Genomic DNA, 113,527 nt, shown 5'->3' with positions numbered 1-113,527 from the left:
AGGAGAACAAGTTCGGCATCGACATCGCCGAGGCGCCGGCGGTCTACGCCCGGGCTTCGACCCTGCCGAATCTGGATATCCAGGGGGTGGACTGCCACATCGGCTCCCAGCTGACCTCGGTGTCGCCGTTCCTCGATGCCCTCGACCGGGTGCTGGCACTGATCGACACCCTGGCCGACCAAGGCATCAGCATCCGCCATCTGGACATGGGCGGCGGCCTCGGCGTGACCTACGATCAGGAACAACCGCCCCAGCCGTCGGACTATGTCACCGCGCTGTCGGACCGACTGGGTGACCGCCAGCTGGAGCTGATCATGGAGCCGGGCCGGTCCATCGCCGCCAACGCCGGCATCCTGGTGACCCGTGTGGAATTCCTCAAGTGCACCGAGCACCGCAATTTCGCCATCATCGACGCCGCCATGAACGACCTGATCCGTCCGGCCCTGTACAGCGCCTGGCAGGCCATCGTGCCGGTGGCGCCGCACCAGCAGGGCGAGGAGAAGTCCTGGGATCTGGTTGGCCCGGTGTGCGAGACCGGGGACTTCCTCGGCAAGGACCGCAAACTCCGGCTGCAGGCCGGCGACCTGCTGGCGGTGCGTTCCGCCGGTGCCTACGGCTTCGTGATGAGCTCCAACTACAACAGCCGCAATCGCCCGCCTGAGCTGATGGTGGACGGCGACCAGGTGCACGTGGTCCGCCGTCGGGAAACCCTGGCGGACCAGCTGGCCCCCGAGAGCTGTCTGCCGGAATGAGCGAGACCCAGGCAATGAATCAGCAACGTCGCGGTCAGGGCCCAATGGTCCGGTTTACCAAGATGCACGGGCTGGGCAACGACTTCATGGTGGTTGACGCCATCAGCCAGCCGTTCCGCCTGCGCCCGGAGCACATTCGGGAGCTGGCCGACCGCAACTTTGGCATCGGGTTTGACCAGCTTCTGGTGGTCGAGCCCCCGGGCCTGCCGGACGTGGATTTCCGCTACCGAATCTTCAACGCGGACGGCTCGGAAGTGGAGCAGTGCGGCAACGGCGCTCGCTGCTTTGCCCGCTTCGTGCGCGAACAGCGGCTGACCAACAAGAAGGTGATCCGGGTCCAGACCGCCAAGGGCGTGATCGAATTGCGCGTGGGCAAGGACGGCATGGTCCGGGTCAATATGGGCGTGCCGGAGTTGAATCCGCCGGCCATCCCGTTTGCCGCCGACCGGCGCAAGGCCGTCTACACCGTGGACATTGATGGCACCAACGTGGAGCTGAGCGCGGTGTCCATGGGCAACCCCCACGGCGTGCTGCTGGTCGACGACGTCGACACTGCACCGGTGTCCAGTCTCGGGCCGCGTCTGGAAAGCCACCCGCGGTTTCCGGCCCGGGCCAACATCGGTTTCCTGCAAATCATCGACCGTGGTCACGCCCGGCTGCGGGTGTTCGAGCGCGGTTCCGGCGAAACCCTGGCCTGCGGCAGCGGTGCCTGCGCCGCGGTTGTCGCCGGGTGCCTGCGCGGCTTGCTCGATAACCGGGTGGAGGTGGAGCTGCGCGGCGGCCGGCTGGTGATCGAATGGCAGGGTGAGGGGACCCCTGTTATGATGGAAGGCCCCGCGACCAGCGTCTTTGAGGGCCAGTTGCGGCTGCCGGGCGACACTCAGGGTCGTCGTCGGAACAACAGAAGACCAATAAGACGGTCCTGACAGTCAGGAGAGCGCGATGACAGACCAAACGGCCCGCCAGAAGGCCGGAGAGCTCACCCGGGAGCAGGTGGCGGACTACCTGCGCGACAACCCGGACTTTTTCATGGATCAGGATGAGCTGCTGCGCAGCCTGACCCTGCCCCACGACAGTGGTCGGGCCATTTCCCTGGTCGAGCGCCAGGTGCACCTGTTCCGGGAACAGCGGGATACCCTGCGCCGGGAGCTGGTGGAGCTGGTTGCCATTGCGCGCCAGAACGACCGCCTGTTCGAGAAGAGCAAGCGCCTGCTGATGCAGGTGATCGAGGCCCGGAGCCTCAGTGACATGGCCTCCGCCATTGACGACAGCATTCGCGGTGATTTCGGCCTCGACGCCGCGTCCGTCCTCCTGTTCACCGACCTGGACCTGCCCGGCACCTCTCAGGGCGCCCTGCATGTGGTTCGGCCCGCCGAGGCGCGAGAGCGCCTGGGCAGCCTGCTCGAAGGCGAACGCGCGGTGTGCGGCCAGTTCCGCGAGAGCGAACGCGACTTCCTGTTCCCGGATCGCGAAGATCCCATTGCCTCGGTGGCGCTGGTGCCCCTGCGCAGTGACGATCTGGTCGGGGTCTTCGCCGTCGGCAGCTGCCAGGCCGGCTACTTTGACCAGAGCATGGGGTCGCTGTTTCTCAGCTACATCAGCGACACCCTGAGCCGCCTGCTGCCGCCCATGGTGCAGCGCCACACCGGGGCGGCCCCGGTCACCGATATCGCGACCGAGTCGCGCTAGGTCGCCATGGCCAGGGACGGGCAGGATGCAACGACCGAGTTGATGACCCCGGTCGCCGATTTCATCCGGCACCTGGCCGCGGAAAAGCGCCACTCGCCCCGAACCTGCGACAGCTACCGTCGCGACCTCCAGCGCCTGGCCGCCTGGTTGGCCGAGACCGGGCACCCGAGCCAGTGGCCGCAGGTGTCCAGTCACGACCTCAGGCGCTACGTCGCCGAGTTGAGTCGGGCCGGCCTGAACGGCCGCAGCATTGCCCGCCACCTGTCCGCCATCCGCCGATTCTACCGATTCCTGCTGCGCGAGCGGCTGGCCACCGATAACCCCGCCCTGGACATTCGCGCCCCCAAGAGTGGCCGACGTCTGCCCAAGGTGGCCGATGTCGACCAGCTCAACCACCTGTTGGATACCTCGCCGGACGACCCCCTGGAAATACGTGACCTGTGTATGTTCGAGCTGATGTATTCGTCCGGGCTGCGGTTGTCGGAACTGGCTGGCCTGGATGTGGACGCGGTGGACCTGCGCGGGGCCGAGGTGCGGGTCCTGGGCAAGGGCGGCAAGGAACGGGTGTTGCCGGTGGGGCGCAAGGCCCGGCTGGCCCTCGAGGGCTGGTTGCCGGTGCGCGCTGGCCTGGTGCCGGAGCAGGAACGCGCACTCTTCGTCAGCCAGCGGGGCGATCGACTCAGCCATCGCAGCATCCAGGCCCGGCTGCATCGCTGGGGCCTGGCCAAAGGGGCGGACCAACGTCTGCATCCGCACCTGTTGCGGCACTCCTTCGCCAGTCACATGCTAGAGTCCAGTGGTGATTTGCGGGCGGTCCAGGAGTTGTTGGGGCATGCCGACATCGCCACCACCCAGGTCTATACTCACCTGGATTTCCAACATTTGGCCCGGATTTACGACCAGAGTCACCCCAGGGCTCGCCGGCGAAGCTATGATGGTCGGCAGCGGACAGAAGACAGCGCCGGCGAGTGACCGCCGGTAACAAGGAACAATCGCGGGAACTGGCGGTTAGCAATAACACAGCGGGAGCGCTCAATGACATCGGATCAATCCTGGAAGGAGAAGTACCTTCAGGAGCTGGAATCGGCGGATCGACGGGAAAAGCAATGGAAGGTCGAACGCAATAGCCTGGAACGGATGCTGGTACGCACCAGTCTGGCCTCGGAGGGCCAGGCGCCCGAACTGGATCGACTGCTGGCCCAGCTGCGCAAGGACCTGCGCAACAAAGAACTCGACGTGGATGCCTGGCGGGCACTGCAGGAGCAGATCGACCAGCAGGTCGCCCTGCTGGATGAGCGTATCCCGGCCGCCGTGGGCGGTGCCGGTGTGGTTGGAACGGCGCCCCAGGGTCAGGCGTTCTCCGATGACATGCCGGAAGCGAACGGCGTGCCGGGCGACGCCCGCGACATCACTGACAACACCAACCGGTTGCGGATTGCCCGCCGAATTGGCCAGCTCTTGGGCCAGTTGCTCAACCAGGTCACACTGGAATCCGGTGCCGAAGCCCAGGCCCGGCGTCTACAACAGGCCTTGCTGTCCAGCAACGACTGGGATGAGCTCCGGGAGGGGCTGAATCAGGTCGCCGAGCTGGTGATTGCAGCGATTACCCGCAGCCAGAAAGAGTTCGAGGCGTTTCTGAAGCGAGTCGACGAGCGCCTGCAGCAGCTGCGCGGGCACTTTGCCGAACAGTCCTCGGCCCAGGCCGACCGTCTGAGCGCGTCCGAGGCCCTGGACCGGGAAATCCGCGAGGAGCTGGAACGGGCCGGCAACCAGGTCCGGGACAGTGAAGACCTGCACGAGCTCAAGGCCTCGGTCAGTCAGCACCTGCTATCGATCGGCCAGGCCCTGGGCCGGTTCCGGGACCAGGAAAGCGAACGGGAAAAGGTCTTAGCCGAGCAGCTTGAGGTGATGCAGGAAAAGATCGCCGCCATGGAAGCGCATTCGGAGCAGTTGCAGTCGGATGTGAAGCGCGAACGGCAACGGGCCTTGACCGACCTTCTGACCCAGTTGCCGAACCGGGAGGCTTGGCAGGAGCGGCTGGCCTTTGAATTCAACCGCTGGCAACGCTACCAGGGCCCGCTGACGGTCGGCGTGCTCGATATCGATTTTTTCAAGCGGATCAACGATTCGTACGGCCACAAGGCCGGCGACCGGGTGCTCCAGCTGATTTCCAGGGAGCTCCGGGAACGTCTGCGCGCCACCGACTTCATCGCCCGATTCGGCGGCGAGGAGTTCATGGTGTTGTTTCCGGAAACGACGCCGGATGCCGCCAAACTGGCGATGGAAAAGCTGCGCCACCACATTGGCAAGCTGCCTTTCCACTTCAGTGGCGAGCCGGTGCAGATCACCTTTTCGGCGGGGCTGGCGGCCTTTCGACCGGGGGATACCGAGGAGGCGGTCATGGACCGGGCCGACCGAGCCCTGTACCAGGCGAAAGACGACGGCCGCAACCGGCTCGTTGTTGACGCGGAATCATGCGATCAGTGACGCATGCGGGCATCCAGCTCGTCGATGATCTCGGCCCAGTCACTGTCTTCTTCCAGGCCCTCTTCCAGGAAGTGGGACTGGCTCTCTGACCAGAAGGGCGCGTCCTGAAGCGCGATTTCACGGGGCAGTGGTGAGTACCGGGTGATAAAATCCTCGATGCTCTGGTCGTCGGCGGCCAGGCCGAGTTGCTCGAACAGCGTCGTGAAAGTGTGCTTGCTGGTGTCCATGGATAGGTTTCTCCCGATTGGCGTTCGCCTGCATGAAATCACAGTCGTTTGCAGGTATTGTTCCCTGAAATGTAGCGGACCCCTTGAGGATATCCAGTGAAGGTCTTCCTTCCTCTTTTACTATGCTTCCTGCTGGCACTGTTTCAATCCCCACTGCGCGCTGATCCGCCCCAGCCGTCTCCGGCACCGGTGCTGGGCAGTCAGGAACTGGCCTGGCTTGGGGAGCAGGACGGCTTTCGTATCGGGGTGCGTGTCGGTCAGGTGCCGCTCATTTTCGATACCGGAGACGGTACGCTGGCGGGTACCTACATAGATTACCTGGCCCGCCTGTCGGACAAGCTCAATGTACCGGTCGAGCCGGTGATCCTGGACGACGAGGCTGAGGAGCCGGCCACCGATGCGGTGCTGACCACCCGCCTGCCCGACGCCCGGGTGACCCCGGGCAAGCGCTACAGCGAACCCCTGATGACCCTGACCTACGGCCTGTTTGTCAGTGCCGGCGACGTCGCGATCCGCAGTCTGGCCGACCTGGAAGGCGGGCGCATCGCGTTGATCGATGGCGACGTCAACCAGTACCCGATGCTCGACCCGGTCGAGAGCTTCACCCCGGTGCCGGTGGATGGCATCGGCGAGGCCGTGAGCAGTGTACTCTCAGGCCAGGCGGACGCGTTCCTGGGACCGGTGCCGGTGGTGTCCGATTACCTGCAGTCGGCGATGATCAATGGCATCGGGCTGTCGGCCCTGCTGGATCAGAGCACCGTGGACGTGGTGTTGCAGGTGGACGTGGACAACGACCGCCTGTACCACGTGCTGAACCAGGCGGTGGCCTCGATCAGCCACACCGAGCATCGGGTCATTCGCCAGTCCTGGCTGCAGGCCGATGTGCCCGCCCTGGAGCGTAGCGGGCTGGAGTTATCGGCGTCGGACCGGGAGTGGCTCAAACGCCACCCCAATCTGCGAGTCGCCTTTCGCACCGACTGGCCACCGTTCGAGTTTGAGCAGGACGGTCGCGCCACCGGCCTGGTGCCGGACCTGATGACCCGGCTGGAAGCCGAACTCAACACCCGCTTCAGCCGGTCCGAAGTGTCTGGTCGCATGGCTGCCGAGAAGCTGCTTCAGGCCGGCAAGATCGATATCCTGCCGGGCCTGTCCCGAACCCCGAGGACCGAATCCGAATACCTGTTCACCCGCGCCTACCTGACCGTGCCCATCGCCCTGGCCATTCGTGATGACGGTCGGTTCATTGGTGATCTGCGGGAATTGCGGAACGAGCGCGTCGGGGTGGTGAACCGGCACGCCGCCCACGATTACCTGCTGATCAACCACCCGAACCTCGACATCTACCCGATGGATACGGTGGAAGAAGGCCTGCTGGCCCTGTCCAATGGCGACCTCGAGGTCATGGTGACCCACATTCCGGCGGTCAGTTACACGGTGGCCCGGCTCGGCCTGTCCAATCTGCGGATCACCAGCATCACGCCCTATGAGTACGACCTTCGCCTGGCGGTCAGCAAGGACAACCCGGAGCTGCACCGGATCCTGAACCAGGTGCTCAACAGCCTGGATGTGACCGAAACCGAAGCCATCTACAACCGCTGGATCCACCTCGACATCGAGCAGGAGACCGACTACACCGTGGTCCGTCGGGTGGTGCTGATCGCCGTGCTGGTGGTGCTGATCTTCCTGTACTGGAACCGTAAGCTGTCCCGGGAAGTGGACGAACGGATCCGCTCGGAAAACGCTCTGCGCCGTAGCGAAGACGAGCTACGCGCGGCCAAGCTCGAAGCCGAACGCCTGGCCCGGGAGGCTGAAACCGCGAGTCTGGCCAAGAGTGAATTCCTGGCCAACATGTCCCACGAGATCCGGACCCCGATGAACGCGGTCATCGGCTACAGCGACCTGCTCAACAACACGGTCACCGATCCCCAGCAGCGCACCTACCTGGAAGCCATCCGCGCTGGCAGCCGAAGCCTGCTGATGCTGATCAACGACATCCTGGACCTGTCCCGCATCGAGGCCGGTAAGATGCGGCTGGATTATTCCGCGGTGTCCATGCGTCGGCTGCTCGGCGATGTCCGCCACATTTTCGACCTGCGAGCCCGGGAGCAGGGCATCTCCCTGGAGGTGAGTGTCGATTCCAAGATGCCGGCGGCCATGATGCTGGACGAGACTCGCCTGCGCCAGGTGCTGTTCAACCTGGTGGGCAACGCCATCAAGTTCACCCACGAGGGTGGGGTGACCGTCCGGGCTACGGCGACGTTGCTCAAGCCAGACGGCAAGAAGTCCGACACCGGTGAGCGCCAACACTACCGGCTGGTGGTCACGGTCAAGGACACCGGGATCGGGATTCCGGCCGACCAGCGGGAGCGCATTTTCGATGCCTTCGAGCAGCAGGAGGGGCAGAACACCCGGCGCTACGGCGGAACCGGCCTGGGGCTCGCCATCAGCCGCAAACTGGCGCGGATGATGGGTGGCGACCTGGAGGTGGACAGCGAGCCGGGTGTCGGTTCGGTGTTTACCGTGGTGCTGCCGGAGGTGGAGGCCACCGGCGATGTGGCCGAGGAGGAAGGCGCGCCCAAGGAGTCGGAGCGCTTGCTGGCCCAGACCCTGAGCATTCAGGAGCGGGGCTGGCTGCGGGAGCAACTGGCGGCGGATTTTGGCGACGAGTGGCAGACCGTCCGGGAAAGTGGCGACCCCGAGCAGATGAAGGACTTTGCCCGGCGGGTCCAGGCCTGGGGCCAGCGCTTCCGGTCCCGGTCAGTGACCCACTATGGGGAAAAGCTGCTGGCGGATGTGGAGGCGTTCAACCTGGACTCGGTCAACAGCGCACTCGACGCTTTCCCGAAACTGTTGGGGCGTTAACCCCGGGTTACAGGCAGTCGAACTGGGAACGGCGGTCAAACGCCACCGACACCATGTCGTAGCCGGAGTCGGACAGCTGACGGATCAGGTCGCGGTCTTTCAGCAGGGTCATGCACACTTTGTGCACGCTCGCCTGCAGTTGCTCGACCGGGGGCTGGGTGGCCTCGAACCGGAAATCGACGATCAGGTACTTGCGCTCGATCGCCGAGGATGCGGGAATGTCGTCTCGCTCAACGCTTTCGTAGCCGATGTAGGTGGCCTGTTCCTGGGGGAAGACCTGGCTCATTAGCACGTCCAGATTTTCCGCCTGGGCTGACAGAGCCGGCAGCAGCAGGCCGAGGCAAGCGATCGGAAATGAGGCAAGGTTCTTCATGACGGTCACTCCCGGCACCCACTCTGCGTCCGTGTTACCAAGTGTAAAGTTTCGTTACAGGTGATTATTGCAGAGTCGAACAGGTTTTGCGTGATCCAATACATGAATTTTTCAATTTTTTTCAGTTTGATGACGCCGGCGCGGGCCCCGGAGCAGGCGGCGGCTAAGCTATCAACTATTCTGTCTTTACAACAGTGATAAAGAGGATTTCCCATGTTTCAGCTCGTCTTTAAGGGAGAATGCGCTCCCGGTACCGACATGGAGACGGCCCGGACGAACGCCCGCACCCTGTTCAAGGCCAGCGTGGAGCAGGTCGATCGCATGTTCAGCGGGCAGCCGGTGGTCATCCGCAACAAGCTGGAAGAGGTGCAGGCCGAGAAATACCGGGCGGTGCTGCAGAAACACGGCATGATTGCCCACGTGCAACCCATGCCCGGAACCGCCCCGGCGCAACCGGCACCGGCCTCCGCGCCCCGGCCGGCCGCTTCAGAGCCCCGTGCGCAGGCGGCCCCATCGGCGCCAGCCAGCGGCCAAAGACCCGCGCAAGGGCCGGGCAAGGTGCCGGGCACCGAGCCCGGTGACCGCCCGAACGTGGCCGGAGACAAGGTCGATGACATACTGACGGGCTCCGCCCTGAGCCTGGATCCGGTGGGTGTCACCCTGGTGGAACATACCGAGGTTGAGCTGCCGATGTTCCAGCACCTGGACGACTGGACCCTGGCGCCTGCGGGCTCGGACCTGGGCGTGCAAAGGGAGGTGCCGCCCCCGGTGGTGCCGGATGTGTCCCATCTGTCGCTGGCCGACGACGACCCCAAGAACAAAGCCTGAGTTCGTGGTGGCGTCAGGTAAGTTCGTTCGCCCCCGTGCCATGCCTGCCGGCCTGGTTCGGGTTCTGGCCCTGGCCGTTGCCCTGGTGCTGGCCGGTCCGCTGGTGGCCGGCGACCGGCCCACGGTCGGGCTGGTGCTCAGTGGCGGCGGTGCCAAGGGCATGGCCCACGTCGGTGTGTTGCGGGTACTGGAGGAAATGAACATCCTGGTGGACCTGGTGGTGGGCACCAGCGCCGGGTCCGCGGTTGGCGCCCTCTACGCCTCGGGCATGCCGGTGGCCGACATGGAACGCCGGTTCATCGAGATGGACTGGCTGTCCAGCTTCCAGGATGACCCCGGCCGGGTGTTCAAGCCGGTGCGGCGCAAACGGGAGGAAGTGCGCTTCCCGATCACCCCGGGCATCGGGCTGCGGGCGGACGGGCTGCACGTGGGCGGCGGCATCATCGCCGGCCAGAATCTCGGCTTTATCCTCAATGAACTGACCCGCAGCGCCGCCCTGGTGGAGGACTTTGATCGCCTGGCCATTCCGTTCCGGGCGGTGGCGACCGATCTGGAAACCGGTGAGCAGGTGGTCATGGGGCAGGGCAACCTCGCCGAAGCGATTCGCGCCAGCATGAGCATCCCCGGGGTCTATGCCCCGGTCCAGCGTAACGGCCGCCTGCTGGTGGACGGCGGCGTCGCCAATAACCTGCCGGTGAGTGTCGCTCGGGACATGGGGGCGGACGTCATCATTGCTGTCGACATTACCGATCCGCTGCTGGACCGGGAGGAGCTGAGCGAGGCTTTTTCCGTGGTGGGCCAGCTCACCACCATGATGACCCGCCGCAACACCGACGAGCAGTTGGCGCTGCTGACCGAGCAGGACATCCTGATTCAGCCCGATCTCGAGGAGTTCGGTTCGGCGGATTTCTACAACGCCACCATGCTGTTCGAGCTGGGCGCGACCAGCGCCCGGGAACACGCGGTGGAGCTGCGGCCGCTGACCGTGTCCCGCACCGAATGGACCGGTTACAAGGCGCAGATGGCGTCTCGGGGCTACCGCGCAGGTCCCATTGCGAGGATCGAGATCGAGCATGGTCGGGCACTCAGCGACGACTTCCTGCGGGAGCGGATCCAGCAAAAGGAGGGCGAGCCCCTGGATGTCGAGGTGCTGGAGGCCGACCTCAAGCGCATCTACGGCCTCGGCTACTACGAAACCGTGTCCTATTCCCTGGCGCCCAGCCCGGACGGGACGGTACTGACCATCCGGGTCCAGCAAAAAAGCTGGGGGCCGAATTACCTCTCCTTCGGGCTCAGCTACGAGGACAACTTCGACGGTGAAAACCTGTTCAACCTGGCCTCGTCGCTCCGCATGACCGAACTCAATGACTTTGGCGCCGAATGGCAGACCGGGGTTCAGCTCGGCACCGATCCCTGGCTACGGACCCAGTGGTACCAGCCCCTGGATTACGGCTACCAGCGTTTTCTGGTGGTCGGCGGCGAGTACAGTCGCGACACCCTCGGGATCTTCGACGGCGGCACCAGCCCGGTGGCGGAGGTCGATGTCACCTATCGGGAAGTGGACCTGGGCCTGGGCATGGAATTGGGCGGCAACGCCGAGGTACGGCTGGAATACGTGCGTGGCTACGCCACCATCGATGAACAGGTAGGACAGCCGCTGGTCCGCGAAGATTCGGTGCACCAGGGCGGCCTGCGCCTGCAACTGGTCCACGATTCCCTCGACGACGCCTTCTTCCCCCGCCATGGCGCTTTCGCCGGCCTGCGCGGGCAGTTCGAGCGCAAGGGCCTGGGCTCGGACCGGCACTTCGAATCGGTGACCGGGATGGTGCTGGGCACGGACAGCTGGCGGGGGTTCAACCTGACCGGATTGCTGTTCGGCGAGGCGGTGACTGGCGGTGAGCCGGGCATCGAGAATGCCGTTCGGCTGGGTGGCTTCCGGCGGCTGTCCGCCTACGCCCCGGGCCAGATCACCGGCGACAACGCGCTGCTGGGGTCACTCTACGCGAGCCAGGCCTTCGGTGGGCCGATCGTGCCCTGGTTCGCCGGCATCGGCTTCGAGGCCGGCAACGCCTGGGAATCCTTCGACGACGCCGACTGGAACAGCACGGTCCGGTCCTGGAGTCTGTTTGCCGGCGTCGACACCTTTCTCGGCCCGATCCAGCTGGCCACCGCCTACAACAACCGCGACGACTGGACCGCCTACCTGAACATCGGGTTCTCGTTTACCCAGCTGTTCTACGACTGAGATCGCTACTGGGAATCGCGCCGGTTGGCGCTGGCGATGGCCTCGAGCACCTGCTGGCACTGCTGCATGGCGTAGCGGTGCAGGATCTCGGTCAGCCGGGCCTCGTCCCGGTCCTTGATGGCCTGGATCGACTGCTGCATGTGCGCCAGGTTGTCTTCGATCACGTGGCTGCCGCCCTGCTGGAACGCGACAAAGGCACAGCGCTTGGCGGACGGCCAGAGGTCGTCGATGGCGGCGACGATGAAGTAGTTGTCGGCGTAGACCAGGGAGGCCTTGGTGTACTCGATGCCCAGCTCCAGGAACGCCATCAGGTCGCCCTTGCCAAAGCTGGCTGCCATCTGCGCGTACAGCGACTCCAGCCGTTCCATGTCCGCGGGCTGCCACTGGCGCACCAGTTTGCGGCCGGTGTGGGTGAGGTACAGTTCCAGGGTCTCGTACAGGCTGCGCACGAAGAATTCGTCCAGCGGCGTGACGAACGCGCCCTTGCGCGGCACGTTCCTGACCAGATGCCGTTTCTCCAGCAGCAACAGCCCCTCCCGGATGGAGCCGTGACTGACGTCCATCTGCTTGGCCATGGCGCCCTCGTAGATGCGCTCACCGGAGCCCAGCTGGCCAAAGGCAATCAGGTTTTCGATGTGGCGGGCGACCTGCTCGGTCAGGGTCTCTCTGGGACGGAAGGCGTTCATGGTGTCAGGTCGCTACGGCATGCTGGCTGGGACGAGTCCGCATAGTCGCACACTTGTACCGGCGCCGACCAGTTATCGGGAGGCCATTACAGCAGCGGAGCCAGCAGCCGGATGGCGCGGCAGCTGAGCCGGAACAGGGTGGACCGGTCGTTGTAGTCGCATTCGTGCATCAGCCGGCAGTTGTCCAGGTCCTCCTCCAGCATGGACTCGACGCTGGCGATGAAGTGGGGCGCGGTGGTCACGGCGCTGATTTCGAAGTTCAGGCGCATCGAGCGGTTGTCCAGGTTGGCGGTGCCCACCGCCGCGTAACGGTCATCCACCAGAATCACCTTCTGGTGCATGAACCCGGGCTGGTAGCGGTAGATCTTGATGCCGGTCTGGCAGGCCTGCACCAGGTAGGAGTAGGCCGCCAGGCCGATCAGCCAGCTGTCGGATTTCTCCGGGATCAGGACCCGGACATCGACCCCGCGCAGGGCGGCCAGCTGCAGCGCGTTCATGATCTGGAAGTCGGGCACGAAATAGGGCGACGAAATCCACAGCCGTTGGCGCGCATTGTTGATGCAGTTCAGGAAGAACAGGGAGCAGGTTTCCCAGTCGTCGGCGGGTCCGGTGGGTAGCATCAGCACCCGGTCGTTGCCGGCCTGGGTGGCGGGCGGCGCCCAGTCCAGCTCCGGAAATTCGTCGCTGGCCCAGTTCCAGTCCTCCAGCCAGGTCAGTTGCAGGCCGGTCACCGCCGGGCCCTCGATCTGGCAGTGGGTGTCGCGCCAGGGTTCCTGGTCCATGGCGGTGCCCAGGTATTCGTCCCCCAGGTTGATGCCGCCGACAAAGCCGATGACCCCGTCGCACACCAGCAGTTTGCGGTGGTTGCGGAAATTGATCTGGAACCGGCGCCGGCGCACGTTGCCATCGCCGAAGGACGCCACCCGGGCGCCGGCGGCGGCCAGCTGTTTCAGGTAGGAGCGGGGTAGCCAGACACTGCCGATGTTGTCGTACAGGAACCAGACTTGCACCCCCTGGGCCAGTTTCCGTTCCAGGATCGCCTTGATGCGCTGGCCGACCCGGTCCGAGCGGATGATGTAAAACTCCAGCAGGATGTAACGGGTGGCGTTTTCCATGGCCTCGAACAGCGCCTCGAAGGTGGCCTCCCCGTCCCGCAGCAGGGTACAGCGATTGCCCTCGGTGAACGGCTGCCGGCCGAGCTTGCACAGCACCTGGAGTTCGTCGGTGAAGTAGTCGTCGGCTGGGGCCGGGATCGAGGTGGTCTGCTGCTCGAACCGGTTGAGCAGGTTGGTCAGTGCCTGGTCGCCCATCCGGCGGGCCCGGATATAGCCGCCGAACCGATAGCGCCCGAACAGGAGGAACAGCGGCACCGCCACGTAGGGCAGACCCAGCAGGCCAATGATCCAGGCAATGGCGCCCTGGGCGGTGCGGTAGGTCAGCAGGATCCGGTAGACACAGCCCAGCGCCGCCAGGTACAGCAGACCGACCGCAATGGCGACCAGGGAAAAGGGTTCCATCATGGTGCGGGCGGGTCCGTGTCGGTTGGTGGGGTGGGCCGGTCGTCAGCAGACGCCAGCTGGCTGGCCCGATACTGGGCCGGCGCCGAGCCGGTCCAGCGTTTGAAGGCTCGGCTGAAGGCACTGAGTTCGGAAAATCCGAGCAGGAAAGCAATTTCCCCCAGGGCGTACTGGTCGCTGGCGACGTAGCGAAGGGCCTTGTCCTTGCGCACCTGCTCCACCAGGTCGTGGAAACTCAGGCCCTCGCGCTTGAGCCGGCGGTACAGGGTCTGTCGGCTCATGTGGCATTGCCGGGCCAGACTGTCGGCGTCGATGCGGTCGGTGGCCATCTGCTTGGAAATCAGCCGTCGGATCTTGCGTCCGAACGAGCGCCGGGGTTGCAGCCGGGCCAGCACCGAATTGACCTGCTTCAACACCGCCGAATAGACGTAGGGGTTGCGACGGGGGATGGGGTGGCTGAGGTGCCGGCTATCAAAGGCCAGGCGGGTGGCGGCGCAGCCAAAGCGTACCGGCCCGCCCAGCAGGGTTTGGTATTCGCTGGCGTAGTCCGGCCGGGGGTGGGCAATGTCCGCCCACTCGGCGCCGATGTCCGGGAGGATAAAATGCCGGGTCCGGCTGATGGCCGCGGCCAGGGTCCGGTCCATGTCCTGGCGGCAATAGTGGCTTGGGGTATCCGGCTGCCAGCTCAGGATCGCCAGCTCCCCGGTCTGCTCGAAGCTGAGGGTAACCGACTCATTGATCAGTCGGTGCAGGCGCACGTACTGGGTAACGGCCTCGCCCAGGGTGTCGCAGTTGAAGAACACATGCCCCACCAGACCCATCCGTTCCGGGTCCACCAGGGTGCCGGCGTGCAGGCCCACGGCCGGGTCGCCGGTGACCTGCTCGGCGTGGTCCCAGAGGCGGTAATGGGCCTGGGCCGGGACCCGAAGGTCCGGGTCCCTGAGCGCTTGCAGGTCGACACCCACCAGTTGTTCCACCCGTTCCGGGTCCAGCACCCCCTGGCATTCGAGGTAGTGGACCAGGGCGAGGGTGCTGGAGGCGGCGACCAGGGGCGCGCTGCTGTCTTGGGACTGGGCTGGTATCACAGCTGGATTCCGATGGTTAACAACCTTTCATGCTGACTGATACAAAATGTCAAGTGAATGATACCGCCTGTCAACGGTTTGTCATGGCAACAACGATAGCATTGAAATATCAGGTTGAAGCAATGGATTGGTTGTTAAAGGAGGTTGTTGTATGGAACAGGAAATCTTCGTACCCCACAGTGAAATCGAGCGCCAGAACGTGATGGCACTCGCGGAATACCTGAACAGCATCTACTACTGCTGATCAGACAGGCGTACTGCCTATGACCTTGAAGCCGGGCCCAGCCCGGCTTTTTTCGTTGGGGCGGCCCCCACCTGCCTTGCACCAAACTTGCTCGCCACACTGTCAGTGGTAATGTAGTCGGTTTCGAAAAATGAGCCAATCCGGAGACTGATCGTCCATGAGCGTAGAGTTGAACCACCGTATCACCGGCGAAGGTGCGCCACTGATCCTGCTGCATGGCCTGTTCGGGTCCCTGGAAAACCTGGGCGGCATTGCCCGGCGCCTGCAGGACGACTGGCAGATTCATTCCCTGGACCAGCGCAATCACGGCAGCTCGCCGCACACCGAGACCATGGATTACCCGGCGATGGCGTCGGACGTCATTGCCTACATGGATCGCCAGGGCATCGACAAGGCCTGCATCCTGGGCCATTCCATGGGCGGCAAGGTGGCCATGCAGGTGGCCCTGCAGGCACCGGCCCGGGTCGAGCGGGTCATCGTTGCCGACATCGCGCCGGTCAGTTACAAGCCCCGCCACGATGCCATCCTTGAAGGCCTGAAAAGCATCGACCTGAATGCGGTCGCCTCGCGCCAGGACGCCGACCAGCGCCTGGCGGAGCAGGTCGACGCCCTGGCAACCCGGCAGTTCCTGCTGAAAAACCTCGAACGGGTGCCCCGGGACGAACAGTCGGAGGGTGGCCCGCTGTTCCGCTGGCGCCTGAACCTGCCGGTGATCGACGCCTGCTACGGCAACCTGTCCCAGGCCCCAGAAGGCGAGGGCCCCTACCAGGGGCCGGTGCTGTTCCTGAAGGGCGCGGATTCCGCCTACATCCAGGAGAAGCACCGGGAGTCCATCCAGCAACTGTTCCCGGCCGCGGAGCTGCGGGTCATCCAGGACACCGGGCACTGGCTGCACGCGGAAAAACCGGACACCTTTGCGGCCCTGTGCCGCCGATTCCTGGCCGGCGACTAGGGGCCGGCGGCGCGTTTTCAAGACCGTGGAACCGTCTGCTAAGGTTAAGTCTGGGCTGGCAAATCCATCGACAACAGAAACGGGCGGGCAGGAATGATGAAATGGCTGATGGTCGGGGTGCTGGCCCTGTTTTTCCTGCTCGGTGGCTTCCTGCTCACGCCCTCGCCCATCGACAGCAAGGCCTGGCAACCACCCGATCCCCGGCCCCTGACCGGCCCGCTGTCACCCAATGAGCGCCTGCGCCTGGCCGACCTGCTGGCCCGGGGCCAGGTTTACGGTCCGGAGGACACCACCGTCAGTGCCGACGGCGTGGTGTATTCGGGCACCGGGGACGGCCGCATCGTGCGGGTGTTCCCGGATGGCCGGGTCGAGACCTGGCTCAAGACCGACGGCCGGCCCCTGGGTCTGGTGTTTGACCAGGCCGGCAACCTGATCGTCGCCGACGCCGTCAACGGCCTGTTGTCCATTGCCCCGGACAAGACCGTGACCGTGCTGGCCCGGGAAGCCGGGGGCACCCCGTTCCGGTTCACCGACGACGTGGATATCGGCCCCGACGGCCGCATCTATTTTACCGACGCCAGCTCCCGCTTCCGGCACCCGGATTACCGGCTCGACCTGTTGGAAATGCGCCCCCATGGCCGCCTGCTGCGCTACAGCCCGAACACCGGTAAGGCCGAAGTCCTGCTGGCCAACCTGCACTTCGCCAACGGCGTGGCGGTGGCGCCCAACGGTGCCTACGTGCTGGTCAACGAAACGTGGAAATACCGTACCCTGCGTTACTGGATCACCGGCCCGAAAGCGGGTCAGGCCGAGGTGTTTGCCGACAACCTGCCGGGCTTCCCCGACAATCTGGCGGTCGATCGCCAGGGCCGCTACTGGGTGGCCTTTCCGAGCCTGCGTAATGCCCAGGTCGACGCCCTGCATCGCAATCCCTGGCTGAAGGATCTGGTCGCCAAGCTGCCGGACAGCCTCAAACCCAAGCCCAGGCAATACGGCCTGGTGGTGGCCTTCGACCGCAAGGGCGAGGTCATCACCAGCCTGCACGACACCAAGGGCAGCCACCTGCAGGAGATCACCTCGGTCACCCCCCACGATGGCTATCTATACTTTGGTTCACTTCACAACGACCGCATCGGCCGGCTACCGTTGCAGGCCATTCCCGGCCTTGGAGACGACGAAGCATGACAGGCGAGCGCGCCATTGAGTGGGATCTGCCCGAACCCTTCTGCCTCGAGATTACCGTCAGCGACGACGACACCGACCGTCTCGGACACGCCAACAACGTGGTGTACGTGCGCTGGCTGGAGGACGTGAGCTGGGCCCACATTGAGTCCCTGGGCATGACCTGGGCCCTGCACGAGGAAACCGGCAAGGCCATGGCCATCACCCGGACCGAGATTGACTACCTGGCGTCCGCCAACGCCGGCGACCGCCTGCTGCTGGGCACCTGGCTAACCGGGTACGACGGCCGCTTCCGGTCGTCCCGGCAATTCCAGCTGGTGCGCCCGGCCGACGGCAAGACCCTGGTGCGGGCGCTGTCCACCCACGCCTGCGTGGACCTGAAGAGCCAGCGTCCGGCCCGGGCTCCGAAGGCCTTTGCCGAGATTCTCGGGTCGGCGGTGGTGGCCGGAGGCCCCGGCCTGGCGGTGGATTGAACAACCGGCCCGGCCATCTTCTGCTAGTCTGAAACAAGCCCTGTCCCCAACCGCTGCTGTCCGGAGGCCGCCATGGCAGATCCCGAAGACCAGACTACCGAAACCCCCATGCGCCACGTCAGCTACGACCGCTTTGGCGAGCCGGATGTGCTGCAGCTGGGCCAGTCCGCGGTGCCCGAGCCCGGGCCCGGACAAGTGCTGGTGCGCGTCCATGGCGCGGGCCTCAACCCGATCGACTGGAAGACCCGGCGCGGTCTGGGCTTTGCCGCACGGCAGATTGAAAACAGCCTGCCCTGGACGCCGGGCTATGACATCGCCGGGGAAGTGGTGGCGGTGGCGGACGACGTCACCACGCTCGCCCCTGGGGACCGGGTCATGGGCATGATCGGCTTCCCGGCCGGGGGTGGGGGCTACGCCGACCACGCCGTGGCCAACGCCGACGAGTTTGCCATCGTGCCCGAGGAATTGGACCTGGTAACCGCCGGGGCCCTGCCGCTGGCGGCCCTGACCGCCTGGCAGGCGCTGTTTGAGGTGGCCAAGCTGGAAGCCGGCCAGAAGATACTGATTCACGCCGGCGCCGGCGGCGTCGGTCATTTTGCCGTCCAGTTTGCCCTCGAGCGTGGTGCCCATGTGGTGGCGACGGCGTCCGCCGCCAACCGGGATTTCCTGGCCGAGCTGGGTGTGCACGAGGTCATCGATTACCGCACCACCGACGTGGCGGAGGAATGCTACGGTCTGGATGTGGTGCTCGACCTGGTGGGCGGCGAGACCGGCATGCGCTCGCTCCACACCCTGGGCGAACAGGGGGTGTTGGTGACCATTCCCACCGTCACCGCCGACGACATCATCAGCGCGGCCGAGGAAATGGGGCTCCGGGCCCATGGCATGACCGTGCGCCCGGATGCGTTCCACCTGGATGAAATTGCCGAGCTGATCGAGGACGGCGATGTCCGGGTCCACATCGATCGCGCCTTCCCCCTGGCGCAGGCGGCCGACGCTCACGACCTACTCGAAGGCGGCCACGTCCGCGGCAAGCTGGTGCTCGACTGTCGGTAATGCCAGCCGGCCCTTGCCCTACTGGGGCAGGGCGTCGGCCAGGTTGCCGTTGTCCGGGGCGGCCAGGTCAGAGCCTTCCTTGTCCTTGCGCTCCTTCGGCGCCTGCGGCGGCACCAGGCTGATCAGCATCCAGTCAGCTTCCGGCTTGAGTTCGTCCATGTCCTGCACCGGCGACACATGGCCCTTGCCGTCGAACACGAACAGTACCAACGCCTGCTTCTGGTACTTCTCCAGAAAGTCACTGTAGCTGAACTCGTCGCTCAACTGGGTGGTCCGCACCGTGTAGCCCTGGCTGGCCAGGCTGGCCAGCTTGGCGTAGCTCACGCCCCCGAACAGGCCGCGGGTCATCTGGATCTTCTCGGCGGTCTGGTGGCGGGCCTTCTGGTCCTGGTCGCCTTCGGCCAGGCTGAACACGCTCTTGTCGCCGAACCAGTCCAGGAAGTGGTAGGTGGCCAGGGAGTTCATGTGCTTGTAGGGGGAAATCACCAGCAGATTGCCAATGCCGGTCAGGTCCAGATGGGTCGAGGCGTGTTCGGACACGGGGTTGCCGAAGTAGGTCTGCAGGTTGTCCATGCGCGCCTGGCGCACGTTTTCCCAGTTGGTGTCCGCCAGGGTGACCGGCACCTCCTGTTTTTTCAGGGCCTGGCCGATCATGCGGGCGACCGGGTTCGCGCCCAGGACCAGGAACCCGTACTCCGCCGGTTCGGCCACTCGCAGCAGGCGTGCCACCGGGCGGGCGGTCAGACTCTGCAGGGTCACGGTGGCAATGATCAGCATGAACACCAGCGGCACCAGGGTGCCGGCGCTCTCGTAACCGACCTTTTGCAGCTGAAACGCGAACAGGGCAGACACCGCGGCCGCGACGATGCCCCGGGGGGCAATCCAGCTCAGGAACAGCTTTTCACGCCAGTTCAGGCTGGTGCCGATGGCCGACAGGAAAATGCTCAGTGGCCGCGCCACCAGCATCAGGATGCCCAGCACCACAGCCAGGCCCCAGCCCAGCTCCGCGATGGCACTGAATTCGACCCGGGCCGCCAGAATGATGAACAGCGCGGAAATCAGCAGGACACTCAAGGATTCCTTGAACTCGAGAATGCTCTCGATCGGTACCTGCTTCATGTTGGCCATCCAGATGCCCATGATGGTGACCGTGAGCAGGCCGGATTCGTGTGCCAACTCGTTGGAGATGGCGTAGACCCCGAGCATGAAGGTCAGGGTGCCGGCGTTGTGCAGGTATTGGGGAATCAGGTGCTTGCGCAGCACCAGGCCGTTCAGGTAGCCGGCCAGGGCGCCGATCAGGAAGCCCACCAGCAGGGTCTTGCCGAAGATATACAGGGAATGGCTGAACACGTTGCCCTGGCCCCAGGACACGATGCCCTCGAACACCAGGACCGCCAGCAGGGCGCCCACCGGATCGATGATGATGCCCTCCCAGCGCAGGATGTTGGCCAGCTTGGCGGTCGGGCGCACCGAGCGCAGCAGGGGCGCAATCACGGTCGGGCCGGTGACGATGGAGATGGCGCCGAACAGCAGGGCCACCGGCCAGGACACCTCCAGCAGCCAGCGCGCCGACAGGGTACCGATGACGCAGGTGACGATGGAGCCGACCGGAATCAGGTTGCGCACCATCTTGCCGTGGCCGCGGATTTCCGCCAGGCGCAGGGTCAGGCTGCCCTCGAACAGGATGATGGCGACCGCCAGGGAAATCACCGGAAACAGCAGTTCGCCAAACACCGCCTCCGGGGCCAGGAAGCCCAGCATGGGCCCGGCGGCAATGCCCCCAGCCAGCAGGAACAGGATCGCGGGCATGCGCACCCGCCAGGCCAGCCACTGGCAGAAGAGGGAGAGAACGCCGATGCTGGCAAGAAGCAGGACAGTACTGACGGGCATGGTGGCAATCGATCCTTTTGGTTATTGGTTGGCGCGTCGGGCCAGCCGGTTCAGCAGCCGCGAGGCGGCAAAAAAGCCGAAGCTGGCGGTGACCGGGCTGGCCGCTCCGAAGCCCGAGGCGCAATCCAGGCGCACCGGGCCATCGGTGGAAGGTTTTTGCAGGCAGACCTCGCCGTCACCGGCAGGATACGTCAGCTGCTCGAGGGAGTATACGGCCTCTACGCCGAACCGGCGCTTGGGGTTGCGGGAGAAACCGTATTCCCGGCGCAGGAGGTTGCGGACCTTGGCCAGCAGGGGGTCCTGGGTGGTTTTGCTCAGGTCCGCGACCTGGATCTGGGTCGGGTCCATTTGCCCGCCGGCGCCCCCGGCGCAGACGATGGGCAGCTTGCGGCGCTGGCAATGGGCAATCAGCGCGGCCTTGGCCTTGACGCTGTCGATGGCATCGACCACGCCGCTCATGTCGGTGGTGATCAGGTCACCGACGTTCTTGGTGGTCAGGAACCCGAAATGCACCCGGATATCGGCGTGCGGATTGATGGCCCGCAGGCGTTCGGCCATGGCGTCGGTCTTGGTCCGGCCGTACTGGGTTTCCAGGGCGTGCAGTTGGCGGTTGGTGTTGGACACGCAGATGTCGTCCATGTCGATCAGGGTGATCGTGCCCACGCCGCTGCGGGCCAGGGCTTCGGCGGCCCAGGAGCCGACGCCGCCGAGCCCGACGATGGCGATGTGGGCGGACCGGAAGGCCTCCAGGGCGCGTCGTCCGTAGAGTCGTTCAATGCCGCCGAAGCGGAATGCGTAATCGTCGGCGTTCATGCGGCCTCCGCTGGGGTCCGGACGCTGCCGGACCGTTCTGAATCGAAGCGGGCAATTGTAACTCAGAGCCGGGCTGGACTGAAAAATGCGAAAGCCACGCAGGGCGTGGCTTTGCATCGGCGGCCGGGGTTCCCGGCCAGGATGGGCGTCAGGCGGCCCAGTGGTCGTCGTCAAAGGCCATCAGGCTGTCCTTGCCGGTCTTGATGTCGGCCAGCAGCCAGTGGATTTCCGGCAGCAGTTTCTCGAAGTAGAACCGGGCCGATACCTGCTTGCCCTCCAGCAGCGGCGTGTTGCCGTCGCCGGCCGCCAGCTGGGCCTCGGCGACACCGGCCATCCGGGACCAGAGGTAGCCGATCACCGTCAGCGCCATCAGCCGCAGGTAGGGGGTGGCGGCGGCGCCGGCCTGTTCCGGGTCCTTGGGCGCGTTGCTGGCCAGCCACATGGTGGCTTCTTCCAGAGCGCTGATCGCTCCTTTCAAGGATTCCCGATGCGGCGCTTCCGGGTGGTCCTTGAGGTACCCGGTGAGCACCCCGAACAGGGTCCGGACCAGCTGGCCGCCTTTCAGACCCAGTTTGCGGCCCACCAGGTCCATCGCCTGGATGCCGTTGGTGCCTTCGTAGATGCGGGCGATGCGACCATCCCGCACCAGTTGCTCCAGCGGCCAGTCGGTGGTGAAGCCGGAGCCGCCCAGCACCTGCAGACCGGTGTTGGCGTTGTTGAAGCCTTCGTCGGTCAGGAAGGCTTTGACCACCGGGGTCAGCAGTTGCACCAGGTCGTCGGCGGATTCGCGCACGGCTTCATCAGTGTGCGCCACGGACAGGTCGAGCTGATGGCCGGTGAACAGCGCCAGGGCCCGCATGCCCTCGTTCAGCACCTTCTGGCGCATCAGCATGCGGCGCACGTCCGGATGCACAAGGATCGGGTCGGCCGGGCCATCGGGATTCTTGGGACCACTCAGGGACCGGCTCTGCAGCCGCTCCCGGGCGAAGCCGAGGCTCTCCTGGTAGGCCATCTCGGCCAGACCCAGGCCCTGCATGCCGACCATCAGGCGGGCCTCGTTCATCATGGTGAACATGGCCCGCATGCCGTCGTTGGCTTCACCCACCAGCCAGCCTTTGGCGCCTTCGAAATTCATCACGCAGGTGGCGGAGCCCTTGATCCCCATCTTGTGTTCCAGCCCCCCACACAGGGCCGGGTTGCGCTCGCCGGTGTCGGGCAGGAACTTGGGCACCACGAACAGGGAAATGCCCTTGGTGGTGTCCGGTGCGCCCGGCAGCTTGGCCAGCACCAGATGCACGATGTTGTCGACCAGATCGTGCTCACCCCCGGTGATCCAGATCTTGGTACCCTCGATGGCGTAACTGCCGTCCTCGTTCGGCGTTGCGCGGGTCCGGATCAGGCCCAGGTCGGTGCCGCACTGGGGCTCGGTCAGGCACATGGTTCCGGTCCACTCACCGGAGATCAGCTTCTCCAGGTAGGTCTGCTTCAGTTGGTCCGAGCCGTGGGCGTGCAGCGCGCTGATGGCGCCGTGGGTCAGGCCTGGATACATGCCCAGTGACAGGTTGGTGGAACACACCATTTCGTCCACCACGAACTTCAGGGTGTGCGGCAGACCCTGACCACCGAATGCCAGGGGCGCATCCAGCGCGGTCCAGCCACCCTCCACGAATTTCCGGTACGCCTCCTTGAAGCCCTCGGGCGTGGTGACCGAATGCGTCTCGGGGTCGTAGCTGCAGCCCTGGCGATCACCGATCTGATTGGTGGGCTGAATGACCTCGGCCGCCAGCTTGCCGGCCTCGTCGATCACCGCCGAGATCAGGTCCGGGGTGGCATCGGCGTAGGGCGGCAGATTGTGGAGTTGGTCTACACCCAGGACATCAAACAACAGAAAGCGAAGGTCGTTCGCAGGCGCCTGATATTGCATGGAGTACTCTCCTCACTGTGCTTTGTTGGTGCGGCATCGGGTGGGGCACCCGATATCCGTTGTGCAAATGGAACAGTCGATTCATACGGCCGTTTAAATTTTCCGGTTCACCAGGCGCGCCGGTCTAGCCGATAAATATTTCGTATTCCTCAGTAGGGACGGGCCGATGGGCCCGACCAAGACGGCGAACCGTGGAGGAACTATGAAGCGAGTGGTCATTGCCGGCGTGTCCGGCGCCATTGGAACGGCCCTGGCCGAGGCCATCCTCAGGGACTACCCCGAGTGTCAGTTGGTGGGGTTGTGTCGGCATCCGGATCGGGCGCCGACGGCGCTGCACACCCATGATCGGGTCAGCCTGCTGACCTGGGATGCCGGCGATGCCGCAACGCTGGACGGAATGATTGGCGAACTGGAGTCGGTCATCCCCGGCAGAACCGGCATCGACACCCTGATCTACGCCGCCGGGGTGCTGCATGCGGAGCAGATGTTTCCGGAAAAACGCCTGGAGGATCTGTCGGCCGACGCCATGGCCTGGGCCTTCGCGGTCAACGCGACCGGCTTTGGCCTGCTGGTACGGGCGTTGGTCCCCTGGTTGCGACACCGGGAGCTGAAGCGCATCGCCGCCGTGTCCGCCAAGGTCGGCTCCATCACCGACAACCGGTTGGGTGGCTGGTACGCCTACCGGAGCTCCAAGGCCGCGCTTAACATGCTAGTGCGGGGGCTGTCAGTGGAGTTGCCCCGGCGTTGCAAACCGGTGGCTTGCGTGGCCCTGCACCCGGGCACCACGGAGTCGGCGTTGAGCGAACCTTTCCGCCAGTCCCTGGCGCAGTTGCAGGTGCACAGCCCGGCCCAGACGGCGGACAACCTGTTGGCCGTGTTGCGGGGCATGGATCAGGACGACAACGGCCGGTTTCTCAGTTGGGATGGTTCGGAGCTGCCCTGGTAACCGGTGGCCGGTTTGGTGCGGGCATAAAAAAAGGGCGATCAACGATCGCCCTTTTCGATTTCAGCCACTTGTCCATGCCACGCGCTGCCCCGGGTGGCTTGGTGACGACCCGCCGTCGAATCAGCGAATGAACGGATTCAGCATGCGGGTGAAGGTGCCTGTCAGCTTGACCGGTGCACTCAGCACGGACAGGGTGATGCAGTCCTCACAGCCGACCGCCACGGGTTTGTGCTCGTCCTGATCGGTCAGAACCACAAAGTCCCACTGGTTGAAGACGCCTTTCTGGTCGGCGAACGCGCCCTGCAGCACGATCGTGGTCTCCTCGCCGCGGTGGGTGTGCGCGGGCGCCTTGCCGCCGGCGGCCAGTTTCTGCAACACCACCTGTTCGCGCTGGCCGGGGAAGCGATCGCTGATGTCCAGCACGCTGACATCACCCAGTTGCCGCTTCCACGGCAGCTTGTTGATGTCCTCGCCCAGGAGTTTCTGCAAGGGGCCCAGCTTGGCCGCGGCCGAGGCGGCCATGGACGGCAGATCCGCCTCCGAGGGCGCGCTGTCAATCTTCGACAGGATCGCGTCGAAAATGCTGTCAGACACCGTCACCTTGGGCTGCTGTTCCATCATGACCGCACCCAGACTGTCGAGCGTATCGACACGACTGCGACACTGAGGACACTCGTCCAGGTGCAGCCGGATGCACAGAGCGTGGGGTTCGCTCAGGTTGCCTGCGCTGTATTCCATCAAACTCAGGCTGTCGGGATGATGCCGTGTCATACGTTCTGGTCCTGCAAAATCACTTTCAATTTATTCAGAGCCAGGCGAACCCGGCTCTTTACCGTGCCAAGGGGAATGTCGAGTTCGTCCGCCACCATCTGGTGGGATTTGTTCTCCATATACACCTTGGCAATCACCGTGATCTGCTCTTCAGGCAGATGACTGAGCGACTCGCGGATGCGCCGCTCGGACATCAGACGATGCAGCGACGTTACCGGTTCGTTTTCGTTCTCACCCGGGATCTGCCACAGATCCTCGGTTTCAACCGCCATTTCGGCGCTGGTGCGCTGCATCTTCCGGAGCATGTCGATGCGCTGGTTCCGCGCAATCGTGAAGATCCAGGTCGATGCGGCAGCCTTGCGCCAGTCGTACAGACAGGAGCGGCGCCAGATGGACACAAACACTTCCTGGACCAGCTCTTCGGCGTGACTGGCCAGCCCATTTGCCATGGCGTAGTACTTGATCTGAGGCCCGAAATGCTCGAACAGAGCGTGGTAAGCCTCACGATCCTGATTCTTGCCCACTTTCTGAAGCAGCTGACTCCAGGGGTCCTTTCGACCTTCGGTACCGGTGGGCTTCTTCTCCAGCGTGCTCACTGGACGCTCCTTGACTGTCGCATGGCTTGAATTGTTGGTATTCATCATTCTATGCACTCGTCCCGGGTTTGTCAGTTTCAGGACTTACGGCTCAAGGGCAGGAGCGGATCAGCGCAGCGGTAAAAAAAGTGGCGGGCAAATCCGGGGCAGGGAGGTTGGCGCTCCCGGGCCGGAGCGCCGCGACGGATCAGTGTTCCAGGTAGGTGTAGCCTTCCAGGCCCGCGGTCAGTTCCGACAGCAGATCGGTCTGGGTATCCGGGGCCAGTTCGCTGGCCTCGAACTTGTCCTGATAGGCCCGAAGCAGGGCCGCCGGTTCGAAGTTCACATAGCGCAGGACCTTGGCCACGGTGTCGCCGGTGATCGGGGTGCCGGTCTCGAAGCCGCCGTCCGCATTCAGTCGGACATCCACCGAGTGGGTGTCGCCGAACAGGTTGTGCATGTCCCCCAGGATCTCCTGGTAGGCCCCGGTCATGAAGAAACCCATGAGCAGGGGCTCGCCGGCGTCATGGTCCGGCAGTGGCAGGGTGGTTTCCGTGCCCTGACCGTCGACGTACTGGTCGATGCGCCCGTCGGAGTCGCAGGTGATGTCCTGGATCACCGCGCGCCGGTTAAGAGGGCGGTCCAGGCCGTTGATGGGCATGACCGGGAAGATCTGGTCGATGCCCCAGACATCGGGCAGGGACTGGAACAGCGAGAAATTTACGAACAGTTTCTCCGCCAGTTTTTCATTCAGCTCGTCGATGATTTCCCGGTGCGCCCGGTTGGCATTGTCGAGCTGGCCTCGAAGCAGGCGACAGCAGCGGGTGTACAGGGTTTCCGCCTGGGCCCGTTCCTGCAGGCTCAGGACTCCGTGGGCAAACTGGGCGTGGACGTCGCTCATGGCGTGCAACACGTCGTGGTAGATTTCCGCCAGCGAGCGCGGCGTGTCGGCGTCCTCCAGGCTCTGCAGGTCGCGCCAGAGGTCGTGCAGCGGTGCCGCCGCCTCGTCGGTCGGGGCCTGGGGCGAGCGGTTGTCGGGCACCTCGCGGTCAATCACGTTGGTGACCAGCACCGAGTGGTGGGCGGTCAGGGCCCGGCCGGATTCGCTGATCAGGTCGGGGTGGGGAATGCCGTGGCGGTCACATTCACTCTGCAGGATGTGCATGACGTTGTAGGCGTACTCGTGCACCCCGTAGTTCATTGAGCAGCTGCTGCGGGAGCGGGTGCCCTCGTAGTCAACGCCCAGACCACCGCCGATGTCGACCGTGCCGATCGGGGCGCCCAGCTGGCGCAGTTCGCTGTAGAAGCGGGCGCACTCGCGCAGGCCGGTCTGGATGTCGCGGATGTTGGCGATCTGCGAGCCCAAGTGGAAGTGCAGCAGTTGCAGGGTGTCCAGGGCATTGGCCTCGCGCAGGGTCTGCACCACGTCCAGCACCTGGCTGGCGGACAGCCCAAACTTGGATTTTTCGCCGCCGGTGTTCTGCCAGTTGCCCTTGCCGATGGTGGCCAGGCGAGCGCGCACGCCGATCAGCGGCGATACGCCCAGGCTCTTGGCTTCGGCCAGGATCAGCGGCAGTTCCGACTGCTTCTCGACCACGATGAACACCCGATGGCCGAGTTTCTGGCCGATCAGGGCCAGGCGAATGTACTCGCGATCCTTGTAGCCATTGCAGACAATCACCGAGCCCGGCCGCCGGGACAGCGCCAGCACGGCCATGAGCTCCGGCTTGCTGCCCGCCTCGAGACCGACCTGGCCCTGGCTGGCTGCCGGTTCCGCCGCCAGCAGTTCCTCCACCACCCGGCGCTGCTGGTTCACCTTGATCGGGTAGACCGCGGTGTAGCGGCCCTGGTAGCCCTGGTCGCCGGCGACTTTGTTGAACGCGCCGCACAGTTTGTTGACCCGGTCGTGCAGGATGTCGGTGAAGCGGATCAGCACCGGCAGCTGGACGCCGGCGTCGACCAGTGAGCGAGTCAGGTCCGGCAGATTGATGCGGGCCTGGCTATGGCCCCGATCCGGGCGAATCAGGACCTCACCCCGGTCGTTGACGCCAATGTAGCCGTCACTCCAGTGGGCGATGTTGTAAACCTTGTGGGCAGCGGTGCCGCTGGCTTCGCTCATGCTTGCTATCCTGTCAGGAAACCGGGGCCGGTCGGGCTCAGGCCCGGGCCGGCGTATGGCCGCATTGTATGGATTCCGCAGTCGGGCTAAAAGAACCTGCTGTGGAAAATACCTGCCCGGCTGGGCGATTAACGCTTTAGCTGCTCCGGTGCCATGCCTACAATACGCCCTTTAACCCGGCTCACGGCCCACAGCAGGAGACACACCATGACGGCATTGAACGACGGCTGGTTTACCGAAGTATTCCAGGATCAGGGAACGGCGTTTTCCCTGCAGGTGAAGCGCAAGCTGCACGAGGAGCAGACCCCCTTCCAGAAGCTGGAAATCTACGAGACCGAGACCTTCGGCAATCTGATGGTGCTGGACGGCTGCGTGATGCTCACCACCCGGGACAACTTCCTGTACCACGAGATGATGACCCACCCGGCCCTGTTTACCCACAAGGACCCGAAGAAAGTGGTCATTGTTGGCGGCGGTGACTGCGGCACCCTGAAGGAGGTGCTCAAGCATCCGGGTGTGGAAGAGGCCTGGCAGGTGGAAATCGACGAGCGGGTGACCCGCATGTCCGAGAAGTATTTCCCGGAGCTGTGCGAATCCAACGACGACCCCAGGGCCAACTTCTTCTTTGGTGACGGCATCCAGTGGATTCGCGACATCGAGCCCAACAGCCTGGACCTCATCATCATCGATAGCACCGACCCGGTGGGACCGGCGGAGGGGCTGTTCGCCCTCGACTTCTACCGGGACGCCATGCTGGCCCTGCGCGAGGGCGGTCTGATTGTGCAGCAAAGCGAGTCACCGCTGCTGCACACCGACACCATTATCAAGTCCATCCACGACGACATGCGCCAGGCCGGGTTTGACCACATCCAGACCCTGCCGTTCCCGCAGCCGGTGTACCCGACGGGCTGGTGGAGTTGCACCATGGCGGGCAAGAACAAGCCGGTGCGTTACTTCCGGGAGGAGGACGTCGACAACCGGCCCTTTGTCACCCGCTACTACAACGCCGGCATCCATCACGGTGCCCTGGCCATGCCCCAGTTCATGGTCGATGCCCTGGAGGATGAAGTGCGCCCCGAGGAGGGCTGAGCGAGGGTCCGCCTCGACACACGGTCGACCTCGTCTACACTGAAGGGTGTGTTCAGAAAGTGAACAGTACCCTGTAGGGCGAGCAGAGGAGTTGGCGATGGATGTGCGCAAGGGAGAGGCGGAGCGTCACTGGTTTCGCAGTGACCGGTTCGAGTTGGTGAATGGCCAGTGGTATTTCCAGACCCGCGAGGGGTCGCTGGAAGGGCCGTTCGACAGTGTCAGGGAGGCGGAACTGGAATTGTTGCTGTACCTTCGTCACGCCGAGGATACCCTGTTCAGCGGGGCCGGCTGAGACACTTCAGAGCAATGAAAAAGGGCGCCCGAGGGCGCCCTTTTTGTGGCTTCGTCGACCAGCTTACTTGCTGCTGACGAATTCCGGGTAGGCTTCCATACCACACTCGGACAGGTCCACACCCTCGTACTCCTCTTCTTCGGAGACGCGCAGGCCGATGACCGCCTTCAGGATGCTCCACACGATCAGGCTGGTGACAAAGACCCAGACAAAGATGGTGAGCATGCCTACCAGCTGACCCATGAAGGTCGCGTCGGCGTCGGACAGCAGGACCGCGAAGATACCCCAGATACCGACCACACCGTGCACGGAGATGGCACCGACCGGATCGTCGATCCGCAGCTTGTCCAGGGTCACGATGGAGAAGACCACGATGATGCCGCCAATGGCGCCGATGCAGGTGGCCAGCAGCGGAGACGGATCAGCCGGCTCGGCGGTGATGGCAACCAGACCGGCCAGGGCGCCGTTCAGGGCCATGGTCAGGTCGGCCTTGCCGAACATGATGCGGGCCACGATCAGGGCGCCGATCAGACCGCCAGCGGCAGCAGCGTTGGTGTTCAGGAACACGTTGGCCACTTCGTTGGCCACACCGATGCCACCCAGCTTCAGGGTAGAACCGCCGTTGAAGCCGAACCAGCCCATCCACAGGATGAAGGTACCGAGGGTAGCCAGCGGCAGGTTGGCCCCCGGGATAGCCTTGATCTGGCCATCGGCGGTGTACTTGCCTTTACGGGCGCCCAGCAGGAGCACGCCAGCCAGGGCCGCAGAAGCACCAGCCATGTGCACGATACCGGAGCCGGCGTAGTCGCTGTAGCTCAGCTCATACAGACCGAAGACGGCGTCGCCGTTCCAGGTCCAGGAACCCTGCATCGGGTAGATCACACCACACATGATCACGGCGAAGGCGAGGAAGGCCCAGAGCTTCATGCGCTCGGCAACCGCACCGGAGACGATGGACATGGCTGTGGCCACGAACACTACCTGGAAGAAGAAGTCGGACGCACCGCTGTATTCGCCCATGTCGCCGAAGCCGGCTTCGGTCGAAGCGGCAATGACGCCGGCGATGGCCGCGTCGTCCATTTCAGCAACGGTGGTGATGCCGCTCAGGAAGATACCGCCGCCATACATGATGTCGTAGCCGCAGATCAGGTACATGGTACAGGCGACGGCAAACAGCGCGACGTTCTTGGTCAGGATTTCAGTGGTGTTCTTGGCACGCACGAGACCGGCTTCCAGCATGGCGAAACCCGCGGCCATCCACATGACCAGGGCACCGCACACCAGGAAGTAGAAGGTGTCCATTGCGTACTGCAGTTCAAAGATATGATTAAGATTGCTTTCCATGTGAAGCCCTCCGCACGAGGCTTTTCAGGTTTTTAAATTTTTTTGCGTTGGCAACTGGTTAACTGAGCTGGATCAGACCGCTTCTTCGCCGGTTTCGCCTGTCCGGATCCGGATGGCTTGCTCCAGTTCGGTCACGAAGATCTTGCCGTCGCCGATCTTGCCGGTGTTGGCCGCCTTGGTGATGGACTCGATAACCTGGTCGAGCAGGTTGTCGCCAATGGCCACTTCCACCTTGACCTTGGGCAGGAAGTCAACGACATACTCTGCGCCCCGGTAGAGCTCGGTGTGGCCCTTCTGTCGACCAAAGCCTTTGACTTCGGTGACGGTAACGCCTTGAACGCCAATCTCGGATAGTGCCTCACGGACATCATCCAACTTGAAAGGCTTGATGATCGCTGTCACAAGTTTCATTGCTTTCTCCTTGGTAAAGCCGTCTCAACGTCTGGACTCGTTGGTCCGCGGTTAAGGTCGGGATGCTGCTACCTCGCACACCAATTGTGCGGATTGCGTACGAGGGCTTTAGCATCGGGTATGCCAACGCAAAAAAATGCAAGCATAACATATGGTTAGGTATTGCCTGTCCCAGATTGGAGCAAAACCGTGCACCAAAACGGGGCTTTGCGCCCGCAAATGAGCCAAATTGGAGCGGGCTCAAGCGGGCGGCAACGGTCATTATACGGCCGTCGCGGTACAGTATGGCAGGGCCGCGTGTGTGTTACACTCCCGCAACCGGTTGACGGCCCAGTTCTTTGGTCGAAACCCGTCTTTATTTGAGCCAGAGAGGTGATGCGTGAAAGGTCCGCAGGATATTTTTGCCCAGTTGCAGGGCCAGTTTGGCCAGTTTGTCCCGGATATGGCCCGTGCGGCCCGCGAGGATTTTGAGACCCAGGCCCGGGCCACGGTCATGGCCGTGCTGGCCAAGCTGGAGCTGGTCACCCGGGAGGAATTCGATGGCCAGCAGGCGGTGCTGCTGAAAACCCGGGAGAAGGTCGAGGCACTGGAACAGCGGGTGGCCGAGCTGGAGCAGAAGCTGCAGCAGAAATAAAAAAGCCGCGTCAGATAAACGAGTAGCGGGCCAGGCAGGAAGCCGGGCCCGGTCGCCCACAGCGGCGCCCGAACCTCACCAACGTACCACGGAAGGTAGTCATGCTTGCCATTGTCCATTCCCGCGCCAGTGTCGGGGTCGCCGCACCGGCGGTAACCGTTGAAGTCCACCTGTCCGGCGGCTTACCCGCCCTGTCCATCGTCGGCCTGCCGGAAACCGGCGTGCGCGAGGCCCGGGAACGGGTGCGCAGCGCCCTGCTCAACGCCGGTTTCGAGTTTCCCGCCCGCCGCATCACCATCAATCTGGCGCCGGCCGACCTGCCGAAAGAGGGCGGTCGGTTCGATCTGCCCATTGCCCTGGGTATCCTGGCGGCCTCCGGCCAGCTCCCGGGTGAGGCCCTGGACCGGCACGAATTCGTTGGCGAACTGTCCCTGGACGGTGCCCTGCGCCCGCTGACTGGCGTATTGCCCGCGGTCCTGGCCGCCCGGGACGCCGGTCGGACCCTGCTGGTGCCCCAGGCCAACGCCGCCGAGGCCGCACTGGCCAGCCGCGACGACGTGCTGGCCGCCAGTCACCTGCTGGCGGTGTGTGAGCACCTGGCGCAGCGGGCCCGGCTGGTGCCTTTGGCCCGGGGCGCCGGGGCGCCGGAGCCGGGGGCAGAGCTGCTGGATCTGGCCGACATTCGCGGTCAACACGTGCCCCGGCGGGCCCTGGAAGTCGCTGCCGCGGGCCAGCACAATCTGCTGCTGTTTGGCCCGCCCGGGACCGGCAAGAGCATGCTGGCGAGCCGTTTGCCGGGGATTCTGCCAGCGCTGGCAGACGACGCCGCCATGGAAGTGGCCAGCGTTTATTCGGTGGCGGGCCAGGCCATGGCAGCCAGCGGCTGGCACCGGCCGCCATTCCGGGCGCCCCATCACACGGCCTCCGCGATCGCCATGGTTGGTGGCGGCAGCCACCCCCGCCCGGGCGAGATCTCCCTGGCGCACCAGGGCGTATTGTTTTTGGACGAGTTGCCGGAATTCGAGCGCCGGGTCCTGGAGGTCCTGCGCGAGCCCATGGAATCCGGGGAAATCGCGATCAGCCGGGCCGCCCGTCAGGTCCGGTTTCCGGCCCGGTTCCAGGTGGTCGCCGCGATGAACCCCTGCCCCTGTGGCTATCACGGCCATCCCAGCATCGAATGCCAGTGCGCGCCCCAGCAGGTGCTCCGCTACCGGGCCCGGATTTCCGGGCCGCTGCTGGACCGGTTTGATCTACACGTGGAGGTGCCGGTGCAGGGTGGGGAGGTGCTGATGCAGTCGGGGTCGGCCGGGGAGTCGAGTGCTGTGGTGGCCGAGCGGGTGAACCTGGCCCGTTCGCGTCAGACCCGGCGGGGCGGCGCCAACGCCAGCCTGGCCGGGCGGCATCTGGAGCGCGCCTGTGCCCTGGACACCGAGGGCCAGCGCCTGCTGACCGGGGCCATGGACAGGCTGGGGCTGTCGGCGCGGGCGCTGCACCGGATTCTTCGGGTCGCCCGGACCCTGGCCGACCTGGAGGGCAGCGGTCCGGTCGGTCAGGGCCATCTGGTCGAGGCCCTGGGTTATCGCCAGCTCGACCGGCAACAGGGCCGCAACGCCCTGGTGTCTTCGTGACCGGGCCGACTCTGGTAAACTTAGGCCCGTTTCCCGTTCAATCAGACCCGCAGTCCGCGGTTGAGGATGACAGATGACCGATCAGAAAGACCCGAACGCCTCGAAAGACACCGGGCCGGAGTCGCCGGTGACCACCCGTCGGGGCATTCGCAGTTTTGTCCTGCGCCAGGGCCGGATGACCGAGGGCCAGAAAAAAGCCTACGAGCGGAGCTGGCCGGTCTACGGTCTGACCCGTGAGCACGGCATGATCGATCCCCGTGAGGTGTTCGGGCGCGAGGCGATGCTCAACCTGGAAATCGGTTTCGGCATGGGCAAGTCGCTGGCCGACATGGCCGAGGCCGCGCCGGAGCAGGACTTCATCGGGGTTGAGGTGCATCTGCCGGGCGTGGGTGCCCTGCTCAAGGAAGTGGAGGATCGCGGGCTGGAAAACGTCCGGGTCTACAGCATCGACGCCAATGACGTGATCGACCTGTGCCTGCCGGACGCCTGCCTGGATCGGGTCATGGTGTTCTTCCCCGACCCCTGGCACAAGAAGCGTCACCACAAGCGTCGCCTGATCCAGCCCGAATTTGTCCAGCGCATCCGCCACAAGCTGCGGGTCGGCGGTATCCTGCATCTGGCCACGGACTGGGAAAACTACTCCGAGCACATGATGGAGGTCATGTCCGACGCCGAAGGCTTTGCCAATACCGAGGCGGCCGGCGAGTTCTCACCCCGGCCGGATGACCGTCCCATCACCAAGTTCGAGAAACGGGGCGAGCGCCTGGGGCACGGCGTTTGGGATCTGCTGTTCCACCGCACCAATTGACGTCTGGCGAACCGGGCTAGCCGTGCGCCAGCGGGTGCCGGCGCGCCGCCCGGACCACCACCAGGCCGGCCAGGCCCAGGGTCAGGCCGGTGTATTTCACCAGGGCGCAAATGGTGGCCGACAGGCTGGTCAGGTCGGTGGGCGGGTTGAAGTTGTTCAGCAGCAGGATGTTTTCGCCCACGTCGCTCAGGCCGGCGGCCACGAACAGCGCCCTGATCCAGCGGGCCACCATGCGCTCGCGCACCCCCGGCCGATCCCGCACCAAGTGGCGGGTCAGCAGGATCAGCGCAAGCACGTAGGTGGGAATGAACAGGAAGTCCAGCCACAGCGACACCTGGGCCCAGAACTGGCCGTCCGCGCGCCAGCTGCGGAGAATGGCGTGGGCCTGATCGGCGGTGCCGGCCATCTGGAAGCTGACGATGCCCTGTGGGGCGGAGCCGGTCTGCAGTGGCTGGTTGACCAGCACCAGCACCAGGAACAGGGCCGCGCTGGCAATCAGGGTGACGCGCAGGCGCTTCGGCAGTTCGGCGAGTTCTTTGCCCCAGTCCATTACAGGAATCGCTCCAACAGGCTGTTCAGGTAGCGCTGGCCCAGGTCCGTGGCCTGGATACGGTGCTGCTCCAGCAGCTTCTCGTCACGCAGCTCCTCAAGTTTTACCGCAACTGACGACAGGGGTAAACCTGTTCGCTCCTGAAACAGCCGTTCCTCGACGCCGTCGGTCAGGCGCAGGGCGTTCATCAGAAACTCCAGTGGCAGGTCGTCCACCGCAATGACTTCGCTGCCCGCGGTGCGGCTACCGATGCGGTTCAGGTAGGCCTCGGGCTGGCGGGTTTTCCAGTAGCGCCGGATCTGGCCATCGGCCTGGCTGACCTTGCCGTGGCCGCCGGCGCCCAAGGCCAGGTAGTCGCCAAAGGTCCAGTAGTTCAGGTTGTGCCGGGACGCCCGCCCCGGCTGGCTCCAGGCCGACACCTCGTAATCCCGGAAGCCGTGGCGGTGCAGCAGGTCGCGGCCTGAACGGTAGATCTCCCAGAGCCGGTCGTCGTCCGGCAGATCGGGCGGACGACTGTAGAATTCGGTGTTGGGCTCCAGGGTGAGCTGATACCAGGACAGGTGCGGTGGCTTGTGGCCGAGCGCCGCCTCCAGATCCGCCAGGGCGTCCGCCGGGCTTTGTTCCGGCAGGCCGTGCATCAGGTCGACGTTGAAGTTGTCAAAGCCGGCCTGGCGCGCGGTCTCAATCGCCCGGTGAGCGGCGGCGCTGTCGTGAATGCGTCCCAGGGTGCTCAGGTGCCGGGCGTTGAAGCTCTGGACGCCAATGGACAGCCGGTTGATGCCGGCCTCGCGAAAGGCCTCGAACCGGCCTTCCTCAAGGGTGCCCGGGTTGGCTTCCAGGGTGATCTCGGCGTCCGGGGTCAGGTTCAGCCGGGCCCGCAGTTCCCGGAACAGGCTGCGATAGAAGCCGCCGCTCATCAGCGACGGGGTGCCGCCGCCAATAAACACGGTCTCGATGGACCGGGATCCGGTCAGGGCAAGGTCCTGGTCCAGGTCTTCCAGCATAGCCTGCAAGTACGCCGTTTCCGGAATTTCCCCCTTCACCGCGTGGGAATTGAAGTCGCAGTACGGGCACTTGCGCACGCACCAGGGCACGTGCAGGTACAGGCTCAGGGGCGGTCGGACCGCCACGGTCGGGGCGGTCATGGGTTCAGGCTCCGGACGGCAGTTGCTGGGTCAGCAGGCGAAGGGCGCGGCCCCGGTGGCTGATCCGGCTTTTGTCGGCCCGGGACAGCTCGGCCGCACTGCAGTCGTGCTCGGGGACCCAGAACACCGGGTCGTAGCCGAAGCCGGCGTCGCCGGCCGGTGCGGTCAGGATGGCGCCGGGCCAGCGACCGTGGCAAATGATGGGGGTCGGGTCATCGGCGTGGCGCAGGTACACCAGCACACAGTGAAATTGCGCGCCGCGCTGGCCCTCCGGGACCTCGGCCATGGCGGCCAGCAGGGCGTCGATGTTGTCGCGGTCACTGGCCTGGTCGCCGGCATAGCGGGCCGAACGCACGCCCGGTTGCCCGTCCAGGGCGTCAACCGCCAGGCCGCTGTCGTCCGCCAGGGCCGGTAGGCCGGTGCTGCGGGCCGCGTGGCGGGCTTTGAGCAGGGCGTTCTCGACAAAGGTGACCGCGGGCTCTTCGGCCTCACTGACGCCCAGTTCACCCTGAGCCACCGGCTGCATGCCAAGCGGCGCCAGCAGTTCGGTCAGTTCGGCAATTTTGCCCCGGTTGTTGCTGGCGATTACGAGTCGGTCGGTCATGGGCAGTGTCAGTCGCTGAACAGTGTGTGGGCGAAACGGATCGGCAGGTCCTGTTGGGCGCCGGTGGGGCGGGCGGTGATGTTGAACGTCATCAACTCGGCCGAGCTGTATTGGTACTCGGCGATGAAGTACACCGCATCCCCCTCCTGAATACGGCGGAACGCCAGGAACCGGACCTGCTGGATGTCGTTGGTGACCTTGCCTTCCACCTGACCGCCGACCGGCGTCAGAGTTCCGTCCTCGTTTTCCTTCATGATCGCGATGTTGATCACGCCGATACCCTTGCTGCGCTGCAGGCCGTTGGCCTGGGCCACTTCCGGCGCGAGGAAGGTGCTCGGCAATACGCTCCAGTGCACCCGGTACTCGCCGAAGTCCTTGTTGCCGGCGGCCTGGGCCTGGGCGGCAAAGACCAGCCACAGCAGGACAAGAGTAAGACGTTGGAGGCTTTGGGTGTTCATTGCTCGGTCTCCCGTGTGATTCGGTAAATGGCAATCTCTCCCAACAGATTAGGCCAGAGTCGCGCCAGCCAGCTATTCTGGTGCTGGCCATCGACCACCCGCCGGCTCTTGATGCGAATGCCTTTCTGCCGGCACAGGGCCTCGAAATCCTTGAAGGTGCACAGCCGGATGTTGGGGGTGTTGTACCACTTATACGGAAGCGCCTCGGATTCGGGCATGCGACCGCTCAGGGCCAACCCCCAACGCAGGCGCCAGTGGGCGAAGTTGGGGAAGGTGACAATGCCTTCGCGCCCGACCCGCAGCATTTCATCCAACACCTTGTCGGGCCGGCGCACGGCCTGGAGTGCCTGGGTCATCAGCACGGTATCGAAGCTGCCGTCGTCGAAATTGCCCAGGCCCTGGGTGTCCAGGTTCTGCTCGATCACCGCCACGCCCTTGCCCATGCAGGTGGTGATGTGGTCCGGGTTGATCTCGAGGCCAAAACCGCTGGCGCCCCGCTCCCGCTGCAGGTAGTCGAGCAGGGTGCCGTCGCCGCAGCCGAGGTCAAGCACGTGGAAGCCGGGTTTGATCCACTGCTGGATGATGTCCAGATCCGGTCTCATGCGCCCACCTCCCTGGCGACCCGGGCCATGTAAGCGGTGAAGATGTCGGTGTACCTGGGGGTCGGAATCAGGAAGGCATCGTGGCCCCAGGGCGCATCGATCTCGGAATAGCTGACCTTCTTGCGGGCGGCAATCATGGCGTTGACCATCTCCTCCGAACGGGCCGGGGTAAAGCGCCAGTCGGTGCTGAACGACAGGACCAGGAATTCGCACTGGGCCCCGGCCAGAGCCCTGGACAGGTCGCCGCCGTAATCGTAGGCGGGATCGAAATAGTCCAGCGCCCGGGTCATCAGCAGGTAGGTGTTGGCGTCAAAGGATTCCGAAAAACGCTCGCCCTGGTAGCGCAGGTAGCTTTCGACCTGGAACTCGGCGTCGTACCCGAACTTGTAGGCCTGGTCCCGCAGTTCCCGGCCGAATTTCTCGCCCATGGAGGCGTCCGACAGGTAGGTGATGTGCCCGACCATGCGCGCCAACATCAGGCCCCGGCGCGGCACCACCTCGTCGTCGTAATAGCGGCCGTCGTGGAACTCCCGGTCCGAGGTGATGGCCTGCCGGGCCACCTCGTTGAAGGCGATGTTCTGGGCGGTCAGCCGGGGAGTGGAGGCAATCACCACCGCGTGCTTCAGCCGGTCCGGGTAATCCAGACTCCACTGCAGCGCTTGCATACCGCCCAGGGAACCGCCCACCACCGCGGCCCAGCACTGGATGCCGAGCCGGTCCGCCAGCAGCGCCTGGCTCTTGACCCAGTCACCGACGGTGATCACCGGGAACTCCGGGCCGTAGGGTTTGCCGGTGGCCGGGTTGGTACTGTTCGGGCCGGTGCTGCCGTGACAGCCGCCCAGGTTGTTCAGGCTGACCACAAAGAAGCGGTTGGTGTCGATGGGTTTGCCGGGGCCGATGCAGCTGTCCCACCAGCCGGGCTTGCGGTCGTCCTTGCTATGGTAGCCGGCGGCGTGATGGTGGCCGCTCAGGGCATGGCAAATGAGCACGGCGTTGCTGGCGTCCGCGTTCAGGGTGCCGTAGGTCTCGACCACCAGGTCGTAGCTGTCCAGCGCCTGACCGCAGGCCAGGTCGATGGGGGTGTCAAAATGGTACGTCTGCGGGGAAACAATCCCGACAGAATCCGCAGGCAGGGAATCGGGCATTGGCGCGACAGGTTCCTGGTTCGGTCCGTGAGTGTCTGGGACAGCAACGACAGAGCCATTGCCAGCCCAGCAGTTTAAAGCCGGGCCGGCATGGCTGCAACTGGCCGCGTCGAGGCCTGGTCGGGGCTCAGAGCGCCCCGGAGATGTTGACCACTTTCTGCTGGATCAGGGTCGGAGCCGGTTTCCGGATCTGGCGCTGCATGGCATCGGCCAGTTCCAGCTGGCGTTCCAGGTCGGCAATGGTGTTCTGCAGCCGTACGCGCTCGGCCCGACTGTCCCGATCGTTGCGCACCATGTCGCGCAGCCGGCGGATCTGGTGTTCCAGCAGCTGCTTTTGTTCCATGGAGTACTGCATGATCGGCAGCAGCGCTTCCTGGGGCCAGCGCTCGACGTCAGCGCGCACCCGGGCGTGCAGGGTGCGGGCCTCGCCCACCATCACATTGAAGAAGCGGCGGACCAGCAGCGATTGCTCGGTCAGCAGGTTCTTGGGGCTGATCCGGAATCGACGCGCCTTCTTGCGCAGCTCGCGGATGGCGATGACGTGCCGGCCGGCGCGCAGCGGAATCGGCTCCAGGTGGCGGGCCCGGGTGTCCTCGTTGTAGCGGCGGTAGATGGCGGCCACCATCTTTTCCGCCAGGTGGCCTTCACTCATCAGGTTGGTGAGGTCGCTCTCCAGCAGCTCGAAGAAGCGGTCCATTGCCCGGTTCATGCCGGCGGTGGTCCAGCTCTTGGACATGGATTCGCGAATGCGGCTGGCGTGGGCCTCGAACTTGGCCTCACTCACCAGCTGTTTCAGCATCTCGCCCTGGGAGTCCATCAGCCGTCGGCTCGAGCGCAGGGTGATGAGTTTCTTGTAGTAGAAGTCGTAGTCTTTCTGGGCTCGCTCGGCGAGTTTGCCCAGGGCGGCCTTGTCCAGACTGGTGCCGGAACAGGCGGTCAGCTCCTCCTGCAGCGCCTCCAGCCGGATCTGCATCGCGGCCTGGCTGTTCTGCAGCATGCCCAGCAGGTCATTGATCAGGCTCTGGGTGATCAGCTGTTCCTTGTGCATCAGGATGCGCTGGATGATCAGCTGCTCCAGCCGGCCAATGTTGGAGCGCTCGAACAGCGGCTCGTCCTTGCGCACCCGGGCCAGCAGGCCCTGCTTGGCGGACAGCGGAATGACGTCGTGCTGGCGGATACCGAGGTGGTCGGCGGTGTAGGTGCGGACCCGCTCGATGGCGTCCTGGGTGTGCTTGTCGCCCTGCAGGTCGTCCCAGAGCACGTCGATCTTGTTGAGCACGGCAAAGCGGCCGGCCCGGTGGTCGGCGTGCTCGGTGTCGATGTGATCCTTCCAGATAGTCATGTCACTGGCGGTGACGCCGGTGTCGGCGCTGAGCACGAAGATCACCGCGTGGGCACGGGGCAGCATGCTGATGGTCAGCTCCGGCTCGGAGCCAAGGGCGTTCAGGCCCGGGGTATCCAGGATGCGCAGCCCGCGTTCGAACAGCGGGTGGCGGATGCTGATTTGGGCGTTGCGCCAGGCCGGGACCAGCACGTTGCCGGGGTTGTTGCGGTCGATCTCCAGCATGTCCTCGTCGAAGCCGAGGCCGCGCGCCTCGTCCGGCGGCACGCTCTTGACCCGGGCCACTTCCGCCAGCACCTCGCGCATGACCTCCGGGTCGCGCTCATCCAGTTCGTGCTTGACCCAGCGTTCCGGCTGCTTGCGCAGCTGCTGCAGCGACAGGTCGCCGGTACGGGTCTCGATCGGCAGCAACAGGAGGTAGTTCTGGTTGGCGCTGCGGTCGAAGAACAGTTCGGTAGGGCACATGGTGGTGCGCCCGGCCTGGGACGGCAGCATGCGCTGGCCGTAATCGGAAAAGAACAGCGCGTTGATCAGTTCGGTCTTGCCGCGGGAGTATTCGCCGACAAAGGCGATGGTCAGCTCGTCCTCGACCAGCAGTTCCAGCCCGTGACGAATGCGGGTGCTGACGTCGTCGGAGAACAGATTGTTGTCCTGGAGCCACAGCCGGTACCGTCCGATCTGCCGGATCAGTTCCTTCTTCCAGTTATGGTACGCCTCTACCTGCTGCGACAGAGTTCCCTGTTGATTCATTGGACTTTCCTTCTGCGCGACTTCCGGGTGCGTGGGGCAAAATCCTCCCAAGCGACGGATTACTAACCGGTAATAGTATCCTGTTCCCCGGAGCTGTGAAGCCGAGCGGGTCGCAGACTGTCGTCAAGATGGTCAGGCGGGCATAAAAAAGCGCTGCAAAATCAATGTGATGATCCTGCAGCGCCGGTTATTTTTGGGGTAAAGAGAACTGTTACCGATTGTATCGGTGAGATCTGGTTTACAGTCCGAGGCCGATGGAGCCCAGTCCGGCGGCCATTTTCATGTGCTCGATGACCACGGAAATCACGTTCAGGATCAGGAACACGATGATCGGGGACAGGTCCAGGCCGCCCATGGACGGCATGATGTTGCGGACCGGGCGCATCACCGGCTCGGTGATCTGGGCGACCAGCTGAATGGCCGGGTGGCCGCTGCCGGGCGCGATCCAGCTGACCACCACCACCGCGATCACCGACCAGAAGTAGATCTTGACGATCAGGTCCAGCACGTTCAGCACCGCCCAGACCAGCAGAGTGATCGGGTTGAACGCCGGAATGCCGCCGTTCAGGGTGATCAGGATCAGGAAGAAGGTCAGCGCCTGGATCGCGATGGCCAGCACCAGCGAGGCGCCGTCGACCCCGCCCCAGCCGGGGATGACCCGGCGCAGCGGGCGCAGCGGCGGATTGGTCGCCTTGACCACGAACTGGGAGATCGGGTTGTAGAAATCGGCTCGGGCCAACTGCAGCAGAAAACGCAGCAGCACGATGGTCATGTAAAAGGTGGATGCAATGAGCAGGATCGTAATGAGGATTTCTGCCAGCATGAAGCCGTGTCTCCGTTATCGGTTACTGTTTGCCGGCCAGTTCTTTGGCCATTTCTTCCGAGCGCTTGAACGCGGCGCCATAGGCTTTCTGCACCAGATCGCGCAGGCCGCCCTCCTCAAAGGTGTTGATGGCCTGCTCGGTGGTGCCGCCGGGAGACATGACGTTGCGCTTGAGCTGGCCGGGGTCGTGTTCGCTGCGGGCGGCCATCTCGGCGGCACCGGCCATGGTCTGGATCGCCAGTTCACGGGCGGTGTCCGGGGCAATGCCGGCCTCGGTGGCGGCCGCTTCCAGGGCTTCCAGCATCAGGAAGAAGTAGGCGGGGCCGCTACCGGAGAGGGCAGTCACCCCGTGCAGCAGGTTTTCATCCTCGACCCACAGGGCCGAGCCGATGCTTTCGAACACCGACTGGACCATGGTCTTCTGCGCCTCTTTTACCTGGGCGTTGGCAAACAGCCCGGCCGCGCCCTTGCCCACGAGGGAGGGCGTGTTGGGCATGACCCGGACCAGCGGCAGGCCGCCGGCCAGCCACTCATCCAGGGTGTCGACGGTCAGGCCCGCGGCGATGGAGACCATCAGCGGACGGGTGTTCTGAACCACCGGAGCGATGTCGCGGCAGACATCGGCCATCACCTGGGGCTTGACCGCCAGGACCACCATGTCGGCCTGTTGCGCGCAGTAGCGGTTGTCAGTGGTGACGCTCACCCCGAACTTCTTGCGGATGGACTGCAGGTGACCATCGTCCGGGGCGCTGACCCAGATGTCAGCGGCCTTATAGCCGCTGTCCAGCATACCGCCAATGATGGCGCTGGCCATGTTGCCGGCGCCAATGAATGAAATGGTTGGTGATGTGCTCAAGGTTCACTCCAACGGTTGATCGGTTAAACGTCCGGACCTGATCATAGCAGGATCCGGTGGCTTCAGCTCTTCGGAGGGCGGGGGCCGAACACGTCGGTGCCGACCCGAACCCAGGTCGCGCCTTCGGCAATGGCCAGTTCCAGGTCGCCGGACATGCCCATGGACAGGGTGTCCAGCGGCCCGGCGTCCGGATGCTGGGCTTTCAGCTCGTGCAGGGTCCGGGCCAGCTTGCGGAAACTCAGGCGCAGGTCCGCCTCCGGCTGATCCGGGTCGGGGATGGCCATGAGCCCGCGCAGGGACAGATTGGGCAGCTCGCCAATGGCGGCCACCAGGTCGGGCAGCTCGTCCAGGCCACAGCCGGCCTTGCTGTCCTCTTCATTGATGTTGACCTGCAGGCAGATGTTCAGCGGGCCCAGGGCCGGGGCGCGCTGTTCGCTCAGGCGTCGGGCGATTTTCAGGCGATCAACGCTGTGCACCCAGCTGAATCCGGCGGCGATCTGGCGGGTCTTGTTGGACTGGATCGGGCCAATGAAGTGCCAGTCGATGTCGGCTTCGTCGGCCAGGGCATCGATCTTGTCCAGCGCCTCCTGCAGGTAGTTTTCACCGAAGGCTTTCTGGCCGGCGGCGATCGCCGCTCGAAGGTCGTCGGCCGAACGGGTCTTGCTGACTGCCAACAGGCGCACAGAGCCGGCACCGCGGCCGGCCTGCAATGTTGCTTTTTGTATGCGTCGGGTTACGCTCCCGATGTTGTCTGCTATGCTGCTCATAGTGTGAGATCGCCACGTCCGGTCCGTCACCAATAGGGTGACACGTTACCCGCAGGTCACTGAAATGCCAAGTGAACCGCGCCGGGAAATCCGCCGGGCCCAGGCTTCCGGGATAAAAGAAAAAGCCTTCCGAGGATTCCTATGGATATTACTGAACTGCTTGCCTTCTCGGCCAAACAGGGTGCGTCCGACTTGCACCTGTCTGCCGGTCTGCCGCCGATGATTCGTGTCGACGGCGATGTCCGCCGCATCAACCTGCCCCCCATGGAGCACAAAGAAGTGCACGGGTTGATCTACGACATCATGAACGACAAGCAGCGCAAGGATTACGAGGAATTCCTGGAAACCGACTTCTCGTTCGAAGTGCCCGGGGTGGCCCGTTTCCGGGTCAACGCCTTCAACCAGAACCGTGGCGCCGGCGCGGTGTTCCGGACCATCCCGTCCAAGGTGCTGACCATGGAAGACCTGGGCATGGGCCAGGTGTTCAAGGACATTTCCTCGGTGCCCCGGGGCCTGGTGCTGGTGACCGGTCCGACCGGTTCCGGTAAGTCCACCACCCTGGCGGCGATGATGGACTACATCAACGACTCCCGCTACGAGCACATCCTGACCATCGAAGACCCGATCGAATTCGTGCACGAGTCCAAGAAATGCCTGGTGAACCAGCGGGAAGTGCACCGGGACACCCTGGGCTTCAACGAAGCCCTGCGCTCGGCGCTGCGGGAAGACCCCGACATCATCCTGGTGGGCGAGCTGCGGGACCTGGAAACCATCCGCCTGGCGCTCACCGCCGCGGAAACCGGTCACCTGGTGTTCGGCACCCTGCACACCACCTCCGCGGCCAAGACCATCGACCGGGTGGTGGACGTCTTCCCCGCGGAAGAGAAGTCCATGGTCCGCTCGATGCTGTCCGAATCCCTGCAGGCGGTCATCTCCCAGACCCTGATGAAGAAGATGGGCGGTGGCCGGATTGCTGCCCACGAGATCATGATCGGCACCGCCGCCATCCGGAACCTGATCCGGGAAGACAAGATCGCCCAGATGTACTCCGCCATCCAGACCGGTGGCTCCCTGGGCATGCAGACCCTGGATCAGTGCCTGGAGCGGTTGCTGCAGAAAGGGCTCATTTCCCGTGAAGCGGCCCGGGCCAAGGCCAAGATGCCGGACAACTTCTGATCGGCGACTAACAAGACGCAAGAATCCGCACAGGTGCTCCTATGGAATTTGAAAAGCTGCTCCGTCTGATGGTTGAGAAAGGCGGCTCGGATCTGTTCATCACCGCCGGTGTACCGCCGAGCATGAAGGTCAATGGCAAGGTCCTGCCGGTCACCAAGAACGCCCTGACCCCGGAGCAGACCCGCGAATTCGTGTATGGTGCCATGAACGACAAGCAGCGGGCCGAGTTCGAGGACAGCCACGAGTGCAACTTTGCCATCAGCGCCCGGGGGGTTGGCCGGTTCCGGGTCAGCGCCTTCTTCCAGCGCAACCTGTGCGGCATGGTATTGCGTCGCATCGAGGTGAAGATCCCGCAGATCGACGACCTGGCGTTGCCGGACGTGATCAAGGATCTGGCCATGACCAAGCGGGGCCTGATCATGTTCGTGGGCGCCACCGGCACCGGTAAGTCGACCTCGCTGGCGGCCATGCTGGGGCACCGCAATCGCAACAGCCGTGGCCACATCATTTCCATCGAGGATCCGATCGAATTCATTCACCAGCACCACGGCTGCATCGTGACCCAGCGAGAAGTGGGCATTGATACCGAAAGCTTCGAGGTGGCGCTGAAGAACACCCTGCGTCAGGCCCCGGATGTGATCCTGATCGGTGAGGTCCGGACCCGCCAGACCATGGAGTACTCGGTGCAGTTCGCTGAGACCGGCCACCTGTGTCTGGCCACCCTGCACGCCAACAACGCCAACCAGGCGCTGGACCGGATTATCCAGTTCTTTCCGCCGGAGCAGCACAACCAGATCTGGATGGACCTGTCCCTGAACCTCAAGGCCATCGTGGCCCAGCAGCTGGTGCCGACGCCGGACGGCAAGGGCCGCAAGGCGGTCATCGAGGTGTTGGTCAACACCCCGCTGGTGGCCGACATGATCCGCAAGGGCGAGGTGCACAAGCTCAAGGAGCTGATGTCCAAGTCCAATGAATCCGGCATGCAGACCTTCGATCAGGCCCTGTACAAGCTCTACGCCGAAGGCTCCATCACCTACGAGGACGCCCTGGCTCACGCCGACTCGGCCAACGACCTGCGCCTGATGATCAAGCTCGGCGCCGACGCCCAGGGTGCCGATCAGCTGTCATCGACGGTGGACCGGCTGTCGATCCAGGACGATTAAACTAAGGTCGTAGTTGGTTAGCATAACTAACTGATAGATTTGGCATTTGAGGCCAATCCCCCGTGCTGCGTATACTCCGCGCCGATTTTACTAGGAGATACCTGCACATGAGATCCTCACTGCTTGCCCGAGCCATCCGGGTCACCACACTGGCGGCCTTGTCGGCCCCCGCCAGCCTGCTCGCCGGTGGCTTTGCCCTGAACGAGCAAAGCGCCAGTGCCATGGGCGCCGCCAACGCCGGCGCCGCGGCCAATCCGGAGAATGCCACCACCGTCCTGTTCAACCCCGCCGGCATGAGCCAGCTGTCCGGGACCAACATCTCGTTTGGCGCCTCCGTTCTGGATATCGATGCCGAGGCCAAGCGCGACAGCATTGCCACCACCCGCCAGGATCCAACCGTGCCGGTCCAGCCCGCCTCCAACGGCGGCGATATCGCCGACCCGGCGGTGCTGCCCAATTTCTACCTGACCCACGAGGTTAACGACTCGGTGGATGTCGGTTTCGGTATCCACGCGCCTTATGGCCTGGCGGCGGATTACGACAACGAATTTGCCGGCCGCTTCTTTGCCGACAAGACCGAGCTCACCGCCATTGCCTTCACGCCGTCGATCGCCATCAGTAATGGTTCCGGCCTGTCCATGGGCGCGGGGCTGAGCATCATCTACGCCGAGGGGCGCCTGTCCCGCTACCAGGATCTGAGTGGCACCGCAGGCGCGGCGGCCCTGGCCCTGCCTGAGCCCTACGCGGACATCGAGGGGGACGACGTGGGCGTGACCTTACGGGTCGGGTTCCTGTACGAGCTGTCCAACCGCACCCAGTTCGGGCTGACGGCCCAGACCGGCACCGAGTTGAACCTGAAAGGCGACGCGGAAATCAGCAACACCCCGGTGCCACCCACCTTCACGCAGACCACCACCCTGAACGAGAAGGTGAGGGTGCCCCTGGCGATTCCGGAGAGCATCACCTTCGGTGCCCGGCACCGTCTGACCGACACCGTCACCGTCCTGGCCGGGGCCACCTACGCGAAGTGGGGGCGTTTCGAGGAGCTGGATATCATCAGCCGGGAGGCCAATGGCGAGGTGACCCGGTCGCCCGAGCCCGGAGCCTACCTCACCCACATTACCGAACGCTGGAAGAACACCTGGCAGTTCAACCTGGGGGGTATCTGGCAGGCCAGCCCGGAGTGGGCGTTCAAGGCCGGGTACGCCTGGGACGAGTCGCCGGTGGACCAGTACGTCACCGCCCGGATCCCGTCCGAGGACCGGCATTGGTTGACGCTGGGGACCCAGTGGCGTGACCTGCGCAATGGCTGGACCGTAGACGCGGCGGTGGGCACGTTGATATTCGCCGACGATGCCGAGGTGAACGATCGGGAATACACCCACCAGAACCCGACCGAGCCGGCGACAGCGGCCAACTACCGGGGTTCCTACGAACTGAGTGCCTGGAGTGCCTCCGTCCAGGTCAGCAAGGCCTTCTGATCCTGCCTCAGGCTGACCGGCGTGCGTCGGTCAGCCAACCACCTGGCCGCGATAGATCACCTTTTTCTTGCGCGGCGAGGTTTCCTCTCCCAGGGCCTCGGTCTGTTTGACCGGCCGGTCGTCCTCGACAATTTCCTGGCCGCGGTACATGCGCTTCTGGGGTTGGTCCGCTTCCGGCGCGACGCTGGCCTCCGGCAATTGTGGGACCTGCGCCCGTAGCGCCTCCCAGGTGCGGGTCAAATGACTGGAGCGCGTCTTGTGCGCGTAGTCGGCCAGCTGCTGTTCCAGATGCTCTTCGGTAAGGTGCAGTTTGACCCCGAACTCGGAGTGGATCAGGCGCCGGCACTGGTGTACCAGTTTGAGCAGGCCCGGGTCCAGCAACCAGCTTCGTTCAGATGCCAGGGATGTCATGATGTCGGCCTCGCAGTGGGTGTCACAACCTGGCAGCGGCTCCAGCGATTCGGTGGAGGGCTGCCGACGGTGAAACCTGTGCGAATATCGTGCCGCTTCGGGCCGGCTCTGCGGCTTCGCCCATGGGCTGCGGTCTGGGCCGCAGGCGGACTATCGGCCAGTGGCGCCAGGGGACCGTGTCACGCCTTCAAACGGTGCGTATTCGGGACGAATGCCCCGTTTTGGTGGGCGCGGCATCGCCCGAGCCGATGCCGCGGATCCGGGGGTGGATTAGTGAGCCTGATCCCAATTGTCGCCGACGCCGGCTTCCACCAGCAGGGGGACGTCAAGCTCGGCGGCCGCGGACATGCGCTGGATCAGGCCGTCGCGAATCCGGTCCACGGCCGATTCCTTGACCTCGAGAATCAGTTCGTCGTGGACCTGCATGGTCATGCGGGCCTCGTCCGCGTGTTCCTTCAATAGCCAGGCCTCCACGTCGATCATGGCCCGCTTGATGATGTCCGCCGCAGTTCCCTGCATGGGCGCATTGATGGCCGTGCGTTCGGCCGCCTGCTGCATCTGCTTGTTGCGGGCGTTGATCTCGGGCAGGTACAGGCGCCGGCCGAACAGGGTTTCCACGTAGCCGTCGTCGTGGGCCTGTTTGCGGATGTTGTCCATGTACTTGAGTACGCCCGGGTAGCGGTCGAAATAGCGGTCGATGTACTCCTGAGCCACCTTGCGTTCCACGTCCAGCTGACGGGACAGGCCAAACGCGGACATGCCGTAGATGAGCCCGAAGTTGATGGCCTTGGCGCTGCGGCGCTGGTCGGCTGAGACCTCGTCGACGCTGACGCCGAAGACTTCCGCGGCGGTGGCCCGGTGGATGTCCTCGCCCTTTTCAAAGGCGGTCAGCAGGCCCTTGTCACCGGACAGGTGGGCCATGATCCGCAGCTCGATCTGGGAATAGTCGGCCGCCACCAGCTTGTAGCCGTCCGGGGCGACGAAGGCCTGACGGATGCGCCGGCCCTGTTCGCTGCGGATGGGGATGTTCTGCAGGTTGGGTTCGGACGAGGACAGCCGGCCAGTGGCGGTCACCGCCTGATGGTAGGAGGTATGGACCCGGCCGGTGCGATGGCTGATCAGCTCCGGCAGGGTGTCGGTGTAGGTCGACTTGAGCTTGCTCAGGCTGCGGTGTTCCAGGATCAGCCGAGGCAACTCGTGGTCATGGGCCAGTTCCTGCAGCACCGGTTCCGCGGTCGACGGTGCCCCTTTCGGCGTCTTCTTGATCACCGGCAGGCCCATCTTCTCGTAGAAAATGCTCTGCAGTTGCTTGGGAGAGCCCAGGTTGAAGGTCTCGCCCGCCACTTCGTGCGCTTCCTGTTCCAGCTCGGCCATGCGTTCGGCCAATTCCTGGCTGTGCCGGCGCAGGGTGCTGGCATTGATCAGCGCGCCCCGCTGTTCCATGCGCGACAGCACCGGCACCAGCGGCAGGTCGATGTCCCGATACACCGAGGCCAGGCGCCCGGTCTGCTCCAGCAGCGGCTTCAGGGTCTGGTGTAGGCGCAGGGTGATGTCGGCGTCCTCGGCCGCGTAGGGGCCGGCTTTTTCCAGTTCGATCTGGTTGAAGGTCAGCTGCTTGGCGCCCTTGCCGGCGATGGATTCGAAGGTGATGGTGGTCTCATCCAGGTACTGGCGGGCCAGGCTGTCCATGTCGTGGCGGCTGGCCACGGAGTTGAGCACGTAGGACTCGAGCATGGTGTCTTCGGCAATGCCCTCCAGGGTGATGCCATGGTTGGCGAGCACGTTCTTGTCGTACTTCAGATTCTGCCCGACCTTGGCCTGCTCCGGATCCTCAAGCAGCGGTTTGAGCTGGTTCAGCACCGCGTCGCGGTCCAGCTGCTCGGGCGCGCCCATGTAGTCGTGGGCCAGGGGCACATACGCGGCCTCGCCCGGTTCGATGGCGAACGACACCCCGACAATTTCGGCCTCGCTGTAGCGCAGGCTGGTGGTTTCGGTATCGAAGGCGAACAGGGGCGCCTGCTTCAGTCGGGCCAGCCAGTCGTCCAGCTCCTGCTGGTCGGTGATCACCGAGTATTGCTTTTCCACCGGCGCCTTGGCGGGGGTGTCACTGCTCGCGCTGTCGCTGGCACCGGCGTCCTTATCGTCACCGGCTTCCAGTTCCGCAATCCAGGTCCGGAACTCATACTCCCGGAACAGTTCCAGCAACTGGCTGTCGTCCTGCTCCCGGTGCTGGAGGTCTTCCAGGCCAAACTCCAGTTCGACGTCGGTCTTGATGGTGGCCAGTTCCCGGCTCAGGGGCAGGGTGTCGGTTGCCTCCCGAAGGTATTCCCCGATCTTGCCTTTGATCTCATCGGCGTGGGCCATCACAGTGTCCAGGTCCTGATAGCTTTCCAGCCACTTCACCGCGGTCTTCGGGCCGCACTTGTTGACGCCCGGGATGTTGTCGACCTTGTCGCCGACCAGGGCCAGGTAGTCAATGATCTGCTCCGGCGTGACCCCGAACTTGTCGATGACGCCGGCGCGGTCCATACGGGTTTCGGTCATGGTGTTGATCAGGGTGACGTGGTCGCTGACCAGCTGGGCCATGTCCTTGTCGCCGGTGGAGACCACCACGTCGATGCCCTTGCTGGTGGCCTCATGGGCCAGGGTGCCGATGACGTCGTCGGCCTCGACCCCGGGTACGATCAGCAGCGGCAGGCCCATGGCCTTGACGATCTCGTGAATCGGCTCGATCTGGCTGCCCAGGTCTTCCGGCATGGGCGGCCGGTTGGCCTTGTACTCCTCGTACATGTCATGTCGGAAGGTCTTGCCCTTGGCATCGAACACCACCACCATCTTGGAACCCGGAAAGTCCTGTTCCAGTCGGCGCAGCATGCTGATCACGCCCTTGATGGCGCCGGTCGGCTGGTTCTTGCTGGTGGTGAGTGGCGGCAGCGCGTGGTAGGCGCGAAAAAGGTAGGACGAACCGTCCACAAGAACCACGGGTGGGGTCTTTTGATCAGTCATGTCTCAGCGGGTCCGGATTCTGATTGAAGCGTGGGTTGGCTTATGCAACTCTGTAAGGAATTCGAATGGCATGAGGGTACCACGAATATGAAACGATTCGCCTGTTCGGCGGCCGCGCTGCTGGCCTGCTACTCGGTGGCGGTGTTCGCCCAGCAAGACGGTGCCCTGGACGAAACCCTGGTGGAAACGCCGGACGAACCGGTGGTAATTTCCGATTACCAGCCCACCAGTGAAGGCCCGCAAATCGTCATTCGCCCGGGCGAGCGGGAAGTGTTCTACGAGTATCGGGTCAATGGCCAGTTGATGGAAATCAAGGTCGTGCCCGAGGCCGGTCCGGAATACTACCTGGTGCCATCGGACGGCGGCGGCTGGATTCGGGAGGCCGAGTCCGAGATGCTCATCCCCAGTTGGGTGCTGTTCCGCTGGTAGGTTCGGGTCGGTATAACTGCGTACCGGACGGATCCCGGCTTTTAGTATGAACATTCTAATTTTTACCCGTACCTTGAGAGTCGAAATTCAGACAAGGCCAGTGTTGTCACGCTTGGCCGCTGGACGAAATGCTTTCAGCAAACCTCAGGAGAAGAGACATGGGTAAACTTAAGTCATACCAGGAGCAGATTCAGGAAGTCGTCGAGAAGGGCATCAACGCAGCGGAAGAGCAGCAGAAGAAGCTGGCTTCCAAGCCGTTCGACTACGCCGAGAAGCTGGAAACCGAAGCGCGTGAATACAGCGTCAAGAACCTGCGCAAGGCCTACAACGGCTACAGCGAGAACCTGTTCGAGCAGCTGCGCAGCCTGAACACCCGTTTCGGCAGCTTTGCTTCCGACCTGGTGGCCAAGCTGGAAAAAGAAGCGGCTGAAACCGTTGCCGAGACCGCTGACGAAGTGACCAGCGTTGCTCAGAGCGCCAAGGCCTCCGCAACGGCCAAGAAGCCGGCTGCCCGCAAGACGACTGCGCGCAAGAGCACGGCTTCTGCCAAGAAGTCCACGGCTTCTGCCTAAGGCCTGAGTGCCAGCCAGTCGTTGGCCGGCACCAGCAAAAAGGCGGTGGTTTTCCAACCACCGCCTTTTTTGTGGCCAGCCGGTCAGTCGCTGCTGAGGGTGTCCAGGGTGATGGTCCGGGGTTTGCCGGTTACCTCTTCGAGCCGTTCGATGTCGGCTTCGAAGCCGGCCTTCAGCTCGTTGATTTCCCGGGTCTGAATGCTGATTTCCCGCTCCAGGTCCCGAATCTGGGACTCCAGGCGCCGGATTTTCTCCAGGGTGGCGTCGGGAATGGTGCGGCCGGCCCGTTCCATATCGGCGGCCCGGCTCTGTTCGCTGTCGAGCTGGCTGGAAATCACCGAGATGTTGCCGCGCTTGAGCTGAATCAGCCCTTCCAGTTCACGGATCTTGCGGTGCATGGCGCGTACCGCCTGGTCCGGGTGGCTGTAGCGTTTCAGCAACTGGCGGTCCTGTTCCTGTTGCCGTTCGAGTGCTTTCTGACGCTGCTTCTCGGCTTCGCGGGCGGCAAGTTCTTCTTCGGTGGGCGCCGGGGCCACGGTTTCAACAACCCGGCCGCTGTTGTTGAGGATGTCGTAACCGCGTTTGGTGGCTTCCTGGGGAATGGTGTTGCTGATCACCAACCGGCCATTGTCGTCCTTGTACCGGTACATGCCCGCCTCGGCCGTCGCGGCTACGCCGATGACCGCAGCGAGAACGGCAGCTCGGAAACAGACTGGGCGGTTGGTCATTGATCAGACTCCGAATCGATCCCGGTACTTGGCAACGTTTTCGGCATGGCCGGCAAAGTCAGGGTTGGCCTTGAGGTAGTCGAGCACCTGCTCCAGACGGATGATGCTCACGACCGGAATGCCGAATTCCTGTTCCACTTCCTGGATGGCGGACAGCTCGCCGTTGCCCTTTTCCTGGCGATCCAGGGCGATCAGCACACCGGCAGGCTCGGCGCCGGCCGCACGAATCAGGTCAATGGACTCGCGAATGGCGGTACCGGCAGTGATAACGTCATCCACGATCAGCACCTTGCCCTGCAGCGGTGCACCGACAATGTTGCCACCCTCGCCATGATCTTTCTTTTCCTTGCGGTTAAAGGCAAACGGTTTGCTGTTACCGTCTGTAGCCAGCGCCATGGCGGTCACGGTGGCCAACGGAATGCCCTTATAGGCAGGTCCGAAAATGATGTCATAATTGAGACCGCTGCGTTCTATGGCGGCGGCATAAGCCTTGCTTAGCTGAAGTAGATCGTCGCCAGTGTTGAACAGCCCAGCGTTAAAAAAATACGGGCTGGTGCGGCCGGATTTGAGCGTAAATTCACCAAATCGCAGGACGTTCCGGCGGATGGCAAAGTCGATGAAATTTTGCTGATAGTCGTGCATGACAAGGCTTCTGGCGGGTGTGGATCTTTAATTAGTGCGTAAAAACGGTATCATACACACAAACCGAATCAGGGAACACGTATGCGGGTAGTTTCAATCAGTGTCAATGGGCTCGCCCAAGCCGTTGACAAGGGATTCTTCAACTGGCTGGCCGACCAGGATGCGGACGTTGTCTGCGTCCAGGATCACCGCATGCGCGCCTACGAAATCGAGGACTACAACCTCATCCCCGAGGGCTACGAAGCCTACTTCATCGATGGTGAGAAAAACGAGGACGGCGGCGTGGGCATCTACACCCGTCACTTTCCCAAAGCCATCATGTACGGTTTCGCCAACGAGCAGGCGGACCGGGAAGGGCGCTTTATCCAGGCCGATTTCGACAAGGTGTCGGTCGCCTGTGTGCTGGCGCCCTGCGCCCTCGGTCGGGAAGAAGAGCTGCTGGGCGAGGACGACCTGACGGTACTCGACCACAAGGATGAGTTCCTGGACGGTTTCGGCCTGCACATGCAGAAAACCCTGCGCAAGCGGCGTCAGTTCATTTTCTGCGCCAACCTGCAGACCGCCCATCACGTGACCGACGCCAGCCCCCTGTACCACAAGCACGACTTTTCCGGATTCCTGCCCCATGAGCGGGCATGGCTGGACCGCCTGTTCGATGAAATGGGCTGTGTCGATGCCTTCCGTGAGATCAACAAGCAGAGCAATCAGTTTACCTGGTGGCCGGAGCAGGCCGAGGGTGCTCGCCGCAGTGCGGGTATTCGGGTGGACTACCAGCTGCTGACCCCGGGTATTCGCAATACTATCCGGGACGGCTGGATTGATGGCTCAAGCCGGTTTTCCGATCACGCACCGGTGATCATGGATTACGACATCGACATCGGTTTTTAACAACAGCCATCCATGGCCTCCGACATTCTGGGGCGTGGCATCGCCGCCACCGCCCAGATTGGTCTGTAACGTCGCTTAGCCTTCCAGTGCCGCTTTCTGGATCTCAAACAGTTGCTCAATACCCTGTTTGGCCAAATCCAGCATGCTGTCCAGCTCTTCCTTCACGAATGGTGCACCTTCCGCGGTGCCCTGGATTTCGATAAAACCGCCTTGGTCGGTCATGATCACGTTCATGTCGGTTTCGGCTTCGGAGTCTTCCGGGTAGTCCAGGTCGACCACCGGGGTGCCCTTGTAGACGCCAACCGACAGGGCCGCGACCATCTGCTTCAGCGGTGATTTCTTCAGGCGCTTTTCCGCCACCAGGTGGTTCAGGGCATCCACCAGGGCCACGCAGCCACCGGTGATGGCCGCGGTGCGGGTGCCGCCATCGGCCTGGATGACGTCGCAATCGATGGTGATGCTGTGCTCGCCCAGTTCGCTGAGGTCAACCGCAGCCCGCAGGGACCGGCCAATCAGGCGCTGGATTTCCACAGTGCGGCCACCCTGTTTGCCGCGGGCCGCTTCGCGTCCCATGCGGCTGCCGGTGGAGCGGGGCAGCATGCCGTATTCGGCGGTAATCCAGCCTTTGCCTTCGCCACGCAGGAACGGCGGGACCTTGTTCTCGACGGAGGCGGTGCAGATGACCTTGGTGTCACCGAATTCCACCAGGACCGACCCTTCGGCATGGCGGGTGTAGTTCCGGGTGATTCGAATGTCTCTGGGTTGCTCGGGCGTTCTGCCGCTTGGTCGCATAGTCATTCCTGAAGTCTTGGATGGGTGTCCGGGCACAGGCCCGGGTGACTTGTTGAAAGGCTGGCGAGTATAACACGTCGTTCAAGGCTCGCTGTGTTCGTCCTGGGTGGCGCTCGCCGTTGGCGATTGCAGCCTGTTAAACTCCAAGCATTACCATCAGCCAGAACGGAGTTGCCATGATCCGAAGCATGACGGCATTCGCCCGCAAGGATGCCCAGGGAGACTGGGGGTCACTGACCTGTGAGGTTCGTACGGTCAATCACCGGTACCTGGAACCGTCGTTCCGATTGCCGGACGCCCTGCGCGAACTCGAGACCGGCTTGCGCGATGCGTTACGTGGCCGCCTGAAGCGGGGCAAGGTGGATGTGTCGATGCGCCTGCAGCTGGCGGAGAACAGCGGGCAGCGTTTCGAGATCAGCGACGAGGTTGCCAAGGCGGTGAATGAGGCCGCCAATCACGTGAACCGGATTCTCGATAACCCGGCCCACATCAGCGCCCTGGATATCCTGCGCTGGCCCGGGGTGTTGTCGGTGCCGGAGCAGGACTTCGGGCCGGTGCGCTCAGCGGCAACGCAGCTGTTTGAGGACGTGGTTGCCGAGCTGGTCGTGGTGCGCGAGCGCGAGGGCGAACGCCTGCGGCCGCTGTTCGAGGAGCGTCTGACCGCCATGACCGGTCTGGTGTCGGAGGTGCGTACGCTGATGCCGGATCTGCTGACCGCCCAGGAGCAGAATCTACGGAGCCGGTTCGAAAAAGCCCAGGTGGAGCTGGAGCCGGAACGGGTTGCCCAGGAGATGGTGTTGCTGGCCCAGAAGAGCGATGTGGCAGAGGAGCTGGATCGGCTGTCGGCGCACATCACCGAGGTTACCGACACCCTGCAGAGCGATGAGCCGATCGGCCGCCGACTGGATTTCCTGATGCAGGAGCTGAACCGGGAGGCGAACACGCTCAGCAGTAAAAGCATCGATGCCCGGGTGACCCGGGCGGCGGTGGACCTGAAGGTGCTGATCGAGCAGATGCGGGAGCAGGTGCAGAATCTGGAGTGAGGTGCGCGTCCGAGGCGAAGCCCGTATAATCCGGCGCATTCCGGGCGCGGGTCCACGCCGCCGCCCTCCGAATACACGCAGGTTGGAGTTGTTAGTTCATGAACCAGGCAGTTGAACGGGGTACGCTGTTCGTCATCTCCGCGCCCTCGGGCGCCGGTAAGACCAGCCTTGTGGCAGCCATGCTGCGCAATGACGAAAAGCTTGGGGTGTCGGTATCCCACACCACCCGGCCGATGCGCGAGGGTGAGCAGGATGGCGTGAACTATCACTTCGTCAGCCGGGATGCCTTTGAAGCCATGATTGGCCAGGGCGACTTCCTCGAACACGCCGACGTTTTCGGCAATTACTACGGCACCTCCCACAGCTGGGTACGCGACACGCTCGCCGGCGGCCAGGATGTGATCCTGGAAATCGACTGGCAGGGCGCGGAGCAGGTGCGCCGGTTGATGCCCGAGTGCGTCGGCATCTTTATCGTGCCGCCGTCGCCGGAGGTGCTGCGGGAGCGCCTGGTGGGGCGGGGCACCGACAAGCCGGAGGTGGTCGAGCGCCGCCTGGCCGAGGCCGCGGAAGAGTGCCGGCATGCGCTGGAATTCGACTACCTGGTGGTCAACGACCAGTTCGAGGTGGCGCTGGCGGATCTGCTGGCCATTGTGCGCAGTCAGCGCCTGCGGGTCGCGGTCCAGCAGGACCGTCACGGCGCCCTGCTGGCGGGCCTGTCCCGCTAGCCGGAATCGCGCTCGGTACTGTATACAAATTGAGCCGGCCGCAGTAAACTACGCGGTCTGCTGAATCAGTCATTTTATTTTCGGGGAAGTTATGGCACGAGTTACCGTTGAAGATTGTCTGGAAAACGTTGATAACCGCTTCCAGTTGGTGATGCTGGCTACCAAGCGTGCCCGTCAACTGGCGACCAAAGGCGCCGAACCGATGGTGGCCGAAGAGAACGACAAGCCCACCGTTATCGCCCTGCGCGAAATCGCCGAAGGCAAGGTCGGTCGCGACCTGCTGCAGGAAGACGACGACGAGTGACGGCTATGCGGGTACAAGTACGTACCCGTTCTGCAAAAGCATTGAAATCTGCCCCCGCGCTTCTATAGTCTGTTCTTAGAACGTTGATTGGCAGGATCAGGAAGGACCCGGATGCATGCATTCGGGTTTTTTTGTCCCCGCAGTTTGTGACTATACGGAGGCGCGGTGTCGGCAGAGGCTACGGTTGAAAGTCTGGCGAAAGAGCTGAGTACCTATCTGGATACCAATCGCATCAACCAGGTGCGACGAGCCTACTATTACGCCGAACAGGCCCACGAAGGGCAGATGCGCAAGAGCGGCGACCGCTACATCACCCACCCCCTGGCGGTCGCGCACATCCTGGCCGATCTGCGGCTGGACCATCAAAGCCTGATGGCGGCGATGCTGCACGATGTGATCGAAGACACCGGCATTCCCAAGGACGCCCTGGCCGAGCAGTTCGGTGACGATGTCGCGGAACTGGTGGACGGCGTCAGCAAGCTGACCCAGATCGAATTCCGCTCCCGCGCCGAGGCCCAGGCCGAGAACTTCCAGAAAATGACCCTGGCCATGGCCCGGGACATCCGGGTGATCCTGGTCAAGCTGGCGGACCGCCTGCACAACATGCGTACCCTGGGCCCCATGCCCTACGAGAAACGCCAGCGCATCGCCACCGAAACCCTGGACATCTACGCCCCGATTGCCAACCGCCTGGGCATGCACTCCATCTGCACCGAGCTGGAGGACCTGGGCTTCTCCTCCCTGTACCCGATGCGCTCCAAGTACATTTCCAAGGCGGTCGACAAGCTGCGCGGCAGCCACCGGGAAATCATCGAGGAGATCCGCGGCAAGCTGCAGGAAAAGTTGGAGGAACGGGGACTGCCCGGCCGCATCCTGGGGCGGGAGAAACACCTGAACAGCATCTACAACAAGATGAAGTTCAAGCAGAAATCCTTCCATGAAATCATGGACGTGTACGCCTTCCGGATCATCACCGACACCGAAGACGACTGCTACCGCATCCTCGGTGCCGTGCACAACCTGTACAAGCCGCTGCCGGGCCGGTTCAAGGACTACATCGCCATGCCCAAGGCCAATGGCTACCAGTCCCTGCACACCACCCTGTTCGGCATGCACGTGAACATCGAGATCCAGATCCGTACCGAGGAGATGGAACACATCGCCAACAACGGGATCGCCGCGCACTGGATGTACAAGAGCGAGCCCACCAGTGTCTCCAGCGCCAACCAGGCCCGGGTCGACCGTTGGGTGAAAGGGCTGATGGAAATGCGCGAGCGGGCCGACGACTCCCTGGAGTTCATCGAGCACGTGAAGGTGGACCTGTTCCCCGACGAGATCTACGTGTTCACGCCCAAGGGCAAGATCATGGAATTGCCCAGTGGCGCCACCCCGGTGGATTTCGCCTACGCCATCCACACCGACATCGGCAACGCCACCGTGGCCTGTCGCATCAACCGCAACCTCAGCTCCCTGAGCCAGCCACTGCAGAGCGGCCAGACCGTGGAGATCATCACCGCGCCCGGCGCCCGTCCAAACCCGGCCTGGCTCAGTTTCGTGGTCACCGGCAAGGCCCGGAGCAGCATCCGGCACGTGCTCAAGAGCCAGAAGCGGGCGGAATCCCTGGACCTGGGCAAAACCCTGCTCAAGAAGTCCCTCAAGGGCTTTGGTACCCGCCTGGCCGACATCAGCGACGTCCAGGTGCAGGCGGTGGTCAACCACAATCAGGTCAACAGCCTGGATGACCTGATCAGCGACATTGGTCTGGGCAACCGGATGGCCTACTTGGTGGCGCGCCAGTTGATTACTGGTGCCGACAGCGGCATCGGCACCGACGTTGCCACCGAAGCCAATCAGGCCGGCGCCCACAGCCCGGTCACCATCCGTGGTACCGAAGGGCTGCTGGTGCGCTTCGCCAGTTGCTGCAAGCCGATTCCGGGCGACCCGGTGGTGGGCATCATGGACTCCGGCAAGGGCATGGTGATCCACTCCGACACCTGCTCGCGCCTGCCGGAAGACGACGAAGGCCGGGCCCGCCTGACCCACCTGAAGTGGGCCAAGGACATCACCGACGAGTTCTCCGTCGAGCTTCGGGTCGAGCTGGAACGCCAGCGTGGCGTGATTGCTGAAGTGGCCAACGCCGTGGCCATGGCCGACGGCAACATCGAGCGCATCAACGTCGAGGACCAGAACGCCAAGTTCAGCATCGTCAGCCTGGTGCTGCATGTGAATGGGCGCCGGCACCTGGCTCGGGTCATGCGCCGGGTGCGCAACATCCGGGCGGTGAGTCACATTGGCCGGGTCCGCCACTGACCGCACCATTGTCTGGTTGACAGTGGCGGCGCCCAGGGGTGACGATTGGCGTTTTGAACGAGAGGAATTCCCAAGTCATGACCAACAAATCCGTCATCCAGACCGAGAACGCCCCGCAGGCCATTGGCACCTATTCACAGGCCGTGAAAGCCGGTGACACGGTGTACCTGTCCGGTCAGATTCCGCTGGTACCGGAAACCATGGAAGTGGTGGCCGGGGATTTTGCCGCCAAGACCCGGCAGGTGTTCGAGAACCTCAAGGCAGTCTGTGAAGCCGCCGGTGGCGAGCTCAAGGACATCGTCAAGCTCAACATCTACATGACCGATCTCGCCAACTTCGCGACGGTGAACGAAATCATGGCAACCTACTTCGAAGAACCCTATCCGGCCCGCGCGGCCGTGGGTGTGGCGGCGCTGCCCAAGGGCGTGCCCATCGAGATGGAAGCGGTCATGGTGCTCAGCTAAGCGCGGGCATCATCGAGAAGAAAAGGCGGCCAGTGCCGCCTTTTTTTGTGCCTGTTCGCCGGTCAAGCCGGGTCGATCATGGCCTGGTAACCGGCCCGGAAGTCCGGGAACCGGAACTGGAAGCCGGTGGCCAGCAGGCGTCGGTTGCTGCAGCGCTTGCTGCCGGCCCGGCCACCCTTGCGGGCGTTGGCCTGGGGGCTGGCGCAGTCGGTCTGCTGGCGCACCCATTGCACCACCTCGTCCAGTCGCGCCGGCTCGCAGTCGCTGGCGACGTAGAGGTCATCCAGGGCCTGGCCCTGCAGGGCCCGCTGCACCAGATGGGCGATGGCGGCTGCGGCATCGTCCTCGTGAATGCGGTTGCTGAACGGGGCCGGGGATTGGGGATCCATCCGCCCCTCGATCACTTCCTCCAGGAAGCGTCGACGGCTCGGGCCGTAAATGCCACTGAAGCGCACGACGGTGGCCGGATGGCCGCTGTCCAGTGCGGTCCGTTCGCCGGCCAGAATCTGTTCGCCGCTGAACCGACGGGGCGTGGTCGGGCTGTCTTCGTCCACCCAACTGTCGTCGTCTTGAGCGTAGACACTGGTGCTGCTGATGAAAATCAGACGCTGCAGGGGCCGCTGCTGTGGCAGGGCGGCCAGGAGATTGGTCAGCCCGGTGACATAGGCATCGCGATAGCCCTGCTCGTCGTAGGCGGCTGGGGTCAGGCAGTAGATCACGATGTCCAGGTTGTCCGGGACCGCCGTGGCCAGAGTCTCCGGTTGGGTCAGGTCCGCGCCCAGGCCCTGCACGCCGGGTGGCACCCGGTCCGGGTTGCGGCGCAGTCCGAACACCGTGCCGGCGTCGGTGAGCAGACTGGCAATGGCGCCCCCGAGTTTGCCGCAGCCGGCGACCAGGATCCGGGGAGATGTCGTGTGTTCAGTCATTGCCATAGCCAATATCAATCCTTATGCTTGAACCCATAAATTAGTGAATTTGCCCCGCACAGATCTGACCGGAGCTCACCATGACTCTCACCGAGTTACGATACGTCGTTACGCTTGCCCGTGAAAGGCATTTTGGCCGCGCCGCCGAGCGCTGCCACGTCAGCCAGCCGACCCTGAGTGTCGCCGTCAAGAAGCTGGAGGACGAGCTCGGCATTCCCCTGTTCGAGCGCAGCAAGAGCAGTATCCGGGTCACCGAGACCGGCCAGCGCATCATCGAGCAGGCCCAGCGGGTCCTGGATCAGGTCGGGGTCATCAAGGACATGGCCCAGGACGGCAAGAACCAGCTGAACTCGCCCCTGAAAGTCGGGGCCATCTACACCATCGGCCCCTACCTGTTCCCGCACCTGTTGCCGGAACTCCGTCGGGCGGCCCCGGAAATGCCCCTGTACATCGAGGAAAACTACACCGCCACGCTCCGGCAGAAGCTGCGCCAGTCCGAACTGGACGCCATCATCATCGCGCTGCCGTTCGAGGAGCCGGAGGTGCTGACCTTGCCGCTGTACGATGAGCCGTTCGTGGTGCTGCTGCCGGCGGGCCACCCGCTGGCCAAGAAAGAGCAGCTGACCGCCGAGGAGCTTGCCAAGGAACAACTGTTGCTGCTCGGCCCCGGCCACTGTTTCCGGGATCAGGTGCTGGAGTCCTGTCCGCCGCTGGTGGACGCCGTCACCCGCCGGGTCGACACCGAGGCGCCGGCACTGGTGACCGAGGGCAGCTCCCTCGAGACCATCCGGCATATGGTGGCGTCCGGGTTGGGGATTACCGTGCTGCCGCTGTCGGCGGCCACGGCCATGCAGTACCACGAGGACATCCTGGCGGTGCGCCCGTTCGCTCCGCCGGTGCCCTTCCGGACCGTGGCCCTGGCCTGGCGGGTGACTTTCCCGCGGCCCAAGGCCATCGACATGCTGTCCCTGGCAGCCAGTCAGTGCCGGGTGATTGAAAAAGCGAAATCCGATACCCCGGCCGTGGCCGAAAGCGCCTGAGTTCCGGCATGACGTCACTGGATGACATCCCGGTTACCCAGCTCAAGGGCGTCGGCCAGGCGCTGGCCGAGAAACTGGGCAAGCTGGGGATCGCCTCGCTGCAGGACCTGCTGTTTCATCTGCCCCATCGGTACGAGGACCGCACCCGGGTCGTACCCATGGGCAGTCTGCGCATCGGCGATGTGGCGGTGGCCGAAGGGGAGGTGATGAAAACCGACCTGGTCATGGGACGGCGCCGGAGCCTGCAGGTCACCCTCAAGGACAGCAGCGGCTTCCTGGTGCTGCGGTTCTTCCATTTCAACGCCGCCCAGCGCAACCAGTTGGCCGAAGGTGCCCGGGTGCGCTGCTTCGGCGAGGTGCGACCGGGTCGGGCCGGGTATGAGTTCTATCACCCGGAATACCAGGTCAACCCACCCCCCATGCCGGCCGAAGGCCAGGCCACCCTGACCCCCGTGTATCCGCTCACCGAGGGCATTCAGCAACCCCGGGTGCGGGGACTGTGTCAGCAGGCACTGGGATACCTCCAGCGTTACCCGATCCGGGACTGGCTGCCCCCGTCCCTGTTGGCGGACTATCAGCTGCCGGGCATCAGTGAGGCGGTCCAGCTGGTGCATTCGCCGCCGGCGGATGCCCCGGTGCACCTGTTGATGGAAGGCCGCCACCCGGCCCAGCAGCGCCTGGTGATGGAAGAATTGCTGGCGCACCAGCTTAGCCTGTTGCAGGTTCGGGAGCAGATCCAGGCCCGGGAAGCGCTGCCATTGCTGCCCCGTGGCGAATTGGCCGAGCGTTTCCTGGAGTCCCTGCCGTTCCAGCTGACCGGGGCCCAGCGGCATGTCATGACCGACATCCGTCAGGACCTGAGCCAGCCCCTGCCAATGCTTCGGCTGGTGCAGGGTGATGTCGGCTCGGGCAAGACCGTGGTGGCCGCCCTGGCCGCCTTGCAGGCCATTGAAGCCGGCGCCCAGGTGGCGCTGATGGCGCCGACCGAGATTCTGGCGGAGCAGCATTACCAGAATTTCCGACAGTGGCTCGAGCCCCTGGGGCTCGAGCTGGCGTGGCTGTCCGGCAAGGTCAAAGGCAAGGCCCGGGAGGCTGCGCTGGCGGCCGTGGTTTCGGGGTCCGCCCAGGTCGCCATTGGCACCCACGCCCTGTTCCAGGACGACGTGGTGTTTGACCGGCTGGCTCTGGTCATCGTCGATGAACAGCACCGCTTCGGCGTGCACCAGCGTCTGGCGCTGCGGGAGAAGGGCGTTGGCGACCGCCTGGCGCCGCACCAACTGATCATGACCGCCACCCCCATTCCCCGGACCCTGGCCATGAGCGCCTACGCCGACCTGGATACGTCCGTCATCGACGAACTGCCCCCCGGGCGCAAGCCCATCGAGACCATCGTTATTCCCGACGGGCGCCGGGAGGATGTGATCGAGCGGGTGCGCAGTGCCTGCGCCGCTGGCCGGCAGGCGTACTGGGTGTGTACCCTGATTGAGGAATCCGAGGCCCTGCAGTGCCAGGCCGCGGAAGTGACCGCTCAGGAGTTGTCGGACCGGTTACCGGACCTGCAGGTCGGGCTGGTCCATGGCCGCCTGAAAGCCGCCGAGAAGGCGGCGGTGATGGACAGGTTCAAGAACGGCGAGCTCGACCTGCTGGTGGCGACCACGGTGATCGAGGTTGGGGTGGATGTGCCCAACGCCTCGCTGATCATCATCGAGAATCCGGAGCGCCTGGGCCTGGCCCAGCTGCATCAGCTGCGCGGACGGGTCGGGCGTGGCGAGCAGGCCAGCTTCTGTGTTCTGATGTACCATCCGCCCCTGTCCAGTAATGGCAAGGCCCGTTTGCAGGCGCTTCGGGACAGTCAGGACGGGTTCTTCATCGCCGAAAAGGACCTGGAGATCCGCGGTCCCGGGGAGGTCCTGGGTACCCGGCAGACCGGGATGATGCAGTTCCGGCTCGCCGACTTTGAGCGCGACAAGGGCTGGATCGAGCCGATTCGGGAAATGGCGCCGGGCCTGATGCCCAATCGGGAGGTGGTGGCGGCCCTGATCCGGCGTTGGCTCGGTGAAAAGATTCGCTACGGCGATGTGTGATCGGGTCCGCTGTGTGGTCGGGCGGACAGGGATCAGGCCGGAATCTTGCCCTATACTGACCTTGAACTTTTAGGAATCGGCCGGGTTCCGGCCTGCAGCACGAATTGGGAGCAGACTATGGAACTACCTGTCTCGGTCCAGCAGGCACTGGGAGACTCAGCCTCGGGGGTGTCGTTGCGGAGCGCCAACCAGGCCAAAGAGAGCGAACGCCTGAGGATGATGCTGCTGTGCGACGCCGGCGGTAACCTGCAGGTGATTTGCCGCAAGGATGACCTGATCGACCTTGAGGCTCTGAACAAGCGCCTGGGTCGGGATCTGCGCCTGATGAAACGCCGTGACCAGCTGCGGGTGCGTGAGCGGGCCGGCCTCAGTGCCCTGCCAGCACTGCCATCGCTGACCGGGTGGCCGACCATGGTGGACCGCCGGGTCGACGATCTGCCCGCCGTCGCCATTGAGCTGGAAGAGCACGACCTGGCCATGGTCATGCCCGGCGAGGATTTTCGGGCCCTGACCCGCAACGCCGACCGGGGCAATTTCGTTGCCGACCCCGAAACCATCTCGGTCAATCTGGACGATCCCGGCCGCGACCGGGACCAGCTGCACAACGCCATCAAGAAATTCACCGGCCTGCGCATCCGCCAGCGCCTGGAAGATACCCTGGAATTGCCGCCGCTGCCGGAAACCGCGCAGCGCATCATTCACTTGCGGGTCAATCCGAACGCCGTGATGGGCGACCTGGTGGACATCGTCGAAAGCGATCCCAGCCTGGCCGCGCAGGTGGTCAGCTGGGCGTCCTCCTCCTTTTATGCCGCGGCCGGGCAGGTGCGTTCGGTGCACGACGCCGTGTCCCGGGTGCTGGGTTTTGACCTGGTGATGAACCTGGCCATGGGGCTCTCCCTCGGCCGCGCCCTGAAACAGCCCCAGGACCATCCGGAAGGCTACGTCGACTACTGGCAGCAGGCGATCTGGCAGGCCCAGTCCGCCGGGATCCTGGCCAGCATGATGCCGCGGGGCGAGCGTCCGTTGTTCGGGCTGGCCTACCTGGGTGGTTTGCTGCACAACTTCGGCCACCTGGTGTTGGCCCACGTCTTCCCGCCCCATTTCAAACTGGTGTGCCGGTCCCTCGAGGTGAATCCCCAGATCGACTCCTCGGTCACCGAGCATTACCTGCTCGGCATCACCCGGGAGCAGATCGCGGCGCAACTGATGGAAAACTGGGGCATGCCGGACGAAGTGACCCTGGCCATCCGCTACCAAAAGAATCCGCGCTACGACGGCGCCCACGATGTCTACGCCAAGCTGCTCTGGTTGGGTCGGCAGTTGCTGACCGCCCGGGGAGTGGCGCTGGGCGCGGGCGAGCCCATCCCGGAGTTGGTGTTCGAGGAGCTTGGGCTGGATCGGGCGGCGGTCGAGGCGCAGTTTGATGAGCTGGTCCAGAGCAAGGACAGCATCATGGCCATCGCCGGCATGATGAGTTAGCAACTCACGGTTATTGCTAGGATTTCCAGGTTTTTCACACCAAAAAAAGCCGGCCCAAGGGCCGGCAAGCTCACCCGCTTGTTGCAGAGTCGTCCAAACTTATCAGGAGAAAACAACGAAGGGCGATTACCGTCGCAGATTTGGGTAAAGCCCTACTAACAATTTAGTCAAAGGCCGGGAAAAGAAAAGTCAACCGCTGGCCTCAGCGGACATTGACCAAAAAATCAACAATCCGCCAAGTCGGAAGCCGTTGATTTAACGTCCGAAACCGGTGGAATCTGCGCTGGAAGAATTTACAAAAAATTACAAAAGTCGAGTGGGCGCCTGTCGAGCCGTTTCGCCTACTTTTCCTCGAACGCGTGGTGACGAATTGCGGTGGCGGCGCGCCGGATTTCGTCGGCGTGGGCCTTCTCGACGTTGAACCGTTCCTTGTCCATTTTCTCCACGAAGCGGGTATCCGTGGCCTGGCGGGCCCGGTGGGTGGGCATGTGTTCCAGCTTGTCGTGGACCTCCTGGAAAATGCGGTACGGGCTCTGGCTCAGCAACTCGGGCGCAACGTGGTCGAGCAGGCCCTTCAGGCGCAGACAGGCCTCCGAGTATTCCACCTGGTCGGCCTCCACAGCCATGGCGATGACCCGAATGCTGTCGATCATGTCCTTGCGCCGCTTCTGGTTAAAGTCCTCGGATTTCTTCTGGCGCCGGCGGTTCTCCGCCAGGGTGCGGACCTGGCGTCGAATGAACGCCAGCAGCAGTGCGATGGCGATCAGTCCTGCGATGATCAGGGTCCACTGCAGCCACTGGGGCATGGTCGTCTCCTTGGTTGCTTCGCCTTCAGGCGGGTTTGCGATGTCGCTCCGGACGCCAGACTTTGACAGCGACGGCCTGGCCATTCAATACGGACGTGCCAATCAGCGGATCAACCTGCTGGTCACTGAGCAGGTCGTTGATGCTGGCGCCGGCGTGGCTGGTGGCCACCGACTGCCCGGTGCCCGGGCGGTCATGGCCCCAGCCGTGGGGAATTGAGACCACGCCCGGCATGATCTCGTCGGTGATCTCCACCGGCACCACAATCTGGCGGTCGTCCGCCGTCACCTGGGCGGAATCGCCGGCCTGCAGTCCAAGCCGGCTGGCGTCCCTGGGGTGGATTATCAGGGTACAGCGGTCCTTGCCCTTCACCAGCCGATGGCTGTTGTGCATCCAGGAATTGTTGCTGCGTACGTGCCGGCGGCCAATCAGCCGCAGCTCGTCGGCCACTGGCTGGACCAGGTGCCGGTGTAAGCGCTCGACGTCCTGCAGGTAACGCCGGGGCGCCAGATTGATCATCCCATCCCGGGTGAACAGGCGATCGGGCAGCGATGGCTGCAGCGGCCCCAGGTCGACCCCGTTCGGGTTGTCCCGCAGCGCGGCAATGGACAAGCCTTTGGGCAGCGCCTGCCAGTGCCGGTTCAACGGGCTGAGTTTGGCCAGTCCCCGGAGCGGATTGCGCGGCGGCAGCAGGTCCAGCACCAGATCAACCGCGGGCTCGGCGAGGCCGCGCAGGCGGCCGGTGTTGGCGCCATAGGGGCCGGTCCGCAACAGCACATCGAGAATCGGGTCGGGGCCGAGCTGCTTGAAGGCGCGCCAACCCAGCTCCGAGCGCAGCGGCAACCGGCCGCCCTGGCGGTGCTTCTCCAGCCGGTGGGCCAGTTCCAGCAAGATCTGCCAGTCGTGGCGGCTGTCCGGGCCGGCATCGAATAGCGGGTCGCTGTATTTGGCGGTGTTGCGCACCGCGAACAGACTGAAAATCAGATCGTAGTGGCTGCGCTCCAGGGCGGCGGTGGGCGGCAGGATGACGTCGGCGTGGCGGGTGGTTTCGTTCAGGTAATAATCCACCGACACCATGAAATCCAGTCCGGACAGAGCCTGTTCCAGGCGCTTGCCATTGGGATTGGACAGGACCGGGTTGCCGGCCACGGTGACGAAGGCGCGGATCTGGCCCTCGCCGGGGGTGAGCATTTCATCGGCCATGGTGCTGGCCGGGTATTCGCCCCCGAACTCGGGCAAGCCCTTGACCCGGCTGAAGCGCTTGCCCACGTGGCCGTTCTGGCCTGCCATCGCACCCAGGGTTATCAGGTCAATGGCGGGCTGGCTGAACAGCATGGCGCCGGGGGTGTCGAGCTTGCCGGTCAGGATGTTCAGGCAATAGGCCAGCCAGGTGGCCAGGCCGCCAAAGGCCTGGGTGCTGGTGCCCATGCGGGTATAAAGGGCTGCCTTGCGGGTCCTGGCCAGCTGCCGAGCCAGCTCGCGAATCTGGTCGGCGGCCACGCCGGTGTGCCCGGCCACGGCTTCCGGGGTGAAGGGCAGGGCGGCGAGGCGAAGCAGATCGACGTCTTTGGTCAGCCGTTCCACCTGGCCGAGATTGACCAGATCTTCGTCGAACAGGGTCTGAACCATCGCCATCAGCAACAGCGCATCGCTTCCGGGCCGGATGAAATGAAACTCGTCCGCCAGTTTGCCGGTCTCGGTGCGGCGGGGGTCAATCACGATCAGCTTGCCGCCCCGATCCTGCAGGCGTTTGATGCGACCGCGAACATCCGGCACCGTCATCAGGCTGCCGTTGGAGGCCATGGGGTTGGCCCCGATGCAGATGAACAGATCGGTGTTGTCGATGTCCGGGATCGGGAACAGGATCTGGTGGCCAAACATCTCCAGGCTGGCCAGCATGTGCGGCAACTGATCATTGGAGGTGGCCGAGAACCGGTTCTGGGTGCCCAGTGCCCGGAGAAACGGCAGGGTGGCCACCAGTGAGCCGTGATTGTGGACGTTGGGGTTGCCCAGATACACCCCCAGGCTGTTGCGGCCATACTCGGTGCGGGTCTTGTGCAGCCGGTCGGCAACCAGGCGGAAGGCGTCGTCCCACTCCATCTCCTGCCAGCCCTGATCGGTGCGCCGGATCGGCTTGCGCAGCCGGTCCGGGTCCTCATGCAGATCTTTCAGGGCCACCGCCTTGGGACAGATATGACCGCGGCTCAGGGGATCCTGATCATCGCCCCTGATGGACTGGATGGTGCCATCGCTCACTTCGATGGCGACACCGCACATGGCCTCGCAGAGATGGCAGGTGCGGTAGTGAATGCCGTTGTCCATGGGGCTGTTCTCCTGGCGGTCGTTGTTATCGTCGCTCATCCGCGTGATCGATGTCTGAGATTAGCAGGATTGCCCGGGGCTGGGGAGTTCGGCCGACCGGCCGCAAGGCATAAAAAAAGGCCAGCCGGGGCGGCTGGCCTGAAAAGGTAAAGGCCTGAAGTCACTGCTGGGCAGGGATTTCCTTTACCGGGTTGGAGATGAAGTTGAGGTAGACGCCACCCTCGGGGATCACCAGCGGGATTTTAACCGCGCCATTCGATTCGGTGCTTTGGTCCAGCAGCGAACCGCATGCCCCGGTATTGCCGGTGAACAACCCGCCGATACAGGAGATGAAATCAATGCCGGCGTTGAGTATGGCGCTGTCGGTGGTCACCAGGACGTTGATCTCTGGAACGTTGCTGTTTCGCTGCTCAATCTGCATCCGGCCATCGTCGAAGAAGGTGATGGCGCCATCAAGTTTCAGGGGAAACTCATAGGAGTACAGGTTGTGCTGAAGCACGCCCTGCAGCGGAACCTCCAACTTCGGTGCGTCCAGGGTCAGTTCCGCCGTGGTCTTGAAGACTGGGCCGCCACTGGCGCCCTCAATGATAATCCCGGGAATCAGGCCGCTTCGCGCACAGTCGGTGTCACAGGCAGGGTCGTCTTTGTCATAGCGCATGCGCAGGATTTGCGGCCCGGTGACCTGATCTCCCAAACCCTCGAGCACCACCGTGGCTGACGTGGTGGCCAGCATGGTCGGGTAGAGCAGCACGCCAACACCCTGTTTTCCGGTCTCGGGATCGGTCGCAGGACCGGTAACTTCGGTGTTGAGTCCGTAGGTTTGATAGATGAACTTGGATTCCGGGCAGTCGGTACCAGCGGCACAGCCCACACTCGCGTCCGCGTTTTCATTACCAAGGACGGTGGCCTTTTGGCCGGTAACCTGAAGTTTCGCCGCGTTGGCAGAGGGCAGGAAACCACCGGCGCCATCGGATTCGTGGGCAAAAGGCTCCAGGCAGTCGGTGTTTCCTGCGGGATCACAGTCAACCACGTAGTTGGAGTTCACGTCACGAATGGGCAGGTTACGCAGCGGCGTGAAGACCGTGTTCCGGGCTTCGGCGCCCTCGAAGTAGATGGTCATGTCCGGCCCACCGATGTCCACTTCCCCGGAACCCTCATCACGTTGATCGCCGGGATCGACCAGCAGATCGGTTTGCAGCGGGTACCCGGTCTCCGAGCAGATGGCGTTGCCACAGTCGCCTTCGGCGGTGGCCGATGCCATGGTGTATCGGTAGAAGTTACCCAGTTCCCATGGCTGGTCCGGATAAAAGCGGATGCGTTGGTTGTTTTTCTCCAGGCGCCCGCTGACACCGACCCAGTTGTCGTTCTCGTCCTGCTGCTCAACCACAAAGGTTTCGCCGGCACGGATGGAATCCAGATCCATGGACTGCGAGAAGACCACGGTAATGGGGCGATCGGTTGGCATGGTGGTGATGGGCAGAACATCACCACGAGGCCCATCCGGCGCGGCGTCCACGCACTGGCCGTGAGTTTTTGAGGCCAGATCAACGCCCGTCGTCACGCAGGGGAAGCCGGGGTAGGTGGTCAATGCGATGGGCGAGACCATGAATTCGCTGCCATCGCCGGTGTCAGCCAGGGCGAAATCCAGGGATTGCGACATGGCACTGTTGCCGGCGAGGTCGGTCAGGTCCGGGTTGATCTGGACGCTGTAATTGACTCCGTGTTTCAGGCCGCCCACCGGATTGATGACCAGCGAGGTGCCGTCGAGCTTGATGTCGACGGCGTCGCTGGTCAGTGGGGTCGCGCCCTCAATCACGGTAATGCCTGATTGGATCGACGCTCCGTCCAGCGGCTCATCAAAGTTCAGAATCACCGGATCGCCGGGCCGCTGCATGGATTGCCGGGTGGCCGGGATGGCGTTCGCCGGGCCGGGCATCCAGCTCACCAGTTGCGGGCTGGTGCTGTCCGGGGTGAACAGGTCTTCGGCGTCCAGGGCCGACTCGGCATCGGTGGCCGCCTCGATCCGGAACGCGATGGTGGAATCGGTGTACTCCTGACCCAGCAGGTTGGGTTCCACCACGCCGATGGCGTCGATGGTCAGTACGCCGTCCTGCACGATCGCGATACCGCTCAGCTCAACCCCCAGCAGGTCCTGGGACAGGGAGGCATTGGGCTGGGCTGCCTCGGTGTTCATGGACACGTCCATGAACAGCTTCACGTGCCGGGGCGCGTTGAGGTCGTCGGTGTAGGGGTTGGGACTCAGGTAGCCGGTGGCATCGGACAGCATGGTGACCTTGATGTCGCCGGTGGTTTGCAGTTGGCCAGTCTTGGGATCGATGACCGGTACGCTGCCGTTGATCTTCACGTCCAGGCTGCTACCGAGCAGCAGGCTGCCCTTGGGAACCCGCAGAGGCAGGGGTTCGTCTGCGGCGAAGGACGGCGCGTAGGCCAGCTCCGCAAACAGCCCGCCGGATTTCTGAGACGGCCCGGCGTTGCCCTGCAGTACGGAATTCAGGGTGACACCGTTGATGATCTGGCCATTGAGCCGGGACTTGCGGGCGCCCGCCTCGTCGCTGCCGGCCAGCAGGCCGGAATCAATCAGTTCCTGGAACAGCACCACGGTCGGCCCGGTCTCGCGCGGGGTAAACGACTGGCTGAAATCCAGGGTGGCCGAACTGGTGAGGCTGGGCAGCCCCTGGACCCGCAGGGTGTAAGTCTCGCCGGCGGTCAGGGCGTCTGCCTTGGTGCCACACAGCTCCTGCGCTTCCACGGTGCAGGGGTCGACGGTAATGCGTCGGCCATCCACCAGGATCGTCGCGGGCACGGTGTCGCCGGCGGCGTTCTCCAGGCGGATCTGGCCACCCATGGCCTGCCAGTCCGGGTGCACCGGCTGGGTCAGGTTGAGCCGGAAGGTGGAGAAGTTCATGGGCTGGAACTGGCCGGTGGGCGAGGGGATCAGTTCCGCCACGGCGAAGTCCCCGGCCATGTTGTCCAGGCCCGCGATTCCGGTGAAACCGCCGCGGGTGGAGAACTGAATGCCGTTGGCGCCGTGGGCATTGGGCGTGGCCACGGCCTGGGCGTTCGCCGCCAGCAGCGCATCGTTGAAGGTGACGGTGTAATTGGTACCGGTTGCCAGTGCGGCATTAGGGGCCAGTTTCAGGCTATGGCCGCCATCCACCTTGGTCACGGTGAACGGCACCGGGTTGCTGCCGTTGCTGACCCGAATCTTGCTCTGCAAGTCGGCTTCGGTGTCGGTGATCGGGTGGGAGAACCGGATCACGATGTCCGCCGCGGGGCTGATGCCGGTCTGGCCATCAGCCGGGTAGGAATACACCACCGCACCCGCTTCGGTCGGTTCGTTCATGGATTGCTCGCTGCCGCCGCAGGCGGCCAGCAGCATCGCTGGAATCAATGCCAGAGTCTTGTTGTATTTCATGGCAGAACCTCTCCTCAGAACTTCAGGGTAATGGAGCCACTGATCACGTGTACGTCGCCGTCGGCGGTCACGTCGGTTTCGTTGCCGTCATAATCCACCAGGGTGAAATCCCGTTCCTGCAACTGCTGGTACTGATAACCAATGTCCATGCGGATCGGGTAGGCCAGCAGGCGGGTGCGGTTGTAGGTGGCGCTCAAACCGAGACCGACGACGATCTTGTCGGTGTCCAGGTAGTTGAGCTCTGGATTACGAGTGGTTTTGAGGGGAGATTCTTCGTAGGCCAGGCCGGCGCGTACGGCGAAATTCTGGTTCAGTTCGTATTCGGCGCCGATGCGCGGCACCAGGATGTCATCGAAGCGGATGCGGTCACCGGAAGACACCGATTCCTGATCCTTGATGGTGTCGCCGGCGAATTCGTTTTCCAGCTCGGACCAGTTCTGCTGTTCCACCGAACCGCCCACGCGCCAGCCATTACCGCGGTATTGGGCACCGAGGGCAATGGTTTCCGGCTGGAAGGAATCGATGGTGGCCACCGCCAGGCTCAGGCCCGGGTCGGGAATGGTCTGGGTCACGATGATGTTGGAGTCCACCGAGGTCGATGCGGACGACTTGGTGCGATAGGTGAGGGCGGTTTCCCAACCGTCGAAGAAGCAGTCGGACTCCGGGCAGATGGTGTCGCCCAGATCGATACTGGTGCCCAGGATGCTCTTCAGTGACGGCTCGGCGTTGACCGCCAGGCGCTCACGGCTGGTCTCGCCGCCCAGGGTGGAGACCGCCTCCAGGCTGGCTGCGGCTTCCAGGGTCACCCGCACCGAGGCGCCGGCGGAAATGCCGCGCCAGATCGGGGTGGCGCCGCCGACATTCAGGAACAACGGCTCTTTGCCGTACTGCAGGAACTGCCCGCTCTCCGTGGTCTCGGAGCGGAACGCCAGCATCTCCTTGCCGTACTTCTCCACACCGGCAATAAAGCCCAGGTAAATCGGGTGCTTGAACCGGGTAATGGAGCCCAGGTTGGTTTTCATGCCGATCAACACGTGCTGACTGGGGGAGCTGGAAAGCACATCACCATCGGCGTTGGGGTTGGCTGACCGCAGCTCCTGTTCGGCGTGCAACAGGCCGGAGGTCAGCTCGCCGCGATCGTCCTTGGTCAGCGCCGCCGGGTTGTAATAGGTGGCTGACACCTGATCGTTGAACATGGACAGCGACTGGGCGGTGGCGACATCCACCGGCATGACGCCGTAGGTGGTGCCCAGGTTGCCCATGCTGGCGTTGGTGGAAAGTGAAAGACTGGTCGTGATAGCCGTAACGGCCAGGGACAGCGCCCGTACTGATAACCGGGTGGAAGCCATTGATACACTCCATTATTTCATTGTTTTTGTCGCATGCCGTCTCGTTCTTGAGATCGGCTGTTCCATTATTTTCACAGTCAGTCTATGAGGCTTGTCTTATCAGGACTTTGGCTTTGTTGACGCAAATTCATGTCGGTAAAACCATCCAGGCCTTAGATGTTTTCGAGATACTCGTTAAAACAAATGCTTATATGATTTTTGGGGCCAGAGTTGCTGGGTAAAAAAAATTATTGGGGGCCGCCTTTCCCAACCCGGCCTGAGGGCGCTTTCTGTAAGGGTTGGCTGGCAGAAGCGTCGAGATGCTTTACACAACCTGTTGGCCCGAAATTGGGCGAGCCCGCTATCACCTTGTTAAGGAGACGATACAGGTTTTTTGGTGCGTTCCATGCTTCAGATTCAGGTGCGCGTCATTGTTCGTTTTGGAGTGGGTAGTGGCATCTGTAGTGACTCGCTAACGGTGCCTGTCTTTCAACAGGTTAAAAGAGGATGAAACTGAGTGATCCCTTATGGGGGGTTATGCACATGAATGTGATATCGAAATCAATCGTTTTGGCAGTAGCACTTGCCTGGGGCGGGTCCGCCTCCGCTTACATGATTGGCTCGACAGACGTAGGGGGTGTGGACACCCTGCTTGGAGAGACCAATGACCTGAACGCCAACCCGTCCGGCAGTTGCGGGCCTGGCAATAGCCCCAGTACCGAGCTTTGCTGGATTAACAACCTGCTGACCGATCTGGGCATGGGTACGACAACCTATGTCGAGGGCGACAAGGTGGAAGACCAGTCGTACACCACCGTGGATGGAAGTTCGTCCATCATCGCGTTTGAGCTTTCCAGCGCGACTGAGTACTTCTTCATCAAGAACTCAACCTGGTACGGGCTTTTCCAGAATAGCCCGGAGCTGGATTGGGCGGTCATTGATACCTCTCTGATTGCGGCCGGCTTCAACCTGCCGAGAGACGAGTTTACCATCAGTCACATTGCTCCCATCGGTGGCACCGTGGAAGTCCCCGAACCGGGCACCATGGCGCTTCTGGCCCTGGGGTTGGTGGCGATGAGTTGTCGGCGGAGGTTCATGAAGTCCTGACCAACACTCTGTAAACGCAAAGCCCCGACCTTGTCGGGGCTTTTTCGTTAGGCAATACCGGTAAAAGCGCCGGAACGGCTGTCGGTGGTGTTGAAGTGAGAATCGAGAGCAAGGATAGGAGTGGTGGGCCCAGCTGGACTCGAACCAGCGACCAAGGGATTATGAGTCCCCTGCTCTAACCAACTGAGCTATAGGCCCGTGCAGCAAGTGCTGTATTTGAAAGGTGTTTCCGGGGAGGAAACAGAGCGGGCGCCATTATACCGGTGAGGTCTGGCGCCCGCTACTGTCGGGGTAATTAACCCTGATTGCCCTGGTCGTCGATGAATCCGCGCAGGTGATCGGAGCGGGAAGGGTGGCGCAGCTTGCGCAGGGCCTTGGCTTCGATCTGACGGATCCGCTCCCGGGTGACGTCGAACTGCTTGCCGACTTCTTCCAGGGTGTGGTCGGTGTTCATCTCGATGCCGAAACGCATGCGCAGGACCTTGGACTCCCGGGCAGTCAGGCCAGCCAGCACGGAGCGGGTCGCTTCGCGCAGGCCTTCGGCGGTGGCGGAATCCACCGGCGACAGCGCCTGGATGTCCTCGATGAAATCGCCCAGATGGCTGTCTTCGTCGTCGCCGATCGGGGTTTCCATGGAGATCGGCTCTTTGGCGATCTTCAGCACCTTGCGGATCTTGTCTTCCGGCATTTCCATGCGCTCACCCAGCTCTTCCGGAGTGGGCTCGCGACCCATTTCCTGCAGCATCTGACGGGAGATGCGGTTGAGCTTGTTGATGGTCTCGATCATGTGCACCGGAATACGGATGGTGCGGGCCTGGTCCGCGATGGAGCGGGTGATGGCCTGACGGATCCACCAGGTGGCGTAGGTTGAGAACTTGTAGCCGCGGCGGTATTCGAACTTGTCGACCGCCTTCATCAGGCCGATGTTGCCCTCCTGGATCAGGTCCAGGAACTGCAGGCCGCGGTTGGTGTACTTCTTGGCGATGGAGATAACCAGACGCAGGTTGGCCTCGACCATCTCTTTCTTGGCTCGGCGGGCCTTGGCTTCGCCGATGGAGACCCGACGGTTGATTTCCTTGACGTCCGCCACGTCCAGATCCACCTCGGTCTGAACGTTCTGGATGCGCTTCTGCAAACGCACGATTTCATCAACGCGCTCAACCATGGGCGCCGCGTACGGCTTCTTGCTCTTGGTGATCTTGTCGGCCCACTCGAGGTTGGTCTCGTTGCCCGGGAACGACTTGATGAAGTCCTTGCGCGGCATTTTGCAGTCGCGGACGCAGATCTGCATGATCGCCCGCTCGTTCTCGCGCACCAGGTCGTTGGTGGAGCGGACCACGTTGACCAGCTCGTCGAACGCCTTGTTGGCCAGCTTGAACGGCGCAAACACCTGGCCCAGCTCGTTCAGGGCGTCCTGGGTTTTCTTGTCCGCACGGCCGTGCTTGGCCAGCGCCTTGTCGGCCGCGTTGAGTTTCTCTTTCAGCAGCTCGAAACGCAGGCGGGTTTCTTCCGGATCCGGACCGTTATCGGTTTCTTCCTCGCTGGAATCGTCGTCGTCATCGGAGGAATCGGAGTCGTCGGAGCTGTCGGTGCTGGTGTCCTCACCCATGAACGGCTCGGCGTCGTCCGGGTCGAGGAAACCGGTCACGATGTCGCTGATGCGGCCTTCGTTCTCGATGATGCGGTCGTAGGCCTGAATAACCGTGCCGGCAGTGCCGGGGAAGTGGGCCACGGCGGCCATCACGTCGCGGATGCCTTCCTCGATGCGCTTGGCAATGACAATCTCGCCTTCGCGGGTCAGCAGTTCGACGGTCCCCATCTCGCGCATGTACATGCGCACCGGGTCGGTGGTCCGGCCGGCGTCGGTCTCTACCGCAGCCAGGGCGGCTGCCGCTTCTGCCGCCGCGGCTTCATCCGCGGTGGAGTCGCCTTCGGTCATCAGCAGGGTATCGGCGTCCGGAGTCTCCTCCGTGACCTGGATACCCATGTCGTTGATCATGCGAATGATGTCTTCGACCTGATCCGGGTCGGCAATGTCTTCCGGAAGGTGGTCGTTTACCTCGGCGTAAGTCAGGTAACCTTGTTCCTTGCCTCGTGCAATGAGGTCTTTCAAACGTGATTTTTGCGAATTGCCTGACATAGACACCCTGTGAACTCGCTTTAAGAAGGAAAAAAGTTAAACAGCCATTATAGCTGTCGCTTGGTCGCACTGCCACCGAATGGTTAGATGGTGATCAACGCGTCTAGTTTCAAGTACCGTCAGTCCTGAGTGCCGCTACTCAGGGTCCGCAGCTCCGAGCGTTCCTCGGCGCTGAGGTTGGCAAAGTTGCGCAGCAACGTGGCCAGCCGCTGCTGGCGCGATGCCTCCTCGTTCGGGCTAAGTAATTCCCGAGCCGCCGCCAGGGTGCTTTCCCGGGCGGGAATGTGTTCAATCCCGTCGAACAGGTGGAAAAACCGCTCCCGGGCCTGGTTGTCCAGGGCCAGTGAGCGCACCAGCGTTTTCCGTTCCCGGATGTCCTGCTCCAGCATCCAGCTGGCAAAGCTGCGGGCCTGGCCGTACTGGCGGGAGCTGCGTGCCAGCTCCACCACTTCGGTGGCCATTTCCGGGGCCTCCAGCAGCGCCAGGCACAGCAGGCTGTCCTTGCTGAGCTTGACGTCGATGCGCTCCTCGGTGATCCGGTCCCGTCGCTCACCCTTCCACTGGCCCTTGCCACCCTGCTGCCGGCCCTGCCACTGGTTGCGGCCGCTGCAGAGCCGGAGCATCTCGTGCCACATGGCATCCCGCAGCGTGCTCTTGGGCATCTTGTTCAGCATCGGCTCGACCCGGGCTTTCAGCTCGCCCCGGTGCTCCGGCAGCTGCAGATCCAGCCCTTCGCTTTGCCGGTCGAACAGGTACCGGGACAACGGCGTGGCGCCGTCGATGCGCTGCTGGAAGGCCTCGGGGCCCTCCTTGCGAACCAGTGTGTCCGGGTCTTCGCCCTCCGGCAGCATCAGGAACTGCAGGTGCAGGCCGTCGGCCATCAGTTCCAGGGCGTTTTCCATGGCCCGGTCGGCGGCCCGGAATCCGGCCTGGTCGCCGTCGAAACAGAACACCACGTGCCGGACCTGTTTCAGCAGGGCGGTCAGGCTGTCCTGGTTGGTCGCCGTGCCCAGGGTCGCCACCGCGTAATGGATGCCGTGCTGGGCCAGGGCGATGACGTCCATGTAGCCCTCGACCACCAGCAGCTTGTCCAGCTGCCTCAGGGCCTGCTTGGCCTCAAACAGACCGTAGATCTCCCGGCTCTTGTGGAACACGTCGGACTCGGGAGAGTTGATGTACTTGGCCTTGTCGTCGCCCAGCGTGCGGCCGCCGAAAGCCACGGTCCGCCCCCGGCTGTTGCGAATGGGGAACATGACCCGGTTACGGAACAGATCCCGGGGCCGGCCGTACTTGTCCGAGACGGTCCCGGTCTCGATCAGTGGCCCCTTGAGACTGGTTTCGGCCGCCTCGAACAGCGCAGTGCCGGTCGCCGGCGCGTAACCAATCTGGTACTGCTGGACAATGGCCTCGTCCAGGCCCCGCTGGGCCAGATAATCCCGGGCGTAGCTTCCTTGCTGGCTGGCCAGTGCCGACTGGTAAAAGCGGCTGGCAAAGTCCAAAGCGTCGGTCAGCGTCCGGGCCTGCTGGATTTCCTGTTTCGCGGCCCGATCGTAGGGCACTTCCAGCCCGGCCCGCTTGGCCAGCTCCTCCACCGCCTCGGTGAACCCCAGACCCTCGAATTCCCGAACAAAGCTGATCGCGTCACCGTGGGCGCCGCAACCAAAGCAGTGGTAAAAGCCCTTGTCCGGCCGCACGTTGAAGGACGGCGTTTTTTCATCGTGGAACGGGCAGCAGGCCTTGTAGTTGGCGCCGGCTTTTTTCAGGGTGATGCGGGATCCGATCAGCTCTGCCAGATCCAGGCGATCAAGCAGGTCTTCGACGAAACGCTGAGGGATCAGTCCGCTCATGGAGGCTCCAGATCAACCGGGACTTATCGGGTTCGGCCATAGCCAAAAATGCCGCCGAAGCCAGGCCTCGGCGGCATTTTTTGAGTCGCTCTGCGCAGCCCGTGGCTGAACAGGCAATTCAGTGCTTTGCAGTCAAGCTGCGTCGGTACGACTCAGTACAGACGCTCGAACTTGCGCTGTTCCCGCTGAAGCTTCTTGAGATGACGCTTAACGGCAGCGGCTGCTTTGCGCTTGCGAACAGCGGTCGGCTTCTCGTAGTGCTCACGACGACGTACTTCGGACAGTACACCGGCCTTCTCGCAGGAACGCTTGAAGCGACGCAGTGCTACGTCAAACGGTTCATTCTCTTTCACTTTAACAGCTGGCATTCGGAAATCACCTACCTGATAGATTCGGTTTCAATTTTGTCCGCCCGGCGTTGGGCCGAGGCGGTTCGATCCCTGGTCAGATTGGCTAAAACTCGACCAGTGCATATTTTAGGGCGGCAATGATAGCGCCTGGGTCATGGCAAGGTCAATGTTTGTTCGATGAAACTGACAGGGGGTTTCGGCTTTCTGCTAAAATGCGGCCTTTTCCCACTCAGCCGATGGTTATGGCCCGGATATTATGCTGATTCTTGGTATCGAAACCTCCTGCGACGAAACCGGTGTGGCGCTGTTCGACAGCGAGCAGGGCCTGCTGGCCCACGCCTTGTTCAGTCAGATCGACATGCACGCCGATTACGGTGGTGTGGTGCCGGAGCTGGCGTCCCGGGATCACGTGCGCAAACTGCTGCCGCTGTGCGACCAGGTGCTGGCCGATGCCGGCAAGGCCCGGTCCGATCTGGACGGCATTGCCTACACCGCCGGTCCCGGCCTGGTCGGCGCCCTGATGGTGGGCGGTTCGGTCGCCCACGCCCTGGGGTTTGCCCTGGGCATTCCGGTGCTTGGCGTGCACCACATGGAAGGCCATCTGTTGGCACCGATGCTGGAGGACAACCCGCCGGCGTTCCCGTTTGTTGCCCTGCTGGTGTCCGGCGGCCATACCCAGCTGGTTCGGGTGGACGGCATCGGCGCCTACGAAATGCTGGGGGAATCCGTTGACGACGCCGCCGGTGAGGCCTTTGACAAGGCCGCCAAGATGCTCGGCCTGGACTACCCCGGCGGCCCGCGGGTGGCGGCGCTGGCCGAGCAGGGCACCCCTGACCGCTACCGGTTCCCGCGGCCGATGACCGACCGCCCGGGGCTGGATTTCAGCTTCAGTGGCCTAAAGACCTTTACCCTCAACACCGTGAACGCGGCCCGCGAGGACGGTGGCCTGGACGATCAGACCCGGGCCGACATTGCCCTGGCGTTCGAGGCCGCCGTGGTCGATACCCTGACCATCAAGTGCAAGCGGGCGCTGGAACAGACCGGCTGCAAACGCCTGGTCATCGCCGGCGGCGTGAGCGCCAACAAGCGACTGCGGGCGGGGCTGGAAAAGATGACTGCGAAGCTCCGGGCCGGGGTGTTCTACGCCCGTCCTGAATTCTGCACTGACAACGGCGCCATGATTGCCTACGCCGGTGCCCAGCGCCTGAAGGCCGGTCAGCAGGATGGCGAGCGCATCGTCGCGGTCCCGCGCTGGCCCATGAACACCCTGCCGGCGATCACCGAAGCCCGCGCCAACGGCCTGGTGGACTGAGCGGAATCAGAGCCCGGCTTCCCGGCCCTGGGCCAGGCGGATCAGATTGTTGCGGTGGCGAACCACGATCAGGATCGCCAGCAGGCCAAAGAGGGGTAGGGTGTTGGGCTCGATCAGGGCGCTGATGATCGGGCCGCTGACAATGGCCACCAGTGACGCCAGGGCCGAGATTCGCCAGCGCCACATCACCAGCGCCCAGATGGCCGCCATCACCAGCGTGGTGACTGGGGCCAGTGCCAGCCCCGCGCCCAGGGCCGTTGCCACCCCCTTGCCACCCTTGAACCGATAGAACACCGGCACCATGTGACCGGTCACCGCGCACAGGGCCACCATGGCCTGAGCCATGACCGACAGCCCGCTGACGTGGGCCAACCACACCGGCAGCCAGCCTTTGGCGGCATCCAGCACCAGGGTCGCCACCGCCGGCAGCCAGCCACCGGTCCGATAGACATTGGTGGCCCCCGGGTTGCCCGAGCCCTGAGCCCGGGGGTCGGGCAGCCCCCAGAGGCGGCACACCGGCAAGGCAAACAGCACCGAGCCGGCCAGGTAGGCGGCGGCGCAGAGCAGGACAGTGAGAACCGGATCGCTGGGCAGATTCATGGTGTTGGCTCGAGGGCGGAGACGTCTCCGGGTGTTGTGTGCGAAAATGCCGGCCCTGAAACGCCGGGCCAGTCAGATCACAGTATCCGCTGGTTGGGTGTTATTCAATCAGCAAAGAGTGGAATACTCCGGGAGTCAGCGTGGCAGACAGCGTGCTCATCGAAGGGCTGGTGGTGGAGACCGTGGTCGGTGTCTACGACTGGGAACGCAAGGTCGACCAGCGTCTGGTGGTCGACCTGGAGATGGCCTGGGACAACCGCGTCCCCGGTGCCTCCGACGACGTCCGCGACGCCCTGGATTACGCCGCTGTCAGTGAGCGGGTGACGTCCTGCCTGCAGACTCTCCAGCCGCAACTGCTGGAACACGGCGCCGAACACCTGGCCGCCGAGTTACGGCAGGCGTTCGGGATCCGCTGGCTGGCACTCACGATCCGCAAGCCGGGCGCCGTGCCCGCGGCCCAGTCGGTGGGTGTCCGGATTGAGCGGGGGGCGCGCTGATGGCCGAGCAGGTCCGGGTCTACATCAGTATCGGCAGCAACGTTGACCGGGCGCGCTACGTGACCGCAGCGCTCGATGCCCTGGACCAGTGGTTCGGCGAGCTGACCATTTCCCCGGTCTATGAAAGCGAGGCCGTCGGTTTTGATGGCTCGCCGTTCTATAACCTGGTGGTCGGAGTCGATACGGCGCTGTCGGTGGGGGAATTGTCCCGGCGCTTCAAGCAGCTGGAGGCCGAGAACGGACGCCGACGCGGCGCACCCAAATTCAGCGCCCGGACCCTGGATCTGGACATCCTCACCTACGGCGATCAGGTCGGGGTGATTGAAGGGGTCGAGCTGCCCCGGGGCGAAATCCTCAAGAACGCCTTCGTGCTGCGGCCCCTGGCCGACATTGCGCCGGCGCTGACCCACCCGGTGTGCGGCGAAACCTACGGTGCCCTGTGGCAGAACTACACCGCCGGCCAGAAGCTCTGGCCGATCGGCTTCACCTGGCAGGGGCGGAGGATCTCAACGCCTGCGGACTGACCGGAAACGGTCAATGAGATGGTCGGTGGAGCTGTCGCTGCCGGCCCCGGGGGCGGTGTCGTCCAGCAGACGCGGCAGAATCTCCTGGCCCAGTTGCTTGCCCAGCTCCACCCCCCACTGATCGAACGAATCCACCTGCCAGATCACCCCCTGCACGAAGGTCCGGTGCTCGTAGAGCGCGATCAGCGCGCCCAGGGTTTCCGGCGTCAGCTTGTCCATCATCAGGGTATTGCTCGGCTGGTTGCCGGGAATGACCTTGTGGGGCGCCAGGCGTTCCACCTCATCCGCGCTGTAACCATCCGCCACCAGTTCAGCCCGGGCTTCGTCCAGGGTCTTACCGGTCATCATGGCGCGACTCTGGCTCAGGCAGTTGGCGAACAGGTCCGCGTGGTGACTGGCCACCGGGTTGTGACTCTCCAGGGGGATGATGAAGTCGGCCGGAATCAGCCGGGTGCCCTGGTGGATCAACTGGTGGAACGCGTGTTGGCCATTGGAGCCGACGCCGCCCCAGATCACCGGCCCGCTGTCGTAACCGAGGGCGGTGCCCAGCGTCGTCACACCCTTGCCGTTGCTCTCCATGTCCAGCTGTTGCAGGTGTTCCGGCAGGCTGCGCAGGTAGTGGTCGTAGGGCAGGATGGCGTGGGTGTCGGCCTGCCAGAAGTTGTTGTACCAGACCCCGAGCAGGGCCATGACCACCGGCAGGTTCTGCGCCAGCGGGGCGTCCTGGAAATGCTGGTCCATGGCGTGGGCGCCCGCCAGCAGGCGGCGGAAATTGGCCATGCCGACGGTCAGCGCCACGGGCAGGCCAATCGCCGACCAGAGTGAGTACCGACCACCGACCCAATCCCACATCGGGAAAATGTTATCGGGCTGGATGCCAAACGCCTCGGCCGCCGGACCATTGGCGGTGACCGCGAGAAAATGCTGGCCCACGGCCGTTTCGGTGCCGCCCTGATCCAGGAACCACTGGCGGGCTACCTCGCCGTTCTTCAGGGTTTCCTGGGTCCGGAATGATTTGGACTGGATCAGGAACAGGGTGGTTTCGGGCCGGACTTGACGGAGGACTTCGCTGATGTCGGTGCCGTCGATGTTGGCCACGAAGTGGCAGCGCATGCCGTTCTGAACGTAGGGTTGCAGCGCCTCGCTCACCAGCCGGGGGCCCAGATAGGAGCCGCCGATGCCAATGCTGACCACGTCGGTGATGGTCTGGCCGGTGAAGCCGGTGCGGGCCTGGCTGAGCACCTGCGCCACCAGTTCTTCCATGCGCCCGAGGGTAGCCTGGACCTCGGCCACCACATCCACGCCATCCACCGTGATGCCGTCCGGCCCCGGATGACGCAGCGCCGTGTGCAGGGCCGGCCTGTTCTCGGTGACATTGACCGGGTCGCCCCGCAGCAGGGCGGCACGGTGGTCTCCCAGATTGCAGCGTTGGGCCAGGGCCACCAGGGCCTGCAGGGTGTCATCGGTGATGCGGTTCTTGGAGAAATCCAGCGCCAGCCCTGCGCCCTCGATGAAATAGCGCCGGGCACGCCCGGGGTCGTCGGCAAACAGCTGGCGCAGCGGAATGGCATCCAGAGCCTGCCGCTGTGCCTCCAGTGCCTGCCATTCGGCGCTCGAGGTCAATTCCGTGGCTGGGTCGGGCATTTGAACGTCCTTTTCGGTGGATCTTTTGCTAGCGGGTCAGGGACAGGTTGTCGATCAGTCGGGTGGTGCCCAGGAAGGCGGCCACCAGCAAGGTGATCTCGATGTCGTCCGGAGTGGCAGGTTTCAGGGTCTGGCTGTTGACGATGTTGAAGTAGTCGGGGCGCAGGCCGGCTGCGCTCAGCTGGTCCCGGGCTTCCGCTTCCAGGGTTTCGAAGTCCGAGCGGCCATCGGTCACCTGCCGGGCCGTGGCCTGCAGGGTCTGGTACACGACCGGGGCGAGCCGGCGTTCGTCGGCACTCAGGTAGCCATTGCGGGAGCTCTTGGCCAGGCCATCGTCTTCCCGCACGGTGGGGGCGCCGATCACTTCCACCGGCAGCATCAGGTCGCGCACCAGTTTGCGGATCACCGCCAGTTGCTGGAAATCCTTCTCCCCGAATACCGCCAGGTCGGGCTGGACCATGTTGAACAGCATGGTCACCACCGTGGCCACGCCCTCAAAGTGTCCGGGACGGCTGGCGCCGCAGTGGCCGTCGCTGACTTCCGGCACCACCACCTGGGTCTGTTGCGCCAGGCCTTCCGGGTAGACCTCGTCCACCCCGGGGGCAAACACCAGGGTGTTGCCGGCGGCTTCCAGTTGCTCCTGGTCTTCGACCAGGGTGCGGGGATACTTGTCCAGGTCCTCGCCGGCACCGAACTGCATCGGGTTCACGAAAATACTGGTGACCACCACATCGGCCGCCTCGGCGGCCTTACGCACCAGGGAAATGTGGCCTTCGTGCAGGTTGCCCATGGTGGGGACCAGGCCGATGGTCTTGCCCTGGCGCCGGTAGCCCCGGAGGATGGTGCGAAGTTCTTTCAGGGAATGTACGGTTCTCATGCCTTGAACGTGTGCTCCTCGGCCGGGAAGGTGCGCTCGCGCACCGCGGTAACATAGGCAGCCAGGGCTTCCTGAACGGAGTTGGTCTCGGCCAGGAAGTTTTTCACGAACCGGGGTTTCCGGCCGGTGGTCACCCCCAGCATGTCGTGCAGCACCAGGACCTGGCCGTCGGTGGCGGAACCGGCGCCAATGCCGATCACCGGGGCCTTCACGGCCTGGGTGATGCGGGCGGCCAGCTGAGCCGGCACGCATTCCAGCAGGATCACGTCGGCGCCGGCGGCTTCCAGTTCACAGGCGTGTTCGATCATCATTTCCGCGGCCTTCTCATCCCGGCCCTGAACCTTGTACCCGCCGAACTTGTTGACGAATTGCGGGGTCAGGCCCAGGTGGGCGCAGACTGGCACACCCCGTTCGCTCAGGGCGTGGATGGTGTCCTTCATCCAGTCGGTGCCTTCGAGTTTGACCAGATGGGCGCCGGCGCGCATGAGTTCGGCGGCGTTCTCCAGGGCGGCCTCCACGGTGCCGTAGGTCATGAACGGCATGTCGGCCATGATCAGCGCGCCACGGTTGCCCTTGGCCACACAGCTGGTGTGGTAGACCATCTGGTCCATGGTGACCGGCAGGGTGCTGTCGTTGCCTTGCAGGACCATGCCCAGGGAGTCGCCAATCAGGATCACGTCGACACCGGCCTCACTGACCAGCTGGGCGAAGGTGGCGTCGTAGGATGTCAGGACCGAAAAGGCCTCGCCTTTCTGCTTGTATTCCCGAAGGGTATTGATGGTAACAGCCATAAAATCCTTGCCTTGTGGGTGGATGGGCCTAGACCGGGCCGGGGTCTGCCAGCATTCAGTGCTAAGGGTAATCCGGGGGTATGCCTGAGGCAAGCGTAGCACGATCCGCCGCCCAGGCCCGCCGGCACGGCGTTCAGGACGGCGGAAACGGCTCCCGGGGGATCGGGGGAAGTTTGCGCAGGCCGTTGTCCGGGCAGGCGGCGCGCAGGTCGGCGACCGAGCGCCCGTCGGGCAGGGTCAGCGCCGGGTCTAAATCGAGCAGCGGTTGCAGCACAAAGTCTCGGTTGGGCAGTTCCCGGTGGGGCACCGTCAGCCGGTCGTCGTCCAGGCTGTGGTCGCCGTACACCAGCAGGTCCAGGTCCAGGGTGCGAGGCCCCCAGTGGCGCAACCGTTGCCGGCCATGCTGGAGCTCGATGGCCTGGAGTTGATCAAGCAGGGCGTGGGGCGCCAGCTCGGTCCTGAGCCAAACTGCGCCATTGACGAAGTCCGGCTGATCCTGGGGGCCGACGGGCCGGCTGGCGTAAAACGGCGATTGGGCCACCAGCACCGTACTAGGCAGGGTGGCCAGGGCCGTGACCGCGCGCGCCAGTTGCCCGGTCGGATTCTCCAGGTTGCTGCCCAGCCCAATAAAGGCGTTGGTGGTCATTGCTGGGCTGGACGTTTGGCGGCCGGTTTGCGACGCCGACGGCGCTTTTTCGGGCCGTCGCTGCCCAGCTCGGAGAGCATGCGTTCCTGGCCCCGGTCGTCGACTTTCTGGAACTCGGTCCACCACTCGCCCAGCCCGGGTTCGATCTCTCCGGCGCTTTCACGCACCAGCAGGAAATCGTAGGCAGCCCGGAAGCGCGGATGGCTCATGGTGGCGAACGCGCGCTTGCCCTGGCGCCGTGGCAGGCGCATCTGCAGCTCCCAGATTTCTTTCATGGGACCGGAGAAGCGCTTGGGAATGGAGGTGGCCTGGACCTGACGGCCGATCACCTTGCCAATGGCGCCGTGCAGGGCCGGTTGCACGGGATCGCCATGGTCCTGGCGCCGGGACCACTCCGCCTGCAGGGCGGGCCAGAGCATGGCCGCGAACAGGAAGTAGGGCGTTACCGATTTGCCCTGGGCAATGCGGGCGTCGGTGTTGCGCAGGGCCTGGCGGATCAGCTCGTCGGACTCGCCATTGTCGATGGCCCGGACGGTTTCCGGGAACAGCGGCGCCAGCAGGTTGTAGCGGGTCAGCAGGTCGTAGGTGGCCTCGCCCTGGCCGGCGGAGAACAGCTTCAGCACCTCTTCGAACAGGCGCGCCGGCGGAATGTGGGTGAGCAGGGGCGCCAGTTTGCGGATCGGGGCCTCGGTCTCCGGCTCGATGTCGAAATCGAGCTTGGCCGCGAACCGGATCGCCCGAAGCATGCGCACCGGGTCTTCCCGGTAACGGGTTTCCGGGTCGCCAATCAGGCGCAGCTGGCGGTTGCGCAGGTCGGTCACGCCATCGGCAAAATCGATCACCGTGAAATCGCGAATGCAGTAGTACAGCGCGTTGACGGTGAAGTCCCGACGCAGGGCGTCTTCTTCCTGGTTGCCGTAGACGTTGTCGCGCAACAGCAGACCGTGTTCGCTGGTCTTGTGCTCGTCGTCGCTGGTGTCTTCGTCGGCCTGGTTGGCGTTGCCGCGGAAGGTGGTGACCTCGATCACCTCGCGCCCGAACACCACGTGCACGATGCGGAAGCGACGGCCGATCAGCCGGGAGTTGCGGAACAGGTCGTGGACTTCTTCCGGGGTCGCGTTGGTGGCGATGTCGAAGTCTTTCGGGGTGCCGCCGAGCAGTATGTCGCGCACGCCGCCGCCGACCAGGTAGGCCTCGAAGCCGGCCTTGTTCAGCCGGTTGAGCACCTTCTTGGCGGGCTCGCTGATCATCGAGCGGGACACATTGTGCTGGTCGCGGGGGATTTCCCGGCGCTGGTACAGGCGGGACTTTTTCTTTCCGCTACCGGGAATGATTGAGCGGAGCTTGTCGACCGATTGCTCTACGAAAGAGGAAAGTGATTTAGGCATTGAAATCCGTGGTTGCGGTGAGCAAAAACCGAGAGTTTAACGGTTTGTGCAGGATTTGCCCATGTCTGGCCGGGAAGCCGTGGCGAAATACCAGGGGCCAGATAATCAAAAGGCGGATCCGTGTACACGAATCCGCCCTGAAAGCGTTGACGATCTGCATTGTTTTTGTTGTTGCCGGGATTTTTCTTGATTTTTTACCCCACTGCAGAACTCCAATCGGAGTCAAGCAGCGCAAACGGAAAGCTTTGAATACACAGAGCGGTCAGTGACAGCGGGAGAGTCTCTAGTAGTTACAGTGTCGCCTGGAAGACGATTCTTCTCTGCCTCTACAACTCACACGTGCCGTGGAACCCCTAAAAAGCAAAGTACCCAAAACACTCAGTTCGCTCACGCCCTATACTTGTTTTTGTTACCGGGCGTTCTCTCGCAGCTTTTTGTTTTTGTTTTTCCCGCTGCGGTGTCACGGTTGTTTTTGTTGTCGTGCGCTAAATAGTTTGCAGACCGTGTGCCAGTTTTTGGAAATCTTTAATTAACAGGGGTTTACGATTTATTGGCTTGTACGTGTTACCCCGTATAGGTCGAAAGTGTTACTCAGATCACGTTCCGTTTGCGTGAAGTGTTACCGTGAGGAACAGGCGGGTAACAAGTGAGCTCAGGTTCACACTTTGGCGCTGGCCCGCCTTCGATTCTGCCCCACCCGGTCAGTTGCCGGAGGTCTTCTTGCGCGGGATGCCCAGGCGCTGACGGCGCTCCCACAGGGATTTCCGGCTGATGCCCAGCTTCTGGGCCAGCTCGGTTTCGCTCATGCGGTCCTGGTTCTCCAGCACGAAATGCTGGAAGTAATCTTCCAGGGACAGGTCGTTGGAGGCGTCCACGTCGGTGGCGCGGGTCTGTTCGTTGTTACCCTCGACCAGGGTCTCCGGAATGTGCTCGTCGCCCTCGAGTTCCAGATCGAGCAGGCCCGGGGTGATGACGTCGCCGTCGCAGAGGATGGTGGCCCGTTCGATGGCGTTTTCCAGTTCCCGCACGTTGCCTGGCCAGCGGTGGCGCTCCATGGCGCGCATGGCTTCCGGGCTCAGGTTCAGGTTGGCCTTGCCCATCTTCTCGCCCTGGCGGGCCAGGAAGCGCCGGGCCAGGCCGAGGATGTCGCTCTGGCGTTCGCGCAGCGGCGGGATGCGAATTTGCATCACGTTCAGGCGATAGTACAGATCCTCCCGGAATTCCCCGGTGCGGGTCATGGCCTTCAGATTACGGTGGGTCGCGGCAATCATCCGCACGTTCACGGTCCGGCTCTGGGTCGACCCCACTTTCCGGATCTCGTTCTCCTGCAGCACGCGCAGCAAGCGGGCCTGGGCTTCCGCCGGCAACTCGCCGATCTCGTCCAGGAACAGGCTGCCGCCGTCCGCGGCCTCGATCAGACCGGTGCGCGCCGACACCGCCCCGGTGAAGGCGCCTTTCTCGTGGCCGAACAGTTCGGATTCAATCAGGCTTTCGGGGATGGCGGCGCAGTTCACCGAAATCAGCGGCTTCGACGCCCGGGGGCTGAGCAGGTGCAGGGCGCGTGCGGCCAGTTCCTTACCGGTACCTGATTCGCCCTGGATCAGCACCGTGGTTTCGGTCGGCGCGACCTTGCGGATCAAGGTAAAGACCCGTTGCATGGGGTCGCACTGGCCGAACATGATGCTGGCCGGATCGCTGTCCTCGGGGCTGCGGGCCGGGCCGGCGGTGTCGGCGGACGGGCCGGCGGCGGAGCGCCTGCGGGCCAGGATTTTCTCCACCGCGGCCAGCATCTCGTCGTGGTCGAAGGGCTTGGCGATGTACTCGACCGCGCCCATCTTCATGGAGTCCACCGCCGAGCGCAGGCTGGCGTAACTGGTCATGATCAGTACCGGGGTGTTCGGCGCCCGGTTGATCAGTTCGGTGCCGGGCGCGCCCGGCAGCCGCAGGTCGGAGATGATCAGGTCGAACTGTTCCGGATCGCAACTGCGCTCGGCTTCTTCCACCGAGCCGGCGTCGGCTACCTCATACCCGGCGTGCTGCAGCAGCTTGCGCACCGCTGAGCGGATAATGTCTTCATCTTCTACGATCAGAATGCGGGGCATAGGGTGTTATGACCTTTCGTTCTGGCTGATGGCGGTGTAATCGGTGTCCGGTTCGTAGGCAGGCAGTCGCAGCCGTACACAGGTCCCAGTGCCTGTCTTGGCGTCGGCCGGGCTGTCCACCTGAATGTTGCCGTAGTGTTCCTCAACAATACTGTACACCAGTGACAGTCCAAGCCCGGTTCCCTGATTGGGCGCCTTGGTGGTGTAGAACGGCTCGAAAATATGATCGAGCTGATCCTGCGGAATCCCGGAGCCCTCATCGGTGACCTCGATGATAGCGGAGTAGCCGTCGCCGTTTCCACTGACCCGAATGCTGCCGCCCACCGGGGAGGCGTCGCGGGCGTTGGCCAGCAGGTTGATGAACACCTGGACCAGGCGCTGTTCGTCGCCCAGCACCCGCAGGTCCGGCGGGCAGTCGTTGACGAAGTGGATACCCTGGCCGCGGTCGCTCAGGGACAGCAGGTTGATGGACTCGTCCACGCAGCGGTGGACCACCACCGGTTCGTACCGGTTGGCCTGGGCGTGGTTGCCGGTGCGGGCAAAGTTCATCAGCGACTGCAGGATGGTGGAAATCCGGCGGGTCTGCTGCTGGATCTGGTCGGCGGTGTCCAGGATGTCCGGGTTGTCGGTTTCCAGTTTCAGGTTCTGGGCCAGGGACGAGATGCCGGTGACCGGATTGCCGATCTCGTGGGCCACGCCCGCGGCCAGCCGGCCGACCGAGGCCAGCCGTTCGCTGTGCATCAGCTCGTCTTCGAGCAGGCGGGTTTCGGTCTGGTCTTCCACCAGAATGATGCTGCCGCCCTCCGGGTGATCGGGGCCGCTGAGCGCCGCTTTGTGCAGGTTCAGCCAGTGGGGTTTGCCGCGCAGGTCCAGCCGGTGTTTGTAGCGGTGCAGCTCCTCACCCCGATTGAAATCGTCCAGCAGCAGGTGCCAGTGCTCCGGCAGGGCCAGCAGCCGGGCGCCGACCACGTCGTCGGCGGTGATGCCGGTCAGGCTCTCCATGGCGGTGTTCCACATCAGGATTTCGCCGTCCTCGCCCACCGAGCACGCCGGGATGGGCAAATTCTGCAGGGTCTGCCGGTAGTGCCGGCGCAGGTTGTCCAGCTCCCCCGCCAGACCGGTGAGCTGGTTCTGGTAGTCGCCCAGGGCCCGTTCCACGTAGCGGATGTCCTGGGCGGTGCCGCCCCGGGCCATGGGTTTGAAACCCAGATGTCGCTTGACCATATCTCGGGCCACGGACGGGCCGAGCAGGCCCGACAGGTTGATCTCGATCTGGTCCCGCAGCCGCCGCAGCTGATAGGGCCGGTACTCCACGTTGGGCAGTTTCAGTTGCGACAGGGCCCGGGCCACTTCCCGCTTGGCCACCCCGAAGCCCAGGGGCTCGGCCAGTTGCTTGGCGAACTCGGTGGAGGAGGTGGCCAGCAGTTCCCGCCGTTGCGGCCGGGACAGGGCGCCCATGGAGCAGGCCTGGGCGGCGCTGGTTTCCTCGCTGGTGCTGGTGCTCACCATGGAGATCAGGGCGAACACCGCCACGTTGGCGGTCAGGCTGATGAAGGTGAAGATGTGCCAGTTGCTGTAGTCCGGCACCAGCGGTGCCTCCAGCAGGCCGAGCAGATTGACGGTGTTGGAGAACGGCAGCACCAGGGTCACCACCCAGATCGCCAGTCCCGTGACCAGGCCGGCGATCAGGCCCCGGCGGTTGCCCTCGGGCCAGTAGATGACGCCCAGGGCGCCGGGCAGTAACTGCAGGGTACCGGACAGGGAAATGATGCCGAGAATCGACAGGTCCAGGTTTTTGCCCAGGGTCTCGTGGAACAGCAGGGCGGTAAAGATGATCACCGCGATGAGCAGGCGCTTGATCCACTGCAGCCAGCGGTAGATGTCGCCCTGTTCCCGCGGGGTCTTCAGGGGCAGCACCACGTGGTTGAGCACCATGCCGGCCAGGGCCAGGGTGCTGACGATCATCAGGCCGCTGGCGGCCGACAACCCGGCAATGTACATGAGCAGGGTCAGCCAGGGGTTGTCCAGGGCCTGCGCCGTGCCCAGGCTGAAGAAGCTGGGGCCGGTGGTCACTTCCAGCGCCTGGCCGCCCCAGAGAATCAGCGGTACCGGCAGGCCCAGCAACAGCAGGTACAGGGGCAGACCCCAGCTGGCCTTGGCCAGGGCCTTGGGCGACGGGTTCTCGCTGAAGGTCATGTGGTACATGTGCGGCAGCACCAGGGCGCCGGCAAAGGACATCAGCATCACCGCCCGCCAGCTGCCGTCGTCCACGCTCAGGGTCATGGTGGTCGCCGGCGAGCTGTTGCTCAGCAGCCAGGCGTCCAGGCCGTCCATGCCCCCGAACACACCGAACAGGATCACTCCGCCCAGCACCAGCAGCGCCACCAGCTTCACCAGGGAATCAAAGGCGATGGCCAGCACCAGGCCCTGGTGGTTTTCCGACGTCTGGTCCCGGCGGGCGCCGAAGAGCATGGCGAACAGCACCACGGTCAGGCTGAACATCACGCTGATCAGGTTGGGGGAGGTGTCCGGGGCCAGGATGCTGGCGGACGTGGTGACCGCCTGGATCTGCATGCTCAGCAGGGCCAGGATGGCGCCGCCGGAGCACAGGGTGACCAGGGTGCCGGCCCACTGGCTGCGATAGCGGTAGGCAAACAGGTCAGCCAGGGAGGTCAGCTGGTAGGCCCGGCCGATGCGCAGGATCGGGTTGAGCAGCACCGGCGCCAGCAGGAAGGCGCCACTGATGCCCAGGTAATAGGCCAGGAAGCCGTACCCGGTTTCGGCGGCAATCCCGACCGCGGCGTAGACCGCCCAGATGCCGGCGTACACACCCAGGCTGAGCGTGTACACCAAGGGATGGCGTACCCAGTAGCGGGGAATCAGGCCCCGTTCGGTCACCCAGGCAATGCCGAACAGGACGATCAGGTACAGCAGGCTGGCGACAAGCAGATTGGTGGCGCTAAAACTCATTGGGGGCTCGCCGCCATTCCAGCCAAAAGCCGATCGCAATCAGGCCCGCCCAGATGATGTAGGGGCTATACCAGGCATTGCCCGGTGAGGTCCACCAGTCGAGGATGTTGGGCGAAAATATGTAGATGGCCAGAACCAACAGGAAAACCAGACGGTAGATGTACATCAGGCAAGCGATCCGCGCTGAGGTTAATGACTGGCTTTATACCACGTGGGTTACCTGGCTGTCAGGTGCGCGGCCGCGCGGCGCCAGTGCCGGATGCCCCAGGCCAGGACCTGCTCCACCGACTCTCGGGTCAGCTCTGTCGGCGGCTCCTGCCCCAGCGCCGCCAGTGCCTGGACCAGGTTATCGCTGGGGCGGGTGTCGTCCAGCGCCGGAGCGTGGGTCTGCTTGCTGAGTTTCTGACCCTGATCGTTGAGGATGACCGGAATGTGCAGCCAGTGTGGCGGCGTCGCGCCCAGGGCGCGATAGACCTGCTGTTGTTGCGCGGTCATGTCCAGCAGGTCGGAGCCGCGCACCACGTGGGTGATGCCCTGGTCGATGTCGTCCACCACCACCGCCAACTGGTACGCGTAGAAGCCTTCCTTGCGCAGGATCACCGGATCGTCCAGCTCGGCGGCCACGGTCTGGACCTGCGGGCCCAGCAGCTGATCCTGCCAGTGACTGGTTTCGTCGGTCAGCGCGAACCGCACCGCGAAGGGTTGGTCGCCGGCGGCAATGTGTCCATCCCGGCATTGGTGCGGGTGGCGGCCATGGTGCTGCGCCAACTCCTTGCGCGAGCAGACACACCGGTAGGCGTGGCCGGTTTCCAGCAACCGGTCTATGGCGGCCTGATAGGCCTCGTGGCGGCGGGACTGAAAGCGCACGGCGTCGTCGGCCATCAGGCCGTGGGCGTCCAGACTGCGCAGGATCTGGCCGGTGGCCTCCGGGGGTTCCCGCAGGGGATCGAGGTCTTCAATACGCACCAGCCACTGGCCCTGATGGCATCGGGCTTCCAGGAAGCTGGCCAGGGCGGCAACAAGGGAACCAAAATGCAGGGGGCCGGTCGGCGAGGGGGCAAAGCGGCCGCGGTAGTCGGTGCTGGTCATGGCAGATCAGTCAGCCGGCTGGCATCAGCCGGCCGGCTGCTGTGGGCGAGGCCGGATCAGATGCCTGTCTGGCGTTCGCGGATTTCGGCGAGGGTCTTGCAGTCGATGCACAGGGTGGCGGTCGGCCGGGCTTCCAGGCGACGGATACCAATTTCAACACCACACTGATCGCAGAAACCGTAGTCGTCCTTGTCGATCCGATCGATGGTCTGGTCGATCTTCTTGATCAGCTTGCGCTCGCGATCGCGGGTACGCAGCTCCAGGCTGAACTCTTCTTCCTGGGTTGCGCGATCGCTGGGATCCGCGTAGTTTGCCGCGTCTTCCTGCATGTGGTGCATGGTGCGGTCCACTTCTTCCATCAGCTCCTGCTTCCACTGCAGCAGCAGATTCTTGAAGTGCTCGAGCATGTCCGCACTCATGTATTCTTCACCCTTCTTCATTTCGTAAGGGGTGAAGTTAGTAAAACGTTCGCGTGGTTGTTCTGCAGTGTTTGCCATTGAACCCGGCCTCTTGTTTGTACTTCACAAGAACGCTTTGCTTCCCTCCGCGTGAGCCCCCGTGGCTGTGCGGTTGTACCCTGGATGAAGCATTCGTCCTGAAACGGGAATTTGCGGAAAATAGCAGATAAGTCACGGGGGTGCCAGCCTTGTGATCACGACTTTGACGGAGAACCCATGAACTTTCCAGAACCTTTGGTGGAGGGCCGGCTGATTCGGCGCTACAAGCGCTTCCTCGCGGATGTGCGCCTGCCTGACGGGACCGAGGTCACCGCCCACTGTCCCAACACCGGCTCAATGCTCGGATGCCAGCCGGACGACGCCCGGGTCTGGCTCAGCCGCAGCAACAACCCCAAACGCAAGCTGCAGTACACCTGGGAGCTGGTCGAGGCCGTGCCCGGCCAGTTGGCCTGCATCAACACCGCCCGTCCCAATGGCCAGGCCCGCAGTGCCGTGGAAAGCGGCACGGTTGCGGAGCTTGCGGGGTATCCGTCGGTGCGCTCGGAAGTGAAGTACGGTGAGGAAAAGAGCCGGATCGATCTGTTGTTGAGCGGCCACGAGCAGCAGCCGGACGCCTGGGTCGAGGTCAAGAACGTGACCCTGGCCGAGGACGCCCAGGGTTTTTTTCCCGACGCGGTCACCACCCGGGGCCAGAAACACCTGCGGGAGCTGATGGCGCAAGTGGCCAGTGGCGATCGGGCAGTGCTGTTCTTCGTGGTCAATCACACCGGCATCGAAGCGGTACGCCCGGCCGACCACATCGACCCGACCTACGGCAAACTCCTGCGCGAAGCGGCTGACGCCGGTGTGGAAGTCATCGCCTACCGGGCGCATCTGTGTGGCGGGGATGGCGAGCCCAGCGGCGTCATGACCCTGACCGAATCGGTCCCGGTCATTCTGGAGCTCTGACCAGGACGGCGCCGCCCTCGACCCGAAGCTCCAGTTCGGTCAGCGCGTCACCCTGGCAGGGCCCGGTGACACACTCGCCAGTGTCCGGCTTGAACAGGGCGCCGTGGGTGGCGCACTGAATGAACAGGTTGTCGGCGTCCATGAATCGGCCAGGCATCCAGTTCAGCTCCACGCCCAGGTGCGGGCACTGGTTGAGGTAGGCCCGCAGCTTGCCGTCGTGCAGCAGCAGGAAACCGGTCAGCGGCATGGCGTGCGGGTCTGGCTTCAGGCGCTGGAGCCGGAACTCCAGGGCCTCGTCGGCCGTCAGTTGCGCTTTCCGGCACACCGTCTGCCACTCGCGGGGTTGTTCGACACTCATAGCGACACCTGGCAGTACCCGATCAGCGCGGCTCGATGCCGAAATGCTGGCGGATGCGATCGGCCACGGCCTCGGCCACGTGCTCCTGATCCGTCTGCAGATGGATAGTGTGGCTGCGCTCCTCCACCGTTAGCGGCTCGTACCAGCTCTGCTGCTGGTCCAGCAGGGCTTCGGTGGCTTCCGAGGCGTCGTTGCTGCGCTTGCGGATCCACGCCCGGCGCAGCTCTTCCGGCGCGTCGCAGTGCAGCAGGGCAAAGGGCACGCCCTGGTCCTCGGCCACGCCGGCGAACAGGCAGCGTTCCGCTTCCTTCAGACAGGCCGCGTCGACAATGACCGGCAAGCCCGCCGACAACAGGGCGCCGGCAACGTCCGCCAGGCGCTGATAGGTGCGTTCGTTGGCTTCCGGGGTGTACAGTTTGCCGCCCACCGTGGACTTGCTGTCGGCCAGGGGCGTGAGGCCATGCAAGCGCTTGCGCTCGACGTCGGAGCGCAGCCGGATCAGGCCCAGTTCACTGGCCATGGCGGCGCTCACACAGGACTTGCCGCTGGCGGACAGGCCGGTGGTGGCCAGCAGGTACGGCGTCGGGATGCTGCTGTAATCTTCCGCCAGCTGGGCGTAGGCCCGGTATCGCTGCATCAGCTCGGCTTTTTCCTGCTCGTTCAGGCTCGGGTTGCCCAGGGTGAAGAGTGCGATCTTGGCGCGCACCATGGCCCGGTACGCCTTGTACAGGGGCAGCAGCGGCAGGGCCTCAAAATCGCCCCGGTATTCCAGGTAGGTATTCAGCACCAGATTGGCCAAGCCGTGCTCGCCCCGGGATTCCAGGTCCATCAGCAGGAAGGCGAGGTCGTTGATGACATCGATCCAGCGGAAGGGTTCGTTGAATTCGATGCAGTCGAAGACCGTCACGTCGCCGTCGTACCGGGTGATGTTGGCCAGGTGCAGGTCACCATGGCACTCCCGCACCAGGCCGTTGGCCCGGCGCCGGGCCACCAGGTCGCGGTGGCGCTGGAAGGTGGTTTCGGTCCAGGCTTCCAGGTTGTCGAGCTGCGCCAGCAGGCCGGCGTCGTCAACCATCGGGCGGATCTGGTCAAAGTTTTCCTGCATGGCGGCAAAGACCGCCTCCGGGGTGCCCAGGGGCTTGTCGTCCGCCACTGGCGGCAACCGGTCGTGGAAGTCCGCCACCTGGCGGGCCAGGTCGGTGAGCAGTTCGGGCGCCAGCTCACCCTGCTCCTGCAGGCGATCGAACAGCTGGTCCTGGGGGAACTGGCGCATCTTGATCAGGTACTCGAACGCCTCACCCGCGCCGCCGATCTGCGGCGACTCCGGGTTGCCGGTGATGGGCAGCACGTCCAGATACAGGGGCTCGGCCAGGCGCCGGTTCAGGCGAACCTCTTCCTCGCAGAAGCGCTTGCGACGCTCCAGGGTGGAGAAGTCCAGAAAGCCGAAATCCATCGGCTTCTTGATCTTGTAGGCGTAGTCGCCGGTCAGGATGACCTGGGAAATGTGAGTCTCAATGACCTTGAATTCATCAACCGGGTGCTCGTACAGCGCCGGGTTCTGCAGTGCCCGAACCAGTGTATCTGGGGATGTCTCACTCACATTATGCTCCTCACGTTCCCTGAACCTCTTGTTTTTACGGCCCTATCATAGCCGTCAGATTACAGAAATAACACATACCCGACCTGCCGCTGTAGCGCTGGCCTTCGTTATAATCCGGCCATGAAAAAATCGAACTCCTCCTCCAAATCCAAGAGAAAATCGCCCCGCAAACCCAATCGACGGGCGCAGCGGCCCTGGTTCTGGCGTTTCCTGTTCCGTTTTGGCGCCATTGGCCTGGTGTTGCTGGCGGGCTGGACGGTCTACCTGGACGCGGTGATCACCTCCCGCTTTGAAGGCCGCCGGTTTGAAGTGCCGTCCCGTGTCTACGCCCGGCCCCTGGAACTGTACGACGGTGCCGGCATCAGCTCCGGTGCGCTCGAACGGGAGCTGCAGCTGGCCGGTTTCCGCAAGGGCGACGGCAGCCGGGCCGGCACGTACCGGCGCAGTGGCGGCCATTTTGTCATCAGCACCCGCGGTTTCCCGTTCCCCGATGGCGAGGAGCCACGGCGCCGGCTGGCGCTGAACATCTACGGCGACAAGGTGCAGGACTTCTCGGTCCTGAGCGGCGAGTCCTCGCCCATTGTCCGCCTGGAACCGGCGCAGATTGGCGGCATCTACCCGTCCCACAAGGAAGACCGCATCCTGGTGCAGCTGGAAGACGTGCCGGCGCTGTTGCCGACCACCCTGATGGCCGTTGAGGACCGCAACTTCTACGACCACTTTGGCATCGCGCCCCTGTCCATTGCCCGGGCCATGCTCGCCAACATCCAGGCGGGCCAGATCGTTCAGGGCGGCAGCACCCTGACCCAGCAGCTGGTCAAGAACTTCTTCCTGACCCGGGACCAGACCCTGCTGCGCAAGGGCAATGAGGCCCTGATGTCGATCCTGCTGGAACTGCATTACGAAAAGGGCGACATCCTCGAGACCTACCTCAACGAGGTGTACCTGGGGCAGGCCGGCACCCGCAGCATCAATGGCTTTGGTCTGGCCAGCCAGTTCTATTTCGGTGAGTCCCTGAAGGACCTGCAGGTGCACCAGATTGCCCTGCTGGTGGCCATGGTGAAGGGCCCCAGCTACTACAACCCGCGCCGGCATCCGGATCGGGCCACCGAACGCCGGAACCTGGTGATCTCGGAAATGGAGGAAGCGGGCCTGATCGACTCGGTGCGCGCCGCCAACGCCCGGGGCATGCCGCTTGGGGTGAGCGTCAAGCCGTCCTATTCCGAGAACCGGTACCCGGCCTACATCGACCTGGTACGCCGGCACCTGTCCCGGGACTACCGGGAGGAAGACCTGCGCAGTGAGGGGCTGCGCATTTTCACCACCCTGAATCCGGCCATCCAGTACGCCGCGGAGTTTGCGGTGTCCGACACCCTGGGCCGGCTGGCCAGCGGCGAAACCCGCAAGGCCCTGGAGGCGGCCCTGGTGGTGACCGCCAAGGACAGCGGCGAGGTATTGGCGCTGGTCGGCGGCCGCGACCCCCAGTACGCCGGCTTCAACCGGGCGGTGGACGCCAACCGGCCGATCGGCTCGCTGATCAAGCCGTTCATCTACCTGTCGGCCCTCGAGCAGCCCGACCGCTACACCCTGGTCACCCCGGTGCTGGACAAGTCGTTCACCCTGGAATTCGACGATGGCCGACGCTGGCAGCCCAAGAACTATGACGAGGAGGAACGTGGCGAGGTCCCGCTGCACAAGGCTCTGTCCAATTCCTACAACCTGCCGGCGGTGCGGGTTGGTCTGGACGTGGGCGTCGGCGTGGTGAAAGAGACCCTGCAGGAGTTCGGGGTGTCTTCCAGCATCTCCGAGTACCCGTCCATGCTGCTCGGGTCGGTGTCCATGAGCCCGGTCACCGTGGCGCAGATGTACCAGGGCCTGGCCACCTCCGGCTTCAACACGCCCCTGCGCACCATCCGCGAGGTGACTGACGCCGGTGGCGAGGCCCTCTCCCGCTACAGCCTGGAAGTGGACCAGGTGGCGGACCCGGCGGCGGTGCATCTGGTGCAATACGCCATGCAGGAGACCATGCGCGAGGGCACCGGCCGTTCCGCCTACTACTCGGTGCCGGAGAAGCTGACCCTGGCCGGCAAGACCGGCACCACCGATGACGGCCGGGACTCCTGGTTCGCCGGTTTCAGCGGCGACCTGCTGGCGGTGGCCTGGGTCGGCCGCGACGACAATGGCCCGACCACCCTGACCGGCGCCAGCGGCGCCCTGCCGGTGTGGTCCCGATTCATGGCGCAGGTGCCCCAGCACAGCTTTTCGCCGGTGGTGCCGGACGGCGTCCAGTACCGCTGGGTCAACAGCGAGCGGCAGGCCCTGACCCAGGAACACTGTGATCAGGCCCGCTTGGTGCCACTGATTTCCGGCAGCGAACCCACTCAGACCGTGTCCTGTTCTGGTAACCTGCAGCGTCGGGTCCAAGGTTGGTTTAAAGGATTGTTCGAATGAAAACGCGATCGTTGATCTGCGCCGGTACCGTATCGGCGCTTCTCACCCTGGCCGGTTGTGCCTCGCAGCCGGGTGAATCCATCTACGTGCCTGCCGGTGGCACGCCCAAGGCGCCGGAGCCGCCGCGCACCAGTACCGGGCAGGAGCAGGAACAGCCCCGGGTCTGGCGCAAAAGCGAGCAGCCCCAGGTATCGGAACCTGCGGAGCCAAGCCCGCGCAGCAGTTCACCCAGCTACCAGGACGCCGGCGAGCGCCTGTCGCCCGCCGCCATGAGCCTGGTCCGTGAGGCTGAGAGCCTGCTGGCCCAGGGCAATGCCTCGGCCGCCATCGCCCGTCTGGAGCGGGCCCAGCGCATTGCGCCGCGTTCGGCGGAAGTGTACTTCAAGCTGTCGGAGGCCTACGTGGCCAGTAACCAGTTGGGGACGGCGGAGCAGTTCACCCTCAAGGGGCTGTCGCTGGCCGGGAGCGACACTCGCATGCAACGGGCTGGCTGGTTGCTGCTGGCGGACATTCGTCGGGCCCGGGGCAATGTCGCCGGCGCGGATCAGGCGGAGGCCAGGGCTGCCAACCTCTGAATTTTGAAAGTGCCGATAACAAAAAAACCCCGCTTGAAAGCGGGGTTTTTTGTTTCTATCCGAAGACTGGTTTTATTGGGTCAGCGGAATAGTCTGGGCCTGGGTAGTTTCTCCGGCCGTGACTGTTACGTTTTGGTTGCCAAAGAATTCGATGTTGTCATCTTGGCCGTTATCGTCCTGCTGACAGCTGTAGCTGACGGTGTACTGCTCACCTGCGGGCAGGAAACCAGCGGTGTATTTGTACAGACTGCTTTCGTTGTCGAGAGATACCGGGATAACCAGCAGCGGGTTGCCATTCTCGTTATTCACGTTCAGGTCGCTCGGCTCAACATCGGCACCGGCAAAGATGTAAGCGGAGCCTTCGTAGTCGCAGGCATTGCTGGAGTTGATAGTTGCGTAGTCCACCAGGCCGGTGATGCTACCAACCTCAAGGTTGTTGACCAGACGCATGCTTGGTTTGAGCAGGTAGTCCGCCAGGGAACCGCCCTGAGGGTCGACAATGGACTTGTGCACGTCAAAGTCGACGGTGAAATCGGTGCTGGTGTCCGCCGCAACGACAAACTCGCCTTTGAGTTTCAGGCCGCTCTGCTCGCCAGAAGGTACGGCGAGGGTGTAGGTGCTGTCACCACTGGATTCGAGTTTCACGAAGGAGTTGTCAGTATCGACGATCAGCCGGAGTTCAGTGTAGGTCCCGGCCGGTACTTCCTCGTCGGTGATGAGCGGAGCGCTGATGCCACCCTGAAGCTCGAGCAGGTTCTGGCTGGCGAAGCCTTCTAGGGGGAAGCTGATCCAGTCACCGTCGGCCGGCTTCAGCCGGAGTTCGGTGAAGGCGACGGTAACGTTGCTGAAGTCTGTGGCCGGAGCGTCTGTGACGCCAAATGACACAGTGCCAGTCTCGCCGGAACTGCTGCCACCCCCTCCACACGCCGCAATACCCGCCGCCAGAGCCGAAACACCCAGGAATTTGATTGACCGATGCATAAACACCTCCTCAGTCCGTCCAAAGAAATTGATCGGCAAAAAATGAGTGCCGATTCTTCTTTTTACTTTAGCGACACATCTGAGGAATCGGTAGGACTGTTAAGCAAACGTAACAGTGCGGTCAGGTTGAGCGCCGGGTCGGAGGACGACCCGGCGGTATGGGGGATCAGAGACCGGCGTTCTTCAGGCGGTTGGCGTGTTGCTTGAACACCGCCTTGGGGTCGGTTTCGAACAGGCTGTGCAGGCCCAGGGCCTGATTCACTTCGTCCAGGTGGTTCATGAAGTAGTTGTCCCGGATCACCTTGCCGAAGTGGTTGCTGCAGCGCCCGACCAGGCCGTCGTTCTGGCTGAAGCCGAACGCCAGGCTGGTGGTGCCGAGCAGGGCGTCGGACGGGTCAAGCACGTTGGTCAGTACCCCGGTGCCGCCCCAGGAGTAGAAACGGACGCCGTTGGCGGCATGGGCGCCTTCGCCGCAGGCGGTGGTCGGGATGCCGGCCGGGGCAAAGTTGTTGAACTCGTTGCTGCCCTGGGTGGTCAGGGACCAGAGGCTGGAACGGAGATCCTGGTTGTAGCCGCCGCCGGACAGCAGATCGATCAGGCCACCCAGGGCGTTGCCCAGGGACGCGGCCAGGCTCTCGGCGGGTGAGCCGTAAATCAGGTCGGCAACCGGCGAGCCTTTATGGGGCGAGCCCACCGAGGTGACCGACGCCACCAGGTCTGGCCGTACCCGGGCAATGTACCGGGCGGTCGGGCCGCCATGGCTGTGGCCCACCAGATTCACCTTGCCGTAGACAGCGGCGATGGCCTGTACCTGCGGCAGCAGCGCTTCGCCCCGGGCGATGGTGCTGTCCAGCGCGGGCACCTGGGTGGTGTAGACATCGGCGCCGTAGCGTCGGAGGTCCTCGGCCACGCCGTACCAGTAGTCAACGCCGGCGATGGAATCGAACCCGAACATGCCATGGACCAGAACGATCGGATAGCGGGTATCGGTGTAGTTGGAAGGGGTGGAGTTCCACCACCAGGCGGCGGCGGGGGCTGACGAGGCAAAAGCGCAGGTCAGGGCCAGGGCTTTGATCCAGAGTTTCATTGTCGTTCCTACAGTTTGATCTTGTGTTTGTTATTCAAACTGCGGCTCAACCTAACGGGTTGCTCCAGAAACTGCTTGTGCAGTCGCATTGGTCGATACCGGCGCAATGCGGGCGTCCCTGCGCTGACTTCTGTGTTGTGGTTGTTAGATTGGTGCCGTCAGAGCATCTCCTGCGAGATGCGGTCATAATTTGACCGAATTCGGGCGCAAGTCAATGTCCGGCAGGGGCATTCGGGCGGGTTTGGCGTCGGGATGTGACGCCGGTCACGGGTCTGGCCCTTCCTGACCGCCGGGGACAGGTCAGGGAGGGCCAATGCGCGGGGGCGGTTACAGGGTGGCCATGACCTTGTGCGCAGCCGCCACGGTGTGGTCGATGTCGGCCTGGCTCAGCGCCGCGGTGGTGAAGCCGGCCTCAAAGGCGGACGGCGCCAGGTAGACCCCTTCCTTGAGCATGCCCTGGAAGAACTTCTTGAAGCGCTCAACGTCACACCCCATCACCTGGTCGAACCGGGTGACCGAGGGTTCCTCGGTGAAGAAAAAACCGAACATGGCGCCGGCGCTCTGCACGGTGAGTGGGATGCCCGCGGCATCGGCGGCCGCCTTGAAACCATCGCGCACGGCGTTGGTCTTCTCGGTCAGCCGGTCATGGAAGCCGGGTTCGGAGATGGCGTTTAGGGTGGTCAGGCCCGCGCACATGGCGAGCGGGTTACCACTCAGGGTGCCGGCCTGGTACACCGGGCCCAGGGGCGAGATGTGCTCCATGATCTCACGCTTGCCGCCGAAGGCGCCGACCGGCAGGCCGCCGCCAATCACCTTGCCCAGCGCGGTCAGGTCGGGGGTGACGCCGTAGTGTCCCTGGGCGCCACCCAGGGACACCCGGAAACCGGTCATGACCTCGTCGAAGATCAGCACCGTGCCGTGCTCGTCACACACCTCGCGCAGACCTTCCAGGAAGCCGGGTACCGGCGGAATGCAGTTCATGTTGCCGGCCACCGGCTCAACGATGATGGCGGCAATCTCGTCGCCCATCTTGGCGAAGGTCTCGCGCACGCTGTCGATGTCGTTGAAGTTCAGGGTCAGCGTGTGTTCGGCCAGGCTGGCGGGAATGCCCGGGGAGTTGGGCACGCCCAAGGTCAGTGCACCGGAGCCGGCCTTGACCAGCAGGGAGTCCACGTGGCCATGGTAGCAGCCTTCGAATTTCACGATCTTGTCGCGGCCGGTGTAGCCCCGGGCGAGTCGGATGGTGCTCATGGTGGCCTCGGTGCCGGAGTTCACCATCCGCACCAGGTCAATGGAGGGTACCAGTTCGCAGACCTTGCGGGCCATGTCGGTTTCGATGGAGGTAGGCGCGCCATAGCCAATACCCAGGTCGATCTGGGCATGCAGGGCCTGTTTGATGCGCGGGTCCGAGTGGCCGAGGATCATGGGGCCCCAGGAGCCGATGAAGTCGATGTAGCGACGGTCGTCCTCGTCGAACAGGTAGGCGCCTTCGGCGTGCTTGAAGAACACCGGCGTGCCGCCAACCCCGCGGAACGCCCGGACCGGAGAGTTGACCCCGCCGGGAATGTATTTCTGGGCTTCTTCAAACAGGGTTTGGGAATGGTTCATGAGTCTGCGGTCCTGTTAACTGGAAAGTGAAAAAAGTGGATGGTGCCGCTCGAACAGGCGGGCAAACGCCTGGGCGCGCTGTTCAATCTCGGCCGGGCTGCCACCGAAAAGTCCGCCCACCACGGCCAGCAGGTCGGCGCCGGCGCGAATCAGGGGCTCGCCATTGTCGACGGTAATGCCGCCGATGGCGGTGATCGGGCGCTGGAACTGCTTGGCCTGGGTCAGTACTTCCGGGCTGGCCGCCGGCGCGCCCGGTTTGGTGCCGGAGGTGTAGAACCGGCCAAAGGCCAGGTAGTCGGCACCGGCATCCCGGGCCGCCCGGGCCAGGTCCAGCTCGGCGTGACAGGTGATGCCAATGATCGCCTGTTCGCCCAGCCGCTGCCGCGCGTCCGTGGCCGTGCTGTCGCTCTGCCCCAGGTGCACCCCGTCGGCGCCGATCCGTATCGCCAGGTCAACATCGTCATTGATCAGCAGGGGCACGCCGGCCTCGCGGCAAATGCCCAGGAGCGCCGACGCCTGGCGCAGGCGCTCGGCCATGGGGGCCGACTTTTCGCGGTATTGTACCAAAACCGCGCCGCCACGCAGTGCGGCTTCTACCGAGGCAATCAGTGATTCCGGCGGTGTCAGCTTGCTGTCGGTGATGGCGTAGAGGCCAGGCCGGAGGGTGTGCATCAGTGCTCCCACGGAATGCCACGATCCGGCACGGGTTGGCCCTTACCCACGTCCAGGGCGTGCAGGATGGCCCGGTTCACGAAGTTCTGGGCCTGGGAAATGGCCGCCCGCTGGGACAGACCGCCGGCGCGGCCGGCGGCAATGGCGGCCGCCAGGGTGCACCCGGTGCCGTGGTACTCACCGCCAACCCGCTCGATTTCCCAGGTCAGGGGCTTGGGGGCGTGATTGAACAGGGTGTTGATGATGTGCTCGCCGGTGCCGTGGCCGCCGGTGGCCAGGACCGATTTGCAGCCGCCCTCCAGCAGGCGTCGGGCAGCTTCTTCCGGGTTCGGGGAATCACCCAGCATGGTCAGTTCGATGCCGTTCGGGGTGATCATCTCGGCCAGGGGAAACAGGCGTTGCTTCATGGCCTCAATCAGTTCTTCATCGGCCAGGTCACCACCGCCGGCGGCCTTGATCACCGGGTCGGTGATCACCGGGATGCCCGGCTGCTGACCGAGGAAATCGACCAGCACATCGACGATGGCAGCGTTGCCCAGTGCACCGGTTTTGATGGCGTGGATCGGCGCATCGGCCGCCACGCACGCCAGTTGCCGGCGCACCAGCTCGGCATCGACCGGCTCGGCGCCATAGACGTTGGTGGTGTCCTGCACGGTCAGGCAGGTCAGCACAGGCAGGGGATGGCAGCCCAGGGCGGTCACTGCCTGAATGTCGGCCTGAATGCCGGCGCCGCCGGACGGGTCCAGACCGGAGAGAATCAGTACCTGGGGTCGGGTGTAACGTTTGATGGCTTGGACTCCTTAAAAGGGTTTAACCACGGCGAGGATCACCACCGCCAACAGGATGAACACCGGCAGTTCGTTGAACCAGCGGTAAAACACATGGCTGCGGGTGTTCTGGTCGTCCCGGAAGACCTTCACCAGGTGCCCGCAATAGAAATGATAAACGATCAGCAGGGCGATCAGCAGCAGCTTGGCGTGGAGCCAGCCCTGGCTGGCGTAAACGGCCGGGTTGTAGCTGATCAGCCAGAACCCGAAGATCAGGGTCAGCACCATGGAGGGGGTGGTGATGCCCCGGTACAGTTTGCGCTCCATGATCTTGAAACGCTCGCGGCCGGGCTCGTCCTCACAGGCAGCGTGATAGACGAACAGCCGCGGCAGATAGAAGATGCCGGCGAACCAGCACACCATGGCAATTATGTGGAAGGCCTTGACCCACAGCATCCGTTAACTCCGTCGGTATTGGTAATAGCTTTCGATGTCCGATTTCAGCACCACGCCGTAGACTCGCTGAATCATCGGGGCGACATGGCGTTGTACGTACAAGGCCTCTGCATTGGTTGAGTCGAACTGGTCCAGGGCCTCCTCCAGGGTGGCCTGGTACTGAATCGGCGCCACGTCCCGGCGGTTGGCCGGTATGTTCATGAGGTCCACGGCGTCGGCCGGCTCGTCCTTTTCCGACGCCTGCTCATCCATATCTTCCAGATAGCGGGCCAGGTCCACGGCGGGCAGCAGCGCGGTCGGCCCGTTGCTGCCCTCGACCACCAGCCACTTGGGCTCGGACTTGAGTACTTTGCGGGCGTCCTCGACCGACAGGTGCCTCTCGGTGCGCAGGATGCTGCGATCCATGATCGCACCCACCGAGACCCGTCGCAGGGCCTGGATCACCGGCGAATTCTGGTAACTCAGGCCCTGGCTCTTGAGCATGGTCAGGAACAGGGATTTCTTGCCGAAGGCCTCGCTGGTTACCAGGCTAGAGGTGGTGATGATCAGCATGCCCGGTAGGATGATGTGCGGGTTGCGGGTCAGTTCCATCAGCGCCATCAGGGCCGCCAGGGGCGCCTGCAGCACCGCGCCCATCATGGCTCCCATGCCAAGCATGGCGTAGAAACCGATGGAGGACGCCTGTTCGGGAATCAGCTGGGCGCCAATCAGGCCCATGGCACCGCCCAGGGTGGCGCCCATGAACAGGGTCGGGCCGATCACACCGCTGGGCATGCCCAGGCCAATGGTCAGCGAGGTGATCAGCAGCTTCGAGACCCCCACCCCGAGCAACAGCCAGAAGCCCAGTTGGCCGTTGATGGTTTCGTTCACCGTGTCGTAGCCGATGCCCATGGTTTCCGGAATGGCCAGGGCGAAGGGCACCATCAGCAGGCCGGCGATGGCGATGCGCAGCAGCACCGGGCGGTGCAGGTGGCGACCCATGTTCTCCACCAGGTGGATGAACACGGCCGCCGCCACGCCGATGATGATGGCAATGACCAGGATCCAGGGGATCTCCAGCAGCGAGTTCATGGTCAGGGCGGGTACATTGAACGCCGGTTCCGAACCGTACACGGCCTGGGTCACGATGGCGGCGCTTACGGCGGCCAGAATGATCGGGGTGAAGCCGGCAATGGTGTACTCCATCATCACCACTTCCATGGCGAAGATGACCCCGGAGATGGGAGTGTTGAAGGACGCGGAGATGGCCGCGGCGCAGCCGCAGGCCACCAGGGTGCGGATGCTGTTGTTGGGCAGGCGCATCCATTGGCCCATCAGGCTGGAGAAGGTGGCGCCCAGATGCACAGCCGGGCCCTCACGGCCGGCGGATTGGCCGCTCACCACGGTGCCCACGCCACAGACAAACTGGACCACGGCACTGCGGAAGGAGATGTAGCCCTGGTGGTAGTTCAGGCGTTCCATGACATGAACGATGCCAACCTTGCGGTCCTGGGTCGCCAGCCGGTGCAGCATCAAGCCCAGCATCAGGGCCCCGGCCAGTGGCAACAGACCGCGGGTCAGCAGGTCCAGCTCCTCAAAGGATTCGGAGCCGTCACCCGGCAGGAAATACTCCAGTGGCCATTCGATGGCCAGCCGGAAAATCAGGATCACGCCACCGGTGATCAGGCCGGAGAGGAGCCCCAGAACCGCCAGTTGGGGTAAGGCGTCAACACCGGATAACCTACGCCGAAACATAGGAAAAAACTGCTCGGTGATCTGATGCCAGAGTTTCTTCATGAACGCTGGGATTCCGCTTACGGCCTGATGTGATGGGGTGTTTTGGACTTCATTGTAACGGTCGCTTGGGAAGCTGCAATAAGTCCTTGGTTTATCATGGTAGACTACGGCGTCAATCGTTCATCCCCGATACGACGTCGCTGAAGACGCTGGAGAGAAAGGTGATAAAAGTAGGCATCGTTGGAGGCACCGGCTACACCGGTGTCGAACTGCTGAGAATTCTTGCGGTTCACCCGGAAGTGACCGTCAGCTGCATTACCTCCCGTTCGGAGGCCGGTATGCCGGTGGCCGACATGTACCCGAATCTGCGGGGGCATTTTGATCTGGCGTTTTCCGAGCCGGACGCCGATATCCTGAAGGCGTGCGACCTGGTGTTCTTTGCCACGCCGCATGGTGTTGCCATGCGCATGGTGCCGGAATTGATGGCGGCGGGTGTCCGGGTGGTGGACCTGTCGGCGGATTTCCGCCTGAAGGATCTGGACACCTGGGCGCAGTGGTACGGCATGGCCCACGAAACACCGGAATGGGCCGAAAAAGCCGTGTACGGCTTGCCGGAGGTGGCTCGCGCCGCCATCGCCGAGGCCCAACTGGTGGCCAACCCCGGGTGCTATCCGACTGCGGTGCAGCTGGGCTTCCTGCCGCTGCTGGAGAACGGGCTGGTGAACCCGGCGCGGCTGATTGCCGACGCCAAATCCGGCGCCAGCGGTGCCGGCCGGCAGGGCAAGATTGGCATGCTGCACGGTGAGGTGGGCGAGAGCTTCAAGGCCTACGGCGCCTCCGGACACCGGCACCTGCCGGAAATCCGCCAGGGACTGACTGGCGCCGCGGGCGCTGACGTGGGCGTGACCTTCGTGCCGCACCTGATCCCGATGATCCGGGGCATCGAGGCCACGCTTTACGCCGAGCTCAAGGATCCGGCGGATTTCGACCGGCTGCAGGCCCTGTTCGAGGAGCGCTTCCGGGACGAGCCATTCGTCGATGTCATGCCCTTCGGCAGCCACCCGGAGACCCGCAGCGTGCGCGGTGCCAACCAGTGCCGGATGGCGCTGCATCGCCAGGAGCAGAGCTCCATCGTGATCGTATCCTCGGTCATCGATAACCTGGTGAAGGGTGCCGCCGGCCAGGCGGTGCAGAACATGAACATCATGTTCGGCTTCGATGAAACCCTCGGGCTCCAGGCCCCCGCGCTGCTGCCCTGAGGAACGTTCGTGAGCAGCGAGCGCAAGTCGAGCGAAGAGTATGTGGTGATCCGCCACCGGCCGGGCTATCGGCTCAGGCGGACCGCCATTCTGCTGGTGTTTTCGGTGGTGGCGGCGGTGATTGGTTACACCACCGGCATGGCCCAGGGTGGGTTCCGGTTCTCCAGTGTCGAAGCCTCGAAAGAGGTGCTGGAGGAGGAAGTGGCCAAGCTGCGGGAGGAGTACACCGAGGCCCGGCAGCGGGTCATCAACCTGGACCGCGGGCGGGCCATTGACCAGCAGGCGCTCAAGCAGGCCCGCACCACCATTGTCGAACTGGAAACCCGGATTGCGTCACTGAAATCCGACCTCACGTTCTATAAAAACATCATGGCCCCCTCGGAAACCAGCAAGGGGCTTCAGGTTGACAGCTTTACCCTGGATCGGGACCGTCAACCGGACGCCTACGATTTCAAACTGGTGCTGACTCAGGTGGGCAATAACAAAAGCTATATCTCAGGCGTGGTGGCAGTGAATGTCATCGGCCTGCGCGACGAAGAAAAAGAAGTCATCGCCTTACGCGACCTGTCCGAGGATATTGACGATCTGGGCGTGAAGTTCCGCTTCCGCTATTTCCAGGATGTGGAAGGACTGCTGGTGCTGCCAGAGGGGTTCGAGCCCCTGGAGATCCAGGTGGTGGCCCAGGCCGAAGGGCGCAAATCCTCACAGGCTGAACGAACATTTGAATGGGATGACTTAACGGAGAACTAATATGCTTGGCAAGAAAAAGCAGAAACCGCGCCGCCCCACCGGCCATTTCGATACCCTGATTTCCTCGCGCACCCGGATCAAAGGCGACGTCCAGTTTTCCGGCGGGCTGCACGTGGATGGACACGTCAATGGCAAGGTGCTGGCCGAGGAGGGCAGCGATGCCGTGCTTCGGATTTCTGAAATTGGCGAGGTCTCTGGCGACATCGTGGCGCCGCACGTGGTGATCAACGGCACCGTTCATGGTGACGTCTACGCCTCGGCTCACCTGGAGCTGGCGGAGAAAGCCTCGATCCATGGCAACGTCTATTACAACCTGATCGAGATGGCGATGGGCGCCACCGTGAACGGCAACCTTGTGAACCAGCGCGAGCCGGTCGGCCTGCTGCCCCGGGACAAGGACGCCGGCACCCAGGCCAGCGCCGAACCGGCCGCCGAAGTTGAGGCCGCCATCGACGATGGTGGAAAGTCCGAATAGTTGATTGTTTTAGTCAGGAATACCATAATTTGCGGTAGTTTTTTGCAGGCAAACCGGAGGCGAACTTGAGTGTCGTTCAGCAACAAATGGCGGCGCCGCTGTTCTTCAGCGACAGTGCCGTTGCCAAGGTACGCGAGCTGATTGAGGAAGAAGAAAACCCCAATCTCAAGCTGCGCGTGTTCGTGACCGGCGGTGGCTGCTCCGGGTTTCAGTACGGTTTCTCGTTCGACGACAGTCAGGATGAGGAAGACACCGTGGTTGAGCGTGACGGCGTGAGTCTGCTGGTGGATCCCATGAGCTACCAGTACCTGGTCGGCGCCACCATTGAATATCAGGAAGGCCTGCAGGGTTCCCAGTTTGTGGTACAGAACCCGAATGCCAGTTCCACCTGCGGTTGCGGCAGCTCGTTCTCGATCTGACCCAGCCGCCGACTGGTCACAACCAGACCAGATACAGAAAAGGAGAGCCAGTGGCTCTCCTTTTTTTGTGGCTGGGTTGCAGACCCGGCACCGGGTCAGGCCTGGTGGATAGCTCCCAGGATGCGCGGCCCGCGCGCGCCAGTCACCTCGGCCAGGTTACCCGGCTGGCTGGCCAGGGTCTGGTGGGCCAGCCAGGCAAAGGCGACCGGTTCCACCCACTGTGGATCCAGCCCCAGTTCCGTGGTGATCGCCAGGGGAGAGGGCGCCAGGGCCTGTTCCAGTTCGCGCATCAGCACCGGATTTCGGGTGCCGCCGCCACAGGCATACACCTTCATGGCCGGCACCTGCGGCAGCTGTCGAACGATGCTGGCCACCGTCAATTGCAGCAGGGTGCGTTGCACATCCTCCGCAGGCAGTTCCGGGTGCCGCTGGACCAGGGTTTTTACCCAGCCTAGATTGAACCGTTCCTTGCCGGTGCTCTTCGGCGCCGGGCGGGCGAAGTAGGCGTCCGACAGCATGTCGTTCAGCAGATCTTGATCAACCTTGCCCTCTTCCGCCCAATGGCCGTCGGTGTCGTAGGGCAGGCCGGTCTGATGCAGGCACCAGGCGTCCATCAGGGCGTTGGCCGGGCCGGTGTCGAAGCCGGTGACCGGCTCGGCCGGGTTGCCTGGCACCCAGGTGATGTTGGCAATGCCGCCCAGGTTGAGGATGCACCGGTCTTCGTCGTCCGAGCTGAAAAACGCTTTGTGGAACGCCGGTACCAGCGGTGCGCCCTGACCGCCTGCGGCCATGTCCCGGCGCCGAAAATCAGCCACGGTGGTGATGCCGGTCTTCTCCGCAATCACTGACGGGTTGCCGATCTGCATGGAAAACGGAGCGAAACCGGAAGGCCGGTGCCGGATGGTCTGGCCGTGGCTGCCAATGGCTCGGATGGCGCTCTTGGGGACGCCCGTTGCCTCAATCACCTGGCAGGCGGCTTCGGCAAAGAGCGTGCCGGTGAGGGTGTCCAATTCGCCGACTTCGTCCGGGGTGCCCTGATTCTGGCTCACGGCCAGCAGACGATGACGGAAGTCGTCGGGGTAGTTGAGGGTCTGTGACCCATGAATGTGGACGGCCTGGCCGTCAAACGACACCAGCACGGCGTCTATGCCGTCCATGCTGGTGCCGGACATCAGCCCGATCCAGGCATCCATGAATTATTCTTCCGAAGCGAGTGCGAGTTGCTGGAAATTCTCTCGGTAAACGTCGAACTGCGCCATGCGCTGTTCGGTGTAGCGCTTGAAACGCGCCATTTCCGAACTCGGCACCGGTTTGGCGTCCGGCAGTTTGACGGTGCGGGAATTACGCGGTGTGCCGTTGACCCGGAACTCGTAATGCAGGTGCGGACCGGTCACCATGCCGGACGAGCCGACGTAGCCGATGGTCTCGCCCTGTTTCACCCGGGTACCATTCTTGATGCCTTTGCCCAGCCGGCTCATATGGGCGTACAGCGTGGTGATGTTGTCGCCGTGCTGGAGAATAACGGTGCGACCATAGCCGCCCTTCCAGCCCGCGAACCGGACCCGACCGCTGCCGGCGGCCTTGATCGGCGTGCCGGTGGGCGCGCCATAGTCGGTGCCTTCGTGGGGGCGAACCACGTCCAGTACCGGATGGCGGCGCTGCAGGTTAAACGGTGACGACACCCGGGCGTTGATCGGGGTGCGCAGAAACGCCTTGCGCATGCTCTTGCCGTCCGGGGTGTAGTAGTCGCTGTCGCCGTTGCTGTCGGTATAGAGCAGGGCAATGTTGTCGTCGCCGCGATTGACGAAGCGCGCGGACAGGATCCGGCCGGTGTCGAACTTCTCGCCGTCCAGGTACAACTCTTCGTACACCACCTCGAACTGATCACCCTTGCGGACGTCGTAGACGAAGTCGATGGCCCAGCCGAAGATGCCTGCCAGTTCCATGGTCAGCCGGTCGTTCAGGCCGGCTTCACGGGCGGCATAGTAGAGGGAGCCGTCGATGGTGCCGGAAGCGAAGGCCGGGCGAGCTTCTGGCTCGCGAACCACGGTTTCACCCGTGAAGCCCTCGTCGGTCTTTTCAATCTTGAGCGATTCCAGCAGGCTGCGCTGCAGCTCGATCGCCGCCAGTTCGCCGGCTGCACCGGTGGCGAAGCGGATGGTTTCACCGGCGTACAGACGCTGGAGTTTGTCAGCCTCGCCGTCGCCGTGAATCACCGACAGCATGATGCCGTCGTTGAAGCCCGCGTCCTTAAAGAGGGAAGACAAGGTGTCCCCGGACTTGATCTCAAAGGTCTGCCAATCGAGTTCGGGTGCAGCCGGCGCGGCCGGTTCTTCAATCTTTGCCTGTTGCGGCGCGGCCGGGGCCGCGGGCTCGGCATCCGGTGTGGCTTGGGGGGCTGACTGAGGCTGGGCCGAGGCCGCCTTGGCGGGCTGGCCATTGTCCGAAACCGTGCCCTGTTCCAGGTCGAGCGCGTAGGACATGCGCTTGGCTTCGACGTCGGCACTCGGGCTCATCAAAATGGCGGCGGTCACTACAACGGTTGCAGCGGCGGCAATGGTTAGGTGTGTCTTGGGGAACATCTTCAGCACGTATCGCACCCGTTTTAATCGGTATTCCGGTAGGTTGAACTACCTAATTAAAGCTGTTGTTCAAGTATAGACAAACAGATTACCGTATAAAAAGCATGCGGGACAGCGTGGAACATTACGGTTACTGCTCCATCCTCCGGATTTCTGCAGGCGGCATTGTTATAATACGTCGCCCTGCGCGGCCACAGCTGCTCAAAAACTGTGCGATTGTACTGTAGCAGGAGTGCAGGTAACTCACAGATTTCTTTTGTTGAAGTCTGTAACTGTCAGAATCCATCAAGATTTAAACTGGGGACGTGTTGTTCATGGCATCTATTGATGAGGCGTTGGCCGTAATCAAGCGCGGCGTAGACGAGTTGATCCCGGAAGAAGGGCTGGTTGAAAAGCTGAAAGAAGGGCGGCCCCTGCGCATCAAGGCCGGCTTCGATCCGACCGCGCCGGATCTGCACCTCGGTCATACGGTGCTCATCAATAAGTTGCGTCAGTTCCAGGACCTGGGGCACGAGGTCATTTTCCTGATCGGGGATTTCACTGGCATGATCGGTGACCCGACCGGCAAGAGTGCGACCCGTCCGCCCCTGACCGAAGAGCAGGTCGCCCAGAACGCCATTACCTATAAAGAGCAGGTCTTCAAGATACTGGATCAGGAGAAGACCCGTGTCGTGTTCAATTCCGAGTGGATGAACAAGATGGGCGCGGCCGACATGATCAAACTGGCGGGTCAGTACACCGTGGCCCGTATGCTGGAGCGGGACGATTTCACCAAGCGCTACCGCGCGGAGCAGGCCATCGCCATTCACGAATTCCTGTACCCGCTGGTGCAGGGCTACGACTCGGTAGCACTGGAAGCGGACGTCGAGCTGGGTGGGACCGACCAGAAGTTCAATCTGCTGATGGGGCGGATTCTGCAGAAGCACTACGGTCAGACCCCGCAAGCGGTTCTGACCATGCCGATCCTCGAAGGGTTGGACGGGGTTCAGAAGATGTCCAAGTCCCTGGGGAACTATGTAGGGGTCAGCGACTCGCCGGGTGAGATGTACACCAAGCTGCTGTCCATGCCGGACGATCTGCTGTGGCGTTACTTCGAGTTGTTGAGCTTCCGCCCGTTGGCGGAGGTCGCTGAATTCCGTAAGGCGGTGGAAGGCGGTGCTAACCCGCAGGACTACAAGAAGCTGCTGGCGGAGGAGATCATTGCCCGCTTCCATGATGAGGAGGCGGCGAAAACCGCGCACAAGTCGGCGGGCAATCGGGTGGCCTTGGGTGATATTCCCGATAATGTGCCTGTGGTGGAGGTATCCCTGGAGGGGCAGGGCGAAATGCCGATGGCTTCGGTGCTGCGTCTGGCGGGTCTGGTAAAGAACGGTGCTGCGGCCCGGGATGTGCTCGGGCGCGGAGCGGTCTTCGTGGATGGCGAGAAGTTCGAGGGCGATCGTCGCTTTGTCGAGGGTGATGAGTGTGTGGTCCAGGCGGGTAAGAAGAAGATTGCCCGGGTTGTGATCACTGCCTGATCGATTTTCGGCGATTTTGAACTTTTTTCAGAATCGCCGTTGACACCTCCGGGCAGGTCTGTAGAATGCGCATCTCTTTCGAGGGGAGCGCCACTGAGGCGGCTCCGGAATCGAAAGGCAACCGTTTGAAAGTATTGAAGAAATTGAGTTTCAAAATTCTTCAGAAAGCGGTTGACAAGGTAGCGATTCGCTGTAGAATGCGCGCCTCGAAACAAGCAGTAAGCCGGTTTGATTTTCGGCGGTTTTCGGAAGCGGAAACGAGTTGAAAAGAAACGGTTGACAAGGCGGCGAAGCGATGTAGAATACGCGGCCTTGATTGAGCAACGGCTCAAACGCTCTTTAAAAAGTTAACCAAGTAATTCGTGTGGGCGCTGGCCGAGGTATTTCGGACACGAAATATCAGGACAGTGACTCGTCGAAATTGAGTTTTGTCTTGAGCAAGAATTGCGATTTTCGGATCGCTATAT

The 113,527-nt window shown here is 63.5% G+C and carries 103 protein-coding genes and 1 tRNA gene (1 of these 104 cut by a window edge); 45 read left to right on the top strand and 59 right to left on the bottom strand.

Annotation, left to right across the window (positions count from 1 at the left end; genetic code table 11):
• The 5 genes from lysA to U5822_RS03790 form a co-directional block, all read left to right on the top strand.
• Positions 1-752 carry the 3' portion of a diaminopimelate decarboxylase gene (lysA, locus tag U5822_RS03810; protein ID WP_322854297.1) on the top strand. Its footprint begins 499 nt before the window's first position, so 752 of the gene's 1,251 nt are visible here — the last part of the coding sequence; its start codon lies beyond the left edge, outside the window; the stop codon is at positions 750-752.
• A gap of 14 nt (positions 753-766) precedes the next feature.
• Positions 767-1,678, top strand: a complete 912-nt coding sequence (gene dapF / locus U5822_RS03805) for a diaminopimelate epimerase (RefSeq protein ID WP_322854296.1) — start codon at positions 767-769, stop codon at positions 1,676-1,678.
• A gap of 16 nt (positions 1,679-1,694) precedes the next feature.
• A complete protein-coding gene (locus U5822_RS03800; protein WP_322854295.1) occupies positions 1,695-2,441 on the top strand; it encodes a DUF484 family protein in 747 nt (248 codons plus the stop codon).
• A 6-nt stretch (positions 2,442-2,447) separates the two neighbouring features.
• Positions 2,448-3,413, top strand: a complete 966-nt coding sequence (gene xerC, locus U5822_RS03795) for a tyrosine recombinase XerC (protein WP_322854294.1) — start codon at positions 2,448-2,450, stop codon at positions 3,411-3,413.
• Between the two features lie 63 nt (positions 3,414-3,476).
• Positions 3,477-4,928, top strand: a complete 1,452-nt coding sequence (locus tag U5822_RS03790; protein ID WP_322854293.1) for a diguanylate cyclase — start codon at positions 3,477-3,479, stop codon at positions 4,926-4,928.
• On the opposite strand, the gene U5822_RS03785 is transcribed toward U5822_RS03790, so the two are convergent.
• Positions 4,922-5,155, bottom strand: coding sequence for a DUF2789 domain-containing protein (locus U5822_RS03785; RefSeq protein ID WP_322854292.1), 234 nt, complete (start codon positions 5,153-5,155; stop codon positions 4,922-4,924). The two genes, U5822_RS03790 and U5822_RS03785, sit on opposite strands and share 7 nt — an antisense overlap.
• 96 nt (positions 5,156-5,251) lie before the next feature.
• On the opposite strand from U5822_RS03785, the gene U5822_RS03780 reads away from it, so the two are divergent.
• A complete protein-coding gene (locus tag U5822_RS03780) occupies positions 5,252-8,017 on the top strand; it encodes an ATP-binding protein (protein WP_322854291.1) in 2,766 nt (921 codons plus the stop codon).
• A gap of 7 nt (positions 8,018-8,024) precedes the next feature.
• Here the strand turns inward: U5822_RS03780 and U5822_RS03775 are convergent, their stop codons facing one another.
• Positions 8,025-8,390: a hypothetical protein gene (locus U5822_RS03775; protein WP_425258723.1), complete on the bottom strand. Its 366-nt coding sequence runs from the start codon at positions 8,388-8,390 to the stop codon at positions 8,025-8,027.
• A gap of 213 nt (positions 8,391-8,603) precedes the next feature.
• Between U5822_RS03775 and U5822_RS03770 the strand changes: the two genes are divergently transcribed.
• Positions 8,604-9,218 carry a hypothetical protein gene (locus U5822_RS03770; protein WP_322854290.1) on the top strand — a complete coding sequence of 205 codons (615 nt, stop codon included), beginning with the start codon at positions 8,604-8,606 and terminating at the stop codon, positions 9,216-9,218.
• Between the two features lie 40 nt (positions 9,219-9,258).
• Entirely contained in the window at positions 9,259-11,463 is a 2,205-nt protein-coding gene (locus U5822_RS03765; RefSeq protein WP_322856878.1) for a patatin-like phospholipase family protein, read from the top strand.
• 5 nt (positions 11,464-11,468) lie between these two features.
• Here the strand turns inward: U5822_RS03765 and U5822_RS03760 are convergent, their stop codons facing one another.
• The 3 genes from U5822_RS03760 to U5822_RS03750 all read right to left on the bottom strand — a co-directional run bounded on the left by U5822_RS03760 (position 11,469) and on the right by U5822_RS03750 (position 14,751).
• Positions 11,469-12,149 carry a GntR family transcriptional regulator gene (locus tag U5822_RS03760; RefSeq protein ID WP_322854289.1) on the bottom strand — a complete coding sequence of 227 codons (681 nt, stop codon included), beginning with the start codon at positions 12,147-12,149 and terminating at the stop codon, positions 11,469-11,471.
• 86 nt (positions 12,150-12,235) lie between these two features.
• Positions 12,236-13,666, bottom strand: a complete 1,431-nt coding sequence (cls, locus tag U5822_RS03755) for a cardiolipin synthase (RefSeq protein ID WP_322856877.1) — start codon at positions 13,664-13,666, stop codon at positions 12,236-12,238.
• Positions 13,666-14,751, bottom strand: a complete 1,086-nt coding sequence (locus U5822_RS03750; protein ID WP_322854288.1) for an AraC family transcriptional regulator — start codon at positions 14,749-14,751, stop codon at positions 13,666-13,668. The genes cls and U5822_RS03750 overlap by 1 nt, the downstream gene beginning before the upstream one ends.
• A gap of 401 nt (positions 14,752-15,152) precedes the next feature.
• Here U5822_RS03750 and U5822_RS03745 point away from each other — a divergent pair, with 401 nt between their 5' ends.
• The 4 genes from U5822_RS03745 (at position 15,153) to U5822_RS03730 (ending at position 18,658) form a co-directional block, all read left to right on the top strand.
• Positions 15,153-15,947, top strand: coding sequence for an alpha/beta fold hydrolase (locus tag U5822_RS03745; RefSeq protein WP_322854287.1), 795 nt, complete (start codon positions 15,153-15,155; stop codon positions 15,945-15,947).
• A 96-nt stretch (positions 15,948-16,043) separates the two neighbouring features.
• Positions 16,044-17,132 carry an SMP-30/gluconolactonase/LRE family protein gene (locus tag U5822_RS03740; protein WP_322856876.1) on the top strand — a complete coding sequence of 363 codons (1,089 nt, stop codon included), beginning with the start codon at positions 16,044-16,046 and terminating at the stop codon, positions 17,130-17,132.
• Positions 17,129-17,602, top strand: coding sequence for an acyl-CoA thioesterase (locus U5822_RS03735; protein ID WP_322854286.1), 474 nt, complete (start codon positions 17,129-17,131; stop codon positions 17,600-17,602). The genes U5822_RS03740 and U5822_RS03735 overlap by 4 nt, the downstream gene beginning before the upstream one ends.
• A 72-nt stretch (positions 17,603-17,674) precedes the next feature.
• The gene (locus U5822_RS03730) at positions 17,675-18,658 is read left to right on the top strand and encodes an NADP-dependent oxidoreductase (RefSeq protein ID WP_322854285.1); all 984 of its coding nucleotides are present in this window, start codon (positions 17,675-17,677) and stop codon (positions 18,656-18,658) included.
• Positions 18,659-18,676: 18 nt separating this feature from the next.
• On the opposite strand, the gene U5822_RS03725 is transcribed toward U5822_RS03730, so the two are convergent.
• The 3 genes from U5822_RS03725 to U5822_RS03715 form a co-directional block, all read right to left on the bottom strand.
• On the bottom strand, positions 18,677-20,548 hold the full coding sequence (locus tag U5822_RS03725) for a cation:proton antiporter (protein WP_322854284.1): 1,872 nt from the start codon (positions 20,546-20,548) through the stop codon (positions 18,677-18,679).
• A gap of 21 nt (positions 20,549-20,569) precedes the next feature.
• Positions 20,570-21,361, bottom strand: a complete 792-nt coding sequence (gene tcdA, locus U5822_RS03720; RefSeq protein WP_322854283.1) for a tRNA cyclic N6-threonylcarbamoyladenosine(37) synthase TcdA — start codon at positions 21,359-21,361, stop codon at positions 20,570-20,572.
• A gap of 148 nt (positions 21,362-21,509) precedes the next feature.
• The gene (locus U5822_RS03715) at positions 21,510-23,285 is read right to left on the bottom strand and encodes an acyl-CoA dehydrogenase C-terminal domain-containing protein (protein ID WP_322854282.1); all 1,776 of its coding nucleotides are present in this window, start codon (positions 23,283-23,285) and stop codon (positions 21,510-21,512) included.
• A gap of 202 nt (positions 23,286-23,487) precedes the next feature.
• Between U5822_RS03715 and U5822_RS03710 the strand changes: the two genes are divergently transcribed.
• Positions 23,488-24,231: an SDR family NAD(P)-dependent oxidoreductase gene (locus U5822_RS03710; protein ID WP_322854281.1), complete on the top strand. Its 744-nt coding sequence runs from the start codon at positions 23,488-23,490 to the stop codon at positions 24,229-24,231.
• Positions 24,232-24,351: 120 nt separating this feature from the next.
• Here the strand turns inward: U5822_RS03710 and U5822_RS03705 are convergent, their stop codons facing one another.
• From U5822_RS03705 to speA, 3 genes are all read right to left on the bottom strand, one after another.
• Positions 24,352-25,002: a ChrR family anti-sigma-E factor gene (locus tag U5822_RS03705; protein WP_322854280.1), complete on the bottom strand. Its 651-nt coding sequence runs from the start codon at positions 25,000-25,002 to the stop codon at positions 24,352-24,354.
• Positions 24,999-25,598, bottom strand: a complete 600-nt coding sequence (locus U5822_RS03700) for a sigma-70 family RNA polymerase sigma factor (protein ID WP_322854279.1) — start codon at positions 25,596-25,598, stop codon at positions 24,999-25,001. Before U5822_RS03700 ends, U5822_RS03705 begins: the two co-directional genes overlap by 4 nt.
• A gap of 187 nt (positions 25,599-25,785) precedes the next feature.
• Positions 25,786-27,696 carry a biosynthetic arginine decarboxylase gene (speA, locus tag U5822_RS03695; protein WP_322854278.1) on the bottom strand — a complete coding sequence of 637 codons (1,911 nt, stop codon included), beginning with the start codon at positions 27,694-27,696 and terminating at the stop codon, positions 25,786-25,788.
• Between the two features lie 207 nt (positions 27,697-27,903).
• On the opposite strand from speA, the gene speE reads away from it, so the two are divergent.
• Together speE and U5822_RS03685 are read left to right on the top strand one after the other, a co-directional pair.
• Positions 27,904-28,785, top strand: coding sequence for a polyamine aminopropyltransferase (gene speE, locus U5822_RS03690; RefSeq protein WP_322854277.1), 882 nt, complete (start codon positions 27,904-27,906; stop codon positions 28,783-28,785).
• Between the two features lie 97 nt (positions 28,786-28,882).
• Positions 28,883-29,077 carry a DUF6316 family protein gene (locus tag U5822_RS03685; RefSeq protein ID WP_322854276.1) on the top strand — a complete coding sequence of 65 codons (195 nt, stop codon included), beginning with the start codon at positions 28,883-28,885 and terminating at the stop codon, positions 29,075-29,077.
• Positions 29,078-29,140: 63 nt separating this feature from the next.
• On the opposite strand, the gene U5822_RS03680 is transcribed toward U5822_RS03685, so the two are convergent.
• Entirely contained in the window at positions 29,141-30,421 is a 1,281-nt protein-coding gene (locus U5822_RS03680) for an ammonium transporter (RefSeq protein ID WP_322854275.1), read from the bottom strand.
• Between the two features lie 72 nt (positions 30,422-30,493).
• Positions 30,494-30,832: a P-II family nitrogen regulator gene (gene glnK / locus U5822_RS03675; RefSeq protein ID WP_004578958.1), complete on the bottom strand. Its 339-nt coding sequence runs from the start codon at positions 30,830-30,832 to the stop codon at positions 30,494-30,496.
• Positions 30,833-31,211: 379 nt separating this feature from the next.
• Here glnK and U5822_RS03670 point away from each other — a divergent pair, with 379 nt between their 5' ends.
• The 3 genes from U5822_RS03670 to trmB all read left to right on the top strand — a co-directional run bounded on the left by U5822_RS03670 (position 31,212) and on the right by trmB (position 33,902).
• Complete coding sequence (locus U5822_RS03670) at positions 31,212-31,466, top strand: accessory factor UbiK family protein (RefSeq protein WP_322854274.1); 255 nt, start codon at positions 31,212-31,214, stop codon at positions 31,464-31,466.
• A 101-nt stretch (positions 31,467-31,567) separates the two neighbouring features.
• Positions 31,568-33,094 (top strand): YifB family Mg chelatase-like AAA ATPase, encoded by a 1,527-nt coding sequence (locus U5822_RS03665; protein WP_322854273.1) that lies wholly within the window; start codon positions 31,568-31,570, stop codon positions 33,092-33,094.
• A gap of 73 nt (positions 33,095-33,167) precedes the next feature.
• Positions 33,168-33,902 (top strand): tRNA (guanosine(46)-N7)-methyltransferase TrmB, encoded by a 735-nt coding sequence (trmB, locus tag U5822_RS03660; protein WP_322854272.1) that lies wholly within the window; start codon positions 33,168-33,170, stop codon positions 33,900-33,902.
• 16 nt (positions 33,903-33,918) lie between these two features.
• Here trmB and U5822_RS03655 read toward each other — a convergent pair whose 3' ends face one another.
• The 10 genes from U5822_RS03655 to U5822_RS03610 form a co-directional block, all read right to left on the bottom strand.
• Positions 33,919-34,452, bottom strand: coding sequence for a hypothetical protein (locus U5822_RS03655; RefSeq protein WP_322854271.1), 534 nt, complete (start codon positions 34,450-34,452; stop codon positions 33,919-33,921).
• Positions 34,452-35,597: a radical SAM family heme chaperone HemW gene (gene hemW / locus U5822_RS03650; protein WP_322854270.1), complete on the bottom strand. Its 1,146-nt coding sequence runs from the start codon at positions 35,595-35,597 to the stop codon at positions 34,452-34,454. The genes U5822_RS03655 and hemW overlap by 1 nt, the downstream gene beginning before the upstream one ends.
• Before the next feature lie 4 nt (positions 35,598-35,601).
• On the bottom strand, positions 35,602-36,201 hold the full coding sequence (rdgB, locus tag U5822_RS03645) for an RdgB/HAM1 family non-canonical purine NTP pyrophosphatase (protein WP_322854269.1): 600 nt from the start codon (positions 36,199-36,201) through the stop codon (positions 35,602-35,604).
• 8 nt (positions 36,202-36,209) lie between these two features.
• Complete coding sequence (locus U5822_RS03640) at positions 36,210-36,659, bottom strand: DUF4426 domain-containing protein (protein ID WP_322854268.1); 450 nt, start codon at positions 36,657-36,659, stop codon at positions 36,210-36,212.
• Positions 36,656-37,261 carry a methionine biosynthesis protein MetW gene (metW, locus tag U5822_RS03635; RefSeq protein ID WP_322854267.1) on the bottom strand — a complete coding sequence of 202 codons (606 nt, stop codon included), beginning with the start codon at positions 37,259-37,261 and terminating at the stop codon, positions 36,656-36,658. Before metW ends, U5822_RS03640 begins: the two co-directional genes overlap by 4 nt.
• Entirely contained in the window at positions 37,258-38,406 is a 1,149-nt protein-coding gene (metX, locus tag U5822_RS03630; RefSeq protein WP_322854266.1) for a homoserine O-succinyltransferase MetX, read from the bottom strand. Before metX ends, metW begins: the two co-directional genes overlap by 4 nt.
• A gap of 127 nt (positions 38,407-38,533) precedes the next feature.
• Positions 38,534-40,498, bottom strand: a complete 1,965-nt coding sequence (locus U5822_RS03625) for a dynamin family protein (protein WP_322854265.1) — start codon at positions 40,496-40,498, stop codon at positions 38,534-38,536.
• Between the two features lie 238 nt (positions 40,499-40,736).
• Positions 40,737-41,321 carry a YggT family protein gene (locus U5822_RS03620; RefSeq protein ID WP_322854264.1) on the bottom strand — a complete coding sequence of 195 codons (585 nt, stop codon included), beginning with the start codon at positions 41,319-41,321 and terminating at the stop codon, positions 40,737-40,739.
• A 22-nt stretch (positions 41,322-41,343) separates the two neighbouring features.
• Positions 41,344-42,177 carry a pyrroline-5-carboxylate reductase gene (proC, locus tag U5822_RS03615; protein WP_322854263.1) on the bottom strand — a complete coding sequence of 278 codons (834 nt, stop codon included), beginning with the start codon at positions 42,175-42,177 and terminating at the stop codon, positions 41,344-41,346.
• Between the two features lie 62 nt (positions 42,178-42,239).
• Positions 42,240-42,944, bottom strand: coding sequence for a YggS family pyridoxal phosphate-dependent enzyme (locus U5822_RS03610; protein ID WP_322854262.1), 705 nt, complete (start codon positions 42,942-42,944; stop codon positions 42,240-42,242).
• A 141-nt stretch (positions 42,945-43,085) separates the two neighbouring features.
• Between U5822_RS03610 and U5822_RS03605 the strand changes: the two genes are divergently transcribed.
• The 3 genes from U5822_RS03605 to U5822_RS03595 all read left to right on the top strand — a co-directional run bounded on the left by U5822_RS03605 (position 43,086) and on the right by U5822_RS03595 (position 46,764).
• Complete coding sequence (locus tag U5822_RS03605) at positions 43,086-44,120, top strand: type IV pilus twitching motility protein PilT (RefSeq protein ID WP_322854261.1); 1,035 nt, start codon at positions 43,086-43,088, stop codon at positions 44,118-44,120.
• 41 nt (positions 44,121-44,161) lie between these two features.
• Entirely contained in the window at positions 44,162-45,283 is a 1,122-nt protein-coding gene (locus U5822_RS03600) for a PilT/PilU family type 4a pilus ATPase (RefSeq protein WP_322854260.1), read from the top strand.
• A gap of 107 nt (positions 45,284-45,390) precedes the next feature.
• Positions 45,391-46,764, top strand: coding sequence for an OmpP1/FadL family transporter (locus tag U5822_RS03595; RefSeq protein WP_322854259.1), 1,374 nt, complete (start codon positions 45,391-45,393; stop codon positions 46,762-46,764).
• A 30-nt stretch (positions 46,765-46,794) separates the two neighbouring features.
• Here the strand turns inward: U5822_RS03595 and U5822_RS03590 are convergent, their stop codons facing one another.
• Both U5822_RS03590 and polA read right to left on the bottom strand, forming a co-directional pair.
• Complete coding sequence (locus U5822_RS03590) at positions 46,795-47,175, bottom strand: hypothetical protein (protein ID WP_322854258.1); 381 nt, start codon at positions 47,173-47,175, stop codon at positions 46,795-46,797.
• Between the two features lie 270 nt (positions 47,176-47,445).
• Positions 47,446-50,181 carry a DNA polymerase I gene (polA, locus tag U5822_RS03585; RefSeq protein WP_322854257.1) on the bottom strand — a complete coding sequence of 912 codons (2,736 nt, stop codon included), beginning with the start codon at positions 50,179-50,181 and terminating at the stop codon, positions 47,446-47,448.
• 87 nt (positions 50,182-50,268) lie between these two features.
• On the opposite strand from polA, the gene U5822_RS03580 reads away from it, so the two are divergent.
• Both U5822_RS03580 and U5822_RS03575 read left to right on the top strand, forming a co-directional pair.
• Positions 50,269-50,610: a DUF2782 domain-containing protein gene (locus U5822_RS03580; protein ID WP_322854256.1), complete on the top strand. Its 342-nt coding sequence runs from the start codon at positions 50,269-50,271 to the stop codon at positions 50,608-50,610.
• A gap of 158 nt (positions 50,611-50,768) precedes the next feature.
• On the top strand, positions 50,769-51,182 hold the full coding sequence (locus tag U5822_RS03575; RefSeq protein ID WP_322854255.1) for a hypothetical protein: 414 nt from the start codon (positions 50,769-50,771) through the stop codon (positions 51,180-51,182).
• Positions 51,183-51,265: 83 nt separating this feature from the next.
• Here U5822_RS03575 and U5822_RS03570 read toward each other — a convergent pair whose 3' ends face one another.
• Together U5822_RS03570 and pyrE are read right to left on the bottom strand one after the other, a co-directional pair.
• Entirely contained in the window at positions 51,266-51,910 is a 645-nt protein-coding gene (locus U5822_RS03570) for a DUF4124 domain-containing protein (protein ID WP_322854254.1), read from the bottom strand.
• Positions 51,911-51,913: 3 nt separating this feature from the next.
• A complete protein-coding gene (pyrE, locus tag U5822_RS03565; RefSeq protein WP_322854253.1) occupies positions 51,914-52,552 on the bottom strand; it encodes an orotate phosphoribosyltransferase in 639 nt (212 codons plus the stop codon).
• An 81-nt stretch (positions 52,553-52,633) separates the two neighbouring features.
• On the opposite strand from pyrE, the gene U5822_RS03560 reads away from it, so the two are divergent.
• On the top strand, positions 52,634-53,440 hold the full coding sequence (locus U5822_RS03560; RefSeq protein ID WP_322854252.1) for an exodeoxyribonuclease III: 807 nt from the start codon (positions 52,634-52,636) through the stop codon (positions 53,438-53,440).
• A gap of 75 nt (positions 53,441-53,515) precedes the next feature.
• On the opposite strand, the gene rph is transcribed toward U5822_RS03560, so the two are convergent.
• Entirely contained in the window at positions 53,516-54,232 is a 717-nt protein-coding gene (gene rph, locus U5822_RS03555; RefSeq protein WP_322854251.1) for a ribonuclease PH, read from the bottom strand.
• A 176-nt stretch (positions 54,233-54,408) separates the two neighbouring features.
• Here rph and U5822_RS03550 point away from each other — a divergent pair, with 176 nt between their 5' ends.
• The 5 genes from U5822_RS03550 (at position 54,409) to U5822_RS03530 (ending at position 59,078) form a co-directional block, all read left to right on the top strand.
• Positions 54,409-55,275, top strand: coding sequence for a YicC/YloC family endoribonuclease (locus U5822_RS03550; RefSeq protein ID WP_322854250.1), 867 nt, complete (start codon positions 54,409-54,411; stop codon positions 55,273-55,275).
• A 98-nt stretch (positions 55,276-55,373) separates the two neighbouring features.
• A complete protein-coding gene (gmk, locus tag U5822_RS03545) occupies positions 55,374-56,000 on the top strand; it encodes a guanylate kinase (RefSeq protein WP_322854249.1) in 627 nt (208 codons plus the stop codon).
• 91 nt (positions 56,001-56,091) lie between these two features.
• Positions 56,092-56,304: a DNA-directed RNA polymerase subunit omega gene (gene rpoZ, locus U5822_RS03540; RefSeq protein ID WP_322854248.1), complete on the top strand. Its 213-nt coding sequence runs from the start codon at positions 56,092-56,094 to the stop codon at positions 56,302-56,304.
• 165 nt (positions 56,305-56,469) lie between these two features.
• Entirely contained in the window at positions 56,470-58,614 is a 2,145-nt protein-coding gene (locus tag U5822_RS03535; RefSeq protein WP_322854247.1) for a RelA/SpoT family protein, read from the top strand.
• 77 nt (positions 58,615-58,691) lie between these two features.
• On the top strand, positions 58,692-59,078 hold the full coding sequence (locus U5822_RS03530) for a RidA family protein (RefSeq protein WP_219476992.1): 387 nt from the start codon (positions 58,692-58,694) through the stop codon (positions 59,076-59,078).
• 62 nt (positions 59,079-59,140) lie between these two features.
• Here U5822_RS03530 and U5822_RS03525 read toward each other — a convergent pair whose 3' ends face one another.
• Entirely contained in the window at positions 59,141-60,010 is an 870-nt protein-coding gene (locus U5822_RS03525; RefSeq protein ID WP_322854246.1) for an SDR family oxidoreductase, read from the bottom strand.
• 74 nt (positions 60,011-60,084) lie between these two features.
• Between U5822_RS03525 and U5822_RS03520 the strand changes: the two genes are divergently transcribed.
• From U5822_RS03520 to U5822_RS03510, 3 genes are all read left to right on the top strand, one after another.
• Positions 60,085-61,044, top strand: a complete 960-nt coding sequence (locus U5822_RS03520; RefSeq protein ID WP_322854245.1) for a hydrogen peroxide-inducible genes activator — start codon at positions 60,085-60,087, stop codon at positions 61,042-61,044.
• Between the two features lie 8 nt (positions 61,045-61,052).
• The gene (gene recG / locus U5822_RS03515; protein WP_322854244.1) at positions 61,053-63,128 is read left to right on the top strand and encodes an ATP-dependent DNA helicase RecG; all 2,076 of its coding nucleotides are present in this window, start codon (positions 61,053-61,055) and stop codon (positions 63,126-63,128) included.
• A gap of 117 nt (positions 63,129-63,245) precedes the next feature.
• A complete protein-coding gene (locus tag U5822_RS03510; RefSeq protein WP_322854243.1) occupies positions 63,246-64,607 on the top strand; it encodes an aminoacyl-tRNA deacylase and HDOD domain-containing protein in 1,362 nt (453 codons plus the stop codon).
• Positions 64,608-64,948: 341 nt separating this feature from the next.
• Here the strand turns inward: U5822_RS03510 and U5822_RS03505 are convergent, their stop codons facing one another.
• The 4 genes from U5822_RS03505 to aupA all read right to left on the bottom strand — a co-directional run bounded on the left by U5822_RS03505 (position 64,949) and on the right by aupA (position 72,518).
• Positions 64,949-65,413 (bottom strand): DUF2489 domain-containing protein, encoded by a 465-nt coding sequence (locus U5822_RS03505; RefSeq protein ID WP_322854242.1) that lies wholly within the window; start codon positions 65,411-65,413, stop codon positions 64,949-64,951.
• A gap of 25 nt (positions 65,414-65,438) precedes the next feature.
• Entirely contained in the window at positions 65,439-67,733 is a 2,295-nt protein-coding gene (locus U5822_RS03500; protein WP_322856875.1) for a molybdopterin-dependent oxidoreductase, read from the bottom strand.
• 160 nt (positions 67,734-67,893) lie between these two features.
• Entirely contained in the window at positions 67,894-71,169 is a 3,276-nt protein-coding gene (locus U5822_RS03495; protein ID WP_322854241.1) for an Ig-like domain-containing domain, read from the bottom strand.
• Positions 71,170-71,183: 14 nt separating this feature from the next.
• Entirely contained in the window at positions 71,184-72,518 is a 1,335-nt protein-coding gene (gene aupA, locus U5822_RS03490; RefSeq protein ID WP_322854240.1) for an alkane uptake protein AupA, read from the bottom strand.
• A 549-nt stretch (positions 72,519-73,067) separates the two neighbouring features.
• On the opposite strand from aupA, the gene U5822_RS03485 reads away from it, so the two are divergent.
• Positions 73,068-73,604, top strand: coding sequence for a PEP-CTERM sorting domain-containing protein (locus tag U5822_RS03485; RefSeq protein ID WP_322854239.1), 537 nt, complete (start codon positions 73,068-73,070; stop codon positions 73,602-73,604).
• Positions 73,605-73,725: 121 nt separating this feature from the next.
• Here the strand turns inward: U5822_RS03485 and U5822_RS03480 are convergent.
• The 4 genes from U5822_RS03480 to rpsU all read right to left on the bottom strand — a co-directional run bounded on the left by U5822_RS03480 (position 73,726) and on the right by rpsU (position 77,959).
• Positions 73,726-73,802 (bottom strand) — tRNA-Ile (locus U5822_RS03480).
• A gap of 97 nt (positions 73,803-73,899) precedes the next feature.
• Positions 73,900-75,744 (bottom strand): RNA polymerase sigma factor RpoD, encoded by a 1,845-nt coding sequence (gene rpoD / locus U5822_RS03475; RefSeq protein WP_322854238.1) that lies wholly within the window; start codon positions 75,742-75,744, stop codon positions 73,900-73,902.
• Between the two features lie 119 nt (positions 75,745-75,863).
• The gene (gene dnaG, locus U5822_RS03470) at positions 75,864-77,591 is read right to left on the bottom strand and encodes a DNA primase (protein WP_322854237.1); all 1,728 of its coding nucleotides are present in this window, start codon (positions 77,589-77,591) and stop codon (positions 75,864-75,866) included.
• Positions 77,592-77,743: 152 nt separating this feature from the next.
• Positions 77,744-77,959 (bottom strand): 30S ribosomal protein S21, encoded by a 216-nt coding sequence (gene rpsU, locus U5822_RS03465; protein ID WP_007153483.1) that lies wholly within the window; start codon positions 77,957-77,959, stop codon positions 77,744-77,746.
• A gap of 238 nt (positions 77,960-78,197) precedes the next feature.
• Between rpsU and tsaD the strand changes: the two genes are divergently transcribed.
• The gene (tsaD, locus tag U5822_RS03460; RefSeq protein WP_322854236.1) at positions 78,198-79,253 is read left to right on the top strand and encodes a tRNA (adenosine(37)-N6)-threonylcarbamoyltransferase complex transferase subunit TsaD; all 1,056 of its coding nucleotides are present in this window, start codon (positions 78,198-78,200) and stop codon (positions 79,251-79,253) included.
• A 6-nt stretch (positions 79,254-79,259) separates the two neighbouring features.
• On the opposite strand, the gene plsY is transcribed toward tsaD, so the two are convergent.
• Positions 79,260-79,853: a glycerol-3-phosphate 1-O-acyltransferase PlsY gene (gene plsY, locus U5822_RS03455; protein ID WP_322854235.1), complete on the bottom strand. Its 594-nt coding sequence runs from the start codon at positions 79,851-79,853 to the stop codon at positions 79,260-79,262.
• Between the two features lie 140 nt (positions 79,854-79,993).
• Here plsY and folB point away from each other — a divergent pair, with 140 nt between their 5' ends.
• Together folB and folK (U5822_RS03445) are read left to right on the top strand one after the other, a co-directional pair.
• The gene (gene folB, locus U5822_RS03450) at positions 79,994-80,350 is read left to right on the top strand and encodes a dihydroneopterin aldolase (protein WP_322854234.1); all 357 of its coding nucleotides are present in this window, start codon (positions 79,994-79,996) and stop codon (positions 80,348-80,350) included.
• On the top strand, positions 80,350-80,874 hold the full coding sequence (folK, locus tag U5822_RS03445; RefSeq protein ID WP_322854233.1) for a 2-amino-4-hydroxy-6-hydroxymethyldihydropteridine diphosphokinase: 525 nt from the start codon (positions 80,350-80,352) through the stop codon (positions 80,872-80,874). The genes folB and folK (U5822_RS03445) overlap by 1 nt, the downstream gene beginning before the upstream one ends.
• On the opposite strand, the gene pgi is transcribed toward folK (U5822_RS03445), so the two are convergent.
• From pgi to dksA, 10 genes are all read right to left on the bottom strand, one after another.
• Positions 80,857-82,518 carry a glucose-6-phosphate isomerase gene (gene pgi / locus U5822_RS03440; RefSeq protein ID WP_322854232.1) on the bottom strand — a complete coding sequence of 554 codons (1,662 nt, stop codon included), beginning with the start codon at positions 82,516-82,518 and terminating at the stop codon, positions 80,857-80,859. The genes folK (U5822_RS03445) and pgi overlap by 18 nt on opposite strands.
• Positions 82,519-82,546: 28 nt before the next feature.
• Entirely contained in the window at positions 82,547-83,395 is an 849-nt protein-coding gene (panC, locus tag U5822_RS03435; RefSeq protein ID WP_322854231.1) for a pantoate--beta-alanine ligase, read from the bottom strand.
• Complete coding sequence (panB, locus tag U5822_RS03430; RefSeq protein ID WP_322854230.1) at positions 83,392-84,186, bottom strand: 3-methyl-2-oxobutanoate hydroxymethyltransferase; 795 nt, start codon at positions 84,184-84,186, stop codon at positions 83,392-83,394. The genes panC and panB overlap by 4 nt, the downstream gene beginning before the upstream one ends.
• A gap of 133 nt (positions 84,187-84,319) precedes the next feature.
• Positions 84,320-84,832, bottom strand: coding sequence for a 2-amino-4-hydroxy-6-hydroxymethyldihydropteridine diphosphokinase (gene folK, locus U5822_RS03425; protein ID WP_322854229.1), 513 nt, complete (start codon positions 84,830-84,832; stop codon positions 84,320-84,322).
• Positions 84,829-86,220 (bottom strand): polynucleotide adenylyltransferase PcnB, encoded by a 1,392-nt coding sequence (gene pcnB, locus U5822_RS03420; protein ID WP_322854228.1) that lies wholly within the window; start codon positions 86,218-86,220, stop codon positions 84,829-84,831. Before pcnB ends, folK (U5822_RS03425) begins: the two co-directional genes overlap by 4 nt.
• 701 nt (positions 86,221-86,921) lie before the next feature.
• Positions 86,922-88,322 (bottom strand): sigma-54-dependent transcriptional regulator, encoded by a 1,401-nt coding sequence (locus U5822_RS03415; protein ID WP_322854227.1) that lies wholly within the window; start codon positions 88,320-88,322, stop codon positions 86,922-86,924.
• Positions 88,323-88,328: 6 nt separating this feature from the next.
• Positions 88,329-91,292: an ATP-binding protein gene (locus U5822_RS03410; RefSeq protein ID WP_322854226.1), complete on the bottom strand. Its 2,964-nt coding sequence runs from the start codon at positions 91,290-91,292 to the stop codon at positions 88,329-88,331.
• Complete coding sequence (locus U5822_RS03405; RefSeq protein WP_322854224.1) at positions 91,282-91,458, bottom strand: hypothetical protein; 177 nt, start codon at positions 91,456-91,458, stop codon at positions 91,282-91,284. Before U5822_RS03405 ends, U5822_RS03410 begins: the two co-directional genes overlap by 11 nt.
• Before the next feature lie 50 nt (positions 91,459-91,508).
• Positions 91,509-92,381, bottom strand: coding sequence for a tRNA glutamyl-Q(34) synthetase GluQRS (gene gluQRS / locus U5822_RS03400; RefSeq protein WP_322854223.1), 873 nt, complete (start codon positions 92,379-92,381; stop codon positions 91,509-91,511).
• A gap of 56 nt (positions 92,382-92,437) precedes the next feature.
• Positions 92,438-92,878 (bottom strand): RNA polymerase-binding protein DksA, encoded by a 441-nt coding sequence (gene dksA / locus U5822_RS03395; RefSeq protein ID WP_127330320.1) that lies wholly within the window; start codon positions 92,876-92,878, stop codon positions 92,438-92,440.
• Positions 92,879-93,055: 177 nt separating this feature from the next.
• Between dksA and sfsA the strand changes: the two genes are divergently transcribed.
• Positions 93,056-93,787 (top strand): DNA/RNA nuclease SfsA, encoded by a 732-nt coding sequence (gene sfsA / locus U5822_RS03390; RefSeq protein ID WP_322854222.1) that lies wholly within the window; start codon positions 93,056-93,058, stop codon positions 93,785-93,787.
• Here sfsA and U5822_RS03385 read toward each other — a convergent pair.
• A complete protein-coding gene (locus tag U5822_RS03385; protein ID WP_322854221.1) occupies positions 93,771-94,145 on the bottom strand; it encodes a Rieske (2Fe-2S) protein in 375 nt (124 codons plus the stop codon). The genes sfsA and U5822_RS03385 overlap by 17 nt on opposite strands.
• Before the next feature lie 22 nt (positions 94,146-94,167).
• Positions 94,168-95,745 (bottom strand): bifunctional aminoglycoside phosphotransferase/ATP-binding protein, encoded by a 1,578-nt coding sequence (locus U5822_RS03380; protein WP_322854220.1) that lies wholly within the window; start codon positions 95,743-95,745, stop codon positions 94,168-94,170.
• A gap of 120 nt (positions 95,746-95,865) precedes the next feature.
• Here U5822_RS03380 and mrcB point away from each other — a divergent pair, with 120 nt between their 5' ends.
• Both mrcB and U5822_RS03370 read left to right on the top strand, forming a co-directional pair.
• A complete protein-coding gene (gene mrcB, locus U5822_RS03375; RefSeq protein WP_322854219.1) occupies positions 95,866-98,196 on the top strand; it encodes a penicillin-binding protein 1B in 2,331 nt (776 codons plus the stop codon).
• On the top strand, positions 98,193-98,771 hold the full coding sequence (locus U5822_RS03370) for a tetratricopeptide repeat protein (RefSeq protein WP_322854218.1): 579 nt from the start codon (positions 98,193-98,195) through the stop codon (positions 98,769-98,771). The genes mrcB and U5822_RS03370 overlap by 4 nt, the downstream gene beginning before the upstream one ends.
• Before the next feature lie 72 nt (positions 98,772-98,843).
• Here U5822_RS03370 and U5822_RS03365 read toward each other — a convergent pair whose 3' ends face one another.
• The 7 genes from U5822_RS03365 to U5822_RS03335 all read right to left on the bottom strand — a co-directional run bounded on the left by U5822_RS03365 (position 98,844) and on the right by U5822_RS03335 (position 106,118).
• A complete protein-coding gene (locus U5822_RS03365; RefSeq protein ID WP_322854217.1) occupies positions 98,844-99,752 on the bottom strand; it encodes a DUF4382 domain-containing protein in 909 nt (302 codons plus the stop codon).
• Positions 99,753-99,918: 166 nt separating this feature from the next.
• Positions 99,919-100,839 (bottom strand): lipase family alpha/beta hydrolase, encoded by a 921-nt coding sequence (locus tag U5822_RS03360; protein ID WP_322854216.1) that lies wholly within the window; start codon positions 100,837-100,839, stop codon positions 99,919-99,921.
• A 327-nt stretch (positions 100,840-101,166) separates the two neighbouring features.
• A complete protein-coding gene (hemL, locus tag U5822_RS03355; protein ID WP_322854215.1) occupies positions 101,167-102,447 on the bottom strand; it encodes a glutamate-1-semialdehyde 2,1-aminomutase in 1,281 nt (426 codons plus the stop codon).
• Positions 102,448-102,462: 15 nt separating this feature from the next.
• The gene (thiE, locus tag U5822_RS03350) at positions 102,463-103,119 is read right to left on the bottom strand and encodes a thiamine phosphate synthase (protein WP_322854214.1); all 657 of its coding nucleotides are present in this window, start codon (positions 103,117-103,119) and stop codon (positions 102,463-102,465) included.
• Complete coding sequence (gene thiD / locus U5822_RS03345) at positions 103,119-103,877, bottom strand: bifunctional hydroxymethylpyrimidine kinase/phosphomethylpyrimidine kinase (RefSeq protein ID WP_322856874.1); 759 nt, start codon at positions 103,875-103,877, stop codon at positions 103,119-103,121. Before thiD ends, thiE begins: the two co-directional genes overlap by 1 nt.
• A gap of 42 nt (positions 103,878-103,919) precedes the next feature.
• Entirely contained in the window at positions 103,920-104,342 is a 423-nt protein-coding gene (hemJ, locus tag U5822_RS03340) for a protoporphyrinogen oxidase HemJ (RefSeq protein ID WP_322854213.1), read from the bottom strand.
• Between the two features lie 3 nt (positions 104,343-104,345).
• On the bottom strand, positions 104,346-106,118 hold the full coding sequence (locus U5822_RS03335) for a chloride channel protein (protein ID WP_322854212.1): 1,773 nt from the start codon (positions 106,116-106,118) through the stop codon (positions 104,346-104,348).
• Between the two features lie 161 nt (positions 106,119-106,279).
• Here U5822_RS03335 and argC point away from each other — a divergent pair, with 161 nt between their 5' ends.
• The 4 genes from argC (at position 106,280) to erpA (ending at position 108,961) form a co-directional block, all read left to right on the top strand.
• Positions 106,280-107,317: an N-acetyl-gamma-glutamyl-phosphate reductase gene (gene argC / locus U5822_RS03330; protein WP_322854211.1), complete on the top strand. Its 1,038-nt coding sequence runs from the start codon at positions 106,280-106,282 to the stop codon at positions 107,315-107,317.
• A gap of 9 nt (positions 107,318-107,326) precedes the next feature.
• Positions 107,327-108,067 (top strand): DUF6776 family protein, encoded by a 741-nt coding sequence (locus U5822_RS03325; protein WP_322854210.1) that lies wholly within the window; start codon positions 107,327-107,329, stop codon positions 108,065-108,067.
• A gap of 1 nt (position 108,068) precedes the next feature.
• Complete coding sequence (locus tag U5822_RS03320) at positions 108,069-108,542, top strand: bactofilin family protein (protein ID WP_322854209.1); 474 nt, start codon at positions 108,069-108,071, stop codon at positions 108,540-108,542.
• 86 nt (positions 108,543-108,628) lie between these two features.
• On the top strand, positions 108,629-108,961 hold the full coding sequence (erpA, locus tag U5822_RS03315; protein WP_322856873.1) for an iron-sulfur cluster insertion protein ErpA: 333 nt from the start codon (positions 108,629-108,631) through the stop codon (positions 108,959-108,961).
• Positions 108,962-109,056: 95 nt separating this feature from the next.
• On the opposite strand, the gene U5822_RS03310 is transcribed toward erpA, so the two are convergent.
• Both U5822_RS03310 and U5822_RS03305 read right to left on the bottom strand, forming a co-directional pair.
• Positions 109,057-110,154 carry an anhydro-N-acetylmuramic acid kinase gene (locus tag U5822_RS03310; RefSeq protein WP_322854208.1) on the bottom strand — a complete coding sequence of 366 codons (1,098 nt, stop codon included), beginning with the start codon at positions 110,152-110,154 and terminating at the stop codon, positions 109,057-109,059.
• A 3-nt stretch (positions 110,155-110,157) separates the two neighbouring features.
• Positions 110,158-111,552, bottom strand: coding sequence for a peptidoglycan DD-metalloendopeptidase family protein (locus U5822_RS03305; RefSeq protein ID WP_322854207.1), 1,395 nt, complete (start codon positions 111,550-111,552; stop codon positions 110,158-110,160).
• Positions 111,553-111,857: 305 nt separating this feature from the next.
• Here U5822_RS03305 and tyrS point away from each other — a divergent pair, with 305 nt between their 5' ends.
• The gene (tyrS, locus tag U5822_RS03300; protein WP_322854206.1) at positions 111,858-113,060 is read left to right on the top strand and encodes a tyrosine--tRNA ligase; all 1,203 of its coding nucleotides are present in this window, start codon (positions 111,858-111,860) and stop codon (positions 113,058-113,060) included.
• 65 nt (positions 113,061-113,125) lie between these two features.
• Complete coding sequence (locus tag U5822_RS03295; RefSeq protein WP_322854205.1) at positions 113,126-113,326, top strand: hypothetical protein; 201 nt, start codon at positions 113,126-113,128, stop codon at positions 113,324-113,326.
• The last annotated feature ends 201 nt before the right edge of the window (positions 113,327-113,527 follow it).

Origin of the sequence: Marinobacter qingdaonensis, from assembly GCF_034555935.1 — a bacterium.
Classification (GTDB): domain Bacteria; phylum Pseudomonadota; class Gammaproteobacteria; order Pseudomonadales; family Oleiphilaceae; genus Marinobacter; species Marinobacter qingdaonensis.
This window is presented reverse-complemented; position numbering and strand designations above follow the sequence as displayed.

Coding starts and splice junctions, on each gene's coding strand:
- U5822_RS03415 (WP_322854227.1), bottom strand. CDS start 88,322: ATGCCCCGCATTCTGATCGTAGAAGATGAAGACATTATCCGCTCAGCG.
- glnK (WP_004578958.1), bottom strand. CDS start 30,832: ATGAAACTTGTGACAGCGATCATCAAGCCTTTCAAGTTGGATGATGTC.
- U5822_RS03385 (WP_322854221.1), bottom strand. CDS start 94,145: ATGAGTGTCGAACAACCCCGCGAGTGGCAGACGGTGTGCCGGAAAGCG.
- U5822_RS03605 (WP_322854261.1), top strand. CDS start 43,086: ATGGATATTACTGAACTGCTTGCCTTCTCGGCCAAACAGGGTGCGTCC.
- U5822_RS03335 (WP_322854212.1), bottom strand. CDS start 106,118: ATGAAGAAACTCTGGCATCAGATCACCGAGCAGTTTTTTCCTATGTTT.
- rpoD (WP_322854238.1), bottom strand. CDS start 75,744: ATGTCAGGCAATTCGCAAAAATCACGTTTGAAAGACCTCATTGCACGA.
- U5822_RS03410 (WP_322854226.1), bottom strand. CDS start 91,292: ATGAGTTTTAGCGCCACCAATCTGCTTGTCGCCAGCCTGCTGTACCTG.
- folK (WP_322854229.1), bottom strand. CDS start 84,832: ATGACCACCAACGCCTTTATTGGGCTGGGCAGCAACCTGGAGAATCCG.
- U5822_RS03715 (WP_322854282.1), bottom strand. CDS start 23,285: ATGCAATATCAGGCGCCTGCGAACGACCTTCGCTTTCTGTTGTTTGAT.
- speE (WP_322854277.1), top strand. CDS start 27,904: ATGACGGCATTGAACGACGGCTGGTTTACCGAAGTATTCCAGGATCAG.
- mrcB (WP_322854219.1), top strand. CDS start 95,866: ATGAAAAAATCGAACTCCTCCTCCAAATCCAAGAGAAAATCGCCCCGC.
- tcdA (WP_322854283.1), bottom strand. CDS start 21,361: ATGAACGCCGACGATTACGCATTCCGCTTCGGCGGCATTGAACGACTC.
- dnaG (WP_322854237.1), bottom strand. CDS start 77,591: ATGAGCGGACTGATCCCTCAGCGTTTCGTCGAAGACCTGCTTGATCGC.
- U5822_RS03620 (WP_322854264.1), bottom strand. CDS start 41,321: ATGCTGGCAGAAATCCTCATTACGATCCTGCTCATTGCATCCACCTTT.
- tsaD (WP_322854236.1), top strand. CDS start 78,198: ATGCTGATTCTTGGTATCGAAACCTCCTGCGACGAAACCGGTGTGGCG.
- U5822_RS03710 (WP_322854281.1), top strand. CDS start 23,488: ATGAAGCGAGTGGTCATTGCCGGCGTGTCCGGCGCCATTGGAACGGCC.
- U5822_RS03360 (WP_322854216.1), bottom strand. CDS start 100,839: ATGAAACTCTGGATCAAAGCCCTGGCCCTGACCTGCGCTTTTGCCTCG.
- U5822_RS03705 (WP_322854280.1), bottom strand. CDS start 25,002: ATGACACGGCATCATCCCGACAGCCTGAGTTTGATGGAATACAGCGCA.
- rpsU (WP_007153483.1), bottom strand. CDS start 77,959: ATGCCAGCTGTTAAAGTGAAAGAGAATGAACCGTTTGACGTAGCACTG.
- cls (WP_322856877.1), bottom strand. CDS start 13,666: ATGGAACCCTTTTCCCTGGTCGCCATTGCGGTCGGTCTGCTGTACCTG.
- U5822_RS03800 (WP_322854295.1), top strand. CDS start 1,695: ATGACAGACCAAACGGCCCGCCAGAAGGCCGGAGAGCTCACCCGGGAG.
- erpA (WP_322856873.1), top strand. CDS start 108,629: ATGGCGGCGCCGCTGTTCTTCAGCGACAGTGCCGTTGCCAAGGTACGC.
- U5822_RS03500 (WP_322856875.1), bottom strand. CDS start 67,733: ATGGACAACGGCATTCACTACCGCACCTGCCATCTCTGCGAGGCCATG.
- thiE (WP_322854214.1), bottom strand. CDS start 103,119: ATGCACACCCTCCGGCCTGGCCTCTACGCCATCACCGACAGCAAGCTG.
- U5822_RS03570 (WP_322854254.1), bottom strand. CDS start 51,910: ATGACCAACCGCCCAGTCTGTTTCCGAGCTGCCGTTCTCGCTGCGGTC.
- hemL (WP_322854215.1), bottom strand. CDS start 102,447: ATGAACCATTCCCAAACCCTGTTTGAAGAAGCCCAGAAATACATTCCC.
- U5822_RS03295 (WP_322854205.1), top strand. CDS start 113,126: ATGCGCATCTCTTTCGAGGGGAGCGCCACTGAGGCGGCTCCGGAATCG.
- U5822_RS03580 (WP_322854256.1), top strand. CDS start 50,269: ATGAAACGATTCGCCTGTTCGGCGGCCGCGCTGCTGGCCTGCTACTCG.
- folK (WP_322854233.1), top strand. CDS start 80,350: ATGGCCGAGCAGGTCCGGGTCTACATCAGTATCGGCAGCAACGTTGAC.
- gluQRS (WP_322854223.1), bottom strand. CDS start 92,381: ATGACCAGCACCGACTACCGCGGCCGCTTTGCCCCCTCGCCGACCGGC.
- U5822_RS03745 (WP_322854287.1), top strand. CDS start 15,153: ATGAGCGTAGAGTTGAACCACCGTATCACCGGCGAAGGTGCGCCACTG.
- pyrE (WP_322854253.1), bottom strand. CDS start 52,552: ATGCACGACTATCAGCAAAATTTCATCGACTTTGCCATCCGCCGGAAC.
- trmB (WP_322854272.1), top strand. CDS start 33,168: ATGACCGATCAGAAAGACCCGAACGCCTCGAAAGACACCGGGCCGGAG.
- U5822_RS03740 (WP_322856876.1), top strand. CDS start 16,044: ATGAAATGGCTGATGGTCGGGGTGCTGGCCCTGTTTTTCCTGCTCGGT.
- U5822_RS03685 (WP_322854276.1), top strand. CDS start 28,883: ATGGATGTGCGCAAGGGAGAGGCGGAGCGTCACTGGTTTCGCAGTGAC.
- tyrS (WP_322854206.1), top strand. CDS start 111,858: ATGGCATCTATTGATGAGGCGTTGGCCGTAATCAAGCGCGGCGTAGAC.
- pgi (WP_322854232.1), bottom strand. CDS start 82,518: ATGCCCGACCCAGCCACGGAATTGACCTCGAGCGCCGAATGGCAGGCA.
- U5822_RS03760 (WP_322854289.1), bottom strand. CDS start 12,149: ATGAACGCCTTCCGTCCCAGAGAGACCCTGACCGAGCAGGTCGCCCGC.
- U5822_RS03735 (WP_322854286.1), top strand. CDS start 17,129: ATGACAGGCGAGCGCGCCATTGAGTGGGATCTGCCCGAACCCTTCTGC.
- xerC (WP_322854294.1), top strand. CDS start 2,448: ATGGCCAGGGACGGGCAGGATGCAACGACCGAGTTGATGACCCCGGTC.
- U5822_RS03790 (WP_322854293.1), top strand. CDS start 3,477: ATGACATCGGATCAATCCTGGAAGGAGAAGTACCTTCAGGAGCTGGAA.
- U5822_RS03725 (WP_322854284.1), bottom strand. CDS start 20,548: ATGCCCGTCAGTACTGTCCTGCTTCTTGCCAGCATCGGCGTTCTCTCC.
- U5822_RS03575 (WP_322854255.1), top strand. CDS start 50,769: ATGGGTAAACTTAAGTCATACCAGGAGCAGATTCAGGAAGTCGTCGAG.
- hemW (WP_322854270.1), bottom strand. CDS start 35,597: ATGACCGCCCCGACCGTGGCGGTCCGACCGCCCCTGAGCCTGTACCTG.
- U5822_RS03785 (WP_322854292.1), bottom strand. CDS start 5,155: ATGGACACCAGCAAGCACACTTTCACGACGCTGTTCGAGCAACTCGGC.
- rph (WP_322854251.1), bottom strand. CDS start 54,232: ATGCGACCAAGCGGCAGAACGCCCGAGCAACCCAGAGACATTCGAATC.
- rdgB (WP_322854269.1), bottom strand. CDS start 36,201: ATGACCGACCGACTCGTAATCGCCAGCAACAACCGGGGCAAAATTGCC.
- U5822_RS03775 (WP_425258723.1), bottom strand. CDS start 8,390: ATGAAGAACCTTGCCTCATTTCCGATCGCTTGCCTCGGCCTGCTGCTG.
- sfsA (WP_322854222.1), top strand. CDS start 93,056: ATGAACTTTCCAGAACCTTTGGTGGAGGGCCGGCTGATTCGGCGCTAC.
- U5822_RS03595 (WP_322854259.1), top strand. CDS start 45,391: ATGAGATCCTCACTGCTTGCCCGAGCCATCCGGGTCACCACACTGGCG.
- U5822_RS03640 (WP_322854268.1), bottom strand. CDS start 36,659: ATGAACACCCAAAGCCTCCAACGTCTTACTCTTGTCCTGCTGTGGCTG.
- hemJ (WP_322854213.1), bottom strand. CDS start 104,342: ATGCTGTGGGTCAAGGCCTTCCACATAATTGCCATGGTGTGCTGGTTC.
- U5822_RS03590 (WP_322854258.1), bottom strand. CDS start 47,175: ATGACATCCCTGGCATCTGAACGAAGCTGGTTGCTGGACCCGGGCCTG.
- polA (WP_322854257.1), bottom strand. CDS start 50,181: ATGACTGATCAAAAGACCCCACCCGTGGTTCTTGTGGACGGTTCGTCC.
- gmk (WP_322854249.1), top strand. CDS start 55,374: ATGAACCAGGCAGTTGAACGGGGTACGCTGTTCGTCATCTCCGCGCCC.
- pcnB (WP_322854228.1), bottom strand. CDS start 86,220: ATGCCTAAATCACTTTCCTCTTTCGTAGAGCAATCGGTCGACAAGCTC.
- U5822_RS03365 (WP_322854217.1), bottom strand. CDS start 99,752: ATGCATCGGTCAATCAAATTCCTGGGTGTTTCGGCTCTGGCGGCGGGT.
- U5822_RS03405 (WP_322854224.1), bottom strand. CDS start 91,458: ATGTACATCTACCGTCTGGTTTTCCTGTTGGTTCTGGCCATCTACATA.
- U5822_RS03560 (WP_322854252.1), top strand. CDS start 52,634: ATGCGGGTAGTTTCAATCAGTGTCAATGGGCTCGCCCAAGCCGTTGAC.
- dapF (WP_322854296.1), top strand. CDS start 767: ATGAATCAGCAACGTCGCGGTCAGGGCCCAATGGTCCGGTTTACCAAG.
- plsY (WP_322854235.1), bottom strand. CDS start 79,853: ATGAATCTGCCCAGCGATCCGGTTCTCACTGTCCTGCTCTGCGCCGCC.
- U5822_RS03655 (WP_322854271.1), bottom strand. CDS start 34,452: ATGGACTGGGGCAAAGAACTCGCCGAACTGCCGAAGCGCCTGCGCGTC.
- panC (WP_322854231.1), bottom strand. CDS start 83,395: ATGAGAACCGTACATTCCCTGAAAGAACTTCGCACCATCCTCCGGGGC.
- metX (WP_322854266.1), bottom strand. CDS start 38,406: ATGCCCGATTCCCTGCCTGCGGATTCTGTCGGGATTGTTTCCCCGCAG.
- U5822_RS03510 (WP_322854243.1), top strand. CDS start 63,246: ATGGAACTACCTGTCTCGGTCCAGCAGGCACTGGGAGACTCAGCCTCG.
- U5822_RS03600 (WP_322854260.1), top strand. CDS start 44,162: ATGGAATTTGAAAAGCTGCTCCGTCTGATGGTTGAGAAAGGCGGCTCG.
- U5822_RS03770 (WP_322854290.1), top strand. CDS start 8,604: ATGTTTCAGCTCGTCTTTAAGGGAGAATGCGCTCCCGGTACCGACATG.
- U5822_RS03680 (WP_322854275.1), bottom strand. CDS start 30,421: ATGGAAAGCAATCTTAATCATATCTTTGAACTGCAGTACGCAATGGAC.
- U5822_RS03625 (WP_322854265.1), bottom strand. CDS start 40,498: ATGAATCAACAGGGAACTCTGTCGCAGCAGGTAGAGGCGTACCATAAC.
- panB (WP_322854230.1), bottom strand. CDS start 84,186: ATGGCTGTTACCATCAATACCCTTCGGGAATACAAGCAGAAAGGCGAG.
- U5822_RS03730 (WP_322854285.1), top strand. CDS start 17,675: ATGGCAGATCCCGAAGACCAGACTACCGAAACCCCCATGCGCCACGTC.
- metW (WP_322854267.1), bottom strand. CDS start 37,261: ATGAGACCGGATCTGGACATCATCCAGCAGTGGATCAAACCCGGCTTC.
- U5822_RS03495 (WP_322854241.1), bottom strand. CDS start 71,169: ATGAAATACAACAAGACTCTGGCATTGATTCCAGCGATGCTGCTGGCC.
- speA (WP_322854278.1), bottom strand. CDS start 27,696: ATGAGCGAAGCCAGCGGCACCGCTGCCCACAAGGTTTACAACATCGCC.
- U5822_RS03665 (WP_322854273.1), top strand. CDS start 31,568: ATGCTTGCCATTGTCCATTCCCGCGCCAGTGTCGGGGTCGCCGCACCG.
- U5822_RS03550 (WP_322854250.1), top strand. CDS start 54,409: ATGATCCGAAGCATGACGGCATTCGCCCGCAAGGATGCCCAGGGAGAC.
- recG (WP_322854244.1), top strand. CDS start 61,053: ATGACGTCACTGGATGACATCCCGGTTACCCAGCTCAAGGGCGTCGGC.
- U5822_RS03610 (WP_322854262.1), bottom strand. CDS start 42,944: ATGAGCAGCATAGCAGACAACATCGGGAGCGTAACCCGACGCATACAA.
- U5822_RS03530 (WP_219476992.1), top strand. CDS start 58,692: ATGACCAACAAATCCGTCATCCAGACCGAGAACGCCCCGCAGGCCATT.
- U5822_RS03525 (WP_322854246.1), bottom strand. CDS start 60,010: ATGGCAATGACTGAACACACGACATCTCCCCGGATCCTGGTCGCCGGC.
- rpoZ (WP_322854248.1), top strand. CDS start 56,092: ATGGCACGAGTTACCGTTGAAGATTGTCTGGAAAACGTTGATAACCGC.
- U5822_RS03370 (WP_322854218.1), top strand. CDS start 98,193: ATGAAAACGCGATCGTTGATCTGCGCCGGTACCGTATCGGCGCTTCTC.
- U5822_RS03520 (WP_322854245.1), top strand. CDS start 60,085: ATGACTCTCACCGAGTTACGATACGTCGTTACGCTTGCCCGTGAAAGG.
- U5822_RS03505 (WP_322854242.1), bottom strand. CDS start 65,413: ATGCCCCAGTGGCTGCAGTGGACCCTGATCATCGCAGGACTGATCGCC.
- U5822_RS03320 (WP_322854209.1), top strand. CDS start 108,069: ATGCTTGGCAAGAAAAAGCAGAAACCGCGCCGCCCCACCGGCCATTTC.
- dksA (WP_127330320.1), bottom strand. CDS start 92,878: ATGGCAAACACTGCAGAACAACCACGCGAACGTTTTACTAACTTCACC.
- U5822_RS03765 (WP_322856878.1), top strand. CDS start 9,259: ATGCCTGCCGGCCTGGTTCGGGTTCTGGCCCTGGCCGTTGCCCTGGTG.
- aupA (WP_322854240.1), bottom strand. CDS start 72,518: ATGGCTTCCACCCGGTTATCAGTACGGGCGCTGTCCCTGGCCGTTACG.
- U5822_RS03310 (WP_322854208.1), bottom strand. CDS start 110,154: ATGGATGCCTGGATCGGGCTGATGTCCGGCACCAGCATGGACGGCATA.